This is a genomic window from Pseudomonas sp. BF-B-26, from assembly GCF_019956495.1.
Taxonomy (GTDB): domain Bacteria; phylum Pseudomonadota; class Gammaproteobacteria; order Pseudomonadales; family Pseudomonadaceae; genus Aquipseudomonas.
In genome coordinates, this window is sequence record NZ_JAHBDP010000058.1 from 169,445 (window position 1) to 276,897 (window position 107,453).

At 58.9% G+C, this 107,453-nt stretch carries 97 protein-coding genes, 7 tRNA genes and 4 pseudogenes; 82 read left to right on the top strand and 26 right to left on the bottom strand.

All coding sequences use genetic code 11. The features are described 5' to 3' along the window. Positions 1-78 precede the first annotated feature (78 nt). From KGB03_RS07675 to KGB03_RS07710, 8 genes are all read left to right on the top strand, one after another. Positions 79-154, top strand: a tRNA-Glu gene (locus tag KGB03_RS07675). A 183-nt stretch (positions 155-337) separates the two neighbouring features. Next, a complete protein-coding gene (locus tag KGB03_RS07680) occupies positions 338-877 on the top strand; it encodes a TetR/AcrR family transcriptional regulator (RefSeq protein ID WP_008028313.1) in 540 nt (179 codons plus the stop codon). A 31-nt stretch (positions 878-908) separates the two neighbouring features. Then, positions 909-1,742, top strand: a complete 834-nt coding sequence (locus KGB03_RS07685) for an alpha/beta fold hydrolase (protein WP_140893593.1) — start codon at positions 909-911, stop codon at positions 1,740-1,742. A 48-nt stretch (positions 1,743-1,790) separates the two neighbouring features. After that, the gene (locus KGB03_RS07690; RefSeq protein ID WP_223526727.1) at positions 1,791-2,240 is read left to right on the top strand and encodes an acyl-CoA thioesterase; all 450 of its coding nucleotides are present in this window, start codon (positions 1,791-1,793) and stop codon (positions 2,238-2,240) included. A 167-nt stretch (positions 2,241-2,407) separates the two neighbouring features. Then, positions 2,408-3,367, top strand: a complete 960-nt coding sequence (locus KGB03_RS07695; protein ID WP_008151277.1) for a tRNA dihydrouridine synthase — start codon at positions 2,408-2,410, stop codon at positions 3,365-3,367. A gap of 121 nt (positions 3,368-3,488) precedes the next feature. Further along, positions 3,489-3,935 carry an Hsp20 family protein gene (locus KGB03_RS07700; protein ID WP_008151276.1) on the top strand — a complete coding sequence of 149 codons (447 nt, stop codon included), beginning with the start codon at positions 3,489-3,491 and terminating at the stop codon, positions 3,933-3,935. A 187-nt stretch (positions 3,936-4,122) separates the two neighbouring features. Continuing rightward, complete coding sequence (locus KGB03_RS07705) at positions 4,123-4,821, top strand: DUF1266 domain-containing protein (protein WP_223526728.1); 699 nt, start codon at positions 4,123-4,125, stop codon at positions 4,819-4,821. Further along, on the top strand, positions 4,818-7,487 hold the full coding sequence (locus tag KGB03_RS07710; protein ID WP_223526729.1) for a DUF805 domain-containing protein: 2,670 nt from the start codon (positions 4,818-4,820) through the stop codon (positions 7,485-7,487). The genes KGB03_RS07705 and KGB03_RS07710 overlap by 4 nt, the downstream gene beginning before the upstream one ends. On the opposite strand, the gene KGB03_RS07715 is transcribed toward KGB03_RS07710, so the two are convergent. The 3 genes from KGB03_RS07715 to KGB03_RS07725 all read right to left on the bottom strand — a co-directional run bounded on the left by KGB03_RS07715 (position 7,484) and on the right by KGB03_RS07725 (position 13,657). Next, positions 7,484-9,175: a molecular chaperone HscC gene (locus KGB03_RS07715; protein WP_223526730.1), complete on the bottom strand. Its 1,692-nt coding sequence runs from the start codon at positions 9,173-9,175 to the stop codon at positions 7,484-7,486. The two genes, KGB03_RS07710 and KGB03_RS07715, sit on opposite strands and share 4 nt — an antisense overlap. A gap of 248 nt (positions 9,176-9,423) precedes the next feature. Next, on the bottom strand, positions 9,424-12,702 hold the full coding sequence (locus KGB03_RS07720) for an EAL domain-containing protein (RefSeq protein WP_223526731.1): 3,279 nt from the start codon (positions 12,700-12,702) through the stop codon (positions 9,424-9,426). 64 nt (positions 12,703-12,766) lie between these two features. Continuing rightward, on the bottom strand, positions 12,767-13,657 hold the full coding sequence (locus tag KGB03_RS07725; protein ID WP_111450539.1) for a LysR family transcriptional regulator: 891 nt from the start codon (positions 13,655-13,657) through the stop codon (positions 12,767-12,769). Positions 13,658-13,803: 146 nt separating this feature from the next. On the opposite strand from KGB03_RS07725, the gene leuC reads away from it, so the two are divergent. The 35 genes from leuC to KGB03_RS07900 all read left to right on the top strand — a co-directional run bounded on the left by leuC (position 13,804) and on the right by KGB03_RS07900 (position 53,523). Then, positions 13,804-15,222, top strand: a complete 1,419-nt coding sequence (gene leuC, locus KGB03_RS07730) for a 3-isopropylmalate dehydratase large subunit (protein ID WP_008151269.1) — start codon at positions 13,804-13,806, stop codon at positions 15,220-15,222. A gap of 10 nt (positions 15,223-15,232) precedes the next feature. Next, positions 15,233-15,877 (top strand): 3-isopropylmalate dehydratase small subunit, encoded by a 645-nt coding sequence (gene leuD, locus KGB03_RS07735; protein ID WP_223526732.1) that lies wholly within the window; start codon positions 15,233-15,235, stop codon positions 15,875-15,877. Between the two features lie 170 nt (positions 15,878-16,047). Next, the gene (locus tag KGB03_RS07740; protein ID WP_111450538.1) at positions 16,048-16,815 is read left to right on the top strand and encodes a class I SAM-dependent methyltransferase; all 768 of its coding nucleotides are present in this window, start codon (positions 16,048-16,050) and stop codon (positions 16,813-16,815) included. A gap of 62 nt (positions 16,816-16,877) precedes the next feature. Further along, positions 16,878-17,960: a 3-isopropylmalate dehydrogenase gene (gene leuB / locus KGB03_RS07745; RefSeq protein WP_223526733.1), complete on the top strand. Its 1,083-nt coding sequence runs from the start codon at positions 16,878-16,880 to the stop codon at positions 17,958-17,960. A gap of 69 nt (positions 17,961-18,029) precedes the next feature. Further along, on the top strand, positions 18,030-19,142 hold the full coding sequence (gene asd, locus KGB03_RS07750) for an aspartate-semialdehyde dehydrogenase (RefSeq protein ID WP_111450536.1): 1,113 nt from the start codon (positions 18,030-18,032) through the stop codon (positions 19,140-19,142). Positions 19,143-19,381: 239 nt separating this feature from the next. Then, positions 19,382-20,392 carry an aspartate-semialdehyde dehydrogenase gene (locus tag KGB03_RS07755; RefSeq protein WP_223526734.1) on the top strand — a complete coding sequence of 337 codons (1,011 nt, stop codon included), beginning with the start codon at positions 19,382-19,384 and terminating at the stop codon, positions 20,390-20,392. 207 nt (positions 20,393-20,599) lie between these two features. Continuing rightward, positions 20,600-23,527 (top strand): FimV/HubP family polar landmark protein, encoded by a 2,928-nt coding sequence (locus KGB03_RS07760; protein ID WP_223526735.1) that lies wholly within the window; start codon positions 20,600-20,602, stop codon positions 23,525-23,527. Between the two features lie 278 nt (positions 23,528-23,805). Further along, positions 23,806-24,660: a tRNA pseudouridine(38-40) synthase TruA gene (truA, locus tag KGB03_RS07765; RefSeq protein WP_111450533.1), complete on the top strand. Its 855-nt coding sequence runs from the start codon at positions 23,806-23,808 to the stop codon at positions 24,658-24,660. Positions 24,661-24,723: 63 nt separating this feature from the next. Further along, on the top strand, positions 24,724-25,344 hold the full coding sequence (locus KGB03_RS07770; protein WP_111450532.1) for a phosphoribosylanthranilate isomerase: 621 nt from the start codon (positions 24,724-24,726) through the stop codon (positions 25,342-25,344). Positions 25,345-25,526: 182 nt separating this feature from the next. Next, positions 25,527-26,447 carry an acetyl-CoA carboxylase, carboxyltransferase subunit beta gene (gene accD / locus KGB03_RS07775; RefSeq protein WP_218537413.1) on the top strand — a complete coding sequence of 307 codons (921 nt, stop codon included), beginning with the start codon at positions 25,527-25,529 and terminating at the stop codon, positions 26,445-26,447. Next, positions 26,444-27,751, top strand: coding sequence for a bifunctional tetrahydrofolate synthase/dihydrofolate synthase (gene folC, locus KGB03_RS07780; protein ID WP_223526736.1), 1,308 nt, complete (start codon positions 26,444-26,446; stop codon positions 27,749-27,751). Before accD ends, folC begins: the two co-directional genes overlap by 4 nt. Then, positions 27,735-28,394 carry an SPOR domain-containing protein gene (locus tag KGB03_RS07785; protein ID WP_223526737.1) on the top strand — a complete coding sequence of 220 codons (660 nt, stop codon included), beginning with the start codon at positions 27,735-27,737 and terminating at the stop codon, positions 28,392-28,394. The genes folC and KGB03_RS07785 overlap by 17 nt, the downstream gene beginning before the upstream one ends. 98 nt (positions 28,395-28,492) lie before the next feature. Continuing rightward, positions 28,493-29,053: a CvpA family protein gene (locus tag KGB03_RS07790; RefSeq protein WP_008145596.1), complete on the top strand. Its 561-nt coding sequence runs from the start codon at positions 28,493-28,495 to the stop codon at positions 29,051-29,053. Positions 29,054-29,094: 41 nt separating this feature from the next. Further along, positions 29,095-30,600, top strand: coding sequence for an amidophosphoribosyltransferase (gene purF / locus KGB03_RS07795; RefSeq protein ID WP_008145601.1), 1,506 nt, complete (start codon positions 29,095-29,097; stop codon positions 30,598-30,600). A gap of 65 nt (positions 30,601-30,665) precedes the next feature. Then, complete coding sequence (locus KGB03_RS07800) at positions 30,666-31,877, top strand: O-succinylhomoserine sulfhydrylase (RefSeq protein WP_046047729.1); 1,212 nt, start codon at positions 30,666-30,668, stop codon at positions 31,875-31,877. Next, entirely contained in the window at positions 31,874-32,650 is a 777-nt protein-coding gene (locus KGB03_RS07805; protein WP_008145603.1) for an SDR family oxidoreductase, read from the top strand. Before KGB03_RS07800 ends, KGB03_RS07805 begins: the two co-directional genes overlap by 4 nt. A gap of 159 nt (positions 32,651-32,809) precedes the next feature. After that, positions 32,810-32,885 (top strand) — tRNA-Val (locus KGB03_RS07810). A gap of 55 nt (positions 32,886-32,940) precedes the next feature. Continuing rightward, positions 32,941-33,017, top strand: a tRNA-Asp gene (locus KGB03_RS07815). Between the two features lie 93 nt (positions 33,018-33,110). After that, positions 33,111-33,187, top strand: a tRNA-Asp gene (locus tag KGB03_RS07820). A gap of 392 nt (positions 33,188-33,579) precedes the next feature. Next, positions 33,580-34,089 (top strand): sigma-70 family RNA polymerase sigma factor, encoded by a 510-nt coding sequence (locus KGB03_RS07825; protein WP_223526738.1) that lies wholly within the window; start codon positions 33,580-33,582, stop codon positions 34,087-34,089. Further along, the gene (locus KGB03_RS07830; RefSeq protein ID WP_223526739.1) at positions 34,086-35,036 is read left to right on the top strand and encodes a FecR domain-containing protein; all 951 of its coding nucleotides are present in this window, start codon (positions 34,086-34,088) and stop codon (positions 35,034-35,036) included. Before KGB03_RS07825 ends, KGB03_RS07830 begins: the two co-directional genes overlap by 4 nt. Positions 35,037-35,103: 67 nt before the next feature. After that, the gene (locus tag KGB03_RS07835; RefSeq protein WP_223526740.1) at positions 35,104-37,527 is read left to right on the top strand and encodes a TonB-dependent receptor; all 2,424 of its coding nucleotides are present in this window, start codon (positions 35,104-35,106) and stop codon (positions 37,525-37,527) included. A 355-nt stretch (positions 37,528-37,882) separates the two neighbouring features. Next, positions 37,883-39,259 carry a diaminobutyrate--2-oxoglutarate transaminase gene (locus KGB03_RS07840; RefSeq protein ID WP_223526741.1) on the top strand — a complete coding sequence of 459 codons (1,377 nt, stop codon included), beginning with the start codon at positions 37,883-37,885 and terminating at the stop codon, positions 39,257-39,259. Positions 39,260-39,471: 212 nt separating this feature from the next. Next, on the top strand, positions 39,472-41,256 hold the full coding sequence (locus KGB03_RS07845) for an IucA/IucC family protein (RefSeq protein ID WP_111450524.1): 1,785 nt from the start codon (positions 39,472-39,474) through the stop codon (positions 41,254-41,256). Then, on the top strand, positions 41,249-42,460 hold the full coding sequence (locus tag KGB03_RS07850; protein WP_223526742.1) for a type III PLP-dependent enzyme: 1,212 nt from the start codon (positions 41,249-41,251) through the stop codon (positions 42,458-42,460). Before KGB03_RS07845 ends, KGB03_RS07850 begins: the two co-directional genes overlap by 8 nt. Then, positions 42,457-43,884, top strand: a complete 1,428-nt coding sequence (locus KGB03_RS07855) for a DHA2 family efflux MFS transporter permease subunit (protein ID WP_223526774.1) — start codon at positions 42,457-42,459, stop codon at positions 43,882-43,884. The genes KGB03_RS07850 and KGB03_RS07855 overlap by 4 nt, the downstream gene beginning before the upstream one ends. A 25-nt stretch (positions 43,885-43,909) precedes the next feature. Continuing rightward, positions 43,910-45,775, top strand: a complete 1,866-nt coding sequence (locus tag KGB03_RS07860; RefSeq protein WP_411740027.1) for an IucA/IucC family protein — start codon at positions 43,910-43,912, stop codon at positions 45,773-45,775. Then, positions 45,769-46,542 carry an HpcH/HpaI aldolase family protein gene (locus KGB03_RS07865; protein ID WP_218537421.1) on the top strand — a complete coding sequence of 258 codons (774 nt, stop codon included), beginning with the start codon at positions 45,769-45,771 and terminating at the stop codon, positions 46,540-46,542. Before KGB03_RS07860 ends, KGB03_RS07865 begins: the two co-directional genes overlap by 7 nt. Before the next feature lie 4 nt (positions 46,543-46,546). Continuing rightward, complete coding sequence (locus KGB03_RS07870) at positions 46,547-48,394, top strand: IucA/IucC family protein (protein WP_223526744.1); 1,848 nt, start codon at positions 46,547-46,549, stop codon at positions 48,392-48,394. Continuing rightward, entirely contained in the window at positions 48,387-49,307 is a 921-nt protein-coding gene (locus KGB03_RS07875) for an ABC transporter substrate-binding protein (protein WP_223526745.1), read from the top strand. Before KGB03_RS07870 ends, KGB03_RS07875 begins: the two co-directional genes overlap by 8 nt. Then, positions 49,304-50,293: a FecCD family ABC transporter permease gene (locus KGB03_RS07880; RefSeq protein WP_218537424.1), complete on the top strand. Its 990-nt coding sequence runs from the start codon at positions 49,304-49,306 to the stop codon at positions 50,291-50,293. The genes KGB03_RS07875 and KGB03_RS07880 overlap by 4 nt, the downstream gene beginning before the upstream one ends. Continuing rightward, positions 50,286-51,317, top strand: a complete 1,032-nt coding sequence (locus tag KGB03_RS07885; protein ID WP_218537425.1) for a FecCD family ABC transporter permease — start codon at positions 50,286-50,288, stop codon at positions 51,315-51,317. The genes KGB03_RS07880 and KGB03_RS07885 overlap by 8 nt, the downstream gene beginning before the upstream one ends. Positions 51,318-51,329: 12 nt before the next feature. Then, positions 51,330-52,121: an ABC transporter ATP-binding protein gene (locus tag KGB03_RS07890; protein ID WP_218537426.1), complete on the top strand. Its 792-nt coding sequence runs from the start codon at positions 51,330-51,332 to the stop codon at positions 52,119-52,121. Continuing rightward, positions 52,118-52,900, top strand: coding sequence for an IucA/IucC family C-terminal-domain containing protein (locus tag KGB03_RS07895; RefSeq protein WP_218537427.1), 783 nt, complete (start codon positions 52,118-52,120; stop codon positions 52,898-52,900). The genes KGB03_RS07890 and KGB03_RS07895 overlap by 4 nt, the downstream gene beginning before the upstream one ends. Then, positions 52,891-53,523, top strand: a complete 633-nt coding sequence (locus KGB03_RS07900; protein WP_218537428.1) for an RraA family protein — start codon at positions 52,891-52,893, stop codon at positions 53,521-53,523. Before KGB03_RS07895 ends, KGB03_RS07900 begins: the two co-directional genes overlap by 10 nt. Positions 53,524-53,583: 60 nt before the next feature. Here the strand turns inward: KGB03_RS07900 and KGB03_RS07905 are convergent, their stop codons facing one another. Further along, positions 53,584-54,867, bottom strand: coding sequence for an NAD(P)/FAD-dependent oxidoreductase (locus KGB03_RS07905; protein WP_223526746.1), 1,284 nt, complete (start codon positions 54,865-54,867; stop codon positions 53,584-53,586). Between the two features lie 183 nt (positions 54,868-55,050). Between KGB03_RS07905 and KGB03_RS07910 the strand changes: the two genes are divergently transcribed. The 3 genes from KGB03_RS07910 to KGB03_RS07920 all read left to right on the top strand — a co-directional run bounded on the left by KGB03_RS07910 (position 55,051) and on the right by KGB03_RS07920 (position 56,055). Continuing rightward, positions 55,051-55,127: transfer RNA gene (locus KGB03_RS07910), tRNA-Val, on the top strand. 326 nt (positions 55,128-55,453) lie between these two features. After that, positions 55,454-55,708 carry a hypothetical protein gene (locus tag KGB03_RS31305; RefSeq protein WP_411740029.1) on the top strand — a complete coding sequence of 85 codons (255 nt, stop codon included), beginning with the start codon at positions 55,454-55,456 and terminating at the stop codon, positions 55,706-55,708. Positions 55,709-55,860: 152 nt separating this feature from the next. Beyond that, positions 55,861-56,055, top strand: a complete 195-nt coding sequence (locus tag KGB03_RS07920) for a hypothetical protein (protein ID WP_218537430.1) — start codon at positions 55,861-55,863, stop codon at positions 56,053-56,055. 66 nt (positions 56,056-56,121) lie between these two features. On the opposite strand, the gene KGB03_RS07925 is transcribed toward KGB03_RS07920, so the two are convergent. The 4 genes from KGB03_RS07925 to KGB03_RS07940 all read right to left on the bottom strand — a co-directional run bounded on the left by KGB03_RS07925 (position 56,122) and on the right by KGB03_RS07940 (position 58,177). Continuing rightward, positions 56,122-56,874: a carbonic anhydrase gene (locus tag KGB03_RS07925; RefSeq protein ID WP_218537431.1), complete on the bottom strand. Its 753-nt coding sequence runs from the start codon at positions 56,872-56,874 to the stop codon at positions 56,122-56,124. Positions 56,875-57,049: 175 nt separating this feature from the next. Beyond that, positions 57,050-57,565: an alpha/beta fold hydrolase gene (locus KGB03_RS07930; protein WP_223526748.1), complete on the bottom strand. Its 516-nt coding sequence runs from the start codon at positions 57,563-57,565 to the stop codon at positions 57,050-57,052. Next, positions 57,552-57,761, bottom strand: a complete 210-nt coding sequence (locus tag KGB03_RS07935; RefSeq protein ID WP_223526749.1) for a hypothetical protein — start codon at positions 57,759-57,761, stop codon at positions 57,552-57,554. Before KGB03_RS07935 ends, KGB03_RS07930 begins: the two co-directional genes overlap by 14 nt. Positions 57,762-57,964: 203 nt before the next feature. Then, complete coding sequence (locus tag KGB03_RS07940; RefSeq protein ID WP_111452633.1) at positions 57,965-58,177, bottom strand: hypothetical protein; 213 nt, start codon at positions 58,175-58,177, stop codon at positions 57,965-57,967. Between the two features lie 172 nt (positions 58,178-58,349). Between KGB03_RS07940 and KGB03_RS07945 the strand changes: the two genes are divergently transcribed. After that, complete coding sequence (locus KGB03_RS07945) at positions 58,350-58,805, top strand: DUF2214 family protein (protein ID WP_218537432.1); 456 nt, start codon at positions 58,350-58,352, stop codon at positions 58,803-58,805. A gap of 178 nt (positions 58,806-58,983) precedes the next feature. Here the strand turns inward: KGB03_RS07945 and csrA are convergent, their stop codons facing one another. Next, on the bottom strand, positions 58,984-59,178 hold the full coding sequence (gene csrA, locus KGB03_RS07950) for a carbon storage regulator CsrA (RefSeq protein ID WP_007938114.1): 195 nt from the start codon (positions 59,176-59,178) through the stop codon (positions 58,984-58,986). Between the two features lie 250 nt (positions 59,179-59,428). On the opposite strand from csrA, the gene KGB03_RS07955 reads away from it, so the two are divergent. Next, positions 59,429-59,794, top strand: a complete 366-nt coding sequence (locus KGB03_RS07955) for an SPOR domain-containing protein (protein ID WP_218537433.1) — start codon at positions 59,429-59,431, stop codon at positions 59,792-59,794. Next, positions 59,761-60,027, top strand: a pseudogene (locus KGB03_RS07960) (siderophore-interacting protein); the annotation flags it as partial. The gene KGB03_RS07955 and the pseudogene KGB03_RS07960, both read left to right, overlap by 34 nt. 169 nt (positions 60,028-60,196) lie before the next feature. Here the strand turns inward: KGB03_RS07960 and KGB03_RS07965 are convergent. The 4 genes from KGB03_RS07965 to KGB03_RS07980 form a co-directional block, all read right to left on the bottom strand. Then, on the bottom strand, positions 60,197-60,886 hold the full coding sequence (locus tag KGB03_RS07965; RefSeq protein ID WP_218537434.1) for a flavodoxin family protein: 690 nt from the start codon (positions 60,884-60,886) through the stop codon (positions 60,197-60,199). 232 nt (positions 60,887-61,118) lie between these two features. Further along, positions 61,119-61,808 (bottom strand): endonuclease, encoded by a 690-nt coding sequence (locus KGB03_RS07970; protein WP_223526750.1) that lies wholly within the window; start codon positions 61,806-61,808, stop codon positions 61,119-61,121. 4 nt (positions 61,809-61,812) lie between these two features. Then, on the bottom strand, positions 61,813-62,103 hold the full coding sequence (locus KGB03_RS07975; protein WP_123365550.1) for a DUF1654 domain-containing protein: 291 nt from the start codon (positions 62,101-62,103) through the stop codon (positions 61,813-61,815). Positions 62,104-62,272: 169 nt separating this feature from the next. Then, positions 62,273-63,361, bottom strand: coding sequence for an asparaginase (locus KGB03_RS07980; protein WP_008145640.1), 1,089 nt, complete (start codon positions 63,359-63,361; stop codon positions 62,273-62,275). 350 nt (positions 63,362-63,711) lie between these two features. On the opposite strand from KGB03_RS07980, the gene KGB03_RS07985 reads away from it, so the two are divergent. The 8 genes from KGB03_RS07985 (at position 63,712) to KGB03_RS08020 (ending at position 71,380) form a co-directional block, all read left to right on the top strand. Further along, complete coding sequence (locus KGB03_RS07985) at positions 63,712-64,173, top strand: hypothetical protein (protein WP_223526751.1); 462 nt, start codon at positions 63,712-63,714, stop codon at positions 64,171-64,173. A gap of 195 nt (positions 64,174-64,368) precedes the next feature. Beyond that, positions 64,369-65,325, top strand: coding sequence for a sugar ABC transporter substrate-binding protein (locus tag KGB03_RS07990; RefSeq protein WP_192407491.1), 957 nt, complete (start codon positions 64,369-64,371; stop codon positions 65,323-65,325). 56 nt (positions 65,326-65,381) lie between these two features. Further along, complete coding sequence (locus KGB03_RS07995; RefSeq protein WP_218537438.1) at positions 65,382-66,935, top strand: sugar ABC transporter ATP-binding protein; 1,554 nt, start codon at positions 65,382-65,384, stop codon at positions 66,933-66,935. Beyond that, positions 66,932-67,909 carry an ABC transporter permease gene (locus tag KGB03_RS08000; RefSeq protein WP_218537439.1) on the top strand — a complete coding sequence of 326 codons (978 nt, stop codon included), beginning with the start codon at positions 66,932-66,934 and terminating at the stop codon, positions 67,907-67,909. The genes KGB03_RS07995 and KGB03_RS08000 overlap by 4 nt, the downstream gene beginning before the upstream one ends. Before the next feature lie 3 nt (positions 67,910-67,912). After that, on the top strand, positions 67,913-68,932 hold the full coding sequence (locus tag KGB03_RS08005) for a LacI family DNA-binding transcriptional regulator (RefSeq protein WP_223526752.1): 1,020 nt from the start codon (positions 67,913-67,915) through the stop codon (positions 68,930-68,932). Between the two features lie 57 nt (positions 68,933-68,989). Continuing rightward, the gene (gene rbsK, locus KGB03_RS08010) at positions 68,990-69,907 is read left to right on the top strand and encodes a ribokinase (protein WP_218537441.1); all 918 of its coding nucleotides are present in this window, start codon (positions 68,990-68,992) and stop codon (positions 69,905-69,907) included. Next, positions 69,904-70,308: a D-ribose pyranase gene (rbsD, locus tag KGB03_RS08015; RefSeq protein ID WP_218537442.1), complete on the top strand. Its 405-nt coding sequence runs from the start codon at positions 69,904-69,906 to the stop codon at positions 70,306-70,308. Before rbsK ends, rbsD begins: the two co-directional genes overlap by 4 nt. 43 nt (positions 70,309-70,351) lie before the next feature. After that, positions 70,352-71,380: a nucleoside hydrolase gene (locus KGB03_RS08020; protein WP_111452647.1), complete on the top strand. Its 1,029-nt coding sequence runs from the start codon at positions 70,352-70,354 to the stop codon at positions 71,378-71,380. A gap of 37 nt (positions 71,381-71,417) precedes the next feature. Here KGB03_RS08020 and KGB03_RS08025 read toward each other — a convergent pair whose 3' ends face one another. Further along, positions 71,418-71,624 carry a hypothetical protein gene (locus tag KGB03_RS08025; RefSeq protein ID WP_008145651.1) on the bottom strand — a complete coding sequence of 69 codons (207 nt, stop codon included), beginning with the start codon at positions 71,622-71,624 and terminating at the stop codon, positions 71,418-71,420. 132 nt (positions 71,625-71,756) lie between these two features. On the opposite strand from KGB03_RS08025, the gene KGB03_RS08030 reads away from it, so the two are divergent. Together KGB03_RS08030 and KGB03_RS08035 are read left to right on the top strand one after the other, a co-directional pair. Next, on the top strand, positions 71,757-72,062 hold the full coding sequence (locus KGB03_RS08030; protein ID WP_008145652.1) for a hypothetical protein: 306 nt from the start codon (positions 71,757-71,759) through the stop codon (positions 72,060-72,062). A 167-nt stretch (positions 72,063-72,229) separates the two neighbouring features. Further along, a complete protein-coding gene (locus KGB03_RS08035; protein ID WP_218537443.1) occupies positions 72,230-72,550 on the top strand; it encodes an I78 family peptidase inhibitor in 321 nt (106 codons plus the stop codon). Between the two features lie 71 nt (positions 72,551-72,621). Here the strand turns inward: KGB03_RS08035 and KGB03_RS08040 are convergent, their stop codons facing one another. Together KGB03_RS08040 and KGB03_RS08045 are read right to left on the bottom strand one after the other, a co-directional pair. Then, the gene (locus KGB03_RS08040; protein WP_007905882.1) at positions 72,622-72,834 is read right to left on the bottom strand and encodes a cold-shock protein; all 213 of its coding nucleotides are present in this window, start codon (positions 72,832-72,834) and stop codon (positions 72,622-72,624) included. 290 nt (positions 72,835-73,124) lie between these two features. After that, positions 73,125-73,427 (bottom strand): hypothetical protein, encoded by a 303-nt coding sequence (locus KGB03_RS08045; RefSeq protein ID WP_111452649.1) that lies wholly within the window; start codon positions 73,425-73,427, stop codon positions 73,125-73,127. Between the two features lie 374 nt (positions 73,428-73,801). Between KGB03_RS08045 and thrS the strand changes: the two genes are divergently transcribed. From thrS to KGB03_RS08090, 9 genes are all read left to right on the top strand, one after another. After that, positions 73,802-75,724 (top strand): threonine--tRNA ligase, encoded by a 1,923-nt coding sequence (gene thrS / locus KGB03_RS08050; RefSeq protein WP_008145656.1) that lies wholly within the window; start codon positions 73,802-73,804, stop codon positions 75,722-75,724. Beyond that, the gene (gene infC, locus KGB03_RS08055; protein WP_169857083.1) at positions 75,724-76,275 is read left to right on the top strand and encodes a translation initiation factor IF-3; all 552 of its coding nucleotides are present in this window, start codon (positions 75,724-75,726) and stop codon (positions 76,273-76,275) included. Before thrS ends, infC begins: the two co-directional genes overlap by 1 nt. 60 nt (positions 76,276-76,335) lie before the next feature. After that, positions 76,336-76,530, top strand: coding sequence for a 50S ribosomal protein L35 (rpmI, locus tag KGB03_RS08060; protein ID WP_008145659.1), 195 nt, complete (start codon positions 76,336-76,338; stop codon positions 76,528-76,530). A 27-nt stretch (positions 76,531-76,557) separates the two neighbouring features. Further along, complete coding sequence (gene rplT / locus KGB03_RS08065) at positions 76,558-76,914, top strand: 50S ribosomal protein L20 (protein WP_007905879.1); 357 nt, start codon at positions 76,558-76,560, stop codon at positions 76,912-76,914. A 109-nt stretch (positions 76,915-77,023) separates the two neighbouring features. After that, positions 77,024-78,040, top strand: a complete 1,017-nt coding sequence (gene pheS / locus KGB03_RS08070) for a phenylalanine--tRNA ligase subunit alpha (protein ID WP_111452651.1) — start codon at positions 77,024-77,026, stop codon at positions 78,038-78,040. A gap of 26 nt (positions 78,041-78,066) precedes the next feature. Then, entirely contained in the window at positions 78,067-80,448 is a 2,382-nt protein-coding gene (pheT, locus tag KGB03_RS08075; protein ID WP_223526753.1) for a phenylalanine--tRNA ligase subunit beta, read from the top strand. Between the two features lie 3 nt (positions 80,449-80,451). After that, positions 80,452-80,754, top strand: a complete 303-nt coding sequence (gene ihfA / locus KGB03_RS08080) for an integration host factor subunit alpha (RefSeq protein WP_002553164.1) — start codon at positions 80,452-80,454, stop codon at positions 80,752-80,754. Continuing rightward, on the top strand, positions 80,735-81,091 hold the full coding sequence (locus KGB03_RS08085) for a MerR family transcriptional regulator (protein WP_003179985.1): 357 nt from the start codon (positions 80,735-80,737) through the stop codon (positions 81,089-81,091). The genes ihfA and KGB03_RS08085 overlap by 20 nt, the downstream gene beginning before the upstream one ends. An 89-nt stretch (positions 81,092-81,180) precedes the next feature. Then, positions 81,181-81,257, top strand: a tRNA-Pro gene (locus KGB03_RS08090). A 147-nt stretch (positions 81,258-81,404) separates the two neighbouring features. Here the strand turns inward: KGB03_RS08090 and KGB03_RS08095 are convergent. Then, positions 81,405-82,154, bottom strand: a complete 750-nt coding sequence (locus KGB03_RS08095) for an NADPH-dependent F420 reductase (protein WP_223526754.1) — start codon at positions 82,152-82,154, stop codon at positions 81,405-81,407. A gap of 101 nt (positions 82,155-82,255) precedes the next feature. Here KGB03_RS08095 and KGB03_RS08100 point away from each other — a divergent pair, with 101 nt between their 5' ends. The 3 genes and pseudogenes from KGB03_RS08100 to KGB03_RS08110 form a co-directional block, all read left to right on the top strand. Then, positions 82,256-82,663, top strand: a complete 408-nt coding sequence (locus KGB03_RS08100) for a winged helix-turn-helix transcriptional regulator (RefSeq protein ID WP_218537446.1) — start codon at positions 82,256-82,258, stop codon at positions 82,661-82,663. 137 nt (positions 82,664-82,800) lie between these two features. After that, positions 82,801-83,427 (top strand): TetR/AcrR family transcriptional regulator, encoded by a 627-nt coding sequence (locus KGB03_RS08105; protein ID WP_111452662.1) that lies wholly within the window; start codon positions 82,801-82,803, stop codon positions 83,425-83,427. Positions 83,428-83,436: 9 nt separating this feature from the next. Further along, positions 83,437-83,642: pseudogene (locus KGB03_RS08110) on the top strand (outer membrane protein transport protein); the annotation flags it as partial. Here KGB03_RS08110 and KGB03_RS08115 read toward each other — a convergent pair. Together KGB03_RS08115 and KGB03_RS08120 are read right to left on the bottom strand one after the other, a co-directional pair. Further along, a pseudogene (locus tag KGB03_RS08115) lies at positions 83,628-84,237 on the bottom strand (SDR family NAD(P)-dependent oxidoreductase); the annotation flags it as partial. The pseudogenes KGB03_RS08110 and KGB03_RS08115 overlap by 15 nt on opposite strands. 44 nt (positions 84,238-84,281) lie before the next feature. Beyond that, positions 84,282-85,742, bottom strand: a complete 1,461-nt coding sequence (locus tag KGB03_RS08120) for an efflux transporter outer membrane subunit (RefSeq protein WP_223526775.1) — start codon at positions 85,740-85,742, stop codon at positions 84,282-84,284. Positions 85,743-85,961: 219 nt separating this feature from the next. On the opposite strand from KGB03_RS08120, the gene KGB03_RS08125 reads away from it, so the two are divergent. From KGB03_RS08125 to KGB03_RS08135, 3 genes are all read left to right on the top strand, one after another. Next, positions 85,962-87,071 carry an efflux RND transporter periplasmic adaptor subunit gene (locus tag KGB03_RS08125; protein ID WP_223526755.1) on the top strand — a complete coding sequence of 370 codons (1,110 nt, stop codon included), beginning with the start codon at positions 85,962-85,964 and terminating at the stop codon, positions 87,069-87,071. Continuing rightward, on the top strand, positions 87,068-90,205 hold the full coding sequence (locus tag KGB03_RS08130; protein ID WP_223526756.1) for an efflux RND transporter permease subunit: 3,138 nt from the start codon (positions 87,068-87,070) through the stop codon (positions 90,203-90,205). The genes KGB03_RS08125 and KGB03_RS08130 overlap by 4 nt, the downstream gene beginning before the upstream one ends. Before the next feature lie 516 nt (positions 90,206-90,721). Next, positions 90,722-90,796, top strand: a tRNA-Gln gene (locus KGB03_RS08135). A 27-nt stretch (positions 90,797-90,823) separates the two neighbouring features. On the opposite strand, the gene KGB03_RS08140 is transcribed toward KGB03_RS08135, so the two are convergent. Further along, entirely contained in the window at positions 90,824-91,171 is a 348-nt protein-coding gene (locus KGB03_RS08140; RefSeq protein ID WP_223526757.1) for a LysR substrate-binding domain-containing protein, read from the bottom strand. Between the two features lie 72 nt (positions 91,172-91,243). Here KGB03_RS08140 and KGB03_RS08145 point away from each other — a divergent pair, with 72 nt between their 5' ends. The 6 genes from KGB03_RS08145 to KGB03_RS08170 all read left to right on the top strand — a co-directional run bounded on the left by KGB03_RS08145 (position 91,244) and on the right by KGB03_RS08170 (position 98,404). Continuing rightward, complete coding sequence (locus tag KGB03_RS08145; RefSeq protein ID WP_111452665.1) at positions 91,244-91,459, top strand: hypothetical protein; 216 nt, start codon at positions 91,244-91,246, stop codon at positions 91,457-91,459. A 263-nt stretch (positions 91,460-91,722) separates the two neighbouring features. Next, positions 91,723-92,064 carry a hypothetical protein gene (locus KGB03_RS08150; protein WP_218537449.1) on the top strand — a complete coding sequence of 114 codons (342 nt, stop codon included), beginning with the start codon at positions 91,723-91,725 and terminating at the stop codon, positions 92,062-92,064. Positions 92,065-92,164: 100 nt separating this feature from the next. Next, complete coding sequence (locus KGB03_RS08155) at positions 92,165-93,421, top strand: TolC family protein (RefSeq protein ID WP_223526758.1); 1,257 nt, start codon at positions 92,165-92,167, stop codon at positions 93,419-93,421. Next, complete coding sequence (locus tag KGB03_RS08160) at positions 93,418-94,902, top strand: efflux RND transporter periplasmic adaptor subunit (protein WP_223526759.1); 1,485 nt, start codon at positions 93,418-93,420, stop codon at positions 94,900-94,902. The genes KGB03_RS08155 and KGB03_RS08160 overlap by 4 nt, the downstream gene beginning before the upstream one ends. Continuing rightward, positions 94,899-98,057 carry an efflux RND transporter permease subunit gene (locus tag KGB03_RS08165; protein WP_223526760.1) on the top strand — a complete coding sequence of 1,053 codons (3,159 nt, stop codon included), beginning with the start codon at positions 94,899-94,901 and terminating at the stop codon, positions 98,055-98,057. The genes KGB03_RS08160 and KGB03_RS08165 overlap by 4 nt, the downstream gene beginning before the upstream one ends. Next, positions 98,054-98,404 (top strand): copper-binding protein, encoded by a 351-nt coding sequence (locus KGB03_RS08170; protein ID WP_223526761.1) that lies wholly within the window; start codon positions 98,054-98,056, stop codon positions 98,402-98,404. Before KGB03_RS08165 ends, KGB03_RS08170 begins: the two co-directional genes overlap by 4 nt. Before the next feature lie 95 nt (positions 98,405-98,499). Here KGB03_RS08170 and KGB03_RS08175 read toward each other — a convergent pair whose 3' ends face one another. The 6 genes from KGB03_RS08175 to KGB03_RS08200 form a co-directional block, all read right to left on the bottom strand. Beyond that, positions 98,500-99,972 carry an aldehyde dehydrogenase family protein gene (locus KGB03_RS08175; RefSeq protein WP_218537454.1) on the bottom strand — a complete coding sequence of 491 codons (1,473 nt, stop codon included), beginning with the start codon at positions 99,970-99,972 and terminating at the stop codon, positions 98,500-98,502. Further along, positions 99,965-100,792, bottom strand: coding sequence for an ABC transporter permease (locus tag KGB03_RS08180; RefSeq protein ID WP_192407532.1), 828 nt, complete (start codon positions 100,790-100,792; stop codon positions 99,965-99,967). Before KGB03_RS08180 ends, KGB03_RS08175 begins: the two co-directional genes overlap by 8 nt. A gap of 1 nt (position 100,793) precedes the next feature. Further along, positions 100,794-101,711 carry an ABC transporter permease gene (locus KGB03_RS08185; protein ID WP_218537455.1) on the bottom strand — a complete coding sequence of 306 codons (918 nt, stop codon included), beginning with the start codon at positions 101,709-101,711 and terminating at the stop codon, positions 100,794-100,796. A 31-nt stretch (positions 101,712-101,742) separates the two neighbouring features. After that, positions 101,743-102,885 (bottom strand): PotD/PotF family extracellular solute-binding protein, encoded by a 1,143-nt coding sequence (locus tag KGB03_RS08190; protein WP_223526762.1) that lies wholly within the window; start codon positions 102,883-102,885, stop codon positions 101,743-101,745. 39 nt (positions 102,886-102,924) lie between these two features. Next, positions 102,925-104,052 (bottom strand): ABC transporter ATP-binding protein, encoded by a 1,128-nt coding sequence (locus KGB03_RS08195; protein WP_411740039.1) that lies wholly within the window; start codon positions 104,050-104,052, stop codon positions 102,925-102,927. Positions 104,053-104,157: 105 nt separating this feature from the next. After that, positions 104,158-104,967, bottom strand: a complete 810-nt coding sequence (locus KGB03_RS08200; RefSeq protein WP_223526763.1) for a helix-turn-helix transcriptional regulator — start codon at positions 104,965-104,967, stop codon at positions 104,158-104,160. 420 nt (positions 104,968-105,387) lie between these two features. Between KGB03_RS08200 and KGB03_RS08205 the strand changes: the two are divergent. Together KGB03_RS08205 and KGB03_RS08210 are read left to right on the top strand one after the other, a co-directional pair. Then, a pseudogene (locus KGB03_RS08205) lies at positions 105,388-105,531 on the top strand (dehydratase); the annotation flags it as partial. A gap of 31 nt (positions 105,532-105,562) precedes the next feature. Then, complete coding sequence (locus KGB03_RS08210) at positions 105,563-106,765, top strand: acetyl-CoA C-acyltransferase (RefSeq protein ID WP_223526764.1); 1,203 nt, start codon at positions 105,563-105,565, stop codon at positions 106,763-106,765. Positions 106,766-107,453 lie beyond the last annotated feature (688 nt).

A 107,453-nucleotide genomic window follows, 5' to 3' on the forward strand; every position in this document is an offset into this window, starting at 1 on the left:
TTTACAGTTCAAGGTCTGGCCACACCGGCCTTGAATCGATCAGCTCTCAGCACTGATCAGTTGTATAGAAGGTTTTGCGTCCCCTTCGTCTAGTGGCCTAGGACACCGCCCTTTCACGGCGGTAACAGGGGTTCGAGTCCCCTAGGGGACGCCACGATTACCCGCTCTGCGGGATTTTATAAGGGTCATTCAATTATTGAATGGCCCTTTTGTTTGTCTGGCGTTTGGCCAAATCCCCTATTTCTTTCAAACTGTTCTTCAGACCAGCGGTCACATCCACGACTTGCGTAAAATTATTATGAGAATAATATTCTAGTCGTAATATTCGGAGGCAACGATGAACGATAAAAAAGCTCAAACCCGCGAACGCATCCTCAAGGCTGCCAGCGCAGCGCTGATTCAGCGCGGCCCGGCCGAACCGAGCGTGGGCGAAGTGATGGGCGCGGCCGGCCTGACCGTCGGCGGTTTCTACGCGCACTTCGAAAGCAAGGACGCGATGATGCTGGAAGCGTTCAAGCAACTGCTCGGTCATCGCCGTGGCTTGATCGCCGATATGGACGCCGAATTGACCGGCGAAGAACGTCGCGCGTTGGTTGCTGCGTTTTATCTGTCGCGCAAACACCGTGATTCCTCTGAGTCAGCCTGCCCGATTCCGGCTTCTGTCGGCGAGTTGGGGCGTCTGCCGGACGCGTTTCGCGTGGCGTTGAATGAGCATGTGGAAATGATGGTCGCGCAGTTGGCGGCCAGCCCGGAAGACACCGACAAAGCCTTGGCCGACATGGCCTTGATGGTCGGTGGTTTGGCTTTGGCTCGCGCGTTGGGGCCAGGAGAATTGTCCGATCGATTGCTGCGCGCCGCGAAGTCTGCGGTGCTGTGACCTAAAGGCATTGGCCTGAGGAGTGAGAGCGATGAGCACGTTGAAGTGGGTTCGTGGCGTTAATGGCACCTTGGGTTGGTTCGCACCGAAACTGGTCGCGAGCAAAATGCGATTGGCATTCATGACACCGCGAGAACTGCCGCCGCGTGATTGGGAATTGCCGCTGCTGGCGAAGTCCGAGCGAATCACCTTGCGCTTCGGTCTCTCGGCGCTGCGTTGGGGGCAAGGCCCTGCCGTGTTGCTGATGCACGGTTGGGAAGGCCGGCCGACGCAGTTTGCCAGCCTGATCACCGCGCTGGTCGACGCCGGTTACACCGTGGTTGCGCTGGACGGTCCGGCCCACGGTCGCTCGCCGGGTCGCGAGGCCAATGTGGTGCTGTTCGCCCGGGCCATGCTTGAGGCTGCTGCCGAGTTGCCACCGCTGCAAGCCGTCATCGGCCACTCGATGGGCGGCGCCAGTGCCATGCTCGCCGTTCAATTGGGCCTGCGTACCGAAACCCTGGTCACTATCGCAGCCCCTGCGCGGATTCTCGGCGTATTGCGCGGTTTCGCCCGCTATGTACGGCTGCCGCCGAAAGCCCGCTCGGCGTTCATACGTCAGGTCGAAAGAGACGTCGGCATGCGCGCTGCGGCACTGGATGTCGCGCACTATCAGCTCGATATGCCCGGCCTGATCGTTCACGCCGAAGACGACTGCTACGTTCCGGTCAAGGAATCGCAGCTGATCAACGAGGCCTGGTTTGATAGCCGTCTGTTGCGCCTGGAGGAGGGTGGTCATCAACGGGTGCTGGCTGACCCTCGGGTGATCGAAGGCGTTCTCTCGTTGCTCGCCGGTCGCAGTCTGCAATCGCGCCAATCGGCCTGAGCATCCGTTACACTGCCCCGGTGAAAATTTTCTGACCGGGAGTGGGGCATGGGCTGGGATCGGGCAACGCCATTTATCATTGATCTGGAAGTCGGCGCAGAGGACATCGATGGGTTGGGGCACGCGAATAACGCGGTGTACGTGACCTGGCTCGAACGCTGTGCCTGGCGCCATTCCCAGCGGCTTGGCCTGGACCTGGTCGAGTATCGTCGGCTGGATCGGGCAATGGCGGTGGTGCGGCACGAGATCGATTACCTGGCGGCCGCCTATGAAGGCGATGAGTTGCAATTGGCGACCTGGATCGTCGATTGGGACCAGCGCCTGAAAATGACCCGGCACTTTCAGTTGAAGCGCCCCAGTGACAACACCACGTTGCTGCGGGCGCAGACCACCTTCGTCTGCATCGAACTGTCGACCGGCAAGCCCAGGCGCATGCCGGCGGAGTTCATCGAGGGCTACGGTCCTGCGTTGCAAGTCTTGGATACAATCAAAATCTAAATGTGGGAGCGGGCTTGCTCGCGATAGCGGTGCATCGGCAGCATCACTGTTGGCTGACACAACGCTATCGCGAGCAGGCTCACTCCCACAGGGGAATCTGCGATGTTCTGCAGATTTTCCGCGCAATCCAGTAAACTGCCGCACGTTTTTCGTTGAGTGTGTTTTTCATGCAAATTGCTTTGGCGCCCATGGAGGGGTTGGTCGACAACATCCTGCGGGACGTGCTGACCCGTGTGGGCGGTATCGATTGGTGCGTGACCGAGTTCATTCGGATCAACGATCAACTGCTCACGCCTGCCTATTACCACAAATTCGGCCCGGAACTGCTGACCGGTGCCCGCACCGCCTCCGGCGTCCCGCTGCGGGTGCAGCTGCTCGGTTCCGATCCGGTTTGCCTGGCGGAAAACGCTGCGCTAGCGTGTGAGCTGGGATCCGAGGTCATCGACCTGAACTTCGGCTGCCCGGCCAAGACCGTGAACAAGTCCCGTGGCGGCGCGGTGCTGCTCAAAGAGCCTGAGCTGCTGAACCAGATCGTCGAACACGTGCGTCGTGCCGTTCCGGCGCACATTCCGGTGACTGCCAAGATGCGCCTCGGTTTCGACAGCCCGGACGGTGCGCTGGTGTGCGCCACGGCTCTGGCCGAAGGTGGCGCAGCGCACATCGTGGTTCACGCGCGGACCAAAACTGACGGCTACAAGCCGCCGGCCCATTGGGAATGGATCCCCCGAGTGCAGGATGTGGTCAAGGTTCCGGTATTCGCCAATGGCGACATCTGGAGCGTCGAAGACTGGCGTCGTTGCCGTGAAATCAGCGGCGTCGAGGACATCATGCTCGGTCGCGGCCTGGTTTCGCGCCCGGACCTGGCACGGCAAATCGCAATGGCGCGGGCGGGTGAGGACGTCGTCGAGATGACCTGGGCCGAGTTGCTGCCATTGATTCAGGACTTTTGGTTGCAAGCCAAGGCGCAGATGACGGCACGCCAATCGCCGGGTCGCTTGAAGCAGTGGCTGGCGATGCTGACCCGCAATTATCCCGAAGCGGTCGAGCTGTTCACCGTGCTGCGCCGTGAGACCGAACTGGATCATGTCTCGCGTTTACTGGGTCTTCAGGTGTCCGAAGCTGCCTGAAAAAAATCTGTAGATAATCTCTTGAAAAGCAATCAACGGTCCTTATTTAAGGATTACGCGATGCCGAATTCGGGTCGCGGAGACAAAAAAACTTGCTGATATGTTTCAGGAGATTTGAATCATGAGTACTGCATTTTCCATGGCACCACTGTTCCGCTCCTCGGTAGGTTTCGACCGTTTCAATGACCTGTTCGAAACCGCCCTGCGCAACGAGCCAGGCAGCACCTACCCACCTTACAACGTGGAAAAACACGGCGACGACCAATACCGTATCGTCGTAGCGGCCGCCGGCTTCCAGGAAGAAGACCTGGAGCTGCAAGTGGAAAAAGGTGTGCTGACCATCAGTGGCGGCAAGCGTGACGCGACCGAAGACGTCACCTATCTGTACCAAGGCATCGCACAGCGTGCCTTCAAACTGTCCTTCCGTCTGGCGGACCATATCGAAATCAAGGCCGCCGGTCTGAGCAACGGTTTGTTGAGCATCGACCTGTTGCGGGTAATTCCGGAAGAGGCGAAAGCCAAACGCATCCCGATCAACGGGACGCAAAAGCCAGCGCTGCAGCACTGAGTCATTCGAAGACACACATTCGTCTGAGCAGGCTGTAATCCGCTGAATGAAGGCCCCGACTTGTCGGGGCCTTTTTGTTTGTGCGAAAAAACGGTCATGCGTACTTTGCCGCCTTGCGACGGTTTCTCTACAATCCACGCCAGTTTGCCGACCCCCATCCAGCCTGGTCGGCCCGGAGCTTTTTTTCATGGACGAGATACAACAGCGTTGGCTGTGCGGTCTTTCTGCGCCAATGGTAGCCCTTAATTCTCCCGCGAATTACGACGAGCCTGCTTTCTACTCCGATCCGCAATTTATCGACCTGCAATGCAGCTGGGGCATCAATGACCGGTCGCAGTTGTTGGGCATGCTCGAAAGAATGACCGATAACGGTCACGCCACACATCTCGAAGGGGCGTATCGCTCCTGGCAGCGCTGTTTGCCCAGTGAGTGGCAGGCTTTGCTCGAGACACTAGAGCCGCGTGAGCGCGTCTTGCATGAGTTTGCCAGTCGTACCTATGACGGCTGCGGGGCGGGTGGTATTCAGGCGTGGGATTTGGGGCGTATGGGGTTTCTCCTGCGTTGCGGAGTGCGCAACGAGTGGATCGATCTCTCCGAGAGCCTCTGGCTGCATTGTCGACTGGCAGTCAGGGCGCAATACCACTACGGCAGCTGGTTTTCTTATTTCAATGGATTTCTGACCGGCCGCTCATTCTGGGGCTGCCTGAACAGCAGTGACCCTACGCTCGCTTACGAACTGGATCGACAAGGGGAGTTTTCGAGCAGTCTGCGCATCGCTCACGGCCTGAACCAGAACATGCCTGCTTTTCTGGCCGATTTGCCCTGGCATCTGGACCTCAATCCGCCGCCACGCCCGGCGTCCCTAGGGGAGTTCGACTGGTCATGAGTTGCTGGATACGTTTGGGCATAGAGCCCACCAAAGACCAAACGCTGATTAGAGATGCTTACCGCGCGCGTCTGCCGGAGCATCATCCGGAGAGTGATCCGCAGGGCTTTCAGGCACTGCGTGAAGCTTATGAAAGCGCTACCCGCTTCGCCCGGTTCGAGGAGCCCGAAATCGAAGATGAGGGCGCTGGCGCGCCCGAAATCCCGCAGACCGTAGTGGATTTTTACGCGTTGCTCGAAGATCCGGCGCGTCGCTTCAATCTGCAAGCCTGGCAAGCGTTTGTTAAAGCGTTGGATCAGTTGCCGCTGGACGCGCTTGATGACCTTAGTTGGGGGCTATTCCATCCGTTGGCCAACGCCGGGCCACTGTCTTATCGTTGTGCAAACCTGTTGGCGCAACGGATGGCCTGGGAACACCAGTTGCTGGATCTGGAGTTCGACCAGGCGAAAGAAGTCGAAGCGTTTCTGCAGCGCATCAGGTTGCCGGACCCGTTCGACACCACACTGATGAGTGGCTGGTCTGAGCCTGCACAGACGGAAACCCTCTGGTATGCCCGCAGCCTCGACTACATCTTCGATCATCGTCCGCTTCATGAATTCGAAGACTTCGCCAGCCATCACACATGTTTGCCGTTGCCGGCGGACGAAGCATTTATCAAGCGGTTGCTGGTGCGGTTCACTCAGGCGGGTATCGGTGGTACAGGTCTGCAACAGCTGTGTGTCGAACAACATGCGCAAGCGCCAGACGATGTCGACTGGCTTTATTTGTTGGCGTGCCAAACCAGTTTGCTGGGGCTGGAGGATCAAGCGCTGCCTTGCTGGATCCGGCTCTGGCAGGAACATCGTCACCCGAAGGCCGAAAGCCGCTTGCTGGAGCTTTGCGCCAAGCGTCAACCGGGCTTTCTCGCGCTGTTGATTCAGGCGTTTGATCGTCTGGAAAACTTCCGCGATTGGTCCTGTGACCTCGACGATGTCACTCAAGAATATGGCAGCCCTTCACAGCGTCCCGAAACACTGGCCCGCTGGCTTGGGGCTGGGCAACTCAACTTGCAAGGTTTGGCGGCCGCATTTGTCGACTGGCGGATGACGGGGGATGAGCTGCCTCTGTTGGCATTGCTTCTAGGGGAGCATGCTGATTCTCGCTTACAACGCCTGTATTGGTATGCGTGGGCCTTGCATCGTGGGGATGCGGGCTTGTTGCAACACATACTGGATGAACCGCACCCGGTCGATGCCCTTGAAGGCCTGGTGCTGAGCGGGTTCAAGTATCAGGCAGAGCAGCAACTTTGCTGGTTGAATCAGGCACCAATCCCGTTGGCGATGAAGGCCTTTCTCAACAGTCGTTCAGTTCAACCGCAATTGGCCGAGGAACTGACGAAGGGCGAGCCGCACAAGATTTGCCGCCTGTGGCTGCGCAGGCTGCGGGTTTACGATCAGTCTGCGCTGGAGCGGACCGATCAGGCATTTGATCTGCATGACGCAGAGGCGGACGTAAACTTGCGGGATTTGAGCCTGCTGGTCCAGTTGGGGCAGCGGGGCGCGGTTCTGCCGGTCATTACGCAAGGTGAGGCGCAGTGGCAATGGCACGCTCAAACGATGTTCCTGCTGGCGTTGCTCGACCAGCCAGAACGTTGGCTAACGTTGATCGATTCGCACTGTCTGGAGCGGCTGGAGGTCAATTCGGCTCATCCCCTGAGTCGCCTGCAACCGTTACTGCGGCGTTTGCAACGTGAACAAGGTAACTGCGCCGGTTTACTGGGGTGGCTGCAAGGTACCGATCCGGTTCATGGTTTGCTCGTGCAGAAATTGTTCAATGTTCAACAGGCGCTCGACAGTGCAGCGCTGCCTGGCAATGTACAACTCTATACCTGCATTGAAAGTGATCCTGAGGCGTGCGGCGAGGATTTGCTGGGGCTGATGCTGCTTTGGGGGGTGCTGTATCACGATCCGGGCCTGGATGCCGAGCAACATCGCGCACTGCTGCAATCCATCGCCGCCATCAGTTGTGAAGATGATTGGTTCGAAGCGTTTCGTGATGGTTTGATCAAAGGGGACCCTGTGTGGCCGCCTCGCAAAGTGTTGACGGATTTCGGCGTCGACAAGCTGCTGGTCTACGAAGTCCTCGATATGCTGAGAGGCCTGGTTCGTTATGGTGCGGCGGGTGTGCCGAGAACCAAGGTGCTACGGCAGTTGCAGCGTGGCAAGGATGATGTTGCGAACAGCGTGGGCCTGCGTCTGGCATTGAGTGCATTGCTGTCCTGGAGCGAACGCCTGCTGCTGGCCAAAAGCGACAGCCGCCCAACGCCATCCGCTGCTTTTTGGCGCCTGGGTTCGCGGCTGGGGCGCAGCGCATTTATCGGACAGGTGCTGGGATGCATGCTGATCACCCTTGTCGTGATGATATTCAGCGGCACCCCCGCTGTGCTGTTGCTGGGCGTCGCGTTTCTACTCAGTGCTGTATTAAGGCGCCTGCATGACCTCGGTCGCGGAATTCCCACGTTGCTGATTTGCTGCTGCCTGGCACCGGTGTTGCCGTTTCTGCCGCTGGTGTTGTTCGCGTTTCCCGGTGACAAACTGCCCAACCGCTATGGCGTGCCACTGGATAGCGCGGGTGAAGACGCACTGCCCGGTGGTTTGCAGGCCACCCTGCGGCGGCTCAATGGTTAAAGGCGGAGTTGGTCCAGCGCCTTATTGAGTTGTGACCGATGGCTGGCAATCTCCACGGATTGCTGGCCACCGAGCACGGCGGTAAACGCATCCAGCCAACCGGCAATTTGTTCACGCTCATCGCCCAGGCTTTGCATCCAGGCACGCTCCAGTCGCGCCAGCAGGGTGCGATTGGGCAGCGCATCGCGCGGGTGAATTTTCAGGGCGGTGAGCCGTTCATGGCTGTTTTGCCGTGATTGCTGATCAAGCCCGGTGGGACTGCGGTCGATGCTGTGGCTGTGGCGTTCACCGCTGGCCAGCAAGGTCACATCGACTTCGAGCAAGCCATTGATGTCGTAACTGAAGCGTACATCCAGGGCTTGTGTCTGGTCGCCGGGTGTCACGGGTACGTCGAAGGTATCGATGAAAATATTGTCGCGTACCCACGGCCGCTCACCCTGATAGACCGCAATGCGGATAAACGCCTGCTGTGGATGCGTCGTGTAAAAGCGTTGCACCCGGGAGGTCGGGATGACGGTGTTGCGCTCGATGATGGGAGAGAAGGCGCCGCTGACGTCTTCACCGCGACTCGTCGAGATGCCCAGCGTGTAGGGGCAGACGTCGGTCAGGATCAGTTCCTCGATGGCACCATCGCGGGCCTTGCACGCGGCTTGGGTGGCCGCCCCCAGCGCGACAATCGTGTCCGGGTCGAGGTGGCGATAAGGCAGACGCCCGAAGAGTGTGGCAACCATTTGCTGCACCGCGGGCATCCGCGTGGCGCCGCCGACCAGCACCAGGCTGTCGAGGTCCTTGGGCTTCAGTCGGGCATCGCGCAGGGCTTGTTCGATGGGGGCGCGCAAGCGGGCCAACAGCGGCTCCCAGATTTTCAGCGCCGCCGCTTCATCCAGTGACCATTCGCGCAACTCGCCGGCACCGTTCCAGATCAGTTGCTGCGCGCCTTCTGGGAGCTTGCATTTGAGTTGCTCAAGGGCGTCGCCGAGGCTGGCCAGGCCCTGGGCATCAATCATCTGTGCAGTGAGTTGCCAGTCTTTCAGGCAGGCCTGGATCAACGCCGCGGTAAAGTCTTCGCCTCCGAGGAAGTTGTCGCCGGTGGAGGCATGGACCTCGATCAGTGGCAATGCGTATTCCAGTACCGTGACATCAAAGGTGCCGCCGCCCAGATCGAAAATCAGCGTGCGCTCGAATTTTTGCTTGTGCAGCCCATAAGCCATGGCGGCGGCGGTAGGTTCATTGATCAAGCGCGACACCACCAGGCCGGCCAGTTCGGCGGCAAACAGCGTGCGCTTGCGTTGCTCGTCACTGAAGTAGGCCGGCACCGAGATCACCGCCTCGTGCACCGGGTGGCCCAGCCAGGCTTCGGCATCCTGCTTGAGTGAACCGATCACCAGCGCCGACAGTTCTTCCGGGCTGAATTGCCGACCGCCCAATTCGAACTGCTTGTCACTGCCCATGAAACGCTTGAACGCCGCCACCGTGCGTTCTGGATGGGTCGTCAGGCGGGCGCGTGCCGCGTTGCCAACCAAAATGCTGTCGTCCTCATCGAGGCTGACGACGGAAGGGGTGAGAAATTCGCCGAGGGCGTTGGGAATCAACTGTGCCCGACCTTCCTGCCAAACGGCGATCAGGCTATTGGTGGTCCCAAGATCGATACCCAGCAAAGCCGGGCGGGGGAGGGTTGCATCCTGCATGATTGATCTCTTTGAGGCGGTGTAAAAAATCGCGACCCTACAGGTTGAACGAAAAACTGGCAATTGCCCGGGTCAACGCCACTGTGTAGCAGCTGTCGAGCCGCGCGAGGCTGCGTTCGGCTGCGAAGCAGTCGTGAAATCAGGTGATGCAGTGTGTCAGTAACACCGAGTGCATAAGTTTTACGACTGCTGCGCAGCCGAACGGGGATAAATCCCCTCGCCACTACGCAGCTGCTACGAGGTCCGCGTCATTTGAGCAGTTTCTGGAAGTCCTCCGCCGGCAACGGCGGGCTGTGCAAATACCCCTGATAGAAATGGCAGCCCAGCCCCTGCAAGAATTCCAGCTGCTCCGGCGTCTCTACCCCTTCGGCAATCACTTTCAATTCCAGGCTGCGGGCCATGGCAACGATGGCGCGGATGATCTCGGCGTCGTTGGGGTCGGTGGTGGCGTCGCGGATGAACGATTGGTCGATTTTCAGGGTGTCGACCGGCAGACGCTTTAGGTAGGTCAGCGAGGAGTAACCGGTGCCGAAATCGTCCATCGCGAAACTCACGCCGAGTTTTTTCAGGCTGCGCATTTTTTTGATGGTGTCTTCCAGGTTCTGGATCACGATGCCTTCGGTGATTTCCAGTTTCAGCAGCGAGAAGGGCAGGCCGTGGCTTTCGAGGCTGTGTTCGATGCGTTCGACAAAGTCATTCTGACGAAATTGCCGTGGGCTGATGTTGACGCACAGGCTGAAGTCCAGCGGATTGACCAGGCCTTTGGCGATTAGTTGTTTGAAGGCGCTGCAGGCTTCGTCGACGATCCAGGTACCCACTTCCAGAATCAGCCCGCTGTCCTCCAGCACCTTGATGAATTCGGTGGGGGATTGCGCGCCGAGTTCTGGATGGTTCCAGCGCACCAGCGCTTCGGCGCCGACGATGCGGTCGTTCCGGGCGTCGACCTGAGGCTGGTAATGCACGCGGAACTCACCCCGGGAAAGGGCCAGGCGCAGGTCGGTTTCCATGCGCAAGCGTTCGCTCGCCGCCTTCTGCATGGTGTTGTGGTACATCTGCGCGGTGTTGCGGCCCGAATCCTTGGCCCGGTAGAGGGCGATGTCGGCGCGCTTGAGCAGGTCGGTCGGGGTCGAACCGTGATCGGGAATCAGCGCGATGCCAATGCTCGGGGTGACTTGCAGGCGTTGTCCGTCGAGAAACATCGGCTCCGACAGCAATTCACGCAAGGTGTCTGCCAGTTGCAGGACTTGCTCGCTGACCTCGTTGCGCGAGCCTTCGAGTCCGCTGAGCAGCACCACGAATTCGTCACCGCCCAGACGCGCGACGGTGTCTTCCATGCGCACGCTGGCTTCGAGGCGCGCGGTGATGATTTTCAGCACGGTATCGCCCACCGGATGACCGAGCGAATCATTGATGTGCTTGAAGTGATCAAGGTCGAGAAACATCAGGGCGCCGCGCAGGTTGTGGCGCTTGAGCAGGGCAATCTGCTGACTCAGGCGATCCATCAGCAGGGCGCGGTTGGGCAGGTTGGTCAACGGGTCGTGGTAGGCCAGGTGGCGGATCTGCGCTTCGGCATTTTTCAACAGGCTGACGTCCCGCGCGGTCAGCAGCAGGCAGGCGGTTTCGTTGAGGGTGATCGGTTCTACCGAGACTTCTACGGTCAGCAACTCGCCGCGTTTATTGCGCCCGAGCATTTCCTGGTGATGCACCCGGCCCTTGATCTGCAGTTCGGCGAGCAGCGCCGAACGTTGTTTTTCCTCGGCCCAGATGCCGACCTGATACACCGTGCGCCCAACCACTTCATCGGCGCGGTAGCCGGTCAGGCGGCAGAAACCGTCGTTAACCTCTAGATAACGCCCGGTGTCGCGCTCGGTGATGGTGATAGCGTCGGGGCTGGAGTGGAAGGCCTTGGCGAACTTCTCTTCACTGGCCTTGAGCGCGGCTTCCGAGCGTTGCTGCTGAGTGATATCGCGCAGGGTGGTGACGATGCACGGCTGATCGCCGACGCTGATCTGGCGGCTGGAAATCACGCAGGTCAGGGCTTGCCCGTCTTTGTGCTGAACGAGGATCGCCACATTGTTCAGACCCTGTTCGCGGATGACCCGCTCGATCCGTCGCAGGCTTTGCGCCGAAGCGTCCCATAGTCCGATTTCGTCGGCGACGCGGCCAATCACATCGGCGGCGCTCCAGCCGAAGGTCTGGGTGAAGCTGGAGTTGATCTCGATAAATTGGCCGGTGTCCTGACGGGTCACGCAAATCGGGTCCGGGCTGACCTGGAACAGGGTGGCGAACTTCTCTTCGGACGCCACCAGCAGCTGTTCGCGCTCCACCTGATCGGTGATGTCGAGCAGGGTGCCGGCCATGCGCAGCGGAGCACCGTTTTCATCGCGATAGAGTCGGGCGCGGCTTTCCAGGAAGCGCGAGCTGCCGTCCGGCAGTTGCACGCGGTAGGTCAGTTGATAATTGCCGGCCGGGCCTTCTCGCAGGCTGCGATAGGCATCACGCATGGAGCCACGTTCTTCGTCGGGCACGCCTTCGAAAAACTCGTCGAAGGATTCATGGAAGGGTATGGCTTCCAGCCCATGTAGCTGGGCGGCGCGTGCCGAGCCGTACAGCATGCCGCTGGGGATGTGCCAGTCCCAGGTACCCAGTTGCGCCGAATCCAGCGCCAGGTCGAGGCGCTCCTGGCTGTCTTTCAGGGCAAGCTCGGCGGCTTTGCGTTCGGTGGTGTCCAGAAACGTACTCAGCAGGTACGGCTGGCCTTCGAGCTCAACTTTTTGTGCGCTGAGGATGCCGTCGTGGATCTGGCCGTTGCTGGCACGAAATTGCACCTCCATGTTGATCAGTTCGCCCTTGGCCTTGGTGGCTTTGACCAGTTGCGCCCGTTGCTCCGGATGCACCCAGAGGCCCAGTTCCAGGGTGGTGCGACCAATAGCGTTCTGTACTGGCCAGCCAAACAGGCTTTCGAAATACTGGTTGGCTTCGCTGATCAGGCCGTCTTCCTGGCGAGTCAGCAGGACCATGTTCGGACACAGGTGGAACAGCGTGGCGAAGCGTTTTTCCGAGCTGCTCAACGCCTGTTCGCGCTGGCGCTGGTGGGTGATTTCGCGGATGACGCCGATCATCCGTGGCCGGCCGTGTTTGTCCGGCAGCAGGCTGCCGTTGATTTCCAGCCAGTGCAGGCTGCCGTCGGGCCAGCGGATGCGGTGATGCATCGCCTGTTCCAGCGGGGCGCCGGCGATCACCGCGTCGAAGGCGCGAATGGTTTTCGCCCGATCCTCTGGCGGCAGCAAGTCGAGGTATTCCAGATCCGCCGGCAGCGGTTGCCGGGGATCGAAGCCGAACAGCGCCTGGGTACCCCGCGACCAACTGATCTGCCCGCGCTCGATGTCCCAATACCAAGCGCCCAGATGTGCACCGTTGAGGGCGGCCAGCAATTGTGGGGCGCTTTCCCAGCTCTGCTCGGACCGTTTTGGGTCAAGCGCCTGTATACGCGGCATCGGCGGAATACGGTCAACAGATTTCGGCATTGGCAAGCCTTGGCTGAGTGAGGTGTCAGGTCAGTGACTCGAGGCCCTATAGACGTAGCACAGCTTAGCCGAGAGTTCCTGGCAGATCGATTTGTGCATCCAGCAAGGCCATGAAGGCTCGCGCCGCATTCGATAGTGTCCTTTCTGTGTGCAGGATATAGCCTAGCTGGCGAGTGAGTTGTATGCCCGGTAATGGTATTCGGGCCACTTGATCGTCAAGCATAGTGCGCGGCAACACGCTCCAGGCCAGGCCGATCGAGACCATCATCTTGATGGTTTCCAGATAATTCGTGCTCATGGCGATGTTTGGCGTCAGGCCTTGAGCTTCGAACAGACGCCGGACGATGTGGTGAGTAAAGGTGTTGCCGCCGGGGAAAACTGCCGGGTGCAGGGCAATGTCCGCCAGGCTGACCGGGCCGTGGCTGATCAGTGAATGCTCCGGGGCGACCACGAAGTCCAGCGGGTCGTCCCACACCGGCGTGGCCTTGACCAATGCGTGGGGCTCCGGCGCCAGGGTGATGACCGCCAGTTCGGCGCGGCCATGGAGGATTTCTTCGTAGGCCACTTCCGAATCGAGGAACTGAATATCCAGCGCAACTTGCGGGTAACGTCGGGTGAACTCCCTTAATAAGGGGGGCAAGCGGTGCAGCCCGATGTGATGGCTGGTGGCCAGGGTCAGGCGGCCGGACACTTCGCCGGTCAGATTGGTCAGGGCGCGGCGCGTGTCGTCCAGCACATTCAGAATCTGATAGGCCCGCGGCAGCAAGGCGCGTCCAGCCTCGGTCAGGCTGACTTCACGGCCCAGGCGATCGAACAGGCGCACCTTCAATTGCTGTTCCAACCCGGCAATTCGCTTGCTGATGGCCGGTTGCGTCAGGTGCAGCCGTTCGCCAGCGCCGGAGAAGCTACCGGTCTCGGCAATCGCGATAAAAGCATTGAGGTTGGCGAGGTCCATTGCAGTATTCCAGTTGGTTATCCAAAGCATAAAAAATATGAATTTGAGTTATTTAATGTAACCCCCTAGGATCGACCTCACAAGCCAAGGGGTTATTGAATTGTTCAAAACCCAGGGCATAGAAACACGCTGATGAGGACCGTCTGATGGCCGGCAAAACGCTTTACGACAAGCTTTGGGATTCCCATGAAGTGAAACGGCGCGACGATGGGTCGTCGCTGATCTATATCGACCGCCACATCATCCATGAAGTGACTTCGCCCCAAGCTTTCGAAGGCCTGCGACTGGCCGGGCGCAAGCCTTGGCGCGTCGACTCGATCATCGCGACTCCGGACCACAACGTACCGACCACTCCGGATCGCAAGGGCGGCATTGAAGCGATTACCGATCAGGTCTCGCGTTTGCAGGTTCAGACCCTCGATGACTACTGCGACGAATATGGCATCACCGAATTCAAAATGAATGACGTGCGTCAGGGCATCGTTCACGTGATCGGTCCTGAGCAGGGCGCCACCTTGCCGGGCATGACCGTGGTCTGCGGCGACTCGCACACCTCGACCCACGGCGCGTTTGGCGCATTGGCCCACGGCATCGGGACTTCCGAGGTCGAGCACGTGTTCGCCACGCAATGCCTGGTCGCCAAGAAAATGAAAAACATGCTGGTGTCGGTCGAAGGCAAATTGCCGTTCGGCGTGACCGCCAAGGACATCGTGCTCGCGGTGATCGGCAAGATCGGCACCGCCGGCGGTAACGGCCACGCCATCGAGTTCGCCGGCAGCGCCATTCGCGATTTGTCCGTCGAAGGCCGCATGACCATCTGCAACATGTCCATCGAAGCCGGCGCTCGTGTTGGCCTGGTGGCTGCCGACGAAAAAACCGTGGCTTACGTCAAGGGTCGTCCATTTGCCCCGAAAGGTGCGGAATGGGACATGGCGGTCGAAGCCTGGAAAGACCTGGTGTCCGACGCTGATGCCGTGTTCGACACCGTGGTCGAGCTCGACGCTACTCAGATCAAACCGCAAGTCAGCTGGGGCACCTCGCCCGAGATGGTCCTGGCGGTGGATCAGAACGTGCCGGACCCGGCGAAGGAAATGGACCTGGTCAAGCGCGGTTCCATCGAACGCGCCTTGAAATACATGGGTTTGAGCGCCAATCAGGCGATCACCGACATTCAACTGGACCGCGTGTTCATTGGTTCCTGCACCAACTCGCGGATCGAAGACTTGCGCGCTGCGGCGGTGATCGCCAAGGGCCGTAAAGTCGCTTCGACCATCAAGCAAGCCATCGTCGTGCCGGGCTCGGGCCTGGTGAAGGCGCAAGCCGAGGCCGAAGGCCTGGACAAGATTTTCCTCGAAGCCGGTTTCGAGTGGCGTGAACCGGGTTGCTCGATGTGCCTGGCGATGAACCCGGACCGTTTGGAGTCGGGCGAGCATTGCGCCTCGACCTCCAACCGCAACTTCGAAGGGCGTCAGGGCGCCGGTGGCCGTACGCACCTGGTCAGCCCGGCCATGGCCGCGGCGGCTGCCGTCCACGGTCGTTTCATCGACGTTCGCGAACTGATCTGAGGAACCGCACATGAGAGCTTTTACCCAACACACCGGTTTGGTCGCGCCATTGGACCGTGCCAACGTCGACACTGACCAGATCATTCCGAAGCAGTTCTTGAAGTCGATCAAGCGCACCGGTTTTGGCCCGAACCTGTTCGACGAATGGCGCTACCTGGACGTGGGCTATGCCTACCAGGACAACTCCAAGCGTCCGCTGAACAAGGACTTCGTGCTCAATGCCGAGCGTTATCAGGGCGCCAGCGTGCTGCTGGCCCGCGAGAACTTCGGTTGCGGCTCCAGCCGTGAACACGCGCCATGGGCGCTGGAAGAGTACGGTTTTCGCAGCATCATTGCGCCGAGCTACGCCGACATCTTCTACAACAACAGCTTCAAGAACGGCTTGTTGCCGATCATCTTGACCGACGCTGAAGTGGATGAGTTGTTCCAGCTAGTCGAGGCGAATCCGGGTTACGAGTTGACGGTCGACCTGCAAGCCCAGACCGTCACCCGGCCTGATGGCAAGGTCTACAGCTTTGAACTTGACGAGTTCCGCAAGCATTGCTTGGTCAACGGCCTGGACGACATCGGCCTGACCTTGCAGGACCACGAAGCGATTGCGGCGTTTGAAGCCAAACACCGTGCGAGCCAGCCGTGGTTGTTTCGCGACGTTTGATTGATCCGAGATTGTTGTAGACAGGGCGGGCCTCTTCGTCGGAGCGCCGCCCGGAGCAAGCCCGCTCCCACAGGGGTTTTGTGTACGCCGAAAATCCACTGTGGGAGCGGGCTTGCTCGCGAAGGCGGCAGCCCAGACATCACAAGGCTTAACCCTAAAAAGGAAGTCCCATGACCAGCACCGCCCAGCACAGCCAAGTCGTACAAAAGCAATTCGGTGAACAAGCCTCGGCCTATCTGAGCAGCGCCGTACACGCTCAGGGCACCGAATTTGCGTTGCTACAGGCAGAGCTGGCAGGGCAGGGCGATGCCCGGGTGCTGGACCTGGGTTGCGGCGCCGGACACGTGAGTTTTCATGTGGCGTCGTTGGTGAAAGAAGTGGTGGCCTACGACCTGTCCCAGCAAATGCTCGACGTGGTCGCCGCAGCGGCGATTGATCGTGGTTACAGCAATGTCACGACGGTCAACGGCGCCGCCGAGCGCCTGCCATTCGCCGATGGCGAATTCGATTTCGTCTTCAGCCGTTATTCGGCGCACCATTGGAGCGATCTCGGCCTGGCCCTGCGTGAGGTTCGCCGGGTGCTGAAGCCGGGCGGCGTGGCGGCCTTCATCGATGTGTTGTCACCGGGCAGTCCGTTGTTCGACACTTACCTGCAAAGCGTCGAAGTGCTGCGCGACACCAGCCATGTGCGCGATTATTCCGCCGGCGAGTGGTTACGTCAGGTCAGCGAAGCGGGGTTGCATACCCGTAGCACCACCCGTCAACGGCTGCGTCTGGAGTACACCTCCTGGGTCGAGCGCATGCGCACACCAGAAGTGATGCGCGCCGCGATTCTGGAGTTGCAGCAATCGATGGGCAACGAAGTGCGCGACTATTTTGAGATTGAGGCCGATGGCTCGTTCAGTACAGATGTACTGGTGCTGATGGCTGAAAGATAAGCGTCAAACGAATTTTTCCGGGCGTGCCCCAAGGGCGCACCGACTGATGACATGAGGAAAGCATGAGCAAGCAGATTCTGATTCTCCCAGGTGACGGTATTGGCCCGGAAATCATGGCCGAAGCGGTCAAGGTGCTGGCGCTGGCGAACGACAAGTACAGCCTGGGCTTCGAGCTGAGCCATGACGTGATCGGTGGCGCTGCCATCGACAAGCACGGCGTGCCGCTGGCTGACGAAACCCTGGACCGTGCACGCGCAGCTGACGCTGTACTGCTGGGCGCCGTGGGCGGCCCGAAATGGGACACCATCGAACGTGACATCCGCCCTGAGCGCGGCCTGCTGAAAATTCGTGCGCAACTGGGCCTGTTCGGCAACCTGCGTCCGGCGATCCTGTACCCGCAACTGGCCGAGGCTTCGAGCCTGAAGCCTGAAATCGTGGCTGGCCTGGATATCCTGATCGTCCGCGAACTGACCGGCGGTATCTACTTCGGCGCGCCACGTGGCACTCGCACCCTGGAAAACGGCGAGCGTCAGGCTTACGACACACTGCCGTACAGCGAAAGCGAAATCCGTCGCATTGCCCGTGTCGGTTTCGACATGGCCATGGTTCGCGGCAAGAAGCTGTGCTCGGTGGACAAGGCCAACGTGCTGGCTTCCAGCCAACTGTGGCGTGAAATCGTCGAGGAAGTGGCCAAGGATTACCCGCAAGTCGAACTGAGCCACATGTACGTCGACAACGCTGCCATGCAGCTGGTGCGTGCGCCGAAGCAGTTTGACGTGATCGTCACCGACAATATGTTCGGCGACATTCTTTCCGACCAGGCGTCGATGCTCACCGGTTCCATCGGCATGCTGCCGTCGGCGTCCCTGGATACCAACAACAAGGGCATGTACGAGCCGTGCCACGGTTCGGCGCCGGACATCGCTGGCAAAGGCATTGCCAACCCGTTGGCGACCATTTTGTCGGTGTCGATGATGCTGCGTTACAGCTTCAATCTGCAGGATGCGGCCGATGCGATCGAGAAGGCCGTCAGTCTGGTATTGGACCAAGGCCTGCGTACGGGCGACATCTGGTCGGCCGGTTGCACTAAAGTCGGTACGCAGGAAATGGGCGACGCAGTAGTCGCCGCGCTGCGGAATCTGTAATCTCTCTGGCCCGCTGCAACTTTCACTCTTGAAAGCAGCGGCCCACTTTTTAAAGAAGGTGTAGTTGCGATGAAACGTGTAGGTCTGATCGGTTGGCGCGGTATGGTCGGTTCCGTGCTCATGCAGCGGATGCTGGAAGAGCAGGATTTCGATCTTATTGAGCCGGTGTTTTTCACCACTTCCAATGTCGGTGGCCAAGGCCCGTCCGTGGGCAAGGACATTGCTCCGCTCAAGGACGCTTACAGCATTGATGAGCTGAAAACCCTCGACGTGATTCTGACCTGCCAGGGTGGCGACTACACCAGCGAAGTGTTCCCGAAGCTGCGCGAAGCCGGCTGGCAGGGTTACTGGATCGACGCCGCTTCCAGCCTGCGCATGCAGGATGACGCGGTGATCGTGCTGGACCCGGTGAACCGCAAGGTCATCGACCAGCAGCTCGACGCGGGCACCAAGAACTACATCGGCGGCAACTGCACCGTCAGCCTGATGCTGATGGGCCTGGGTGGCCTGTTCGAAGCCGGCCTGGTGGAGTGGATGAGCGCCATGACCTATCAGGCGGCCTCCGGTGGCGGCGCGCAGCACATGCGTGAACTGATCAAGCAAATGGGTGTGACCCACGCCGCTGTCGCCGATCAACTGGCCGACCCGGCCAGCGCCATCCTCGACATCGACCGCCGTGTGGCGGAAGCCATGCGCAGCGACGCGTACCCGACCGAAAACTTCGGCGTACCGCTGGCCGGCAGCCTGATCCCGTGGATTGACAAGGAACTGCCAAACGGTCAGAGCCGCGAAGAGTGGAAGGCCCAGGCCGAGACCAACAAGATCCTGGGTCGCTTCAAGAGCCCGATCCCGGTCGATGGTATCTGCGTGCGTATCGGCGCCATGCGCTGCCACAGCCAGGCGCTGACCATCAAACTGAACAAAGACGTGCCGATCGCTGATATCGAAGGGCTGATCAGCCAGCACAACCCTTGGGTCAAACTGGTGCCGAACAACCGCGAAATCAGCATGCAGGAGCTGAGCCCTACAAAGGTCACCGGTACCCTGAACGTGCCGGTTGGCCGTCTGCGCAAGCTGAACATGGGCACGCAGTATGTCGGCGCGTTCACCGTCGGCGACCAACTGCTGTGGGGCGCGGCCGAACCGCTGCGTCGCATGCTGCGGATCCTGCTTGAGCGTTGATCGGTTGAAGTCATAAAAGAACCCGTGCCTTGAAAGAGGTACGGGTTTTTTGGTTTCTGGGCGTCTGTTAAGTCGCCATCGCGAGCAAGCTCGGCTCCTACAGGTTTGCATATACCCTTGTAGGAGCCGAGCTTGCTCGCGATGAGGCCGGCGCAGGCACCACAAATCCCCGGCAGAATTGCCTGCATGCCAACCACCCGGTAAAGTGCCGCTCCCCCCGTTTCGCCAGAGGTAGAACCATGAGCCAGTCCCTTGATATTGCCGTGATCGGCGCCACCGGTACTGTCGGCGAAACGCTCGTGCAGATTCTCGAAGAGCGCGACTTCCCGGTCGGCAATCTGCACCTGCTCGCCAGCAGCGAATCGGCCGGGCATTCAGTGCCGTTTCGCGGCAAGAACGTACGGGTGCGGGAAGTCGATGAGTTCGACTTCAGTAAAGTCCAGCTGGTGTTCTTCGCTGCCGGCCCGGCGGTAACCCTGAGTTTCGCTTCGCGTGCCACAGCCGCCGGTTGCTCGCTGATCGACCTGTCCGGCGCCTTGCCGGCTGATCAGGCGCCACAGGTCGTGCCTGAAGCCAACGCGCAGGTGCTGGCCGGTTTGAAAAAGCCGTTCCAGGTCAGCAGTCCAAGCCCTTCGGCCACTACACTGGCGGTTGTGCTGGCACCGTTGCTCGGCTTGCTCGATCTGCAACGCATCAATTTGACCGCCAGCCTGGCCGTCTCCGCCCAAGGCCGCGAAGCCGTCACCGAGCTGGCACGGCAAACGGCCGAGCTGCTCAATGTGCGTCCGCTGGAGCCAACCTTCTTCGATCGGCAGATGGCCTTCAACCTGCTGGCGCAAGTGGGCAAGCCTGATGATCAAGGTCATACGCTGCTGGAAAAACGCCTGGTGCGCGAGCTGCGTCAGGTCATGGCGCTGCCTTTATTAAAGATTTCCGTGACTTGCATTCAAGCCCCGGTGTTTTTTGGCGATAGCTTTAACGTGACCTTGCAGTCAGCGAGCGACATCGACCTGGCAAAAGTCAACGCCGCCCTGGAAGACGCGCCCGGTATCGAGCTGGTGGAAGCCGGCGATTACCCGACGCCGGTAGGCGATGCGGTAGGGCAGGACGTGGTCTACGTTGGTCGGGTTCGCCACGGGATCGACGACCTGTCGGAACTTAATTTGTGGCTGACGTCAGATAACGTACGCAAAGGCGCCGCGCTCAATGCTGTGCAGGTGGCTGAATTGTTGATAAAAGACCTGCTGTAAAAGATACTTGGCAACAATTTGTCGTATGAATCCAGCCGGGCGCTATGCTTGGCCGGACTGCTGAAGGCGGGCTCCCTCCGGGGCTTTGCGTGGCATGAATGAAATGATCGCGCGCGACGACTCTTCGCCGCCGCACGCAATGCCTTACGGCAGCGACTATCAATACCTTCTCGCTGGCCGAGGAATGTTCAAACAAAGGATGAGGCTATGGTTCAAGTTCGCAAACTGGTGTTAGCAATAGCGGCCGCCTCGGCGCTGTCCTCCGGTATGGCGCATGCCCTCGGGCTCGGGGAATTGACCCTGAAGTCGACGCTGAACCAGCCCCTGGTGGCAGAAATCGAGTTGCTCGACGTCAAGGACCTCTCCGCTGCCGAAGTGGTGCCGAGCCTGGCTTCGCCTGAAGATTTCGCCAAGGCCGGTGTCGACCGCCAGGCGTTTCTCAATGACCTGACCTTTACCCCGGTGCTCAACGCCAGCGGCAAAAGCATCCTGCGTGTGACGTCCAGCAAACCACTCTCCGAACCCATGGTGAAATTTCTGGTGCAGGTGATGTGGCCCAACGGTCGCCTGCTGCGCGATTACAGCGTGCTGCTCGATCCGTCCAAATTCTCGCCGCAAACCGCTGAAGCGGCTGCGCAGCCTGCACCGACGCAAACCGTCACCGTACCGGTGACCGGTGGCACCAAAGCAACCCAATACACCACCGCGCCGCGCGATACCCTGTGGGAAATCGCCGAGAAGACGCGCAATGGCGGCTCGGTCCAGCAAACCATGCTGGCCATCCAGGCGTTGAATCCGGATGCCTTTATCGACGGCAACATCAACCGGTTGAAAGCCGGTCAGGTGCTGCGTCTGCCGGATCAGGCGCAGAGCACGAATCTGCCGCAACCGAAGGCAATTGCCGAAGTCTCCGCGCAGAACACCGCGTGGCGTCAGGGTCGTCGCTACGTGGCGAAGCCCGGGACCGGACAGCAGCAGCTCGATGCCACCAAACGTGCTCGCGGTGAAGGCCCTTCGTCGCAAACGGCGACAGACAAGCTGAGCCTGGTCTCTGCCGAGTCCGGCAAGGCCGGTGGCAAAGGCGCAGCGGGCGATGCCAAGAATTTGAGCAACAAGCTGGCCGTGACCCAGGAAAGCCTCGACACGACCCGTCGTGACAACGCCGAACTGAAAAGCCGCATGACCGATCTGCAAAGTCAGCTGGACAAGCTGCAACGCCTGATCGAGCTGAAGAACAATCAACTGGCCAAGTTGCAGGCTGAAGGCGCGGCGGGGGCGCCGGCACCAGGTGCGACCGCTCCGGCAATGTCAGCCGAACTGGCGGCCAATTCTGATGCAACGCCTGCACCTGCGCCTGAAGCGGCTGCTCCCGAGGCCACTACGCCTCCGGCCGAGCAGCCTGCCGAGCCGACGCCGGCAGCCTCCGACGATCAGCAATTCAAAGAACTACTGACCAATCCGTGGCTGCTGGGCTTGGCAGGTGGCGGTGCCGTGGTGGCATTGTTCCTGCTGTTGTTGCTGGCACGTCGCCGCAAAGCCCAGCAAGAAGCCGAGAAGCATGTGCGCATGGCCCGTGATTTGGCCGAGGAGCAGGCGTTCTCAGCTGAGCTCGACCTGCCAAAAGGCATCTTCGATGATTTGGAAGTGCCGCCGCCGAGCGTGAAGCTCGCTACCGCGCCAACCCCAACGCCACCGCCTGCACCAGCCAAGGCTCCCGCGCCGGCTCCGGTGATTGCTCCGGTTGTGGTAACGCCGCCGATCGCTGCGCCATTGGTTTCGCCTGCTGGCGAGCGCAATGACGATGTGTTGAGCAAGGCGCAGTCGCACATCACTGCCGGTCGTCTGAATCAGGCGGCTGCCTTGCTGGAAGACGGGATCAAGCAAGAGCCGCAACGCAGTGACTTGCGCCTCAAGCTGATGGAAGTCTACGGTCAGCAAGGCGATCGCGATGCATTCGTTGCCCAGGAACGCCAGCTGGTGGCCAACGGGGACAACTTTGCTCAGGTCGAAAAACTCAAGAGCCGCTTCCCGGCCATGGTCATTGCGGCAGCCGGAGGTATCGCAGCCGCTGCAATCGCTGCCGAACTGGACGCGCAATACGTCAAGGATCTGCTGCTGGACGAGCCTGAGGCGCCGGCACCGGCTGTGCCTGATGACTTCGACACTGCGTTCGATTTAAGCCTGGATGATCTGGAAACTGCCTCGGCGGCAGGGGTTGCACCAGAGCCAGAGCCAGAACCAGAACTCGATGATCTCGACAGTGCTTTCGATTTGAGCCTGGATGATCTGGAAACTGCCTCGCCGGCAGTGGTTGCACCCGAGCCAGCACCGGAACCAGCATCAGAAAAACCTGAACCTGAACCTGAACCTGAACCTGAACCTGAACCTGAACCTGAACCTGAACCTGAACCTGAACCTGAACCTGGGCTCGATGATCTCGACAGTGCCTTCGATTTGAGCCTGGATGATCTGGAAGCGGCCTCTCCGGCAGTGGTTGCACCAGAACCAGAACCAAAAGCAGAGCCAGTGTCTGTGGCTGAGCTGGACGCGTTCCCGCTGGACGACGACCTGAGCTTCGAGTCGGTGTTGCAGCAGCAGACCGACATCAAGGAAAACCTCGATGACCTGTCGGACTTCGACCTGGATATGGATCTCGGTGGGGATGCCTCGCCAGCGACCCTGGCCGAAGACGACTTCCTGTTGAGCCTGGATGACGGCGTCAAGGACCTTGATATACCTGTCGCTGAAGCGCCGGCTGTTCCTGCGGCTGCGCTGGACGATCTGGAGCTGCCAGCCGATTTCGACCTGTCGCTGGCTGACGAAATGGACGCGCCAGACGCTCCGGACGCGTTTGCCGCCGAACTGGAAGACGTCAACGCCGAACTGGATCGTCTGTCCCAGAGCCTTGGCGAGCCGAGCTTTACGGCGGAAGATGCGATGGCCTCCGCCGCTGACGAGCCGGAATTCGATTTCCTTTCCGGCACCGACGAAGTCGCGACCAAACTCGATCTGGCCCAGGCCTACATCGACATGGGCGACGCCGACGGCGCCCGGGACATCCTCAATGAAGTGGTGACCGAGGGTGATTCAGGTCAGAAGACCGAAGCCAAGGAAATGCTTTCGCGTCTGGCTTGATTGATCGGTAAGGCGTAAACCAAACGGCAGCCCATTGAGGCTGCCGTTTTGTTTCAGTCCACGACAGCTCATTCCCACGCTCTGCGTGGGAATGCCGCCAGGGACGCTCCGCGTTCCGCTTCTGAATGTGACGCAGAGCGTCACGGGATGCATTCCCACGCAGAGCGTGGGAACGATCAACCCCGACACGTAAGGCCACAAAAAACATACGCCTCTGGCGTCCCTGCCTGACAGCCTTATAATGCCCGCCTTTGCGTATATCAGCAGGCTGTCACTCCTTGGCAAATATAGATAATCCGGCCGCCGAACTGGCGGCCGAGGGCTTTTTTCGGATCGCGTTGGGCGTTGAATACAAGGGCTCGCGCTATCGCGGCTGGCAGCGCCAGGCCTCCGGCGTACTCACCGTGCAGGAGACGCTCGAAAAGGCCTTGTCCAAAGTCGCCGACTCACCGGTGTCACTGCTCTGCGCCGGGCGTACGGATGCCGGCGTGCATGCGTGCGGCCAGGTGGTGCATTTCGATACTCAGGTCGAGCGTTCGATGAAAGCCTGGGTCATGGGCGCCAATATCAATTTGCCTCACGACGTCAGTGTCAGCTGGGCCAAGGTCATGCCGGCGCATTTTCATGCGCGGTTCAAGGCCATTGCCCGGCGCTATCGCTACGTGATCTACAACGATCAGATCCGCCCGGCGCACCTGAACGAAGAAATCACCTGGAATCACCGTCCGCTGGACGTCGAGCGCATGGCCGAGGCGGCGCAGTACCTGGTCGGCACCCACGATTTCAGCGCTTTCCGTGCCGGCCAGTGCCAGGCCAAATCGCCGATCAAGGAACTGCATCACCTGCGCGTCACGCGCCACGGCAAGATGATCGTGCTGGACATCCGCGCCAGCGCCTTCCTGCACCACATGGTGCGCAACATTGCTGGCGTGCTGATGACTATCGGTGCCGGCGAGCGCCCGGTGGAGTGGATGAAAGAAGTGCTGGAGAGCCGCATTCGCCGTTCCGGTGGGGTGACGGCGCACCCGTACGGCCTGTACCTGGTGCAGGTCGAGTACCGCGACGAGTTCCAATTGCCCGAGCGTTACATCGGGCCGCACTTCCTGACCGGTTTCTCGGAACTTGACGGCTGACGCCTTCGAACGCTTTTGTTACCATCCGGGACTTTCTCGGATTTACCTTGGGGTTCTATCGACATGTCGGCCGTTCGCAGCAAGATTTGTGGGATTACCCGCATAGAAGATGCGTTGGCGGCGGTTGAGGCCGGGGCTGATGCGATCGGATTTGTGTTCTACGCCAAAAGCCCTCGGGCCGTGACGTTTCAGCAGGCGCGCTCGATCATCGAGGCGTTGCCGCCGTTCGTGACCACCGTAGGGTTGTTCGTCAATGCCAGCCGCTGCGAGTTGGGGGAAATCCTCGACGCCGTGCCGCTGGACCTGTTGCAGTTCCATGGCGACGAAACCGCGGCCGAGTGCGAAGGCTGGCACCGTCCGTACATCAAGGCGCTACGGGTCAAGGCCGGTGACGACATCGCGGCCGCATGCGATGCGTTTCCAGGCGCCAGCGGTATCCTGCTCGACGCCTACGTTGAAGGCGTACCCGGCGGAACCGGTGAAGCGTTTGACTGGTCTCTGATACCGCAAGGCTTGAGCAAGCCGATCATCCTGGCGGGCGGCTTGACGCCGGACAACGTCGCCGAGGCGATTGCAAGGGTTCGGCCTTATGCCGTGGACGTCAGCGGCGGGGTGGAGGCGAGCAAGGGCATCAAGGATCACGCAAAGATTCAGGCATTCATCAAAGCGGTACGCGGAAGCTGATGTGACGGCTGGCACACTGCCGCCGTCCACAGGCATGGCTGAGGGTTTTTGGGGTGTACGCAGGTCACGCTTCACTGACCCGGCAACCCATCGATCATCGCCACACACATGAATTTAGCTCAAGGGCATACGCGGGGCTGCGAACCAGAGTGTTCGGGCCGCCGGTACTGGAGAAAGAAAGCATGAGCAACTGGTTAGTAGACAAACTGATCCCTTCGATCATGCGTTCCGAGGTCAAGAAGAGCTCGGTGCCTGAAGGTCTTTGGCACAAATGCCCGTCTTGCGAGGCTGTGCTGTATCGTCCGGAGCTGGAAAAGACCCTGGACGTTTGCCCCAAGTGCAACCACCACATGCGTATCGGCGCACGCGCCCGCATTGATATCTTCCTTGACGCTGAAGGCCGTGCCGAACTGGGCGCGGACCTGGAGCCGGTTGACCGTCTGAAGTTCCGCGACGGCAAGAAGTACAAGGATCGCCTGAGCGCTGCGCAGAAGCAGACCGGCGAAAAAGACGCCCTGATATCCATGAGCGGCACCTTGCTGGGTATGCCGGTGGTGGTGGCAGCCTTCGAATTCTCCTTCATGGGTGGTTCGATGGGCGCCATCGTTGGTGAGCGTTTTGTTCGCGCTGCCAACTACGCGCTGGAAAACCGTTGCCCAATGATCTGCTTCGCCGCTTCCGGCGGTGCGCGGATGCAGGAAGCCCTGATTTCTCTGATGCAAATGGCCAAGACCTCTGCGGTGCTGGCGCGTCTGCGTGAAGAAGGCATTCCGTTCATCTCCGTGCTGACCGACCCGGTCTACGGTGGTGTTTCCGCCAGTCTGGCGATGCTCGGCGACGTGATTGTCGGTGAGCCGAAAGCCCTGATCGGCTTCGCCGGTCCGCGCGTGATCGAGCAGACCGTGCGTGAAAAACTGCCGGAAGGCTTCCAGCGCAGCGAATTCCTGCTGGAACACGGTGCGATCGACATGATCATCCACCGCCAGGAACTGCGTCCGCGTCTGGGCAATCTGCTGGCACAAATGATGGGCCTGCCGACGCCGAAATTCGTCGCCGCGCCAATCGAGCCAATCGTGGTTCCACCGGTACCCGCCAACCTATGATCGAACGTACCCTTGGCGAGTGGCTCGCCTACCTTGAGCAGTTGCACCCTTCAGCCATCGACATGGGCCTGGAGCGCTCGCAACAGGTAGCGTCCCGCATGGGACTGGGCAAGCCGGCGCCTCGGGTGATTACGGTCACCGGCACCAACGGCAAAGGTTCTACCTGCGCATTCGTGGCTTCGTTGCTGCGGGCGCAGGGCCTGAGCGTCGGTGTCTACAATTCTCCGCACCTGCTGCGTTACAACGAGCGGGTGCAGGTCAATGGCGTCGAAGCCACTGACGCCGAGCTGTGCAAAGCCTTTGCTGCGGTCGAGGCGTGGCGTGGCGACACATCCCTGACGTATTTCGAAATGGGCACCCTCGCGGCGTTCTGGCTGTTTCAACACGCCAGTCTCGATGCAGTGGTGCTGGAAGTCGGGCTGGGCGGGCGTCTGGACACGGTCAATGTGGTCGATGCCGACATGGCGCTGGTCACCAGCATCGGTGTCGATCACGCGGACTATCTGGGTGATACCCGTGAATCCGTAGCGTTCGAAAAGGCCGGCATCTTCCGCCAGGGCGCGCCTGCGCTGTGTGGCGACCTGAATCCTCCACAGCCTCTGCTGGATAAAGCGCGCGAGCTCAATTGCCCGTTTTTCCTGCGTGGGCGCGATTTCGACCTCGGCATCACCGATCACAACTGGCAATGGCGCGGTCTTGACGCTCAAGGGCGTGTGGTTGAGCTGCATGATCTGCCGTTGCTCGATCTGCCGATGGAAAACGCCGCGCTGGCGTTGCAGGCTTACCTGTTGCTCGGGTTGCCTTGGGTGGATGCCCACATTATTGCTGCGCTGAAAGCCACACGGGTGGTCGGTCGCCTCGATCGCCGTCAGTTTGACTGGCAGGGCAAGCGCCTGAACCTGTTACTGGACGTGGGGCATAACCCCCATGCGGCAGAGTATCTGGCTCGCCGTCTGGCCAGCCGTCCACCGGCCGGCAAGCGTCTGGCAGTGTTCGGACTGTTGGCAGACAAGGATCTGGATGGTGTTGTCGGTGAATTGAATGCTAGTGTCCAGCATTGGGGCGTCGCGCCGCTGGATTCACCGCGAGCACGCCCGGTTGCCGATTTGCACGCGGCGTTGCGCAACCTTGGCGCCTCGGTAACATCCTATGACAGCGTGGCCGCCGCCCTGGAAGGGCAGTGCGCGCTGGCGACGAGCGACGACGAGATTCTGTTGTTCGGATCATTTTATTGTGTCGCCGAGGCCCTCGAATGGCTGGCCCGGCGCTCCACGGAGGAAGCGGCAAATGGCATTGCTGGATAAGGCATACAAACAGCGCATGGTCGGTGCCCTGGTTCTGGTAGCGCTGGCGGTGATTTTCCTGCCGATGCTGTTTTCCCGTCAGGATGAACAGCGTCAAGTGACGGTTGACGCCCCGGCTGCGCCGCAAGCGCCTGCGGTGCCGCCAGTTCAGGTGGAGCCGGTGGTGGTGCCTGAGCCGCAAGCGCTGCCTCAGGAACCTGTGCCGAGTGATGATGAAATCGCTCAGCAAGAAGCACCGTCGACAGTGATTTCCCCGAGCGTGCCGGTGGCGCCTGCGCCTGCCGCCAAACCGGTCGCGCCAGCACCTGCGCCGGTCAACAAACCAACGGTTGCACCTGGCCAGCCCATCACGGCTGCACCGGGCAAGCCGGACACGACACAAAGCCGCGTCGATGCCAATGGCCTGTCGGTCAGTTGGTCGGTGCAACTGGCCAGCCTGTCGAGTCGTGCAAGTGCAGAAAGCCTGCAGAAATCCCTGCGCAGCCAGGGCTACAACGCCTACATTCGTACTGCCGACGGCAAGAATCGGGTGTTTGTCGGGCCGCTGATCGAGCGGGCAGAAGCTGATCGTCTGCGTGACTTGTTGAGCCGCCAGCAGAGCCTCAAGGGTTTTGTGGTGCGTTTCCAGCCTGAGCGTGGCTAAAACTATCGACCTGATTTGAAATGCACTGACAATCGCAGCTTACCGACAGCCATGCGCTCTGCTAAAATGCGCCGCCTTATCCGTCTGTAGGCTGCACTGTGCCATTTACCTGGGTTGACTGGGCGATCGTTGCAATCGTCGCCATCTCCGCATTGATCAGTCTGAGCCGCGGCTTTGTCAAAGAAGCACTGTCGCTGGTGACCTGGATCATCGCAGGAGTCGTCGCCTGGATGTTCGGTGGTTCATTGTCCGAGTACCTCGCCGGATACATCCAAACGCCGTCGGCCCGTGTGATCACGGGCTGTGCCATCATGTTTGTCGCCACGCTAATCGTAGGCGCGATGATCAATTATCTTATCGGCGAATTGGTTCGCGTCACCGGGCTGTCCGGGACCGATCGATTCCTCGGCATGGCCTTTGGCGCCGCGCGTGGCGTGTTGCTGGTGGTCGTGGCGGTCGGGCTGTTGAGCCTGGGGCCGGTACAGCAGGACGGGTGGTGGAAAGAGTCACAGCTCGTGCCAAAATTTCTATTGGTTGCAGACTGGTCCAAAAACCTGATTCTGGGGTGGAGCAGTCAGTGGCTTGCCAGCGGTATCAGCGTACCCGCTGAGATACCGTTCAAGGAGCACCTCTTGCCGATGGCCAAAACGCCTCAGTGAGTTGTGTTCAGTTCAGATCCATTAAGTAGGGGTTGCGTCGCATGTGTGGCATCGTCGGTATCGTCGGTAAGTCGAACGTCAATCAGGCGCTGTATGACGCGCTAACCGTCCTCCAGCACCGCGGCCAGGACGCTGCCGGTATCGTGACCAGCCATGATGGCCGGTTATTCCTGCGCAAGGACAATGGCCTGGTACGTGACGTGTTCCATCAGCGTCACATGCAGCGCCTGGTCGGTCACATGGGTATTGGCCATGTGCGTTACCCGACCGCGGGCAGTTCGACTTCGGCCGAAGCCCAACCGTTTTACGTCAACTCGCCTTACGGCATCACCCTGGCGCACAACGGTAACCTGACCAACGTTGAACAGCTGGCCAAGGAGATTTACGAATCTGACCTGCGCCACGTCAACACCAACTCCGATTCGGAAGTGCTGCTCAACGTGTTCGCTCACGAACTGGCCCAGCGCGGCAAGTTGCAGCCAACCGAAGAAGACGTGTTCGCGGCTGTTACTGACGTGCACAACCGTTGCGTCGGTGGTTACGCGGTTGTGGCGATGGTGACCGGTTACGGCATCGTCGGTTTCCGCGACCCGCACGGCATCCGCCCGATCGTCTTCGGTCAGCGTCACACCGACGAAGGCGTCGAGTACATGATCGCCTCCGAAAGCGTTTCCCTGGACGTGCTCGGTTTCACCCTGATTCGCGACCTGGCGCCGGGCGAAGCGGTCTACATCACTGAAGACGGCAAGCTGCACACCCGTCAGTGTGCGACCAACCCGTCCCTGACCCCGTGCATCTTCGAACACGTCTATCTGGCGCGTCCGGATTCGATCATCGACGGCGTGTCGGTCTATAAGGCACGCCTGCGCATGGGCGAGAAACTCGCCGAGAAGATTCTGCGCGAGCGTCCGAACCACGACATCGACGTGGTCATCCCGATTCCGGATACCAGCCGCACCGCGGCCCTCGAGTTGGCGAACCACTTGGGCGTCAAGTTCCGCGAAGGCTTCGTGAAGAACCGCTACATCGGCCGGACCTTCATTATGCCGGGCCAGGCTGCACGGAAAAAATCCGTACGCCAGAAGCTCAACGCCATCGAGCTGGAATTCCGCGGCAAGAACGTGATGCTGGTGGACGACTCCATCGTTCGCGGCACCACCTGCAAGCAGATCATCCAGATGGCCCGCGAAGCCGGCGCCAAGAACGTCTACTTCTGCTCCGCAGCACCGGCCGTTCGTTACCCGAACGTCTACGGCATCGACATGCCGAGCGCACACGAGTTGATCGCCCACAACCGTTCGACCCAGGACGTGGCTGATCTGATCGGCGCTGACTGGTTGATCTATCAGGACTTGCCTGACTTGATCGAAGCGGTTGGTGGCGGCAAGATCAAGATCGAGAAGTTCGATTGCGCGGTGTTCGACGGTCAGTACGTCACCGGTGACGTCGACGAGGCTTACCTGAACAAGATCGAGCAGGCGCGTAACGATGCCTCCAAGGTCAAGACGCAGGCAGTCAGCGCGATCATTGATCTGTATAACAACTGAGTAACTACCGGCCCTGAGGGGCCGGTTTTGTATCTACTAAAAAGAGCAAGGCAAGGAGTGACAGCATGAGTCAGGATTGGGATGCCGGTCGGCTGGACAGCGACCTCGAAGGCGTAGCGTTCGACACCCTGGCCGTACGCGCCGGTCAGCACCGCACGCCGGAAGGCGAACACGGCGATCCGATGTTCTTCACTTCCAGCTACGTATTCCGTACCGCCGCCGACGCGGCCGCGCGCTTTGCCGGTGAAGTGCCGGGCAACGTTTACTCGCGCTACACCAACCCGACCGTGCGTGCGTTCGAAGAGCGCATTGCCGCGCTGGAAAGCGCCGAACAAGCCGTGGCCACGGCGACCGGCATGGCTGCGATCATGGCGGTGGTGATGAGCCTGTGCAGTGCCGGCGATCACGTGCTGGTATCGCGCAGCGTGTTCGGTTCGACCATCAGTCTGTTCGAGAAGTACTTCAAGCGCTTTGGCATTGAAGTCGATTACGTGCCTCTGGCGGACTTGTCCGGCTGGGATGCGGCGATCAAGGCCAACACTAAACTGCTGTTCGTCGAATCGCCCTCCAATCCGCTGGCAGAGCTGGTAGACATCGCCGAACTGTCGAAAATCGCTCACGCCAAAGGCGCGATGCTGGTGGTCGACAACTGCTTCTGCACCCCTGCGTTGCAGCAGCCGCTGAAGATGGGCGCGGACATCGTCGTGCACTCGGCGACCAAGTTCATCGACGGCCAGGGCCGTTGCATGGGCGGTGTTGTGGCCGGTCGCAGCGAGCAGATGAAAGAAGTCGTCGGTTTCCTGCGCACTGCCGGGCCGACCCTGAGCCCGTTCAACGCCTGGATCTTCCTCAAGGGCCTGGAAACCCTGAGCCTGCGCATGAAGGCTCACTGCGCCAATGCCCAGCAACTGGCCGAATGGCTGGAGCAGCAGGAAGGCATCGAGAAAGTCCATTACGCCGGTCTCAAAAGCCATCCGCAGCATGAGCTGGCCCTGCGTCAGCAGAAAGGCTTTGGTGCGGTCGTGAGTTTCGAGGTCAAGGGCGGCAAAGAGGGCGCCTGGCGTTTCATCGATGCGACTCGCCTGATTTCCATCACCGCCAACCTCGGTGACAGCAAAACCACCATTACGCACCCAAGCACCACCTCTCACGGCCGTCTGGCGCCGCAAGAGCGTGAAGCCGCGGGCATTCGTGACAGCCTGATCCGCATCGCGGTCGGCCTGGAAGACGTAGCAGACCTGCAAGCCGATCTGGCGCGCGGGTTGGCTGCCTTGTGATCGAGTTGTCCACGCCAGGCACTGGCACCAACGGCCGAGTTGCACTGGTCACGGGTGCTGCGCGGGGCATTGGTCTGGGGATCTCGGCCTGGCTGATCAGCGAAGGCTGGCAGGTGGTGCTGACTGATCTCGATCGAGTGCGCGGTTCGAAAGTGGCGAAGGTGCTCGGCGACAACGCCTGGTTCATCGCCATGGATGTCTCGAACGAAGGGCAGGTGGCATTGGGTGTCGCCGAGGTACTGGGGCAGTTCGGGCGTCTGGATGCGCTGGTGTGCAACGCGGCGGTTGCCGATCCGCACAACATCACCCTTGAAAGCCTGGATCTGGCGTACTGGAATCGGGTGCTGGCGGTGAATCTCAGTGGGCCGATGCTGTTGGCCAAGCACTGTGCGCCGTACCTGCGCGCTCACAGCGGCGCGATCGTCAACCTGGCCTCGACCCGCGCCGGGCAGTCGGAACCCGACACCGAGGCTTATGCGGCCAGCAAGGGCGGCCTGTTGGCCCTGACTCATGCCTTGGCGATCAGCCTCGGGCCGGAAATCCGCGTCAATGCGGTCAGCCCGGGCTGGATCGATGCGCGGGATCCCTCCGCACGTCGTGCCGAGCCTCTGACCGATGCCGATCATGCCCAGCATCCGGCGGGCAGGGTAGGGACGGTCGAGGATGTGGCGGCGATGGTCGCCTGGCTGTTGTCGAAGAACGCCGGTTTTGTCACAGGCCAGGAGTTCGTGGTCGATGGCGGCATGACCAAGAAGATGATTTACAGCGAGTAATTCGAGCAGGGGCCGCGACAGCGGCGGCTTGAGGTTGCAGGCGGCCATTGGCAGCGCTGCGGGAAATGACATGATTTTGTCTTTTTCAGAAAAACTTCAAGCGGGGTATTGACTTAGCTTCGGTACCTGCGTAAATTTCGCGGCCTCGGAGATGCAAACGGGTGATTAGCTCAGCTGGGAGAGCGTCTGCCTTACAAGCAGAATGTCGGCGGTTCGATCCCGTCATCACCCACCACTTCCGAGAGTCTTGCGAAAGCAAGATGGAAGCTTTTAAAAGCCTCCACCGACGCGCAGCGGTAGTTCAGTCGGTTAGAATACCGGCCTGTCACGCCGGGGGTCGCGGGTTCGAGTCCCGTCCGCTGCGCCATATTTTCCGAATCAGAGTTTATTCTGGTTCGAGATTGAAAGCCTCGAAGCTTTCAGTCAGACGAGTTACTTGGACGCAAGTCCAAAGCGATACGCAGCGGTAGTTCAGTCGGTTAGAATACCGGCCTGTCACGCCGGGGGTCGCGGGTTCGAGTCCCGTCCGCTGCGCCATATCTGCATCAAGGCCCACTGAACGCCTTGGAGCTACGAAGAAAGCCGCTGGTAAAGCCAGTGTCTACTTCGAGTCGATAGCAAAGACCCTGGTCGAAAGACCGGGGTTTTTTGTGTCTGCGATTTGGCTTTTCTCCTGGTCCCCGCAACCATGGGCATTCGTATCTGCCAGCCACATGCGGCCGTGTATCGAATTCTGACTCTTCTCGACAATTTCCCTCAATAACGCTCAGCCCTGACTTACCGGTGGCTGCGTGGCAGAAACACCTGTCTCTCATTCACGTATTCAAGTTTTTCCTGGGGGCAAAACGCATAAAGCGCTTGGTTTGACGTATCAACACTAATTAGAATGAGTCGCATTTAAAATATTTCTTCGCGCAGGGTTCCTTTAGATGAGTGATGCAGCGATGCCGGCGGCGCAAACCTTCCACGACCTGTACCGCGACCATCGTGGCTGGCTCGAAAGCTGGTTGAGACGACGCATGAGCAATGGCCATGATGCGGCGGACTTGAGCCAGGATACGTTCGTGCGTTTACTCGCCAGCTCCCAGCACATCGCTGACCTGCAAGAACCCCGCGCCTATCTGGCGACGGTCGGTAAGCGACTGCTCACCAATTTTTATAAGCGCCGCAGCCTGGAACAAGCCTACCTCAGTGCGCTGGCGCTGCTGCCTGAGGACTGCGTGCCGTCTCCCGAGCAACGCTGGCTACTGCTGGAAACCCTGCAAGCCCTGGATGAATTGCTCGATGGATTGCCGACCGCGGTGCGACGAGCGTTTCTCTGGAGCCAGTTGGAGGGGTTGGGTTATCACGAGATTGCTGAACGCCTGCAAGTCTCTGAGCGCACGATCAAGCGCTACATGGCGCAAGCCTATGAACATTGCCTGCTGGTGCAAATGTGATCGGTTCAACCCCTTCGGCTGAAGCTCGGCAAGTCGTGCGGGCTGCCGCTCAATGGCTGGCACTCATGGAGTCAGGTGCCGCCAACGAGCGCGATCGTGCCAATCTGCAGCACTGGCGTGACAGCCATCCCAGTCATGAACAGGCCTGGCAGAAAGCCCAGCTCTTGCGCCAACGCTTTGCCGACCTGCCGTCGGCACTGGCCATGGCCAGCCTGGATCGGCCGCAGACGAGTCGGCGCACGGTGCTTAAGCGCGCCGTCGGCGCGGTGGCGCTGGTGCCAACCGCTTGGCTGATCAGTCGGCAGCTACCTCTGGACGTCTGGCGTGCTGACCTGCGAACCGCGACCGGGGAGGGTAAAAAAGTCCAGTTGGCGGATGGCGGCTCGCTGCAATTGAATACCGCGAGTGCCGTCGATATCGACCTGAAGAATCGGCGACTGACACTCGTGGAAGGCGAAATAGCGCTGAAGGTGCCCGGCACATCGCCACTGACGGTCCAGACGCACTTCGGGCAAGTGGTCGTCAGTCAGAGCGAAGTGTGCGTTCGTCAGGGGCAGGCGGGGTGCAAGGTGTCAGTGCTTAAAGGCGCGGTGCAGTTGCAGCCTTTGCGCGGACCGGTCTTTTCATTGCGCGCAGGCCAGCAAGTCGGCCTTCAGGCGATGGGAGCCGGACGCGCCGAACCTTTCGATGTGCTAGCCCCAGGCTGGCGCGACGGCGTGTTGATGGCACAGAACCAGCCCCTGGGCGATTTTCTGCGCGAGCTCAGCACCTATCGTCCGGGACTGTTGCGTTGGGAGCCGGAACTGGAATCCCTGCGCGTCACCGGCAGTTTCCGTCTGGAAGACACCGATCGCATCCTGACGTTGCTGGCGGCCAGCTTGCCGCTGGAGGTGCATAGGCGAACCCGCTACTGGGTCACGTTGCTGCCGCGCAAAAATAGTGTTTGAGGTGTGTCCCCTTTTTTCGCGTCGCTTGTCATTCAGGGCAAGTGAAACGAAATCAGAGAGATTCTCAATGCCCGTAGTGATGCCCTGCAGTTCGCGTCTGGGTTCTTCCAGGCTGCGCCCGTTGTTGCACTTGAGTCTGATGCTTAGTCTGAGTGCCTGTCCGTTGTTCATCACTGCCGGTTGGGCCGAAGACGCGCCTCGACGCAGTTACCAGGTGCCGGCAGGAAGCCTCAGTGCAGCGCTGACCCGTTTCGCTGGGTTGGCCGGGGTCAATCTGTCAGTGGACCCGGCACTGGTGGGCAGTCGCACCAGCCCTGGACTTTCCGGCGAATACGCGGTCGAGGAGGGCTTTGCCCGACTGTTGCAGGGTTCCGGTCTGCAACTGCAGCCGGTAGGCGAAGAGGCGTACACCCTGACCCCGGCGCCAGAAGGCGGCAGCCTGCAACTGGGCGCCACCTCGATTGTCGGTGCCACTGACTCGGAGCACGGCGATCCGTATGTCGGCGGTCAGGTCGCGCGCCGCGGTTCACAGGGCCTGCTGGGCTCGAAAGACTTTATGGAGACGCCGTTCAGCATGACCACCTACACCAGTGAGGTGGTCAAAAACCAGCAGGCGCGTACCTTGGGCGACGTGATCGCCAACGATCCTTCGGTTCGCGTCACCAACCCGGCGGGTGGGCGCTATGAGCAGTTCACCATTCGAGGGTTGAGCCTGTTCAACAGTGATGTTTCCTACAACGGCCTCTACGGCGTCCTGCCGACCTATACGATCGACATGGAGATGGCCGACCGCGTCGACGTCCTCAAAGGTCCGAGCCAGCTCATCAACGGCATCTCGCCGCGGGGCAGCGTGGGTGGAGGGATCAACGTGGTGCCCAAGCGCGCGACCGACAAGCCCATCACTTCATTCACCGGCAGTTACGCGTCCGACAGCCAGGTCGGCGGTGCCGTGGATGTCGGCCGGCGCTTTGGTGAAGACAACAAGTTCGGTCTTCGTTTCAACGGCGTGAAGCAGTCTGGCGACACCGAATGGGATCACCAGAATGTCGACCGCGAGATGGCCGTGCTGGGCCTGGATTTTCGCGGTGAACGCCTGAGGCTCTCGACGGACATCGGGCGCACCGAACGTGATACCGACGCACCGCAGGAACGCGTACAGGTTGGCCCTAACGCGCAGGTTCCGCATGCCAGCGATGTGCGCCGCAATTATGCGCAGCCCTGGAGCAAGGCGAGTACCAACGACACGTTCGGCATGGTGAATGCTGAATTCGATGTCAACGACTCCGTCATGCTGTATGGCGGCGTGGGCGCGCGTAAAAGTAATCATGATTTCCTCCGACATGCCGTTTCGGTCACCAACGACGCCGGTAATTTCAGCGTTCAACCGCGTGACTTCACCCGTGACGAAAATGTCCGGACGGCCACAGCGGGTGTGCGCAACTGGTTCCATACCGGCCCGGTCAGCCATGAAGTCAACCTGGCCGCCAGCTATTACTACATGGACTTTGAAAACGGCGGTGCCCGTTATGCTGCGGCCAACAGCAACATTTATAACCCCGTTGAAACACCAACGCCTGGCAGACCCACGCGACAGGATTCGGAGGTCTATACCGAAAACCGTTCCACCGGTGTGGCGTTGTCCGACACCCTGGGTTTCTTCGATGACCGGCTGCTGCTGACCCTCGGCGCCCGCTGGCAGCGCGTGAAGGTTGACGACTGGACCGATAACGTCAGAGGCGACACCGGCTACGACGAGGAAAAGGTTTCGCCGTCAGGCGGCATCCTGTTCAAGGCGACCGACAAGCTGTCGCTGTATGCCAACTATATGGAAGGCCTGAGCCAGGGCAAGATCGCACCGTCTACCTCGGTGAACGAGGACGAGATCTTCCCGCCGTTCATCAGCCGCCAGGTCGAGGTCGGTGCCAAGTATGACGCCGGTCCGTTCGCCGTCACCGCCGCCGTGTTCCGGATCAAGCAGCCGGCTTACGAGACCAATGCGATCACGCGCGTCTTCGGCCCGAACGGCAAGCGTGAGAACACCGGTGTGGAATTGAGTGTGTTCGGTGAACCGCTCGATGGTTTCCGTCTGCTCGGCGGTGTCATGTACATCGACAGCGAGTTGAAGGACACCACCAATGGCACCTTCGACGGCAACCGGGCACCGGCCACGCCGAAATACAACGTGAACCTGGGCGCCGAGTGGGACGTGCCGACTGTACAGGGCCTGACCCTGACCAGCCGTGGCATCTATTCGAGCTCGCAGTATCTGGACCAGTCCAACGTTAAGGAAATCGACTCCTGGGAGCGTTTCGACGTGGGCGCACGCTACGCGTTCAAGGTCGAGGAAAAGAACATCACCCTGCGTGCCAATGTCGAGAACGTGGCGGACAAGCGCTACTGGAGTTCGGCCGGAGCCTCGGATGACAGTGAGCCTGGCTTGACACTGTCGACCCCGCGCACCTACCTCCTTTCGGCGACCGTCGACTTCTGATTTGCCCCTGTCATGCGCCCCAGGGACCGGGGCGTATTCGTTGGACCTTGACCTGATTCGTATAGAGGAAGGACATATGCAAACCCTCAGTTAATGAACAATCAAGACACTTGCGTATCAGTCGCTATCTGTCGGTAGCCTATATATAAGTTGTCAGCTGCATTACAAAAATATGGCCAGATCATGGCGCTTCCGGAGTTCATACCAGGTTTATTAACTTGGTTTTTTGCGTGCCTGATTATTTTTAAAGTAGTTCAAATCGCTATATGTAAATTTCCAAATTGGTAGTAAGAATTAGTTGCAACAACTTCCAAATGAGAATAAGTTTCATATCGAATTTAACGAGGGTGAAGCGATGTTGAATGATGGCGTATTGCACTCTAATCCTTTGCAAAAGACCAATGCCGACTATTTGGCTCGACAAAGCAAGTTCGAATCTAATGTACGCAGTTATCCACGCAAGTTACCACTGGCGATCGCCAAGGCGCACGGGCTCTGGGTGACGGATGTCGAGGGCAATACTTACCTCGACTGTCTGGCCGGCGCCGGCACTTTGGCCCTGGGGCACAATCATCCGGCCGTCATGGCCAGCCTCGACAGCTTCCTCGCCTCAGGCCTGCCGATGCACACCCTGGACCTGACCACCGCGGTCAAGGACGCTTTCAGCGAAACCTTGCTCAGCCTGTTGCCGAACCAGGGCCGTGATTATTGCCTGCAATTTTGCGGGCCGTCCGGGGCGGATGCAGTGGAGGCCGCGCTGAAACTGGCCAAGACCTACACCGGGCGCAACAACATCATCAGTTTCTCCGGGGCCTACCATGGCATGACCCACGGCGCCCTGGCCCTGACCGGCAACACTGCGCCGAAAAATGCCATCGCCAGCCTGATGCCCGGGGTGCAGTTCATGCCGTACCCCCACGAATACCGTTGCCCGCTGGGCATTGGCGGTGAAACCGGGGTCGAGGCCTTGACCCACTATTTCACCCAGTTCATCGAAGACGTCGAAAGCGGCGTGTCACTGCCGGCGGCGGTGATCCTTGAAGCGGTGCAGGGTGAGGGCGGGGTCAACTGTGCCCCGGTGAGCTGGCTGCGGGCGATCCGTGAAGTGACGCGCAAGCACGGCATCCTGCTGATCCTCGACGAAGTGCAGACCGGTTTCGGCCGCACCGGCAAGATGTTCGCCTTCGAGCACGCCGACATCGAGCCGGACCTGATCGTCATGTCCAAAGCGGTCGGTGGCGGTTTGCCCATGGCGGTGCTGGGCATCCGTCGTGAATTCGACGCCTGGGAACCAGGCAATCACGCCGGCACTTTCCGCGGCAACCAGATGGCCATGGCCGCCGGGCTGGCCACGTTGCAGGTGTTGCAACAGCAAAACCTCGCCGCCCAGGCCGATCGCCAGGGCCAGTGGCTCAAGGACCGATTGGTCGAGTTGCAGGCGCATTATCCGGCCCTCGGCCAGGTGCGCGGTCGCGGCCTGATGCTGGGCATCGAGATCGTCGATGAGCGCCAGCCGGCTGATCGCCACGGGCATTTCCCGACGGACCCGGCGCTGGCCGTGGCCATTCAGCAACAGTGCTTCAAACAAGGCCTGTTGCTGGAACGCGGCGGACGTAAGGGCAATGTCATTCGCTTGTTGCCACCTTTGATTATCGACGATGAACAATGTCAGCAAGTCATCCAGCGTTTTGATAATGCGATGGCGGCAGCGTTATTGCAGTTGCGCCCTTGAATGAGTTAATCGAAGTTGCGCTGGCAGTCCGCTGAATTGCAGTTTGATGACAGCGCTACAAGTAACTTTGATGGTCGTCTGATTGTTTAAAAAAGTTCAGTGAAGTGATGTCGTTACGTGGGGTTTCGTCGGCTGTTAAACAGGTCGATCAGCAACTAATTTTTTCGCCATATAACGTGTCCAGTGGCCTCGTGGGCTATTGTGGAGCACCCATGAATCATCCAGATCGCAGTGTTTTATCGAATATGGTCAGTGAGTTGGCGACGACGCGCGCGTTGCTTAATTGTTTGATCAAAGAGTTCGCCTTGCCGGAAAACTGCCTCAGTTACAGTTGGCCGACGCAGATGCAAGGTATCGCCCCGGGCAGTTACCTCGAGGGCCTGGAATGGAAGGGTATTCCCCTGACCATCAGCCTGCCCAACCAGCAGCAATTCTTTGTGATGGTGGACCGCCGTGATGGTCTGGGCAGTCACCGTTACCTGTCGGACGTTTATGCCCGGCGTGGCGAGGGCGACTGGTCGTGCCTGAGGTTCACCGAGTTCGTCGAGCAGTTGCTCGCGGCGTGCGAACACATGACCCGCGCCAGCAACGACGAGTTGCTGGATCAGGTGTTGCAAAGCCAGTTGCTGACCGCGTCCATCGTCGGCCACAACATGGACGGGCAGCACCCGGCACCGCTCAGCGGTTACCTCGCCAGTGAGCAGGGCTTGTGGTTTGGTCATCCGAACCACCCGGCACCCAAGGCGCGCCTGTGGCCAGCTCATCTGGCCCAGGAAACCTATGCTCCGGAATTCCAGGCCCGCACGCCGTTGCACCTGTTCGAGGTGCCGCTGGAAGGATTGAACGTCGGGGCCAACGGCCTGAGCAAAGCCCAAGTGCTGGCCGGTTTTGCCGATCAGGCGCAGGCGCGGCCAGGACACGCGGTTATCTGCATGCACCCGGTTCAGGCCCAGCTGTTCATGCAGGACGGTCGGGTTCAGCGTTTGTTGAAATCCGCGGCCATCGTCGATCTTGGCGCCACAGGGCTGATGGCCAACCCCACGGCGTCCATCCGTACCTGGTACATCGAGGGCCATGAGTTTTTCATCAAGGGCTCGCTGAACGTGCGCATCACCAACTGCGTCAGGAAAAACGCTTGGTACGAACTGGAAAGCGCACTGATGATCGACCGAGTCTTTCGTAACCTCCAATTGACCCAGCCCGAAACCCTTGGCGGGCTCTCGGTGGTCGCCGAGCCGGGCAACCTGAGCTGGGCGCCGCAACAGGCCAGCGAAGCCGATAACCACTGGTTCCGCGAACAGACCGGGGCGATCCTGCGGGAGAACTTCTGCCTCGACACCGGCACCGACTGCAGCATCATGGCCGGTACATTGTTCGCTCGCGGCCTGCATTTACCACCGTTGGTGCATGAGTTCCTGAGCCGGTTCAACGGCAATGACATCGACGATCAACAGCTGTTGAGCTGGTTCGACGACTATCAGGCGCTGTTGCTACGGCCAGTGCTGGCGTTGTTCTTCAACCACGGCATCGTCATGGAACCGCATTTGCAGAACAGCGTGCTGGTGCATGACAACGGTCGTCCACAACGCTTGCTGCTGCGGGATTTCGAAGGGGTCAAACTGACCGACGAACTGGGGGCCTCGCGGATCGACGCAGACGTTCATCCACGGGTGCGCGAGTCGCTGCTCTATTCCCGCCAGCAAGGCTGGAACCGCATCGTCTATTGCCTGTTCGTCAACAACTTGTCCGAGGCTGTGTTGGCCCTGAGTTGGGAACGTCCGCACCTGGCGCCGCTGATGTGGCAACGGGTGGAGCAGCAATTGATCAGCATCCGCGTCGAATTGGCCCGCGCTGCGCCAGAGTTGGACGCACTGATTGCCGGTCAGCCGATTGCCTGCAAAACCAACCTGAAAGTGCGCCTGGCGGCCAAGGCCGATCGCCAGGCCAGCTACGTCAGTCTGGTGTCCCCGTGGGGCAAGGAGGCCAAGCATGGATAAGCTGCCCGAAGCGGTATTGGCCGCCATCGACGAAGCCCGCACGCAGCACGAAGATCCACTGGCGCTGTTCGTCTATGACCTGGACGCGTTGAAGCAGCACGTGACGCAGGTGATGGCGGCGCTGCCTGAAGGCGTAGAGCTTTACTACGCGATCAAGGCCAACAGCGAGCCGCAAATCCTCGCCGCTTTGGCACCGTTGGTGCACGGCTTCGAGATTTCCTCCGGCGGTGAGATCCATCGTCTTCAGGCCTGCCCGACGCGCAAACCATTCATCTTCTCCGGCCCTGGCAAACTGGACTCTGATCTGCATTCGGCGCTGCAACACCAGGTCGAAGCGATTCACATCGAAAGCCTGAATGAAATCGTCCGCCTGCAACGGCTGGCACTGGAAGCGGGGCGCGTGCAAGACGTCTTGCTGCGGATCAATCCTGAACTGCCGTCGCCGCTCTCCAGCAAACTGGCGATGGCCGGCACGGCCACACCGTTCGGGATCGATGAAGCGGAACTGGCTCAGGCGGTCAGCTGGGTCGATAACGCCAGTCACCTGCGGCTCAAGGGCTTTCATGTGCATGCGATGTCCCATCAGTCGCTGGTGGAACGCCATGAACAATTGCTCGATCTGTACTTGCAGCGCTGGCCGCAATGGAAAGCGTTGTCGGTCGATCCCGCGGCGATCACTCACCTCAATGTGGGCGGTGGCATCGGGGTCAATTACCTCGGGCCGCAGCAATTCGATTGGCAGCGCTTGTGTACGCATTTGGGGCAGAGCCTTTCAGCCTGTGCCGATGCGCCCATCGTGCGCTTTGAGCCTGGTCGTTTCATCAGCGCCTTCTGCGGTTATTACGCCATTGAAGTGCTGGACAGGAAAACCAGTCACGGCAAGCACTTCCTGGTCTGTCGTGGCGGCACGCATCAGTTCCGTTTGCCGGTTGCCCAGGGCCATGATCACCCGGTCATTCATCTGCCCCGGCATCGCGTCACTTCAACGGCGCCACAACAGGAGTGGACTGTCGTTGGGCAGCTCTGTACGCCCAAGGATGTGCTGAGCCGCGATTGCCCGCTCACGGACGTGGAGATCGGCGACATGCTGGTGCTGCCGCTGGCGGGTGCCTATGGCTACAACATTTCCCACGCCGATTTCCTCTGTCATCCGCGACCACCGCAGGTGTTTGTACAACAGGCCGGAGTCGCACCGTGGGATTGACGTTCGCCGTGCCGCGCTGGTTGGTGGTGGTCAATGTGCTGTTGGGCACGCTGACGGTCAGTCTGAACAACAGCTCATTGAATCCGGCGTTGCCGGCGTTCATGGAGGCCTTTGAGATTGGCCCGCTGTTGGCCACCTGGATTGTCGCGGCGTTCATGGTGAGCATGGGCATGACCATGCCGCTCACCAGTTTTCTCAGCCAGCGGATGGGGCGCAAATCCCTCTATTTGTGGGGTGTGGCGTTGTTTGTCTGCGGTTCGCTGCTGGGGGCGCTGGCCAATTCCATCGCGCTGGTGATTGCCGCACGCGTGGTGCAAGGCATCGCCAGTGGGCTGATGATTCCGCTGTCCCTGGCGATCATTTTTTCGGTGTACGCGAAGGGCGAGCGGGGCAGGGTCACCGGCCTATGGGGCGCGGCGGTCATGCTGGCGCCGGCATTGGGGCCCTTGTGCGGGAGCCTGATGCTGGAGTGGTTCAGTTGGCGCTCGCTGTTCCTGATGAATGTGCCGATTGGCCTGTTGGCGCTGATCCTTGGCGTCGGCGTGCTGCCGGCTTCTGAAGCATCGGAACGCAAACCTTTCGACCTGGCGGGTTACCTGTTGATCGCGGCGGGCATCGGTCTGCTGATGATTGCCGTTGGCCGTCTGCGCCATGCCGAAGCCCTCACTGATCCGCTCAACCTTGGCATGCTGTTGGCGGCGATTCTGTGTCTGGTCGCGTTTGTTCGACTGGAACTGAACCGGACTTCGCCGCTGCTTAACCTGCGTATCTTTGCCCTGCGCGGTTATCGCTTGAGCGTGATCATCGCGGTGGTGCAGTCGGTCGGCATGTTCGAATGCCTGGTCCTGCTGCCACTGTTGGTACAAGTGGTGATGGGCTACAGCGCTATCTGGACCGGTCTGTCGCTGCTGTGCACGGCGATGTTCGCCAGCCTGTTCGGGCATCTCGGCGGCAAGTGGCTGGACCGACACGGCCCGCGCGGCGTGGTGCTCTGGGGGCTGCTGCTGACCGGGGGCGCCACGCTGGGATTGGGCATGCTGGGGGCTGGCGCTTCAATCGGTGTGGTGTTTTTTCTGATGATGGTCCGCGGCGCCGGGCTGGGCCTTTCCTATATCCCCATCACCACCGCCGGGCTCGATGCGCTGCCTGAACCGATGGTCACGCAAGGCGCGGCGATGAACAACATTTCCCGTCGTCTCGTCTCGTCGCTGGCCATCGTGGTTGCCTCCCTGTGGCTGGAACTGCGCCTGACTGCCGAGACCGGGGGCGGGGTGGTTTCGATGGCCAGCTCGGGGGCGATCAGCGAGGTCTTCATGGCCACCGGCATCCTCATCCTCCTGGCATTGCCCTGTGCCTGGCGTTTTCCCGTTCACGCATCCGACGAGCCGGCCGAGGCATTGCCCTCAGCCCTCGAACACCGTTAATTCTTTCATGGACAAGGTTATGACTATGGCGACTTCTTCACAGGCAACACATCAGGCTGCTGATTCAGCGCCAGGCGTCTGGCTGGCGACGGCCGATCCGCGCCACTATCAGCAAGTGGAACAGCGCGTGGTGGGCCAGCTGCTGCAAACGCTGCTGTATGAAAACGTCCTGCCGTATCGCCACTCGCCTCTCGATGGCGGCCAGTACCGTTTTGTCGTCAGCGGCATCGACACGCAGCAACAACCGGTGGAGTACCACTGCAGCGGATTGCTCAGCGAAAGCTTCGAGCTGATCCGCCTCGACTATGCCAGTCTCGAACGCGTTGACGCGTTGGGCGCACGCCGTCGGCCGCACCTTCATCAAGCATTGGCGGAGCTGTTGAGCGAACTTCAGGACAGCCCGCATCTACCTCGCTTCACCCATGAGCTTGAACAAACGCTGCTCAAGGATCTGCAATCGCGCAGTCAGGGTTATCAAGCGACCCAGCCAACCCATCAACTGGATGTCGATGCGCTGGAACAGCACTTCATGGACGCCCACAGCTATCACCCTTGCTACAAATCGCGCATCGGTTTTTCGCTCAAGGACAACGCCAATTACGGGCCGGAATTTGCCGCGCCCATCGCGATTGTCTGGCTGGCAGTGGCGAAAACCTGCGGTGCGATGAACATTTCCCGGCACCTGAATTACGACGATTTTATCCAGCAGGAATTCGGACTTCAGCGCTGGCAGCAACTGGCTGAGAGCCTCACCGATCAAGGCAAGGCGATGGGCGATTACTGGCTGATGCCGGTACACCCGTGGCAGTGGGAAAACATCATTGTTCCCGTGTTCTACCCAGAACTGGTCAGCGGTGAAGTGATCCATCTGGGCACCACGGATGATCGCTATCAGGCGCAACAGTCGATCCGCACGTTGGCCAACGTCACTGAGAAAAAGCGGCCTTACGTCAAGCTCGCGTTGAGCATGACCAACACCTCCAGCACCCGAATTCTGGCCCGGCACACGGTGATGAACGGCCCGATCATCACCGACTGGTTGCAGCAGTTGATCGGCAGCGACAGCACCGCCCGCGACCTTGGTTTTGTGATTCTCGGCGAAGTGGTCGGCGTCAGCTTTGACTACGATCACCTGCCCGCCACGCGGATGTCCCAGGCCTACGGCACGATGGGCAGCCTGTGGCGCGAGAGCATTCACCAGTACCTGCAAGACGATGAGCAAGCGGTGCCGTTCAATGGCTTGAGCTCCGTGGACAATCGCTACGGCAGCGGTGAACAGAAGCCGTTTATCGATGCCTGGATCAAGCAATACGGCCTGCACGCCTGGACTCGCCAACTGCTGCAAGTGGCGGTGTCGCCGATCATTCACATGCTTTACGCCGAAGGCATCGGCATGGAGTCCCATGGGCAGAACATCGTCCTGATCGTGAAGCAGGGCTGGCCGCAACGTATCGCCCTGAAAGACTTCCATGACGGCGTGCGCTATTCGCCGCAACACCTGGGGCGCCCCGAGCTGTGCCCGACCCTGGTGCCGCTGCCCGCCAGCCACGCCAAGCTCAATCGCAACTCGTTCATCCTCACCGACGATCTGGATGCGGTCCGGGATTTTTCCTGTGACTCGTTCTTTTTCATCGCCCTGGCCGAGATGGCGATCTTCCTGCATCAGCACTATCAGCTCGAAGAGGCCCTGTTCTGGAAAATGACCGCCGAGGTGATCACTGCTTACCAGGCTGAACATCCGCAACACCGTCCACGTTATGCAGCGTTTGATGTGTTCGCGCCGTTCTATGAAGTGGAGGAACTGACCAAGCGCCGTCTGCTGGGCGATGGCGAACGTCGTTTTAAATCGGTGCCGAATCCGCTGCACGCGTTCCGGCCGCAATCATGCTGAGGACCAATCTGCTCAAGCAGAAGCTCAGAACAGGTGAGCCGGTCTACGGCCTGATCAGTTCGATTCCGTCACCAGCGGCCATCGAACTGATTGCCGAGGCGGGTTTTGATTTTGTGATCATCGATATGGAACACGTGCTGATCAATCCCGAGACCGTGGAGAACATGATCCGCACCGCCGAAAGTTACGCGCTGACCCCGTTGGTGCGGGTGGCGGATCTCAACCCGAAAACCCTGCTGCGCCTGCTTGATGGCGGCGCCCAGGGCATTGTCTTGCCGATGATCGAAGGCCCCGAGCCTTTGGCCGAAAGCATTCGTGCCTGCAAATACCACCCGCAGGGTACCCGCAGCCTGAATGCCGGGCGCCCCGGTGCCTTTGGCAAACACAGCCTGGCGGAGTACGTCGCGCTGGCCAACGAGCAAATCATGGTCGTGGCGATGATCGAAAGTGCCGAAGGTGTGCGGCGGGCGGCAGAGATTGCCGCCGTGCCCGGCCTCGACATGATCCTCGAAGGGGCCGCCGACTTATCGCAATCGATGGGCATGCCCTGGCAGATCGATCGACCCGAGGTGCAGCAAGCGCTGCTCGCCAGTTGGCAGGCAGCCAACGCTGAGGGCGTGCCGTATTGCGCGATTCCACGTCAGTCGGGCGACCACGAACGGTGGTTGAGCCGGGGCGTAAAAAGTTTTGTTTTGGGTGACGAGCGTGGCATCGCTTTTCGTGCCCTCCAGGCCAAATTGGCCGCCACTTCAGCAGAAGGAAAATAGTCGGATGAACTTCCCCACAATGGCCGCCGACAAGGTGATGCAGGATCTGGTCGATTGTTTGCTGGCCGAACATTTTTTCGGGGCCGAGCCGCTGAACCTGGTGGCGCCATCGTCATCGGCCGATCAGCCGTTTACCGGGTTGAGCGCCGAACAACGGATCTGGGAATGGCCCATCGATCCCCATGGTTGCATCGTCATTGCCCTGCGTCCCGGCATTACCCAGCAGTGGGAAAAAGTACCGGGCACGCCGGTATGGGGGCGACAGAATGACCAACTGACCGCGCTGTCACCCGAGGCTTTCACGACCCAGGTGCTGGCCGGGATGACCGATCGCTACCCGGACAATGAAAAAGGCTTCGCCCTGTTTCTGGATGTGCTGCGCACCAGCGTCCGGCAAACCGAGTTGTCCCTGGCCCATCGGGTTAACAGCGAACGCTTGCTGGAAAAGAGCAACGCGGACTTTTTCCTGGCGATGGAACAGTGGGCTTCGCTGCGCGATCGTCCCTACCACCCGCTGGCCAAAGCCAAGCAGGGTTTGGACGACGCGGAATATCGGCAGTATCAGGCGGAGTTTGCCCGTCCGGTGGCGCTCAACTGGGTCGCGGTCGACCGCACGTTGCTGCAATGCGGCGACGGTGTGACGGACCTGGCGCAGAGTTATCCTGCCCAGTACTTGTTGCCGTTCGCGTTACAGGTCGGCCTGCAACACGAGTTGCAACAACGGGGCATTGCCGACAGTCATATCGCACTGCCGGTGCACCCGTGGCAGTTCGAGCACGTGCTGGAAGCGCAACTCGGCGACGCTTTCGCCAAGGGTGATTGCCATCGACTGGACTTCACCGACGGTGATTTCTTCGCCACCTCGTCGTTGCGCTCGATGACGCCGTGCTTCAACAGTGCCGATTACCTCAAGTTGCCGATGGCGATCTATTCGCTGGGTGCTTCCCGTTATCTGCCTGCAGTGAAAATGATCAACGGCGGCTTGAGCGAGGCGCTGCTGCGCCAGGCTCTGAGCAAGGATCAAACCCTGCAACAGTCGCTGCACCTGTGCGACGAAACCAAATGGTGGGCGTTCATGCCGCCGGACGCGACGCTGTTCGACGAAGCGCCGCGTCACTTGTCGGCGATGGTGCGCGGCTATCCGCCCGCGCTGCTCGAAGACCTGGACACCCGACTGGTGCCCATGGCGGCATTGGGCACACCGCTGCCGGGAAGCAATCAGCACTTCTTCGATGACTGGATGGCCTACCGCCAACTGCCGGCCAACGCTGCGTCAGTGATGACCCTGTTCCGCGAGGTGTGCCACAGCTTCTTCGATATCAACCTGCGGATGTTCCGCATCGGCATGCTCGGGGAAATTCACGGGCAGAACGCGGTGCTGGTGTGGAAGGCCGGTTACGCCCAGGGCTTGCTGTTGCGCGATCACGACTCGTTGCGCATCTTCGTGCCGTGGCTGGAACGCAACGGCCTGGCCGACCCGGCTTACCGGTTGAAGAAGGGACACGCCAACACGCTGTACCACGATCGCCCTGAAGACCTGCTGTTCTGGTTGCAGACCCTGGGTATTCAGGTCAACCTCCGCGCCATTATCGATACGCTGGCTGAGGTCTACGCATTGCCGGCGACCGGGTTGTGGACGGCGATGGGCGAAGTGCTCAACGAGTTGATCGACACCATCGAGTTTGACGCCGAGGCGCGGATCATGATCAAGCATCAGCTATTCGAATCGCCGCACTGGCCGCAGAAATTGCTGCTCACCCCGATGATCGAGCGCGCGGGCGGCCCTGGCAGCATGCCGTTTGGCAAAGGGCAGGTGGTCAACCCGTTTCACCGGCTTGATCGTAATGCCTGAACCGCGACGTGAACCCTCCAGGCGCACGCTGTTGCGCCTGTCCCTGGGGGCGCTCGCCCTCAGGTTTTCCGCGCCGGCGTGGGCCGAGGCTGGCGCCGCACCGTTGCGGGTGATCACCCTGTTTCAGGGGGCCACCGACTGCGCTGTGATGTTAGGCGTGACCCCGTGTGGCGTAGTCGATTCCTGGAGCGAAAAACCGACCTATCGCTATTTGCGCGCAGATCTGGAGCAGGTGCCCCATGTCGGATTGGAAACTCAGCCCAGCCTTGAAGACATCGCACTGCTCAAACCGGACTTGATCGTTGCCTCACATTTTCGCCATGAGCGCATCGCCCCATTACTCAAGCAGATCGCCCCGGTGCTGATGCTGGAGGAAGTGTTTGAGTTCAAGAAGACCCTGGCGCTGATGGGCGCTGCATTACAGCAGCAACAGAGGGCCGATGAGATTCTGAACCGATGGCAGCAGCGCGTGGCACAACTGTGTCAGCAACTGCGGCAGACATTTGCCGGACGCTGGCCTCCCACGGTGTCGATACTGGACATCCGCGAAGACCACATCCGCAGTTACCTGCCGGCGAGTTTTCCGGGCTCGGTGCTCACCGAACTGGGATTCAACTGGAGTGACAACAGCCGGGAGGCGAGCGGGGTATCGATCAAACTCACCAGCAAGGAAAGCCTTGCGGTGGTGAATGCCGACATCTTTTTTGTCTTTCTGCGCGCGCAGAACGCGGCGGTGCAGCGCAACTACGAGAGCTTGGTGCAACACCCGCTGTGGAAGCAGATGCGTGCCCCGCAGCAAGGACAGGTGTGGCAGGTCGATGGCGTCGCGTGGAGTCTGTCGGGCGGGATGTTGGGGGCTAACCTGATGCTCGACGACGTGGCCCGCCTGGCCGCCGCGCAGGTGGCCTCATGAGCCCGGGAGTCAAGCTGTGCAGCGCGGGCGTCGTGTTGCTGTTGTGCTGCGTGTTGAGCCTGGCGGTCGGTGCTACCTGGATTCCACTGCCACAGATTGCCGCGGCGTTTGTCCATCCCGACCCGTTGAGTATCAATCATGTGCTGGTGACCACCACGCGCCTGTCGCGCACCCTGATGGCGATTTCCGTTGGCGCCAGCCTGGCGGTCGCGGGCGCGCTGATGCAGGCACTGACGCGCAATCCATTGGCATCACCCGGGTTGTTCGGGATCAATGCCGGTGCGACTTTTTTTATCATCCTGTTTTCCTCGATCTTCTCGCTGTCATCCCCGGATGCCTGGCTATGGTCGGCGTTCATTGGCGCTGGCGTGGCGGGTTGCCTGGTGTGGCTGATCGGCAACATGGGGCAAGGCAGTCTCAGTCCGCTGCGCATCGTGCTGGCGGGCGCGGCGATCGCCGCGTTGTTCTCCGCTTTCAGTCAGGCGCTGCTGGTGGTGAATCAGGATGGCCTGGACACGGTGCTGTTCTGGATGGCTGGTTCACTGACCGAACGCAGCCTGTCGACCGCTGCGCCGTTGTTGCTGTGCGCTGTGTTCGGGTTGGCGGGGGCGCTGTTGCTGGCCGGGCAGCTCAATGTGCTGAACGCCGGGGAAGAGATCGCCACGGGGTTGGGGCAGCGAACCGGTCTGATCCGTCTGCTGATGAGTGTGCTGGTGATCTGTCTCGCGGGCAGCGCGGTGGCGTTGGCCGGCAGCATTGGTTTCATTGGTCTTCTGGTACCGCACATGGTGCGCAAGGGATTGTCCATCGACCATCGATGGTTGCTGCCCGGTTGCGCGCTGCTCGGCGCCATTCTGCTGTTGTTGGCGGATACGCTGTCGCGGGTTTTGATCCTGCCTCAGGAGGTGCCGGTGGGGGTGATGACGGCGCTGTTCGGCGCACCGTTTTTCATCCTGTTGGCCCGGCGTGGAGGTCGTTATGGATAAGGTGGTGACCTGGCGCCGGGGCGGGTATTCCCGGCGGGTCAACCTCTCCACGTGGTTGCGATTGGCGGCGGCGCTGGTGCTGACGGTGCTGGTGATGCTCGGCTCGTTATCGCTGGGGAAAGTCATCCTCTCGCCCCTCGAGGTGATACGAATCCTGTTTTCCAGTCAGGACGCCAGCCTGACGTTGATCGTCGAGCAACTGCGTTTTCCACGCATTGTGCTGGCGGCATTGGTCGGGGCTGCGTTGTCGGTGTCCGGGCTGATCCTGCAAAGCATCATCCGCAACCCGCTGGCATCGCCGGACCTGCTGGGCATCACCAGCGGTGCCAGCGCCGCTGCTGTGCTTTATCTGTCGTTCTTGTCGGCGACGCTGGGGCAACAATTTTTGCCCCTGGCCGCAATGCTCGGTGCGGCGCTGGCGACACTGGCCATTTATCTGCTGGCCTGGAAGCAGGGGACCTCACCGCTGCGACTGGTGCTGATCGGTGTGGGCGTCTCAGCGATGTTGACCGCCGCGACGACCTTCATTCTGGTGTTCAGTCCGCTGACCACCACCCTGTCTGCCTACGTTTGGCTGACCGGCAGCGTATACGGCGCCAGTTGGCCCGAACCGCTGGCGCTTGCGAGCTGGTTGTTGGGCATTTGTCCGCTGCTGGTGCTGCTGGCCCGTCAGGTGATGGTGCAGCAGTTGGATGACAACTTGGCCCAGGGCATCGGCGTGCGCGTGCAATGGCTGCGGGCCGGTTTGTTGTTGGTGAGTGTGGCGTTGGCCGGTGCGGCCATTGCCTGGGGTGGGGCGATCGCGTTTGTCGGGCTGATCGCGCCACATATTGCCAAACGCCTGGTGGCCCCTGGTTTCGCTGGGCAGGCTGTGATGGCCGCCCTGATTGGCGCAAACCTGGTGATGCTGGCGGACCTGGTCGGGCGCACGCTGTTCCTGCCCCTGGATCTACCGGCCGGGATCTTTGTCGCGGTGCTGGGCACACCCTTTTTTCTCTATTTATTGATTAAACAGCGTCATTAAGGAATTCAACGTATGACGTCGATTGCAAGTCGCGGCCTGACCCTGAGTTATCAGCGCCAGGTGATTATTGACGCGCTGGACATGCAACTGCCCCAGGGCAAGATCTCGGTGCTGATTGGCAGTAACGGCTGCGGCAAAAGTACCTTGCTCAAATCCTTCGCACGACTGCTGAAACCGCAGCAAGGCTCGGTGATTCTCAACGGCGTGGATATCCAGAAAAAATCCACGGCGGCGGTGGCGCGTGAGTTGGCCATCCTGCCCCAGACACCGACGGCGCCCGAGGGCATTACTGTTCGCCAGCTCGTGGCTCTGGGCCGATACCCTTATCAAAGCTGGATGCAACAGTGGTCGGCCGAGGATGAAACCATGGTCAATCGCGCGCTGACGCAGACCAGTCTGCAAGCGCTGGCGGATCGGCCGGTGGATGCCTTGTCCGGTGGGCAGCGCCAGCGTGCGTGGATTGCCATGACCCTGGCCCAGGACACCGGCATCGTGCTGCTGGACGAGCCGACGACCTTCCTCGACCTGGCTCACCAGATTGAAGTGCTGGACCTGCTGCGCGACCTCAACCGGCTCGAAAACAAAACCATCATCATGGTGCTTCACGACCTCAACCTGGCCTGTCGTTATGCCGATCATATGGTGGCGGTGCATGAGCGTACGGCATTTGCCCAGGGCCGGCCTGAAGACGTCTTGACTCAAGCGCTGGTCAAAACCGTGTTCGACCTCAACTGCAGGATTATTCCTGATCCGTTCTTTGGTACGCCGATGTGCATTCCGTTTGGCCGGGAATTGCCGCAATGAGTCTGGCTCACCACTTCACCGCGCAAGAATGGAACGTGCTGGGCGGTGGGTTGCGGTTGAAGGACTGCGCCGAACGTGACCCCTTACGCTCGCTGATGGCGCGTGACCTGTTGCAGGACGAGGTGTGCGAGCGTTTGCTGGACGCATTGAGCCCGGTCATTGGCTCACCGTCGCGGGCGATCACCGCCTCGCTGCTGGGTAAGCGCCTGTCGTTCCTGGCCACCGGCGCGTGTTTGTACGCCATGTCGGTGTACGACAAAGGACTGCTGCTGTCGCTGGACAACACGGTGATCGAGTACGGCCATGATGACGGGCTGTGGACGTCTTCGATGCCGCTGGCTCATTCCCTGCCGCTGGCGTACGGGGCCGGTGAGCGCGAGGCCTGGCGGGAAACCCTGGTGCAGGCGCTGTTTGCCGGGCTGTTGAAGCCGCTGTGGCAAACCTTCAACCGTGTGAGTGGTGTTTCGCGGCGCATCTTGTGGGAAAACACCGCCGTGCGCGTGTATTCGTTGTATGAAAAACGCATGACGAAAATCGACGAACCGTCGGTACGCGAGCGCTATGAAGCCGACTTCAGGTGGTTGCTGACCCAGGCACAACCTGCGCTGTTCGGTCTCGATTACAACCCGCTCAGCCATTTCCGCCGACCGCCGACACTGCTCGACGAGGGGCAGCGCAGCATTCGCTTTCGACGAACCTGCTGCTTCTATTACCTGGCTACTGAGCCTGCTGAATATTGTTCGACCTGCCCACTGCTGCGTCCGGGGAAATGCCGATGAGTTATCAGATCAAGCCTCGCCAGCAACTCGTCACCTCGGAGTTGCTCAACGCCTACCGGTCGATCCCTTCGTCAACCATCGGCCACTTTTCCGATCGGGGCTTCCTGCGGGGGATCAAGCCGCTGTTCAACAACATCCGCATGGTCGGCCATGTCGTCACCGTCAAAGTCTTTCCGCCGGATGGCAGCATTCTGCGTGAGGCCTTGTTGCTGAGTGAGCCGGGCGACGTACTGGTGATCGAATGTGTGGGCGACGAAGAGTGTGGCTGTTGGGGGGAGCTGCGCACCCTGGCCGGTCTGATCAAAGGGTTGGCCGGGGTGGTGGTGTCGGGTGCGGTCACGGATGTCAGTGCATTGCGTCGCCATGGGTTGCCGGTCTTTTGCCGGGACGTCAGTGCGTACACGACTCGCAGCATTGGCGCCCGAGGGGAAGTCAATCAGTCGATCAGTGTGGGCGGCGTTCAGGTACAGCCGGGGGATCTGGCCATTGGTGATGATGACGGCGTCTTCATCCTCGATGCCCGGCGTGCGGCCGAGCTGCTTCCCGAGCTCTTGGCCAAAGAGGAAATGGACCAGCAGCGCAGGGCGGAATTCTTGCAGAGGCTCGATCAGCGAAGGGGCTGACTTCCCGAGCGGAAATGAAAAGGGGCAACTGTGCAGTTGCCCCTTTTTTGCGTCGGTCAGTCAGAAGCCGAGTTTGTCGCGCAGTCCGTAATACCAGGCGCCCAACGCAGCGAATGGTGTACGCAGCAGTTGTCCGCCGGGGAACGGGTAGTGGGGCAGGTCGGCAAACGCGTCGAAACGCTCGGCCTGACCACGCAACGCTTCGGCCAACACCTTGCCCGCCAGGTGCGTATACGTCACGCCATGGCCACTGCAACCTTGGGAATAGTAGATGTTGTCGCCCAGGCGTCCGACCTGAGGAAGTCGTGACAAGGTCAGCAGGAAATTGCCGGTCCAGGCGTAATCGATCTTCACGTCCTTGAGCTGCGGGAAAGCCTTGAGCATCTTCGGCCGAATTATTGCTTCGATGTTCGCCGGATCCCGTGCGCCATACACCACGCCACCGCCGAAGACCAGGCGCTTGTCTGCGGTCAAACGGTAGTAGTCGAGCAGGTAATTGCAGTCTTCGACGCAGTAATCCTGTGGCAACAGGCTCTTGGCCAATGCTTCGCCCAAGGGTTCAGTGGTGATCACCTGAGTCCCGCAGGGCATCGATTTGGCGGCCAGTTCCGGCACCAGATTACCGAGATACGCATTGCCCGCAACGATGATGAACTTGGCCCTGACCTTGCCTTGAGGCGTATGCACCACCGGATTCGCGCCGCGTTCGATGCGCACCGCCGGCGATTGCTCATAAATGGTGCCGCCCAGCGACTCGACGGCTGCCGCTTCACCCAACACCAGGTTCAGCGGATGAATGTGCCCGCCGCTCATGTCGAGCATGCCGCCGATGTATTGATCGCACGCGACCACTTCACGGATGCGACGCTGATCCATCAATTCAAGCTGCGTGTGACCGAAGCGCTCCCACAGACGCTTCTGGGATTCCAGATGGCCCATCTGCTTGGCGGTAATGGCGGCGAATACGCCACCATCCTTCAAGTCGCACTGGATATTATATTTGGCAACCCGCTCACGAATGATCCGCCCACCTTCGAACGCCATCTGCCCCAGCAACTGAGCCTGCTTGGGACCGACACTGCGCTCGATCACATCGATGTCACGGCTATAACTGTTTACGATCTGGCCACCGTTACGCCCCGACGCACCAAAACCTACCTTCGCCGCTTCAAGCACCGTGACCCGGAAACCGTTTTCCAGCAGAAACAGGGCAGAGGACAGACCGGTGTAACCGGCACCGATCACACAGACATCAGTCTCTACGTCATCCTGCAAGGCCGGGCGCGGCGAAGCCGGATTGGCCGATGCGGCGTAATAGGAATCCGGGTAGGGGGTGTTCGCCATCCTGCAGCCTCTGTTTAATATATTTTACGAGTGCGTCGATCCTACCCGAGATAAAAAACGATCGCCAGCCACCGCAAAATCTTCTTTGCAGCCGCAAAATTAAATATTTTGCATATTCATAGGGTTAGCTCGAAAAAAGGTGTTGACACCCCTCCGGAATTCCGTAGAATGCCGCCTCACAGCAGGCACGTAGCTCAGTTGGTTAGAGCACCACCTTGACATGGTGGGGGTCGTTGGTTCGAGTCCAATCGCGCCTACCAAACAAAATCCGCTCTGCTGGGCGGTCTAGAAGGGCTCACCGAAAGGTGGGCCCTTTTTTGTTGCTTGCGATTTGCAGAGCCCCCACTCAAAACGCCAACTGGGCCCCCACCTCCAGATACTCGACCTTGTCGTGTCCTCACTTTGCCGGTGACCCGCTCGATGATGTTATAGGCGTTCTCGCCGAAGCGAACCGCGCCTACTAGTCCGTCCTTGCCGATCAGCATGTTGTTAATGCAGGCTTTGGATTTGGCTTGCTGTACCTGACCTGTGAATCATTGAGCGGCCTCATGGTCATATCGCTGACCTTTGTATTCAGGACGTTCAAATGAAGCGTGCAGTAATAATGTTCATGGCTATTTCAGGTTCTCTCCTGCTGGGAGGCTGTGGGCCTCACTGGGACGACGGAGAAAGGTACGGGCGAGATCGTGATCGAGATCATGATTACCGTCGTGGATACGACCGCGGGTATGACGATGATCGAGGGTATGACCGCCGATACGATCGTCGCGACAATGATCAGGGGTATGATCGCAATCACCGTCGTGATCGTGATCGTGATCGTGACGATAGAGACGACTGAATGCGCTGGCCATCGGCAAGCGGGAGGCGGGGGTGACAGTGTCTCCTCGGGCCGGTCAATGATCACCTGGTTTGCCGCTTAGCTTTAGCGGCACGGATTGCCGGTGATTCAGGCGTAAGATAGCGGTGCTACCTCATCAAAAGGAGCCGCATATGATCGCCAACCAAATGAACAAGCCAGTATCTGAGGACGGAGCTGTTTGGGATCAATACTTCTGCGCTGCGTTGATTGCGGAAAGCAATTTGACCGCACCGGTTGTAGGAGGCGCCACTCATGAAGACAGGCAGAACCTGTTGATTGAAAGGGCCAAAGCTCTCGCCGACAAGATGATGGAAAACAGAAAATAACCAGAGCCCAGCCATCGCGCTGGGCTCTTCACATCTGGATCTCGGCAGCGGTGCAGCGCTACTGAATCAGGCAATCAAGTCTACTTTGCCGCTAGCAAGGCGATAGACGCCTCCCACTATCTTCAACGTGCCCTTGCTGAGCGCATCAGTCAGCAGTGGTGAGGCATTTTTAAGGCGGCTAACCGAGTCTTTGACATTCTGCGCTGTAGCGTTGTCGATAAGGTTTCCGGGGTTGTTGAGCACTTTCTCGATGGAAGGTTTAAGTGCGTCAGTCAATTTCGGGATGTGACCAGGGAAAACAGTGTGATCTTTTACTGCCTTTATTCCTGCACTGATGGCGCCGCAGCTCTCATGCCCCAGTACGAGGATCAGTGGTGCACCGAGCACCGCAACAGCGTATTCAAGACTTGCCAAACCCTCATCGGTTACGAAATTGCCCGCGACGCGTATGGCGAAAAGATCGCCTCGAGCAGTGTCAAAAGCATACTCAGGGGCGATACGGGAGTCAGAGCAACTTAGTACCGACACGAACGGGTTCTGGCCTGAGACCAAGGCTTCCCGCTCTGACTTGAAGTCATGTGTCTTGGAGTTGCCGGAAACATACCGTTCATTTCCCTCCATAAGCCTTTGAAGTGCCATGTCAGGACTGATGGAGTTTTGTGGTTTTGGCGCAGCAGCGGTTTTCTCGGCAGCCAGAACGAACTTGTCGGGCAGTGCGCCGGCAAGTAGCAGAGCGCCTGCTCCTAGTCCGGCAAACTGAAGAAATCTACGACGACCACTCGCGTTTTGAACAGGGTTTGAATCACATGATTTACACATGATCGTGTGTACTCAGGTCGGTTGATGGGAATGACTTGCTGTTGGGGGGCAAGTGCTTCCAGGGACCTTTGGCACTTGTGGTTGGAGTCTAGACGGGATGTAACATTATGTTGCTCGTGGCTTGCTTTCAGGCAATGCAGGGGCGTGGGTTCGGTCGCTTTCAGTGCCGAGAACCTCAAATGCCTTCAAGCGTTTTCAAAAACTCCCGGATGTGTCCGGCCGCCTCTTCGGGTACAACCTGAAGCAGGCAGTGCGGTGCTTCGATTTCAATGATTCGTGTATCGCGGTTCATTGAAGAAACCAGCGCAGACGCTGTCCCGGGAACCACCGAATCATGCTTAGCGCGAAGGTAAATAGTCGGTACGCTGACTTGGGCCAGCTTGGCGGATACGTCAACGGCAAGAACCGATCGTAGTCGTGAACGCATTACCGAAGGTTTCACTCGAGTGATGGCCTGACGTAGCGCTGCGCGCAACGCGCTCGTGGAAAACCGGCCGAGTAATACTTTGCTGATCCATCCGACAGGCGCAAGGCTGAACGGCAGTGCGCCTAGCAAAAAACTCAAGTGACTTAATAGGGGTCTTGGATTGCGTGCGAATGTGCTGCATAGCACGAGTCCCACTTGCCGGGGGAGTTGTCTGGCGCTCAGGGAAATAGCAATCGGTCCCGAGAAGGATTCACCCAGCAGCACGAATGGTCGGTCGGTCGGTCGGCAGCGACTCTCGGACCAGCGACTCCAGCGCTGTGTAGCTCAGCGGAGTATTGGGGGGATAGGTGATGATTAGCGTATCGAATTCGCGCTCCATGATGGATGCAAAGGCTGCGAACAATTCACCTGTTCCGTCCATTCCAGGTAGTAGAACCAGTGTGGGAGTTGATCGATTCATGTCTCCGTCCTTGGTGGGCGGCCATTCTGCCGTCGATCAATCGCGTACTGGATAACCACAAGCCTGGGTCGTCGCCAGGCACTGTAACGAGGGGATTGCCCCCCTCGTTACAAATGTTGCGTGAAGAGCATGAATCACTACTGGGGTGGTTCATCTCAACAACGTCGGACCTGCGTGGTAAGTCCAACCCACTAAAACCAATCTTACTTGGCGTTCAACTTCTTCAGTTCTTCATAAGTCGCCGACTGTACAAACCAGAAGCCGGAGATGATGCACCACGTCAGGGTGCCGGTAATGAAAACGCCTGCCCCGGACCAGAAGCCCTGTACGAAGATCATGACCACTGCGGCGATCCAGATAACGGCCAGTGCGACGTACAGAACTACGTTGTTTACGCCAATTACGAACTCTTTCACGTCTATTCCCTTTTGAATGTTTATCCTCTGGCTCCTTACGCAAGGGCCAGTGGGCGGCATGATAGGGGGGTAGGTGGCTGTTCGCCAGTCATGTCACGGCCTGCAGGCAGATTTTCAGATTCTGGACTACTACTGACAAGCCCATTTCCTTATCTCTGTCAGGAGCGTCTCTATGCTGTTTCACTGGTTTCTTGCGGCGATCCATCTCCTGGCTGTTGCCTTGGGCCTCTGGGCGGTACTCACCCGAGGGACGGCGTTAAGCCGCCTGGCCGTCGGTACGGCGCAGGTTCGCAATGTGCTGGTTGCCGATAACGTATGGGGCATCTGTGCGGGTATTTTGCTGATCACAGGTTTGCTGCGGGCCTTCGGTGGGTACGAAAAAGGCACCGATTATTACCTTCATCAGCCATTGTTCCATCTGAAGATGGCGCTGTTCGTGATCATTCTGCTGCTTGAAGTGGCACCCATGATCACCTTGATCAAGTGGCGGATCGCCGTGGGCAGGGGCGCTTCGATTGACCAGGGCCGAGCCAGGCTGTTTGCACGCATCAGCCATATCGAAGCGCTGTTGTTGATGTTGATGGTGATTGCGGCCACCGGCATGGCGCGCGGTGTGACCTTCGGCTAATAACGGCGTGATTCGTCGGGGTTAAAGCGAATAATCTGACAGTCACGGCGTGGCCGAAGCCGGTAGCATCGGCTTCACGAATGGGGGGGAGGCGAGGGCTCAGCAAAAATGCCGAGCATGAATCTTTAGCCAGCCATTGCGCTGTAACGAACGGGCTGGCTACTGACTGCAGCAGGATTCAGGGAGTCTGCGGTTTGTCTGGAGCGGTGAGGCCAGCCTGAATGCGCTGATAGATTTCTTCGCGATGAACCGCAACGTCTTTCGGGGCATTGATGCCAATTCTGACTTGCTGGCCGCTAACGCCCAGAATGGTGATCGTAATGTCATCACCAATATTTATGCTTTCACCGACTTTGCGGGTGAGTATCAGCATGGTCTTCTCCTTGATTGCTTTGTGGGGCACCTGATTCGGACAGTGCAGAGGTCGGTGGTATGTATAGATTAGTGCGAAGTCTCACGGTTTGGGTGCCTCTTTCTGACGCACAGATGCTGCATTAATTCCCAAGGCGTAACTATACAGAGGCCGCAACCATCATTCTCGTTGTTTTAAGCCCATTTTGCGGCACTCGGGAAGTATTCATGGATGCTAAAATCGCCGCTTTAAGCATTCTGAGGGAAGCGTTGTGCGCAAAATGGTCTTGGTAATCGCGGTATTGGCGCTGGCGGGATGCGGTGAAGGCAAGAGTATTGACGCGCAAAAGCCGCAACCGGCTGCTGCGACTGCACCTTCGGTGGTGTCCGGGCCGCAATGGGATCTCGAAGTACGAGGCGAAACACCTCAGGCGGTCAGCGATTTGAGCGGCTGGCTGATTGAGCACAGTTTCGTTTCCAATATCGTCAAGGAAAACGGAAAGACCCGGATTCTGCTCGGGCCATTCAGTTCGAAAGCCGAGGCTGAGGCCAAACAGACAGAAGTGCGCGCGGCGCTCACCCGGGCGAAGAAACAGAACATCGAATTGTTGGTTCTCGACCATCCAGTGGCCCAGTAGCAGTCCTTTTTCAGGCTGCTTTTGATGGAACGCCTACCAGGCTCGCTCATGGCGATGGATGGTGCGCACTTTACCGCTCGATGCCGGTTGCCCAGCGCGCGGCAATGCGCACTTACACCATTGCGTGTCGAGCAGGCAAAGTGGGTATCAACTTCGAGTTTCACGGCGAAACCGGCCCTGCATCCCGCTGGGCAATTCATGCCGCTGCGGGTGAGCCGATCCAGATCGTCGCACCTGATCGCCAGTTTTCGGCGCAAGACGCGGGTGGTTTCGAATGGAAGCCGCCTCAGCAGCTCAAACATCTGCTACTGGTCGCCGATGCCACGGCCTTACCCGCGGCAAAGCGGACTTTCTCGATATGCGCCATTTATCTGATATCTGATCCCACCGTTGAGGATGAGATCAGTCGTCAAATTTGCGCCATTCTTCGATCCCGGCGAGATTCCGTCGCCGGTTCTCTTGTATGTCGATCCGCCAGGAAGGGTGCTGGTCCGCACCGACCGTCCAACGTGCCGTCGCTCGCGCCACCCTGCGTCCAAAGCGCTCCGCGCTAAGCCTATCGCCTGGGTGCGGAGCGTTCTCCACTAAGAGATCATTCAGGCTTTGAGTCATCAGGCCTAGCCATGATCCGTTGACGTTCACGTCGGTGAAACCGCCATCGGTATAGTTGCCACCAGGCAAATCCCCGGCGCTTACCCACATCATTCCCATTTGCGCCGCGAAGATCGACATCTGCTGCAGCGTTACGAGCTTGTCGCCGGAGCGCGCTCCAGAGTTTGTGAAGCCGGCTGCGATCTTGTCCTTCCACTCCTGGCTGCGCCAAGGCACGATGCCAGCCTCGAGGAACAGCTTGAACAATCCATGGGCCGATCCCATATAGGTGGGCGCACCAAAAACGATGGCGTCAGCCGCCGCTAGCCGGCTCATGACAGCGTCGTCACGCCATCTGCCATCACTACCGATCTGAGCGGGCACGATCTTGATGAGTTCGGCGCATGTTCCCGCAACCTCTTCTGCGCCTCGCTTGACATGCTCCGCAACAGTCTCGGTGTGACCTCCTCCGGATGAATACACAATTGCGACGAAAGTCATTGATATCTCCTGATTAGAATTGCGACGCGACAAATCCGCCCTTGTCTGGGGCGATCCAGCGAGGATGAGTGGGAACTGCGTTTGATGCAAGGGCGAGTCATTTCCTTTGAGATCAAGAAAACGGGTTGCTATTCGCGGTGGCAATTCAAACGAGTGATCAGTACCGATGCAATCAGGTACTCAAGTGGACTGCCCGCATTAAACCCGAGGCCTTTGTGTTTTCAGCGAGCGCTCAACCGCAGGCTTTCATGTCGACCGGGCCGACAAACTCGTTGCCGCGTCCCATGACGCACGCCACGCGTTGGTTGCGCTGTCGTTCCCAGGCCTCTACCGGATAGGTTTTGCTCCAGGCTTCGTACAGTTGTCGATCCTGTTTCGACAAGCTCAAACCGTACTGTTTGCTCATATAGAAATACGTTCGAGCGATCATGCCGCGGATGGACGGGCGGGGCATGACCTTCTTCGCTTTGAAGTCGACCTGGGTCAGACACGAGCCATATTGGCCCGACTGCACCGGCAACCAGCCGAAACTGAAGTTGCTGCGATCGCCATTCACCTCACCAATGCTCGGTACCAGGTTGTGCAGGTCGGCTTCAGCCTTCTGGTAAGCCGAATCGTAACGCGTGCAGTTCTTGCGCCCACCTTCTTGCCAGCACTGACGCTGATGGCCGATCTGCCAGGCCGGAACAATGTGCTCCCACTCGATGCGGGAAGCGCGCTTGGCATTTTTACGCGGTACATAACCGCAGGCTGCGAGGTTGACCTTGTTGCCGGTGTATTTGCACCCGCAATAGAACTCTGTGGATTGCGGTGCGTAGAGCTTCCAGGCAACTTTCTTGGCTTCGTTGAAGGTGCGTGGGGCGCCAGCCTGGGCACTGACGGTGATGAACAAAAACAGCAAAGCAAGCCAGCGGACACTCATTGACTCAATCTTCCTTTGGCACAACCCAAAAAATCTGCACACCGCCATCGTCGCGATAGGCGAGGGTGACGTTGTCGTTCTCGTCGATTTCTTCGAGCAATTGTTCCCACTCATCCACGGGTTCGTCCGGTAGACGGAAGATCAAGGCTGCTTTGGCTTTTTGGGCGGTGGGGGAATTGATGATTTTTTGAACGCGCATGCCCATGCGTTCATAGGAGTCAGGAGAGGCAGAGGTGTTGGCCACGGAATTATCCTTATTAAGCTGTACGTGCATACAGTATTTAACTGTAGGCATTTTCGCAACTGCTTAAAATTCAAGAAAATCCTCTGACAGCAATTTTTTCCGTTTGATGTAGGACGAAGGGAAGATTTTTATCGAAATGTCGGAAGGGGTGTGAGCCACTCGCCTGGGGTGGCGAGTGGTGAAACCAGTGCCCGACCGGAACCGGTCGGGCGAGGGCGAATCAGTATTCCCAGAACATCCGTTGCAGCTCTTTGCTGTCATTGGTCTTGGTCAGTGCGACCATGGCCAGGATGCGAGCCTTTTGCGGGTTCAGGTCATGCGCCACAACCCAGTCGTACTTGTCGTCTGGCTGTTCAGCATTCCGCAGTACGAAACCGCCAGCGTTGACGTGGGACGAACGAATGATTTGCACGCCGTCCTTGCGCAAGGCTTGCAGTGATGGGACTACCCGGGACGAGACAGAGCCATTGCCGGTACCGGCGTGAATGATGGCTTTGGCGCCAGACTGAGCCAACGCCTTGTAAGCGGTATCGCTGACGTTGCCGTAGGAATAGGCGATTTCGACGTCAGGCAGGCTCTTGATGGTTTTGATGTCGAATTCCGAGTCCATGGTGTGACGCTTGGCCGGCAGACGGAACCAGTAGGATTTGCCCTCGACCACCATGCCGAGTGGGCCCCAGGCACTTTTGAACGCCTCGGTCTTGATGTTGATCATTTTGCTGACGTCGCGACCCGACTGGATTTCATCGTTCATGGTCACCAGTACGCCTTTGCCGCGTGCGTCTTTGCTGCTGGCCACGGCCACTGCGTTGTACAGGTTCAGCATGCCATCGGCCGACATGGCGGTGCCTGGGCGCATGGAGCCGACAACGATGATTGGCTTGTCGGTTTTTTCCACCAGGTTCAGGAAGTAGGCGGTTTCTTCCAGGGTGTCGGTGCCGTGGGTGATAACGATGCCGTCGACGTCTTTGCTGTCGGCCAGTTCAGCCACGCGACGACCCAGTTGCAGCAGGTTGTCGTTGGTGATGCTTTCGGACGCGATCTGCATGACCTGTTCGCCACGAACGTTAGCCAGCTGGCTGAGTTCCGGAACCCCGGCGATCAATTGTTCGATGCCGACTTTTGCCGCTTGATAGGTCGCGCTATTGGCGGCGCTGGCGCCCGCGCCGGCAATGGTGCCGCCGGTGGCCAGGATCACCACGTTCGCCAGTTTCTGTTGGGTTTCGACTTCTTTTGCCTGAAGGGCAGTAGGCAGGAGCAGCAAGAGGGCCAAAGCGCCCGGAACGAAGGTCTTGAAAGCAGATGTCATTATTTTTCTCTCTAGTAGTGAGACGGTGCTGATGCAGGTTCATCTAGATGCGCCCCACGCGGATCTGAACGCTTGGGGTGAATGAGATGAGCAGGATCTATACCAGTCGCACTTCGAATGAGGAAAACTTTTAACTTGATGATTTGTATCAGTATTTATTTGAGTGGCCAGAATGTTTACACAACCTGTTGTCCGGGTTTCCGAACGCGTTGAGCGTTTGTGTTCGGCTCTCCGAAAAGTACTACGACCACTGTCGAGCAAATCGCCTTGCGAGATTGTGAATCAGTGCTAAAGAAACCCGCGCTTCGGTCGATGCTCCTTTAGAAGGATCTTTCTACTCAGGAGTTCACATGTCGTTATCCATTGGTTTCCCAAACGCCGCAGGCGTCACCATCGGCGGCAAGTCTGCCGCTACGATCCAAGCGTTGAACGACGCCACCGCAGAGGCTGCCGATAAGGCGCTGGGCACGAAAGAAGGCGACGGCAATCAAGTCAAGACTGGCCCTTTGGGATTGGATAAAAGTACGGGCGCGCAGACCGAAACCCCAGATGAGAGCAACCAGAGTGTGGCGGTGAAAGTCCTGCTCAAACGCATGCAAGAGCTACAACAGCAACTGCGCGAGCAACAGCAACAATTAGCCGCAGCTCAGGCGGCGTCTTATCCGACACCGGAAGCCAAGACCACTGTGGTCATGGCATTTCAAGGACAGATTGCCGAAACCAATGGTGCGTTGCTGGAAGTGTCCGCAGCCCTCGTCAAGGAACTGGCCAAGGGTTCCAGCACCGGAGCGGTGGTCAACACCAGGGCATGACTTGAATGCCCGGCTTTTGTCAGCCAGCTCAAATAAATGGTCTTTTCTGCTCGTTGACAAATGTCGGCAGGGTTCGCATAGTTCGGTCTCCGCAAACGTTTGCGCGGTGCTCCCGGTGGTTATCCATCCGTTAGCGCAATGAAACCTACGCCGCGCAAACGTTGCTCACAATAATCATAAGATCGGAGTGAACCCATGAAGCTGCCATTCGCTGGACGTCTTCTCGCTGTCGCTATGCTGGCTGCCGCATCCGTCGCGTTACCTGTCTCTTCGGCCTTCGCCGAGACGCCTGAAAAACCCAAAGTCGCGCTGGTCATGAAATCCCTGGCCAATGAATTCTTCCTGACCATGGAAGACGGCGCCAAGGCCTATCAGAAAGACCACTCCGGCGATTTCGAGCTAATCTCCAACGGCATCAAAGACGAAACCGACACGGCTGGCCAGACACGCATCGTCGAGCAAATGATTCTGGCCAAGGTCAATGCGCTGGTCATCGCGCCGGCCGACTCCAAGGCCATGGTTCCTGTGATCAAGAAAGCCATCGATGCCGGTATCACCGTGATCAACATCGACAACCAGCTGGACCCGGCTGTGGTCAAAAGCAAAAACCTCACCGTACCGTTCGTAGGCCCGGATAACCGCAAAGGCGCGCGTCTGGTGGGCGAGTACCTGGCCAAGCAACTGAAGGCCGGAGACGAAGTCGGCATCATCGAAGGCGTTTCAACCACCACCAACGCACAGCAAAGAACCGCAGGCTTCAAGGATGCGATGGAAGCGGCGCAGATCAAGGTCGTCTCTTTGCAATCCGGTGACTGGGAAATCGACAAAGGCAACAAGGTGGCTGCCTCGATCCTCAGCGAATACCCGCAAGTCAAAGCCCTGCTGGCCGGCAACGACAGCATGGCCGTCGGCGCAGTATCCGCCGTGCGCGCAGCGGGCAAGGCCGGCAAGGTGCAAGTGGTCGGATACGACAACATCAACGCCATCAAGCCAATGCTCAAGGATGGCCGCGTTCTGGCTACCGCTGACCAGTTTGCGGCCAAGCAAGCCGTGTTCGGCATCGAGACTGCGCTAAAGATCATCAAGGGTGAAAAAGTCGACAGCGGCACCAATGGCGTGATCGAAACTCCGGTAGAGCTGGTTACCAAGTAGTCCTTCTGGCGACACAACGGTGCTCGCCCGTCAGGGCGAGCGCATGGAGAGTTTTTATGTCAGTTTCCGCCCCGAACGCTGTCCTCTCGGTCAGCGGTATCGGCAAGACCTACGCCCAACCGGTCCTGACCGGCATCGACCTGACGCTGATGCGCGGTGAAGTGCTGGCGCTGACCGGCGAAAACGGCGCGGGAAAAAGCACGCTGTCGAAGATCATCGGCGGGCTGGTCACACCGACCACCGGTCACATGCAATTCCAAGGGCAGGATTACCGCCCCGCAAGCCGCACTCAGGCCGAAGACCTCGGCATCCGCATGGTGATGCAGGAACTCAATCTGTTGCCGACCCTGTCGGTGGCGGAAAACCTGTTTCTCGACAACCTGCCCAGCAAGGGCGGCTGGATCAGTCGCAGGCAATTGCGCAAGGCGGCGATCGAAGCCATGGCCCAGGTCGGCCTCGACGCGATAGACCCGGACACGCTGGTGGGCGAATTGGGCATCGGTCACCAGCAAATGGTGGAGATCGCCCGCAACCTGATCGGCGATTGCCACGTGCTGATCCTCGACGAACCGACGGCAATGTTGACGAACCGTGAAGTCGAGATGCTGTTCGAGCAGATCACTCGTCTGCAAGCTCGCGGCGTGTCGATCATCTATATCTCGCACCGTCTCGAAGAGCTGGCGCGGGTCGCCCAGCGTATTGCGGTACTGCGCGATGGCAACCTGGTTTGCGTCGAGCCGATGGCCAATTACAACAGCGAGCAACTGGTGACGCTGATGGTCGGTCGCGAACTCGGCGAACACATCGACATGGGCCCGCGCAAGATCGGCGCTCCAGCCTTGACGGTCAAAGGGCTGACCCGCTCCGACAAGGTTCGCGATGTGTCCTTCGAAGTGCGCGCCGGCGAGATCTACGGGATTTCCGGCTTGATCGGGGCAGGGCGCACTGAGTTGCTGCGCTTGATCTTCGGTGCTGATGCAGCGGACAGCGGCACGGTTGCACTCGGTTCGCCAGCACAGGTTGTCAGTATCCGGTCACCGGCTGACGCGGTCGGTCATGGCATCGCCCTGATCACCGAAGACCGCAAGGGCGAAGGCCTGCTGCTGACCCAATCGATCAGCGCGAATATTGCCTTGGGCAATATGCCGGTGATTTCCAGCAGTGGCTTCGTCAACAAGGGTGACGAGATGGCGCTGGCCCAGCGTCAGATCGACGCCATGCGCATCCGCAGTTCCAGCCCGACGCAACTGGTGTCGGAACTGTCCGGTGGTAACCAGCAGAAAGTCGTGATCGGCCGGTGGCTTGAGCGTGATTGCTCGGTGATGCTGTTCGACGAGCCAACGCGTGGCATCGACGTCGGCGCCAAGTTTGACATTTATGCCTTGCTCGGTGAGTTGACCCGTCAAGGCAAAGCGCTCGTGGTTGTGTCCAGCGACCTGCGTGAGTTGATGTTGATCTGCGACCGCATCGGTGTGCTCTCGGCGGGACGTCTGATCGATACCTTCGAGCGTGACAGCTGGACCCAGGATGATTTGCTTGCCGCCGCGTTCGCCGGCTACCAAAAACGTGATGCGTTGCTCAACGAAGCAGCGCCTAGGGATCTCGCATGAATACTGCAGTGACTGCCGGCAAACGTAGTGGCAACTTTTACGGCCTCGGAACCTACCTGGGACTGGCCGGTGCCTTGCTGGCAATGGTTGCGCTGTTCTCGGTTCTGAGCAGCCATTTCCTGTCCTATGACACCTTCAGCACCCTGGCCAACCAGATTCCGGACTTGATGGTGCTGGCGGTCGGCATGACGTTCGTGTTGATCATCGGCGGTATCGACCTGTCGGTGGGCTCGGTGCTTGCGCTCGCGGCGTCAACGGTCAGCGTGGCGATTCTCGGCTGGGGCTGGAGCGTGCTGCCTGCGGCGCTGCTCGGAATGGCGGCGGCAGCACTGGCCGGGACCATCACCGGTTCGATCACTGTGGCGTGGCGGATCCCGTCGTTCATCGTGTCCCTCGGTGTGCTGGAAATGGCCCGCGGTTTGGCCTATCAAATGACCGGATCGCGCACGGCCTACATCGGCGACGCCTTCGCCTGGTTGTCCAACCCGATCGCCTTCGGCATCTCGCCGTCGTTCATCATTGCCTTGCTCATCATCTTTATTGCCCAGGCAGTACTGACGCGTACCGTGTTCGGTCGCTATCTGATCGGCATCGGCACCAACGAAGAGGCGGTGCGTCTGGCAGGGATCAATCCGAAGCCCTACAAGATTCTGGTATTCAGTCTGATGGGGCTGCTGGCCGGTATTGCTGCGCTGTTCCAGATTTCTCGCCTGGAAGCGGCGGATCCGAATGCCGGCTCCGGGCTGGAGCTACAAGTGATCGCTGCGGTCGTGATCGGCGGCACCAGCCTGATGGGCGGTCGCGGTTCGGTCATCAGTACGTTCTTCGGAGTTTTGATCATTTCCGTATTGGCGGCCGGTCTCGCGCAGATTGGCGCAACTGAACCCACCAAACGCATCATCACCGGCGCAGTAATCGTGGTGGCGGTGGTGCTTGATACTTATCGCAGTCAGCGCGCAAGCCGGCGGACCTGAGTCATGGCAACAATCAAGGATGTGGCAGCGCTCGCGGGGATTTCCTACACCACGGTTTCCCACGTAGTGAACAAGACCCGACCGGTGAGCGAAGAGGTGCGGGTCAAGGTTGAGGCCGCCATCAAAACCCTCGACTACGTACCCAGCGCCGTGGCCCGGTCCCTCAAGGCCAAAACCACGGCGACCATCGGGTTGCTGGTGCCCAACAGCCTCAACCCGTACTTCGCCGAACTGGCGCGCGGCATCGAGGATTACTGCGAGCGTAATGGCTACTGCGTGATTCTTTGCAACTCCGATGACAACCCGGACAAGCAGCGCAGTTACCTGCGCGTGCTGCTGGAAAAGCGCATCGACGGGCTGATCGTCGCTTCGGCTGGCGGTGATGCGGGGCTGGCGGAGGGCCTTGCAGGCGTGCGTACGCCGATGGTGATCGTCGACCGTGGACTGGAAGGTGTGAATGCCGACCTGGTGCGGATCGATCACGAATACGGCGCCTATCTGGCGACCCGACACCTTCTGGAGTTGGGGCACCGGGACATCGCAACCATTGGTGGCCCGGCGAGTACCAGTGTGGCGCAGATGCGTCTGGCCGGTTATTGCCGTGCCCTGAAAGAGGCGGGTGTCGAAGTATCCGGCGAGCGCATGCTGGAAAGTGACTTCACCAGCACCGGCGGTTACAACGCCGCCGCGATCCTGTTGGAAAAGAACCCGCCGAGCGCGATCTTCGCCGGTAACGACATGATTGGCATCGGTGTGCTGCGAGCGGCGGCCGAGCGCAATATTCGCGTGCCGACGGACTTGTCGGTGATCGGCTTCGACGATATTCAGATGAGCCGCTATGTGTACCCGGCGCTGACCACTGTGGGGCAGTCGATCCTGCAACTCGGCGAGATGGCGGCCGAAGTGCTTTTAAGAAGAATCGCCACGCCGGATTTGGCCACTGATCAACGGATCGTGACGCCCAGTATCGTCCTGCGGGAGTCGACTGCGCCGCTGGCCGGCGTGTTCGCCCAGTTCCGTTGAAATAAAAAGCCGCTAAATCAAAAGCACCGCTGAAACAGAATTGATGAGTAGTGACGTATGCCAGCAAAAGTAGTGGTTATAGGCAGCCTGAACATGGACCTGGTCACCCGGGCGCCACGGCTGCCTCGTGGCGGTGAAACGCTGATCGGCGAGTCGTTTGCCACGGTCTCCGGTGGCAAGGGCGCAAATCAGGCGGTCGCCGCGGCGAGGCTGGGGGCGCAGGTGTCGATGGTCGGTTGCGTGGGCAGCGATGCTTACGGCGAAGAGTTGCGCGGGGCGCTGTTGGCCGAGCAGATCGATTGCCAGGCGGTCAGCACCGTCGACGATTCCAGCGGCGTAGCGTTGATCGTGGTCGATGACAACAGCCAGAACGCAATCGTGATCGTTGCCGGTGCCAACGGTGCGTTGACTGCAGAGGTGATTGATCGTTACGACGCCGTATTGCGGGCGGCGGACGTGATCATCTGTCAGCTGGAAGTCCCGGATGCCACTGTCGGTCATGCGCTCAAGCGCGGCCGTGAGTTGGGCAAGACCGTGATCCTCAACCCGGCACCGGCCAGCCGTCCACTGCCGGCGGACTGGTATGCGTCCATCGATTATCTGATTCCCAACGAAAGCGAGGCCTCGGCGCTGAGTGGTTTGCCAGTGGATTCTCTGGCATCTGCCGAAATCGCTGCATCCCGGTTGATCTCCTTGGGCGCCGGCAAGGTCATCATCACCCTCGGTGCTCAAGGTTCGCTGTTTGCCAACGGCAAAGGCTTCGAACACTTCCCTGCGCCGAAGGTGAAGGCTGTCGATACCACGGCGGCTGGCGACACCTTCGTCGGTGGTTTCGCCGCCGCGCTGGCGGCCGGCAAAAGCGAAGCCGACGCGATCCGTTTCGGCCAGGTTGCCGCGGCGCTGTCGGTGACCCGTGCTGGCGCGCAACCCTCGATTCCCACCTTGTCCGACGTACAGGCCTTTAAAGCACCATGAAAAAGACACCTTTGCTCAACGTCGCGTTGTCGCGGTTGATCGCTTCCCTGGGTCATGGCGACATCGTGGTGATCGGCGATGCAGGTTTGCCAGTGCCACCTGGCGTTGAACTGATCGACCTGGCCTTGACCCACGGTATCCCGGATTTCATCAGCACGTTGAAGGTTGTGCTCAGTGAAATGCAGGTCGAGAGCCATGTGTTGGCCCAGGAGATCCTGGACAAAAAGCCTTCGGCATTGGCGGCGCTCGATGAGCTGAATGCCTACGGTGCGCTGGGGCGGCGTGAGCTGCTCAGTCATGACCAATTCAAAGTCCTCAGCCGACAGGCACGGGCGATTGTTCGTACAGGCGAATGTCAGCCGTACTGCAACATCGTGCTGGTGGCTGGGGTTACGTTCTAACTCGCTGTTGTCTTTCTGCTGTCCCACGCACAAGGAGTGCGCTATGCCTCGCTATGCTCAGAAACTGCACCACCTGCTCCGGAGTCTGCTGCTTTTGTCCCTGATTACCGCAACAAGCGCCCAGGCGGCGGAAAAGATCGACTTGATCATCGACACCGATCCGGGTGCCGATGACGTGGTTGCCTTGCTGTTTGCTCTGGCATCGCCGCAAGAGCTGAACATTCGTGCGCTGACCACCGTCGCCGGCAATGTGCGTCTGGACAAGACGTCGCGTAATGCGCGGCTGGCCCGCGAGTGGGCAGGGCGCGAGGAGGTGCCGGTCTACGCGGGCGCTCCGAAGCCGCTGATGCGCACGCCGATCTATGCCGAGAACATCCATGGCAAGGAAGGACTGTCGGGTGTCACCGTACATGAGCCGAAAAAAGGCCTGGCCCAGGGCAATGCGGTCAACTACCTGATCGACACCTTGAAAGCTGCCAGGCCCCACAGCATCACCATCGCCATGCTCGGTCCACAGACCAACCTGGCCCTGGCGCTGATCCAGGAACCCGAGATCGTTCAGGGCATCAAGGAGGTGGTGATCATGGGCGGGGCGCACTTCAACGGTGGCAACATTACGCCGGTGGCTGAGTTCAACCTGTTCGCCGACCCACAGGCTGCGGAAGTGGTGCTGAAAAGTGGGGTGAAGCTGACCTACCTGCCGCTGGACGTGACCCACAAGATCCTTACCAGTGAGGCGCGTCTGAAGCAGATCGCAGCGATCAACAACAATGCCAGCAAGCTGGTGGGCGATATTCTCAATGAATACGTCAAAGGCGACATGGAGCACTACGGCATTCCGGGTGGCCCGGTGCATGACGCGACGGTCATCGCCTACCTGCTCAAGCCTGAGTTGTTCACCGGTCGTTCGGTCAATGTGGTGGTTGATAGCCGCGAAGGCCCGACGTTCGGCCAAACCATCGTCGACTGGTATGACGGCCTGAAAGCGCCGAAGAACGCTTTCTGGGTAGAAAGCGGTGACGCCCAAGGCTTCTTTGATCTGCTGACCGAGCGTCTGGCTCGTCTGAAGTAAGCCATAGACCCGCAGGTGCCAGCCTGCGGGTTTACGTTCACTCGCTATCTATCAGGCCAATATAGTCGGTAGGGTACTTCTCGAATATCTGGGCGATGAATATCTGGGCGGCTTGCGTGCCCAGTTCCTTGACCAATAAATCGATACCAATGATTGCCAACTCTTCCGGGCTGCCCGGGCTGTAAGAGCTGTGGCCCTGTGGCCACTTGGCTTTGATGTCGGCGTCGATACTTACGGTGGTCATGATGGCGCTCGTGAAGTCGGGAAAGTCTGAGTGTCGAGTTAACCATTTTGCGCGGCTTTTGGCACTCCGACTTAGGCATGAGGGGAGGGCTATGCGACACTTGGTCTTTGATGATTTTTCAAGGACTGTGCTGTGCAGATTGATTTGAACACTCCTGACGGCTTGACCCTTGAGGCGGTGCGTCAGTTGCTGGCCTCTGCCAGTGACGATGAGCACACTCAATTGCGAGTCACCAAGGGCGGCATCGCCTACATTTCGTCAGGCGTTGTGGGTGGTACTGATATCAGCGGGCTGTTGTTTCGTCTGGAGACGTGGGCCAAGGGATCCGGTTATGTAGGATTGGTCGCGGCCAGTGACGAGGTCTGGGTCATGCAGATTTTCAATGCGCTGAAAGAGAACTGGCCGAATCCGCCGTTCGACTACATTGACGTCTATTGAGCGCTGTTCATATTCAGTCACGATTGAGTGGTAAACGGCAGGGCAATGCTCAGGCAAACTCGCCGCGTGTCCGAATAGAGGGCGGGGTACTAGTGCTCCCTGTGAAACCAAACGCCAGAATGGCGGTCGCACGATCTCAGCTTAACTATTGAAAAAAAGGAGGCTTCATGCCTTGGAAGCTCGCGTCATTGGGTACTTTGTTGGCCGTTGCCATGCTGGCCGGTTGCAGCACTACCTCCACCGAGTCGACAGCAGATCCTGTCACGACGACTGACACGGGTCACAGCCGTTGTGAGGCAAAGGCTGCCGAATTCACCATTGGCAAAAAGGCTTCGCCTGAACTGCTGGAGCAGGCGCGTACTCGCGCAGGCGCGCAGAATGCACGGTTCCTCTTGCCCACCGACATGGTGACCCTGGAGTACCGCTCCGACCGTCTGAACCTGAACACCGATGCCAACCGGGTTGTGACCCGCGTCAACTGCGGCTGATCGCTCAGACGTTTGTGTCGCCCATAAAAAACCCCGTCACATGGACGGGGTTTTTTTAGTGCGGCTGAAAATTACTCAGCGCGGACTTGTGCAGCTTGCATACCCTTTTGGCCTTTCTCAGCCACGAAGGAAACGGTCTGGCCTTCTTTCAGGCTTTTGAAACCGTCGCTTTCGATAGCTTTGAAGTGTACGAACAGGTCGTCACCGCCACCTTGAGGAGTGATGAAGCCGAAGCCTTTTTCATCGTTGAACCATTTAACGGTGCCGGTTTGGCGATTAGACATGGTGTATCTCCAAGAAACATATATTTTCAGTAGTGCTGTGCTGCTCAGGCCAACTGGGCACACCGGGGTATCATAGTCGAAATGTTCGCTTTGGGAGCCCCCCGGACGTGCTGTTTGCCCTGCAGTCGCGTTCTGTTTACTGCTTGATGTAGCTGAAAGCCCCGTTTTACAAGGCTTTCAGCCGAAAGTAAAGACGATAAAAAAACCTGTAAAACCTGCATAAATTGTACGAAAAAGCTCAAATCCATCACTTTTTATCAGCGTTGATTCGAGTCAAAAGGACTTTTTTCTCACTTTTTCGCCGGTACATTGGCCTTGCATTTGGCTATCTGCGCCAGTGCTTTTTGCTGCAATTCCGGGGCAGCCTTGTTGTCCATCAGCGCTTGGATATCAGCCGCCGGGTAAGACTTTATCGAATCAGCACCGCAAGCGCAGTGAGCCTTCGCTGCTGCAGCACCGATCTGCGGAGTGGCTGCCTGAGTGCACTGAGCCATGTATTTCTCGCGTTCGCCCTTCGGCCAATCGGCATGGGCGGCCAGTGGCAGCAGCAAAACGATGGGGGCGACGACTGCGAATAAACGTTTCAGATGCATGCTGGGATGCTCCTTGTGGGTCAATGTCTTGTTATCTGAGGGGTAAAGCAGGGTTCTAGTTCAGCACTCTGGCATAAAATTGCCCGATTTGCCCCAAGACCACGCCTCGGTGCATCGACGACCGTTCATCTGTGCTAGCATGCCTGGCTCGGGCGTTTGCAGGCTCCGGATGACCTTCAGTCCCGGTAGCGGCAAATGTGCGAATAACCCTGATTTGAATCCCAGTCACTCTGGTTCGGTTTTCCGGTTGGCCGCAAGGCTCCTGCCGCTGTAAGGCAGGCGTTCGTCATTGAATGGCCTGGATCGGATCTTGTACTGGCTCATCCCAACCCACGTGACCTTTGGTAGGGGTCACCACTAGGAGAGGAGGCGCCATGCCAACTATTACTCTTCCCGACGGCAGTCAACGTTCATTCGATCACCCGGTATCCGTAGCCGAGGTCGCCGCATCCATTGGTGCAGGTCTGGCCAAAGCCACCGTGGCCGGCAAGGTCGATGGCAAGCTGGTCGACGCCAGCGATATCATCGGCAGCGACGCTACGCTGCAAATCATTACGCCAAAGGATGAAGAGGGGCTGGAGATCATTCGCCACTCTTGCGCCCACCTGGTTGGCCATGCGGTCAAGCAGCTGTACCCGACGGCCAAGATGGTCATCGGTCCGGTCATCGACGAGGGCTTCTATTACGACATCGCCTTCGAACGTCCTTTCACTCCGGACGACCTGGCCGCCATCGAGCAGCGCATGCAGCAGCTGATCGAAAAAGATTACGACGTGATCAAGAAAGTCACTCCGCGCGCCGAAGTGATCGAAGTGTTCAAGGCCCGCGGCGAAGACTACAAGCTGCGCCTGGTCGAGGACATGCCGAACGAACAGGCCATGGGCCTGTATTATCACGAAGAATACGTCGACATGTGCCGCGGTCCGCACGTGCCGAACACGCGCTTCCTGAAATCCTTCAAGCTGACCAAGTTGTCCGGCGCCTACTGGCGTGGCGATGCCAAGAACGAGCAATTGCAGCGCGTTTATGGCACGGCATGGGCAGACAAGAAGCAGCTGGCGGCTTACATCCAGCGCATCGAAGAAGCCGAGAAGCGCGATCACCGCAAGATCGGCAAGCGTCTGGGCCTGTTCCACACCCAGGAAGAGTCGCCGGGCATGGTGTTCTGGCACCCGAACGGCTGGACTCTGTACCAGGTGCTCGAGCAATACATGCGCAAGGTTCAGCGCGACAACGGTTACCTGGAGATCAAAACTCCGCAGGTCGTTGACCGCAGCCTGTGGGAGAAGTCCGGGCATTGGGCCAACTACGCCGACAACATGTTCACCACGCAGTCGGAAAACCGCGACTACGCCATCAAGCCGATGAACTGCCCTTGCCACGTGCAAGTGTTCAACCAGGGCTTGAAAAGCTACCGTGAGTTGCCAATGCGCTTGGCCGAATTCGGTGCTTGCCATCGTAATGAGCCATCGGGTGCGCTGCACGGCATCATGCGTGTGCGTGCGTTCACTCAGGATGACGCCCACATCTTCTGCACTGAAGAGCAGATGCAGGCCGAATCCGCTGCGTTCATCAAGCTGACCATGGACGTTTATGCCGACTTTGGCTTCAAAGACGTCGAGATGAAGCTGTCCACTCGTCCGGAAAAGCGCGTCGGTTCCGACGAGTTGTGGGATCGCGCCGAAGCAGCCCTGGCTGCAGCCCTTGATAGCGCTGGCCTGCCGTACGATCTGCAGCCGGGCGAGGGTGCGTTCTATGGTCCGAAGATCGAGTTCTCGCTGAAAGATTGCCTTGGCCGCGTCTGGCAGTGTGGTACCCTTCAGCTCGATTTTAACCTGCCTGTCCGTCTGGGAGCCGAATACGTCTCTGAAGACAACAGTCGCAAGCACCCGGTTATGTTGCACCGGGCGATCCTTGGCTCCTTCGAACGTTTCGTCGGAATCCTGATCGAGCACTACGAGGGTGCATTCCCCGCGTGGCTGGCTCCGACCCAGGCAGTGATCATGAATATCACTGATAAACAGGCTGATTTCGCCGCTGAGGTTGAAAAAACTCTCAACGAAAGCGGATTTCGTGCCAAGTCTGACTTGAGAAATGAAAAGATCGGCTTTAAAATCCGCGAGCATACTTTGCTCAAGGTTCCTTATCTCTTGGTTATCGGAGATCGGGAAGTCGAGATGCAGACTGTCGCTGTGCGTACTCGTGAAGGTGCTGACCTGGGCTCGATGCCCGTCGCCCAGTTCGCCGAGTTCCTCGCTCAAGCGGTTTCCCGGCGTGGTCGCCCAGATTCGGAGTAATTACTATTAAGCGTGAAATGAGACAAGATAAACGAGCTGCACCGAAGGCCCCGATCAACGAGAATATCTCGGCACGCGAGGTTCGGTTAATTGGGGCTGAAGGTGAACAGCTTGGGATTGTGTCAATTGAAGACGCGCTTCTTAAGGCTGAAGAGGCCAAACTGGATCTGGTGGAAATTTCCGCCGATGCAGTACCCCCTGTTTGCAAACTGATGGACTACGGCAAATCGATCTTCGAAAAGAAGAAGCAGATTGCCGCGGCCAAGAAAAACCAGAAGCAGATTCAGGTTAAAGAAATCAAGTTTCGTCCAGGGACGGAGGAAGGGGATTACCAGGTAAAACTGCGCAACCTGGTACGTTTCCTGAGTGATGGGGACAGGGCCAAGGTATCCTTGCGATTCCGCGGCCGTGAGATGGCCCACCAGGAGCTGGGGATGGAACTCCTCAAGCGAGTTGAAGGTGACTTGCTCGAGTACGGTTCGGTCGAACAGCATCCTAAGATGGAAGGACGCCAACTGATCATGGTCATCGCCCCGAAAAAGAAGAAGTAATCAATAGGGCACGGCAGGCCTTCTGATTATGTTTATCAACTGAATGCGGAGTATCCGAACATGCCAAAAATGAAAACTAAAAGTGGTGCTGCTAAGCGGTTTCTGAAAACTGCTAACGGTATCAAGCACAAGCACGCTTTCAAGAGCCACATCCTGACTAAAATGTCGACCAAGCGTAAGCGTCAACTGCGCGGTAGCAGCTTGCTGGCACCGTGTGACGTGGCAAAAGTCGAGCGCATGCTGCGCCTTCGTTAATTTAGTCAAGAATAGAGGAAGTAACTCATGGCTCGTGTAAAGCGTGGCGTCATTGCCCGTAAACGTCACAAAAAAATTCTGAAACTTGCTAAAGGCTACTACGGCGCTCGCTCGCGCGTATTCCGTGTTGCCAAGCAAGCGGTAATCAAGGCAGGCCAATACGCCTACCGTGACCGTCGTCAGAAAAAACGTCAGTTCCGCGCTCTGTGGATCGCTCGTATCAACGCTGGTGCACGTATCAACGGTCTGTCCTACAGCCGTTTCATCGCCGGCCTGAAAAAAGCGTCCATCGAGATCGACCGTAAGGTTCTGGCTGATCTGGCAGTGAACGAAAAAGCGGCGTTTGCTGCGATTGTCGAGAAAGCTAAAGCCACCTTGGCTTAAGTACCCCCGACAGTCACCCGGCCTCACCTCTGTGGGGGCAGGTGTTAAACGTCATAAATAGGGGAAGAGCCTTCAAGCTCTTCCCCTATTTTGTATCTGGAGTCTGTACATGGAAAACCTGGATGCGCTCGTCTCTCAAGCTCTAGAGGCTGTGCAAAGCGCTGAAGATATCAATGCCCTGGAGCAAATCCGGGTTCACTACCTTGGCAAAAAGGGTGAATTGACTCAGGTGATGAAGACCCTGGGAAATTTGCCGGCAGAAGAGCGTCCGCAAGTCGGCGCCCTGATCAACGTTGCCAAGGAGCGTGTCACAGAGGTTCTCAATGCGCGCAAGGCGCTGTTTGAAGAGGCCGACCTGGCCGCCAAACTGTCCGCCGAGTCCATTGACGTGACCCTGCCTGGCCGTGGCCAGGCCTCGGGTGGTCTGCATCCGGTTACTCGCACTCTGGAACGTATCGAACAGTTCTTCACTCACATCGGCTACGGCATTGCCGAAGGCCCTGAGGTCGAAGACGACTATCACAACTTCGAAGCACTCAACATCCCAGGCCATCACCCGGCCCGGTCGATGCACGACACCTTCTATTTCAACGCCAACATGTTGCTGCGCACCCATACCTCGCCGGTACAGGTCCGCACCATGGAATCGAAACAGCCGCCGATCCGCATCGTCTGCCCAGGCCGTGTGTACCGTAGCGACTCCGATATCACCCACTCTCCGATGTTCCATCAGGTCGAAGGCCTGTTGATCGACCGTGATATCAACTTCGCCGACCTGAAAGGCACCATCGAAGAGTTCCTGCGCGTGTTCTTCGAAAAAGAACTGGCCGTGCGTTTCCGTCCTTCGTATTTCCCGTTCACCGAGCCATCTGCCGAAGTCGACATGGAATGCGTGATGTGCAGCGGTAAAGGCTGCCGTGTCTGCAAGCAGACTGGCTGGCTGGAAGTCATGGGCTGCGGCATGGTTCACCCGAATGTGCTGCGCATGTCCGGGATCGACCCGGAAGAGTTTTCGGGCTTTGCCTTCGGCATGGGTGTTGAGCGTCTGGCCATGCTGCGTTACGGCGTGAACGACTTGCGTCTGTTCTTCGACAACGACTTGCGGTTCCTCGCGCAATTTCGCTAGTCGTAACGAATTCTTAGGAGAGCAGGATGAAATTCAGTGAACAATGGCTGCGTGGCTGGGTAAGCCCGCAGGTAAGTCGTGACGAGCTGGTTGCTCGTCTGTCGATGGCCGGTCTTGAGGTCGATAGCGTTACGCCGGCCGCCGGCAAATTCACCGGTGTGGTGGTGGGCGAGGTGCTGAGCACCGAGCAACACCCGGACGCCGACAAGCTGCGCGTTTGCCAGGTCAGCAATGGCTCGGAGACTTTCCAGGTCGTTTGCGGAGCGCCGAACGCGCGCCCGGGCCTGAAGATCCCGTTCGCCATGATCGGTGCTGAACTGCCAGGCGACTTCAAAATCAAGAAAGCCAAACTGCGGGGCGTTGAGTCCAACGGCATGCTGTGCTCGCAAGCCGAGTTGCAAGTCGGCGAACGCAACGATGGCCTGATGGAATTGCCGGCCGATGCGCCGGTCGGTCAGGACATTCGTGAATACCTGAGCCTGGACGACGCCAGCATCGAGGTCGACCTGACCCCGAACCGTGGCGACTGCCTGTCCCTGGCCGGTCTGGCTCGTGAAGTCGGCGCGCTCTACGCCGCCGAAGTCACCCGCCCGGTGGTTGCTGTCGTGCCAGCCGTGCACGACGAAGTGCGTTCGATCGAAGTGCTGGCGCCAGCCGCTTGCCCGCGTTACCTGGGTCGTGTGATCCGTAACGTTGACTTGTCCAAGCCAACGCCGCTGTGGATGGTCGAACGTCTGCGTCGTGGTGACGTGCGCAGCATTGACGCTGCCGTCGACATCACCAACTATGTGATGCTGGAGCTGGGCCAACCACTGCATGCATTTGATCTCGCCGAAATCAATGGCGGCATCCGCGTGCGCATGGCTGAAGAAGGCGAGAAGCTGGTACTGCTCGACGGTCAGGAAGTCAGCCTGCGTAGCGATACGCTGGTGATTGCCGACCATACCCGCGCCTTGGCCATCGCCGGCGTCATGGGGGGCGAGCACAGCGGCGTCAATACCGCGACCACTCGCGATGTGTTCCTGGAAAGCGCGTTTTTCGATCAGATTGCTGTCGCTGGCAAGGCCCGTTCCTACGGGTTGCACACCGATGCCTCGCACCGCTACGAGCGTGGCGTGGACTGGCAACTGGCCCGTGAAGCCATGGAGCGCGCCACCGGCCTGCTGCTGGACATCACTGGCGGCGAAGCTGGCCCGATCATCGAAACCGTCAGCGAGCAGCACCTGCCGTCGATTGCACCCATTACGCTGCGTGCGCAACGCATCACTCAGATGCTGGGTATGGAAATGGATTCGGCCGAAGTCGAGCGACTGCTCAGTGGCTTGGGTCTGAAGATTTCTGCCGATGGGGCAGGGCAGTGGCGCGTTGAAGTGCCAAGCCATCGCTTCGACATCAGCCTGGAAGTCGATCTGATCGAAGAGCTGGCTCGTCTGTATGGTTACAACCGTCTGCCGGTTCGTTACCCGCAAGCTCGTCTGGCGCCGCAGGCCAAGGCTGAAGCGCGGAGCGATCTGCCTGAGCTGCGCCGTCTGCTGGTGGCTCGTGGCTATCAGGAAGCGATCACCTACAGCTTCATCGATCCGAAACAGTTTGAGCTGTTTAATCCAGGTGTCGAACCTCTGTTGTTGGCCAACCCGATTTCGAACGACATGGCCGCCATGCGCTCGTCCTTGTGGCCAGGTCTGGTCAAGGCGCTACAGCACAACCTGAACCGTCAACAGGATCGCGTGCGTCTGTTCGAAAGCGGCCTGCGTTTCGTCGGTCAGCTGGAAGGCCTGAAGCAAGAGCCGATGCTGGCGGGTGTTGTTTGCGGTAGTCGTCTGCCGGAAGGCTGGGCACAAGGTCGCGATGTGGTGGACTTCTTCGACGTCAAAGCCGATGTGGAAGCGGTGCTGGGCTTCGCCGGTGCACTGGATTCATTCACTTTCGTGCCGGGCAAACACCCTGCGTTGCACCCGGGTCAAACCGCGCGTATCGAACGTGAAGGTCGCTTGGTCGGTTTCGTCGGCGCTATTCACCCTGAATTGTCGAAAACTCTCGGTCTCGACCGTCCAGTCTTCGTCTTCGAGCTGGTTTTGGCCGAAGTGGCATTGGGTAAAATGCCTAAATTCCAGGAGTTATCGCGCTTTCCTGAAGTACGTCGTGATCTTGCACTAATCGCCGAAAAAGACGTCGCAGCCAGTGCCGTACTGGACGTAATCCGTGAAAATGCAGGCGAATGGCTGACAGACCTAAGGCTATTTGACGTGTATCAGGGTAAAGGCATTGATCCTGATAGAAAAAGCCTTGCAGTCGGCTTGACCTGGCAGCATCCATCGCGCACTCTTAATGACGATGAGGTGAATACCACGACGCAAAACATCCTCACCTCGCTCGAACAAAGGTTGAACGCCACGTTAAGGAAGTGACGTATGGGGGCTCTGACGAAAGCTGAGATGGCGGAACGTCTGTATGAAGAGCTGGGCCTGAATAAACGGGAGGCCAAGGAATTGGTCGAACTGTTTTTTGAAGAAATCAGGCACGCTCTTGAAGACAACGAACAAGTCAAATTGTCCGGTTTCGGCAATTTCGACCTTCGGGACAAACGCCAGCGGCCTGGCCGCAATCCGAAAACGGGTGAAGAAATCCCGATCACGGCTCGCCGTGTGGTCACCTTTCGTCCAGGGCAGAAGTTGAAGGCCCGAGTTGAGGCTTATGCTGGAACCAAGTCATAACGACGAACTTCCCGTCATCCCAGGCAAACGCTACTTCACCATTGGTGAAGTCAGCGAGCTGTGTGCGGTAAAACCACACGTGCTGCGCTACTGGGAGCAGGAGTTTCCTCAACTCAACCCCGTCAAACGCCGCGGAAACCGCCGGTATTATCAGCGACAAGACGTGCTGATGATCCGGCAGATCCGCGCGCTTCTTTACGATCAGGGGTTCACCATCGGCGGCGCACGCTTGCGTTTGTCCGGCGATGAAGCCAAAGACGACACGACCCAGTACAAGCAAATGATCCGCCAGATGATCGCCGAGTTGGAGGATGTTCTGGTGGTACTCAAGAAATAAATTCCTGCTTTTAAATACTTCCAGTTTTCAAAAGCTTGCGATATATTCTTGAGCGTTCTTCGAGAAGAGGAACGGGTTTAACGCCTAGTCGGGGCGTAGCGCAGTCCGGTAGCGCACTAGCATGGGGTGCTAGGGGTCGAGTGTTCGAATCACTCCGTCCCGACCATATAATTCAAGGGGTTGCGAGATTTTATCTCGCGACCCTTTTTTATTTTTGGTCGTTTTTACCCCCTCCCCACAAAACCACCGGCTCTGGGTGGAATTTTCGATGGATATCAAGGCGTGGCTTCTGGTTAGATCGGTGACGACGAATTCAGCTTGCCGTGTTGAAGCTCCGATTAAATCCAACTACGTCATGATGAGAGGGATTTTTGGCGAACAGGGCAGAGAGTTGCGCATTGAACGCCTCTCGCTTCTGCGCTGCGACTCCCTTGACTGCGGCATTCAACACGGGACGCATCTCATCAGCGGTGTAATCGCAGCAGTACGCTGGCGTACAGGGTTGTTGACGCCATGAGTCCTCCAGGCTGCCACTGTCGACTGGCTCGAATCCAACTTCATTGACAAGTTGCATGACGAGATTCTTATGATTTGCATCGTCACCAGCAACGGCGACTCCCAGACGGTTTTCCGCGCCTTTTGGCTTTCCAAGATTCTCTAGCGAATAAGCCAGAATATTATTGAATGCCTTGATCACCGGTCGGCCAAGCTGCTCGCTAACCCAGACGCTCTCCGTTTGACCATTTTCCAAAGCAGCGATGCGCTCGTCTCTCAGGCCTGGGTAGTAATTACTCGTGTCGATCACTGGAACCGAAGATGGCAATGCGGCCAGCAGGTTCTTAGGAAGAGCCGCCATGGCCGGTTGGGGGATGGAAATAATCACAGTATCGGCGCCGTCGAAGACATCGTTCAGATCGCAAGCAATAGCACCCGCTTCCTTGGCAAAAGTGCTTACCGAGTCTTTTCCGCGAGAGTTGGCGACGCTGACCTCGTGGCCAGCAGTGACAAGCTTGCGGGCAAGGGTTCCGCCGATAGATCCAATACCAACGATCGCGATTTTCATAATGCCTCCAGAGATTCAAAGTCCGGATACGTTAGTATCAGTACTGCAGTATCCGCAAGAACCGACGATTTAGTCTGTAACCCACCAAAAGGTAAGTATCGATGGCGCGTGAGTGGGAATGTGAGAACCCTTTACGACGGCAGGCCTGGTCTGCCGCTATAAACGCTACGCTTCGCGTTTTGGAGGGCAAATGGAAAATTGTGATCATTAATGAGTTGATGGCCGCTAAAGGCCGGCCGCTTCGGTTCTCCGAACTGGAGAAGCTCATTCCCGATGTCACGCAGAAGATGCTCATTCAGCAATTGAAAGGGCTTCAGCAGGACGACATCGTTCAGCGTACCGTATACCCAGAAGTGCCGCCGCGGGTGGAGTACGCGCTAACGGTGCTGGGTCATGCACTCGGCCCGGCTATGACTGCCCTTATAGACTGGGCAGAGCTTCGTCATCAGCACGAGGCAAAGGAGACAAAGCTGTCTAGCGTTAGCGACAATGAGCTGTTGGAGCGCTAGTGCGCCGTGTTGGACGTAATCAAAATGTCAGCTCGTTTCAAAGCTGATGAACTGTGGTTTCCAAACGTTAGACTTGTGACTATATGTTTATTTGGTCACGATCTGTAGGTCCTCGATAGGGTGAGTAAGCTATTTCCATGAATCAGCCATCAATATCTTCATCTTCGCCCAGCTCCCGTGGCCCAGTTGATCACGAGATTCGCGATCAAATTGTCGCAGCGGCCAACGAACACTTCAGTCAATACGGCTATGGCAAAACCACGGTTTCCGACCTGGCCAAGGCCATCGGGTTTTCCAAGGCCTACATCTACAAATTTTTTGATTCCAAGCAGGCGATCGGTGAAGCCATCTGCGCAAATTGTCTGGCAGAAATCGTCGCGGCTGTGGAGCAGGCTATCAATGTAGAAGACCTGTCGCCGACGGAGCGCTTTCGACGTTTGGTCAAAACGGTGATCGCCACAGGTGTGAATCTGTTTTTTAACGACCGAAAACTCTATGACATTGCAGCGTTCGCGGCGTCGGAAAGCTGGCCCAGTTCGCAGGTTTATGACGCACAGATCAAAAGCTTCGTGTTGCAAATCGTGCGAGAGGGGCGAGAGATTGGCGAATTTGAACGCAAGACTCCGCTGGACGAGACAGTAGAAGCGATACATCTCGCGCTACGGCCATTCGTTAACCCCTTGCTGCTGCAGTACAACCTCGATTTTGTCGAGAAGGCGCCCACGCTTACCTCCAACCTCATCTTGCGTAGCCTCATGCCTTGACCTTTGAATGCCTTCAACGACAAAGTTTCGATCGGTTTCGGTCCGACCATCAACCGTATCGGTGGTGAAATTTCCGGTATGGTGCCCAATCCGCTTAGCCCTGGTCGCAATGACGGAAAACTCAAAGCACGGGTGACGACACTGCCCTGGGTTTTAACGCCGGTATCTTGGTGCAGGCTACAGATCGACCCCGTTTGGGCGACACTCACGCGTCCGACTTGCAGGGCGCGGATTCCTGCACGCACGACGGGTTGAGGCTGCATCATCACCATTTTCAAGGCCGGGTTGTTTGGCGCTTTCTGCAAATCCGGTATCTGACATCCCAGGGCAAAGTGCAGTAACGACGACGCCGTCATTTTTCAGCTCACGATGAAGCGCATCAGAGAAGCGAAGAGCATAGGCTTTCGCGGCAGAGTAAACGCCGAAATTCTTCACGCCCAAGAAGGACAGCAAGCTTGCGACCATCAGGATTTGCCCACGTTTGCGGGCTCTCATGTCGGCGGCGAAAAAGCGTGTCAGGGCTGTCAGGCTGGCGATATCCAAATCAATCTACGCCAGGGACTCATCCAGAGGTTGATCCAGGAAAGGCCCTTGCAATCCATGACCGGCATTGTTGATGAGCGCATCGATCACTATATTGCGTTCGCGGAGTCGCTCATGCAGTTCGATGATCGCCGGGATCGAGGACAGGTCTGCTTGTTCGACGAACACTTCAACGCCGAAGCGTTCGCGCAACTGCGCCGATAGCGTTTTGCCAAATCCGCTTGATGCTCCGGTGATGAGCACCCAGGAATTCTCCTTCGATTTCATTTCGCTGTACTCCGGTTGGTTTCTATTGAGCTCGCCTGGTCAGGTCATCGTGTCGCAACAGACTGGGCTTCAGGAGGTTGCCAGCCACCACCAAGCGCTTTGAATGCCGCGACCGCCGCTCGTGCCGATTCCGTTCGCGCTTGCGCCCGGGCATCGGAAGCCTGCAGCATCGTTTCGTTAGCGTGCAGGACATCGATCAGACTGGCCGTGCCTTTTTCATAGGCAATGAACGACGATTGGCGAGCCTGTGTCAGAGACGCCTCTCCCCCGGTGAGGGTGGTTGCTTGAGCTTCCCGATTTACCAGCGAGGAGAACGCGTTCTCGACATCCTCGGTGGCGCGCAGCACAGACTGACGGTAAGCGGCCAGGGTTTCGGCTTCCTGTCCCTTGGCTTGGTCGATTTGGGCGTTTATGCGACCGAAGTCGAAGAGTCTCCAGCGTAGCCCCAATACGCCCGCCGACTGGCTGGCGCCGCCGGTAAAAAGGTTGCCTGCGGATACAGCCGTGGCACTGCCCAGCAATGCGCTAAGAGAAAACTTCGGGTAATACTCGGCAATCGCCTCCCCGATGCGAGCGTTTGAGGCCGCAAGACGGCGCTCAGCAACAATGAGATCTGGCCTGCGGCGCAGCAAGTCGGCCGGCGTTCCCATCGCCTTTAACTGCGGCGCTACAGGAATGCTCCCCGTATTTGCCAATTGCGTGCGGTGAGTGCCTGGTGGTGTGCCGAGCATGACATCCAGTGCATTCATGGCAGCATCCAGGCCGGTCTGCAGAGCCGGTACTGTCGCTTGGACCTGCGATAGCGCCCCCTCGGTCTGGCGAACCTGATAGTCGGCGGCGAGGCCCTTGCTGTAGAGCAATTGGACTTTCTCTAGTAGCTCCTGCTGCGTTTTGACTTGCCGGTCCGCAATGTCCAGCCGGGTCTGCAGTCCGCGGATAGTGATGTAGATATCAGCGGTCTGCGCGGCGATGGCCAATCGTGTGGCAGCGACGCCCGCCTCGGAAGCCTGGTACTCGGCCAGTGCAGCCTCGCGTCCGCGTCGCAGTCCGCCAAAGACGTCCACCTCCCAGCTGGCATCGAGGTTGGCCTCGTAGGAGCTTCCGTACCGATCATAGCCAGGCGTTGAGTTCAACACCTGGCCGAGCGGCGTCTCGATTGACTGGTAGGAGCGCGCGGCCTGTCCGCTGATGTTCCCCGAGGGCAGTAAAGCGGCATTTGCAGCACCTAGTCCGGCCCGTGCCTGCGTGACTCGCGCCGACGCCTGCGCCAGGTCCAGGTTCTGCTCAAGTGCCTTGGAGACGAAGTCGGCTAGCAGTGGATCACCAAAGCCTTCCCACCAAGCTACAAGGGTGGTTGGCGTCGCTCCACGCCGCTGTTCGACAGAAGGCTGACCCAAGTAATGATCCGAAAGCGGAGCGTCTGGACGATGGTAGTCCGGACCGACCGCGCAACCTGCCAATAAGCCGGTGATGACCAAAAGAGCAATTGGACGGAGGGGAGGCATTGAGATTCCTTCAGTCGAGGATATTTGTGACCATTTTACGTAATAGTCACATCGTGTCAATTGAGCTGATTTGAACAGATTTTTGGTTTTAGTCATCTACGGCGGCGACTTCTTCGTTGAGATTGAAACGCTGGATGTTCCATGGCGTGTGACTATTGACACACGTGGTCACTGGAATAAGAATATGACGCCTGTCCTATTTTTTAAGTAAGGGAACCTATGCGCCGGCTTCGACCTTTCCCCATTGCCGTTTGCTTGTTGCCTCTCGTCCTGACGGCATGTGGCGACTCATCCACTGTTGACGATCCACGCACGCATGCTCCTTTGGTGAGGCCTGGAACGGTTCAGGGTTCCTCCGACACCTCACGTTCTTTCTCGGGCGTGGTGGCTGCCCGCGTCCAGGGTGACCTGGGCTTTCGGGTATCCGGCAAGGTGCTTGAGCGTCTGGTCGACACCGGTCAGACCGTAAAACGTGGTCAGCCGCTGATGCGCCTTGATCCGATCGATTTGGGGTTGCAGGCGCGAGCGCAGCAAGAGTCGGTCATAGCCGCTCGGGCCCGAGCCAAGCAGACAGCAGATGACGAGGCGCGATATCGCAGTCTGGTTGCCGCAGGCGCTATTTCTGCATCGGCTTACGACCAGATCAAAGCCGCAGCGGATACCGCAAAGGCGCAGCTTAGCGCCGCTGAAGCGCAGGCTGACGTCGCCCGTAATGCTTCTGGTTATGCGGTGTTGCTTGCGGATTCCGACGGCGTGGTGGTGGAGACGCTCGCCGAGCCCGGACAAGTTGTCAGCCCGGGACAGCCCGTGGTTCGACTGGCGCGGGCAGGGCAGCGCGAAGCCATCGTGCACCTGCCCGAGACGTTGCGCCCCGCAGCAGGATCCACTGCGCAGGCAACGCTTTATGGCAATACCACGGACGCTGTTACAGCGAAGCTGAGGCTGCTGTCTGACTCGGCCGACCGCATGACACGCACCTTCGAGGCGCGGTATGTGCTTGAGGGCGCGCTGGCCAATGCGCCGATAGGTTCGACCGTCACGCTTCGGATCACTGAAGGCACCACGCAAGGGCAGGGGCTGCAAGTACCGATCGCTGCCGTTTATGACCCAGGCCAAGGCACTGGCGTGTGGGTCATCGCCGGTACACCGGCGAAGGTGGCCTGGCGACCTGTACAAGTCCTGGGTTTGAGCGACGACACAGTGCAAGTCGCGGGCGACCTCAAAGTCGGCGAGCAGATCGTAGCGTTAGGCGCACATCTGTTGCGCGAAGGTGAAGAGGTGAGGTTGCCTCAACAGGATGACGAAAAAGTTGCCGGGGGGCGTCCATGAGCGAGGGTCGCTTCAATCTTTCCGCGATCGCCGTTCGTGAGCGATCTATCACGGTGTTTCTGATCTTTCTGATCGCTGTTGCAGGCACCCTGGCGTTCTTCCAGCTGGGGCGTGCGGAAGATCCTCCGTTTACGGTCAAGCAGTTGACGGTCATTACCGCGTGGCCGGGCGCCACGGCGCAGGAGATGCAGGATCAGGTAGCAGAACCACTTGAAAAACGCCTGCAAGAACTGAAATGGTACGACCGCACGGAAACCTATACGCGGCCCGGTCTCGCTTTCACGATGGTGTCGTTGTTGGACCGCACGCCACCCTCACAGGTGCAGGAAGAGTTTTATCAGGCGCGCAAAAAGCTCGACGACGAAGCCACCAAGCTACCGGCGGGTGTGATCGGGCCATTGGTCAACGACGAGTATTCGGACGTGACGTTTGCGCTGTTCGCCTTGAAAGCCAAGGGCGAGCCGCAGCGCTTGCTGGTGCGTGATGCTGAGTCGTTGCGCCAACAACTGTTGCATGTGCCGGGCGTGAAGAAGGTCAACATCATCGGTGAGCAAGCCGAGCGCATTTTTGTGTCCTTCTCCCATGACCGACTGGCCACCTTGGGCGTTTCTCCCCAGGACATCTTCGCCGCGCTGAACAGCCAGAACGTGCTCACACCCGCCGGTTCCATCGAAACCAACGGGCCGCAGGTTTTCCTGCGGGTGGATGGCGCTTTCGATAAATTGGAGAAAATTCGTGACACGCCCCTGGCGATTCAGGGGCGCACGTTCAAGCTCTCGGACGTGGCGACGGTTGAACGAGGCTACGAAGACCCTGCCACCTTCCTGGTCCGCAATAACGGCGAAGAGGCTTTGTTGCTAGGGGTCATAATGCGCGAGGGCTGGAATGGCCTGGACCTGGGCAAGGCGCTGGACGCCGAGACGGCGAAGATAAATGAAGGCATGCCGCTGGGCATGACGCTGACCAAGGTCACTGATCAAGCCGTGAACATTGACTCGGCCGTTGGCGAGTTCATGGTCAAATTTTTTGTCGCGCTGCTTGTGGTGATGCTTGTTTGCTTTCTCAGCATGGGCTGGCGGGTAGGCCTCGTGGTCGCAGCGGCGGTACCGTTGACGCTGGCGATCGTGTTTGTGGTGATGGCGGCCACCGGAAAGAACTTTGACCGTATTACCCTCGGCTCGTTGATTCTGGCGCTGGGACTGCTGGTGGACGACGCGATCATTGCTATCGAAATGATGGTGGTGAAAATGGAAGAGGGCTTCGACCGAATCAAAGCTTCCGCGTATGCCTGGAGTCATACGGCCGCGCCAATGCTCTCCGGTACACTGGTAACGGCGATTGGCTTCATGCCCAACGGTTTCGCCCAGTCCACTGCCGGCGAGTACACCAGCAACATGTTCTGGATCGTCGGCATTGCTTTGATCGCTTCCTGGGTCGTCGCGGTGGCTTTCACCCCTTACCTGGGAGTGAAGTTATTGCCAGACATTAAGAAGGTCGAGGGTGGGCATGCGGCTATCTACAACACCCCCCGTTACAACCGCTTCCGCCGGGTTCTGACACGCGTCATCGCCCGCAAATGGCTGGTGGCTGGCACGGTTATCACGCTGTTTTTCGTGGCAGTTCTGGGCATGAGCCTGGTGAAGAAGCAGTTCTTCCCGACCTCGGACCGTCCCGAGGTGATGGTCGAGGTGCAAATGCCCTACGGAACCTCCATCGCGCAGACCAGTGCCGCTGCTGCAAAGGTCGAGGCCTGGCTGAAAAAGCAGGAAGAGGCAAAAATCGTCACGGCCTATATTGGGCAGGGCGCGCCGCGTTTCTTCCTGGCGATGGCGCCAGAACTGCCCGATCCATCGTTCGCCAAGATCGTGGTGCTGACGGACAGTCAGGAGGCACGTGAAACCCTCAAGTTCCGTCTTCGCGAAGCGGTCGCTGCAGGGCTCGCCCCAGAGGCCCGTGTCAGGGCGACTCAAATTGTGTTTGGTCCGTATTCGCCATTCCCGGTGGCCTACCGGGTGATGGGGCCTGACCCGACGAAGCTGCGCGAGATTGCGGGTCGTGTACAAGATGTCATGCAAGCCAGCCCGATGATGAGGACGGTCAACAGCGACTGGGGCCCTCTGACGCCGACGCTGCATTTCAACTTGGATCAGGATCGCTTGCAGGCGGTTGGACTGACATCCAGTGCAGTCGCCCAGCAGTTGCAATTCCTGCTGGCCGGCGTGCCGATCACGGCGGTTCGTGAAGACATTCGTTCAGTGCAGGTGGTGGGTCGCGCCGCGGGTGACATCCGGCTCGATCCCGCCCGGATTGAAGGCTTCACATTGGTGGGCGTGGCGGGTCAGCGTATCCCGCTGTCCCAGGTCGGAGAGGTGGATGTGCGTATGGAGGATCCGATCCTCAGGCGCCGTGACCGCACACCGACTATCACCGTGCGCGGCGATATTGCCGAAGGCCTTCAGCCGCCCGATGTATCGGGTGTGATCGTCAAGCAACTGCAGCCGATTATCGACACGCTGCCTGGCGGGTATCGGATCGAGCAGGCGGGTGCGATCGAGGAATCGGGCAAGGCCGGCCAGGCGATAGTGCCGCTGGTTCCCATCATGATTGCCCTGACGCTGTTGATCATCATTGTCCAGGTACGTTCGATCTCGGCAATGATCATGGTGTTTTTCACCTCGCCGCTGGGATTGATTGGCGTGGTGCCAACGCTGCTGATCTTCCATCAGCCGTTTGGAATCAACGCCCTGGTCGGGCTGATCGCGCTGTCGGGCATCTTGATGCGCAACACGCTGATTCTGATCGGGCAGATCCATCACAACGCCCAAGAAGGCTTGGACCCGTTTCACGCAGTGGTCGAAGCCACGGTACAGCGTGCCCGCCCGGTACTGCTGACAGCACTCGCGGCAATCCTGGCGTTCATTCCGCTGACCCATTCCGTCTTCTGGGGGACGCTGGCCTACACGCTGATCGGAGGCACGTTAGTCGGCACCATCATGACGCTGGTGTTCCTGCCAGCGATGTACGCCATCTGGTTCAAGATCCGTCCTGACTCGTGGGCGGTCAGCGACTCGAGTTCTTTGATGGTGATTTTGGCCATAAAGGGGATTTACCCCCACAAAAACGTCGGCTCTTGATGGACGTTACTGGACTCTCACAGTCGGCGACGAATCTACCTATCCGAACACGTCATGGCCAGTGAGCCCGTCTTCAGCTTCACCGGTCCACAACGCAAAATGGTATCGGCGATTCAGCGGATGATTTACGTGGCGAAGTTGTCGGCGAATCGGGGGGGGGATTATCGGTATCCGCAGGAGTCGGTGAGGGTGGGGGTGAAAAATGACTATCTCGATTTTCCATTCGCAATCTGATGGATGACGCTGGGGCCGGAACTGTCACCGGCCACCTTCGTGGTACTGCTGGAAAACTCAAAAGCCCCGGAGAGGATTGGATCTAACCTGGATCAACAGTAAACGACTGTTTTTAAGCGAATTTTTTGTTTTTTATCTTCCCAGGCGAAGCGAAAGTTGATAAATTCCGCGCCTCTTACAGGGGGCCTTACAGGGCTTCTAGCGTAAGGACGCAGCATCTCGATGTTGCTCGCAAGCTGCAAAATCAGGAATAGAGTGCTGGGCACTCGTAGCAACAGATACAGGGGCGTCGCCAAGCGGTAAGGCAGCAGGTTTTGATCCTGCCATGCGTTGGTTCGAATCCAGCCGCCCCTGCCATTTTCCTTATACTCATTCAGGTATAACTCAGCCGGCATGCTCGAAAGCATGTATTGGCGCGTCCTCAGACCGCCACTGCGGCAATAGAATCTTCAAGCGTCCTGCTTGTAGGTCTGCGCCAATAACCCACATCGATTTCATTGCAATACCGTAACCGTGAACCGCCCACTCTCGAGCGACCGCGCTATCATTCGTCTCGCGAGCGTTTGCAAGCGGGATCCTATAACGTTTGACTTTGCCATTTCGGGTGAAGCGCCAGCCGTTCGCAGTCCCGGCGACAGAGTTGAGGACAATGCAGTCGAAACGGCGATTCAATGGTGATAAGTTTCGTGTCGTTAGCAAGATGTTAAAGGTGGGAAGGGCGCGCCTGGTCATGGGCTCGGATGACGGCTACAGCTTCACCGAGAAATGGAAAGACAGAGCAATGCCCCGCAGAAGGGTTACTGAATGCCGAAGAAAAAGCCGGAAAGTAAAGTAGCAGCGACGGCTACTGCTAATGAAATTGAGCGCGCGATCCAAGCCCTGAACAGAATGGCTGAACGCCTTTGGGGAGAGGGTCGAGAGATCGAGGCGAAAGCCCTCCTTGACGCTCTTGATTCTCTAAACAGGGCACTGGACCGGATCAGGATTGGCGAAAGCCGCAGGGTTGTGACTCTTCATTGAAGACAGCCATGCACACCTTTTTGGATATGGACATTCAATGAAAAGCCCCTCTCCACTTGTTTGGCGGAAAAAACGCTAGCGGCGACGATGACATTGTAACCCCGGATAAATCGGCGCTCGGTGCTTGTACGAGTTCCGGTTTTTATCCGTAACGCTGGCTTAATCAAGCGATGGTGAGATCACGCTTCTTCAGCGTCTTTCAGTAGACAGCTAAGACATTTTTCGAATGGTAACCGCTGTTTTCGAAGACTACATTCCAGCCCATGAAACGCTATCTGCGGTTTTGTATCATCTTGATGATTAGCCTGGCGCTTCCCCTCAGCGGGATGGCGGGCGTTCAGGCACCGACAGAACCTTGCCCAATGAAGACGATGGGCATGGCGATGATGGACGACATGGGGATGGACTGCTGCAACGATATGAAAAGCCCTTCCGAGCACGGCAAACCGTGTAAGCCGGGCCAGGAATGCAAGACAGGCGGCATGCTGCAAGTCTCGATCTTCAAGCCTCCTGTAACCGTATTCAGCCCCGTCGTGATTTCCTTCTTCAGCGATTCCCTACCCGTACAGGCCCCGTCCGGGGTATGGCGACCGCCTCGCGTTTGATTCCTGTCCCACATTGAGCCTCTTTCCGCATTAGCGGGATGGACTAGCTGCGCGCATGTCTTTTTGACGCGTGCAGTGGATGATCACAGGAATCGTAAACATGAACTCCAAGTGCTATTGCACAGGCTGGTCCCTCGTGGCCGGTCTGGCGGTAAGCGTGCTGGCGTTGCCGAGTTTTGCTGCCGCCTTGACGCTCGATGAAGCGTTGCGGCTGGCCGAAAGCAATGCGCCGTCGCTGACCGCACAAGACGCGAAAATTCAGGCCGCCAGCAGTGCGGCTATTCCAGCCGGCGAGCTACCTGACCCCAAACTGCTGCTGGGTGTGCAGAACTACCCCATTGGTGGTCCGGATCGCTGGAGCATCGACCAGGACTTCATGACCATGCAAGTGGTCGGGGTCAGGCAAGAGATGCCCAACAGCGATAAGCGCAAAGCGCGCATAGAAGTGGCCGATGCGGCCATCGATCGAGCCGCTGCGGAGCGTCGAGTGGAACGTCTGAAGGTCCGCCAGTCCACGGCGTTGGCCTGGATCAGTAGCTACTCGGTTGAGCGCAAAGATGCGCTGTTCCAGGACTTCTACAAAGAAAATCGTCTGTTGACCGATACCGTCCGGGCCCAGATTGCCGGTGGCCGCGCTCAATCCGCCGATGCGGTGACGCCCAAGCAGGAAGCGGCTCAACTGGCGGAGCAACAGGACGATCTGATTCGTCAACGCGCACAGGCCCGAGCGGCCCTCAAACGCTGGATAGGCTCCGCCGCCAACGACAAGCCTGTGGGCAGCCTGCCTGAATGGCCCGTCGATTCCTCAAGCTACTCCCATAAACTGCAACATCATCCTGAGCTGGCAGCGTTTGCGCCGATGACCCGCGAAGCGCAAGCCAAGGTTCGTGAAGCCATGTCGGAGAAACAGTCGGACTGGAGCTGGGAACTGGATTACCAGCGCCGGGGCCGTGAGTTCGGCGATATGGTCAGCGTGCAATTTTCCTGGGATCTGCCGCTGTTTCCTGACTCCCGCCAAAACCCCAAAATCGCAGCCAAACAGGCTGAACTCAGCCAGCTTGAGGCCGAGCGCGAAGCCCTGTCACGCGAGCACACTCAGCAACTGGAAAACGAACTGGCTGACTTTGAACGCCTGAATCGTGCCGTGCGCCGAAACCAGGAAAGCCTGTTGCCGCTGGCCAAGGAAAAGGTCGAACTCAGCATGGCCAGTTATCGTTCCGGCAAAGGCGATTTGAACGCCGTTGTTGTCGCCCGACGTGAACTCATCGAGGCCCGTCTCAAACAGATCGACGTGGAAGAGCAGCGAGCGCTGACCAGTGCGCGTCTGTATTTTGCTTATGGGGAGTTCAGCCAATGATCCTTAAAAAATGGAACGGGGCATTGCTGGTAAGTATTTCGATGGCATTGGGTGTTGCCGGTGGCTACTGGTTCGCTCACCAGCGCATGAGCGGAGTACCCGCTACCGCCCCCGATCAGAGCTTCAATCCACCGAATGAACGCAAGGCCCTGTATTGGTACGACCCCATGTACCCACAGCAAAAGTTCGATAAGCCGGGGAAGTCTCCCTTTATGGACATGCAGCTGGTTCCTCAGTACGCCAGTGGGGAAGGGGATCGGGCGACAGTCAGTATCGACCCAGGTCTGACCCAGAATCTCGGTCTGCGTTTTACGACTGTCACCCGTGGGGTCTTTGATTCGAGCCTCGACGTGACAGGTGCATTGACGTTCAACGAACGTGATGTCGCTGTGATTCAGGCACGCACCACTGGCTTTGTTGAGCGGGTCTATGCCCATGCTCCCGGTGATGTGCTCAAAGCCAACGCGGCGTTGGCGGATATTCTGGTGCCGGAATGGGCCGCTGCCCAGACAGAGTTTCTTGCGCTGAGGCGCAATGGAGATGCTGACCTCTTGGTTGCGGCCCGTCAGCGTCTGCGGCTCACAGGGATGCCGGCAGCACTGATTACTCAGGTAGAACGTAGCGGTAAGGTTCAGCCCTACCTGACGCTCACCAGTCCCATTGCCGGTGTGCTGCAAGAGTTGAACGTCCGTGCGGGAATGACCGTAGCGACTGGCGATAATTTGGCACGCGTCAATGGCTTGAGCAGTGTCTGGCTAGCCGTGGCCGTTCCAGAATCGGATGCCGGATCGATCACAGTGGGGCAGGCGGTCGAAGCGCGCCTGCCAGCCTTCCCAGGGGCTACGCTCAGCGGCAAGGTCAGCGCAATTTTGCCCGAGACCAATCCGGACAGCCGCACCCTTCGTGTGCGGGTGGAACTACCCAATCCGGACGGACGCCTCAGACCGGGTTTGACGGCGCAGGTACGCCTGAACCGTTCGACCGAGCAAAGTGTGTTGTGGGTGCCGAGCGAGGCCGTCATTCGCACTGGCCGACGTGCTCTGGTGATGCTTGCCGAAGACGCCGGCCGTTATCGTCCAGTAGAGGTGCAGCCAGGGCAGGAAAGCGATGGCAAGACGGCGATCTTGAAAGGTCTGGAAGAAGGACAGACGGTGGTTACCTCTGGCCAGTTTCTGCTCGACTCGGAGGCCAGTCTAAAGGGCATTGTTGCCCGCTCAGAGGAAGAGTCACCACCGCGCGTAGCAGCCTCCAGCTTTCATGAAGCGGATGGGCAGATCGTTGAGATCAACGATAAAGAAGTCACGCTTGCCCATGGTCCTTTCAAGACGCTGGGCATGCCTGGCATGACGATGACGTTCCCACTCGCTAGTCCGGCGCTGATGCAGGGCCTCAAGACGGGGGATAAGGTTCGCATTGCGGTGAGCCAGACCGATGATGGTTTGCGTGTCGAGCGTCTGGATAAATCGGGGAGCCAGCCATGATTGCTGCCCTGATTCGTTGGTCAGTAGCCAACCGATTCCTGGTGCTGTTGGCGACGCTGTTTGTCACGGCTTGGGGCGTCTGGTCGGTGCAGAACACGCCCATCGATGCGCTGCCGGATCTCTCCGATGTCCAGGTGATCATCCGTACCCCTTTTCCGGGACAAGCGCCGCAGATTGTCGAGAACCAGGTGACCTATCCGTTGGCCACCACCATGCTCTCAGTTCCGGGAGCCAAGACTGTGCGTGGTTATTCCTTCTTCGGTGACAGCTTCGTTTACGTGCTGTTCGAAGACGGCACCGACTTGTACTGGGCTCGCTCGCGGGTGTTGGAGTATCTGAGCCAAATACAAAGTCGCTTGCCGGCCAGCGCCAAGCCGGCGTTGGGACCGGATGCGACGGGCGTGGGCTGGATCTATCAGTACGCACTGGTGGATCGTAGTGGGGGACACGACCTGGCGCAGCTACGCGCACTTCAGGACTGGTTCCTCAAGTTCGAACTCAAGACCCTGCCCAACGTTGCGGAAGTGGCCACGGTGGGCGGCATGGTCAAGCAGTACCAGGTGCAGCTTGATCCGCTCAAACTGGCCAGCCTCGGTATCACTCAGGCTGAGGTGACCGAAGCCATCGGCAAGGCCAACCAGGAAACGGGTGGCGCGGTGCTGGAGATGGCAGAGACCGAGTTCATCGTGCGCGCTTCTGGCTACCTGAAGACGCTCAATGACTTCCGGGCAATCCCGCTCAAACTTGGCTCAGGTGGTGTGCCGGTGACCCTTGGCGATGTCGCCACCATTCAGTTGGGCCCGGAAATGCGGCGTGGCATTACTGAACTCGACGGCGAAGGCGAGACCGTCGGCGGCGTGGTGATTTTGCGTAGTGGCAAGAATGCTCGCGAGACCATTGCGGCGGTCAAAACCAAACTCGAGGAATTGAAAAGCAGCCTGCCGGCCGGGGTGGAAATCGTCACCACCTACGACCGCAGCAAGCTGATCGACCGTGCTGTGGAAAATCTCAGCCACAAGCTGATCGAAGAGTTCATCGTCGTCGCGTTGGTCTGTGGAATCTTCCTCTGGCACCTGCGCTCATCCCTGGTGGCGATCATCTCTCTGCCTGTTGGTGTGTTGATTGCCTTCATCGTCATGCGCTACCAAGGCATCAACGCCAACATCATGTCCTTGGGTGGTATTGCCATCGCCATTGGCGCCATGGTCGATGCTGCTGTGGTGATGATCGAGAACGCCCACAAGAAGATTGAGGCATGGCACGCGGCCAATCCGGGGGAAGAACTGAAGGGGGAGCGTCATTGGCACGTTATGACTGAAGCGGCGGCAGAGGTAGGCCCCGCACTGTTCTTCTGTTTGTTGATCATCACCCTGTCGTTCATTCCCGTGTTCACCCTGGAGGCGCAAGAGGGACGGCTGTTCGGCCCTTTGGCTTTCACCAAGACCTACGCCATGGCTGCAGCGGCGGGATTGTCAGTGACCTTGGTGCCGGTGCTGATGGGCTACTGGATTCGGGGGCGAATCCCAGGTGAACAACAGAACCCGTTGAACCAGTGGTTGATTCGGATTTATCAGCCAGCCCTGGACGCAGTCTTGCGTCGACCAAAGATCACGCTGCTGGTGGCGCTGTTGGTTTTTGTCAGTGCGCTATGGCCAATGTCTCGCTTGGGCGGCGAGTTTCTCCCCCCGCTGGACGAGGGCGACCTGCTCTATATGCCTTCAGCTCTGCCGGGACTGTCAGCGCAGAAGGCCGCGCAATTGCTGCAACAGACCGACCGCCTGATCAAGACCGTGCCAGAGGTTGAACACGTCTTTGGTAAAGCCGGCCGCGCCGAAACCGCCACCGACCCCGCACCGCTGGAGATGTTCGAAACCACCATCCAATTCAAGCCGCACGAGCAATGGCGTTCAGGCATGACCCAGGAAAAGTTAGTGGAAGAACTGGATCGAGTGGTACGAGTCCCTGGGCTGACGAATATCTGGATACCACCGATTCGCAACCGTATCGACATGCTGGCCACTGGGATCAAGAGTCCCATCGGAGTGAAAGTTGCCGGCACTAACCTATCGGAGATCGATGCCGCGACTCAGGCCGTGGAGCGAGTGGCCAAGGGCGTACCCGGCGTCAGTTCGGCTCTGGCCGAGCGACTGACTGGTGGCCGCTACATCGATGTGGATATCGACCGCAAAACTGCCGCCCGTTACGGACTGAACATCGCCGATGTGCAGTCCATCGTCGCTGGCGCTATCGGCGGTGAAAATGTTGGTGAGACTATTGAAGGGCTCGCACGCTTCCCGATCAACGTGCGTTACCCGCGGGAGTGGCGTGACTCGCTCGGTGCCCTGGAGCAATTGCCGATCTATACCCCGCTAGGTAGCCAGATCACCCTCGGCACAGTGGCGAAGGTCAAAGTCACGGACGGTCCGCCGATGCTCAAGAGCGAGAACGCGCGGCCCTCTGGTTGGGTATACATCGACGTGCGTGGCCGGGACATTGCCTCGGTAGTCGCCGATCTGCGTCGGGTCGTCGCTGAACAGGTCAAATTGCAGCCCGGCATGAGCCTGAGTTACTCAGGGCAGTTCGAATTTCTCGAAAGAGCCAACGCACGACTCAAGCTGGTGGTGCCTGCCACGCTGTTGATCATTTTCGTGTTGCTCTATCTGACCTTCGCCCGCTTCGATGAGGCCTTGCTGATCATGGCCACTCTGCCATTCGCCCTGACTGGCGGAGCATGGTTCCTCTATCTGTTGGGGTTCAACCTGTCAGTCGCCACTGGGGTCGGCTTTATCGCCTTGGCCGGCGTTTCCGCCGAGTTTGGCGTGATCATGCTGCTCTACCTGAAGAACGCCTGGGCCGAACGTGAAGACCTCGGCGACAGCACTGAGCGCGGTCTGGTGGCGGCGATTCGTGAAGGCGCCGTGCAGCGTGTTCGACCCAAGGCCATGACCGTGGCCGTCATCATTGCTGGCTTGCTGCCCATCTTGCTGGGTAGCGGGACCGGCAGCGAGGTGATGAGCCGAATCGCTGCACCCATGGTCGGCGGCATGGTCACGGCGCCCTTGCTTTCCCTGTTTGTCATTCCGGCGGCCTATCGCCTGATGCGTCGCCGGCACCTCTCAGTTGAACCCATCAACCCTCAAGGAAAAGTCGTATGAAACTGACCCTGATTGCAGTTGCAAGCACCGTATTTACGCTGTCTCTTTCGGCCCACGCAGAGGATATGCCGGGCATGAAAATGGACGGAATGGAGGGCATGCAGATGAAGCAGGAAACAACGCAGGCTCCAGTCGCCACCGCCGACGGAACGATCAAGGCTATCGATACTGTGAAGCATACGGTGACCATCTCTCACGGCGCTGTTCCCGCTGTGCAATGGCCGCCGATGACCATGGCCTTTTCCGTGACGGAAGATCAGCTGACAGGGCTGACGGTTGGAGACCGAGTGTCGTTTTCATTTCGAGTAGAGGGTGGCAGAGCGACGATTGTTTCAATAAAAAAGTGAATCTGCGGTGGTGGAAGCAACCGGCGCGCTATGTCGTGCCGGTTGAATCGAAAGCCGATAGCTGCCGCAGGAGAGTGTGTCATGCCCAGATGCCGCTATTTCAGGTACCACCCCCACGGCTGGTCACTGACGTACTCGGTCACTTGCTTGACCTCCAGGTAATTGTGCAAACCCCACTGGCCGAGTTCTCGGCCAATACCGCTGTGCTTCATGCCGCCCCACGGCGCTTCGACAAAGGTCGGTTGCGAGCAGTTGACCCAGATAATCCCGGCGCGCAGTTGGTTGGCGACGTGAGCGGTGCGTTGTAAATCGGCACTCATCACGGCGGCAGCGAGGCCGAAGCGACTGGCGTTGGCCATTTGCACCGCTTGTTCTTCGGTCTTGAAACGCTTGATGCACAGCACTGGGCCGAACACTTCTTCGCGCCAGAGGATGCTGCTGTGTCCCGGCTCGTCGAAGATTGCCGGTTCGATGAAATAACCCTCTGGCTGATGCGCCGGTTGCCGACCTCCGGTGAGCAGGCGTGCGCCGCTGGCCAGTCCCTGATCGATAAAACCGAGGACCTTGTCGTGTTGACCTCGGCTGACCAAAGGGCCCAATAACACGCCGGGTGCCAATCCTGGGCCGATGGTGATCTTGCGGGTTTCCTCGACCAGTCGTTCGATCAGCCGCGAGGCGATGTTTTCCTGTACCAGCAAGCGTGAGGTGGCGCTGCATACCTGGCCCTGATTCCAGAATATCCCGAACAGAATCCACTCCACCGCCGCCTCGACATCGGCGTCGTCGAACACGATGAACGCCGACTTTCCGCCCAGTTCCAGGCTGATGTTCTTGATGTCGCGGGCCGCTGCCGACATGATTTTCGCCCCGGTGGGCACGCTGCCGGTGAAGGCCAGTTTGTCCACGCCGGGGTGCTCGGTGAGCGGACCACCGGCATCAGCCCCGAGACCGCTCACGACGTTCAGGACGCCGGCCGGAAGACCGATGCGGTCGGCGGTGGCCGCCAGTTCCAGCGCCGTGAGTGGCGTCAGCTCGGACGGCTTCAACACCAGCGTCGCCCCGGCAGCCAGCGCCGGGGCGACCTTCCACGCGGCCATCAACAGCGGGTAGTTCCAGGGAATGATCTGCCCGGCAACGCCGATCGGTTCATGGCGGATGCGACAGCGAAAACGTGCGTCCGGCAAGGCCAAAGGTTGATCCTGCTGCTGGTCCAGTTCGCGGGCCAGCCCGGCGTAATAGCGAAAGCAACCAATCGCATCGCCCACGTCCCACTGCGCTTCGGGCAACGGTTTGCCGTTGTCGCGCACTTCCAGTTCCGCCAGCGCCTGTTGACCGTTCTCCAGTTCATCGGCCAGCGCTTCCAGCCACTGCGCGCGTTCGGCGCCGGTGGTTTGGCTCCAGCCGTTATCGAAGGCTCGCCGGGCGGCGCGCACTGCATGATCGATATCTTCTTCGGTGCCTGCGGCGACCCGATGGAAAACCTGCCCGGTGGCCGGGTCGATCACATCCAGGTAACCGCCCAGGTCTGGGCTGACCCACTCGCCGTTGATGTAAAGCTGATCACGCATGGTGTGACTCCTGGACGCCGGTGCGGCGGTTTTGCAGGTGACGGGAAGTGAACAGCAGCGCCAGCGACGCGCAGATGATGACGGTCGAGACCGCGTTGATCTCCGGCGTCACGCCACGGCGGATGGACGAAAAGATATAGATCGGCAATGTCGTTTCGGAGCCTGCGACAAAGAACGCGATGATGAAATCGTCGAAGCTGAAGGTGAACGCCAGCAGAAACCCGGCCATGATCGCCGGACTGATCTGCGGCAGGGTGACTCGCCAGAACGTTTGCATCGGCGGCGCATAGAGGTCCGCCGAGGCTTCGAGCAAGGCTTTGTCCAGCAAGTCGACGCGGCTACGCACGATCACCATGACCAGTGCCATGGTGAACAGCGAGTGCGCGGCGATCACCGTGAAGAAGCCCATGTTCAACCGTGGAACGCTCGGTATCCAGGCCGCGAGCAACGGGTTGATCAGGTCGAACAGGCTAATGAATGCAATCAGTGTCGAGATGCCGATGACAATGCCCGGCACGATGATCGCGCAATAGGTCAGCGCATCGAACAGCAACCGCACTTTGGCGCCGGCGCGCTGTAAGCCGAACACCGCGAGCGTGCCGAACAGCGTGGCAATCACCGCTGAAGTGAAAGCAATGAACGCGCTATGACCCAGTGCCTCCATGATGAACGGGTTGCCAAACGCGCGACCAAACCACTGCACCGAGCAGCATTCGAACGCCAGGCCGCTGCGCCCGGCGTTGAAGCTGAACAGCACGATCAATGCGATCGGTGCGTAGAGAAACAGGTACAGCGAAGTCGAATAGCTGCGCAGCCACATGTCACAACCCTCCGTCGGCAGGGCGGCCGCCATAGCGCGCCACCAGTTTCAAATACACGCCGATGATCAGCAGCATCATCGCCACCAAGGTCATCGCCAGCGCGCTGCCGAAGGGCCAGTTGCGCGATTGCAGGAACAGATCGACCAATGCGTTACCGACGAAGAACACTTTGCCGCCACCGAGAATGGCCGGGATCAGGAACTCGCCCATCAACAGGATGAACACCAGCATCACTCCGGTGATGATCCCGGGCGCGGAGAGTGGCAGGGTGATCCGCCGGAAACTTTCGAAAGCGCTGGCACCCAGGTCCGCCGAGGCTTCGAGCAGGCGCTTGTCGAGTTTTTCCAGGCTGACGTAAATCGGAAACACCATCAGCGGCAAGTAGCCGTAAACGATGCCGATCAGCACCGCCCATGGCGTATTGATCAGCCGCACGTCTTCAAGGCCAAGGCTGGCGAGCAAGGCTGGAATGCCCTTGCCGCTGAGGATGAAAATCCAGGCGTAAGTGCGGATCAGGAAACTGGTCCAGAACGGCACGATCACCAGCGTCAGCAACAGCGAGCGATTGCGGGTGACCTTGACCGCCAGAAAATACGCCAGCGGGTATGCCGCCACCAGGCACACCAGCGTGCCCAGCGGCGCCAGCATCAGCGTGTTACTGAACGCCGCGCCACGGGAACCGAGGTTCAAATAGTTGGCCAGCGTGAAGCCCCCGGCGTAACCGCCCACGGCACTGCGCTCGCCGAAACTGAAGACCAGGATGATCACCAGCGGCATCAACAACAGCAGCAGGAACCACAGGGTCGAAGGCAAGAGCATCAGCAGGGTGATCCGCCGACCGAGACTGCGCCGCTGGCGAACCTCGACCGACAGGGCGTTGCCCGGCTGCACCGTTTGCGGGTGGGTGACGGCGTTCATGGGGGACTCCTCATTGGCCACGGTCAGGCGATCAGGCGGACTTGAAGCGAGCCATCAGTTCGGCGCGCGCCGGGCTGGTGAGCGTTGCCGCGGCACCGAACTCCAGAGGGCTGAGCGCTTCGGCAGCCGGGTACATGATCGGATCGTCGAGCATGGCGGTGGGCAGCAACGCATCGACGCGTTTGTCGCCGCTCGGGTAGCCGTGGCTCAATACTTCGAGTTTGTTGTGCTGCGGATCGAGCAGGTAGTTGATGAAGGCGTAGGCCGCGTCCTTGTGCTCCGAGCTTTTGGGAATGGCAAAGAAATCACTCCACAGTTCGCCACCTTCCTTGCCCAGTTCGAACTGCATCTGCGCGTTGTCGCGGTGCAGCTGAGAGGCATCGCCGGTCCAGGACATCGCCAGCCAGGCATCGCCGCTGCGCATTGACGGCTGGATGTCGGAGTTGATGGCGAACAGGTGCGGCTTGACCTCGATCAGCAGTTTTTCAGCATCGGCCAGTTCTTTCGGGTCCAGGGAGTTGAAGCTATAGCCGAAGCTTTTCAACGCGTTGCCGATGGCGGTCAGTTGGTAGTCGTGAACCATCGTCCGGCCGCTGGCGGGGCCTTGAGCTGCAACCCAGAATTCTTTCCAGCTGGAGGGGCCGTTCTTCAGTTTACCGGTGTCGTAGAGCATGCCGGTGGTGCCCCAGTTTTTCGGCACCGCATACACCTTGCCGTCCACCGTTCCCTGGGCCATGAATTTTTGCTGGAAAGCCGACGCCTCAAAGTTGGGAATGCGCGACAGGTCCAATGGTTCGATCAGGCCCAGGCCAACGTAAGTGCTGATGGTGTAGTTGGTCGGCACCAGCACGTCCCAGCCACTGCCACCGGCCTGCAATTTGGCAAGCATCTCTTCGTTGGAACCGAACACGCTCGTCGAAACGCGCGCACCGGTGGTTTTGGCGAAGGTGTCGAGGTTTTCCTGGCTGTGGTAATTCGGCCAGGTCGCCAGCGACAGGCGATCGCCCAGCCTGGCCTGCTCGGCGGCTTCGGCGGTGGAGGTCAGCAGGCCGGGCATGTGGGTTGCGACCACCGCTGCGGCAATTCCCAGGCCTGTGCGGCCGAGGAACTCGCGGCGACTGATCGAGCCGTTCTGCCAGCTACGCAGGGTTTTGATAAACGTCTTCTGGTCCATAGCACGCTCCACAGTCGGTTGATGAAACGAATCGATGATTTACAACGCCATGGCCAAGCCATTGGCGTGATCCCAGCCGACGCTCACTGCCGCGCCGTGTTCGAATGCATTGGCGCCGTGATCCTGCTGGCGCGGCACACGCACGCAAACCACGCCAAAGGCTTGGGTGCGCACGCGATATTCGGTGGAGTTGCCAAGGTAGATGCGGTCTTCCACGTGGCCTTGCAGCTTTACTTCGCGGGTCATGTCGGCGTTGGCGCTGGCGATGCTGATCAGCTCCGGGCGCACCGCGATGCAACCAGTGACGTCTGCGCTTAAGGCTTTGCCGGTAGGCGTCAGTGGGCTGGTCAGTTCCAGCCCTTGCTCGGTGCGCAGCACGACTGAATCGCCCTGCATTTGACGAACCGTGCCGTTGAACAGATTGGATTCACCGATAAAATCGGCCACGTAACGGCTGGCCGGCGCTTCATACAGTTGTTCCGGGGTGGCGGTCTGGATGATCGAACCGTTGTGCATCACGCTGATGCTGTCACTCATCGACAAGGCTTCTTCCTGGTCGTGGGTGACCAGCACAAAGGTGATGCCGACTTCGCGTTGCAGGCGCAGCAATTCGGATTGCATTTCCTTGCGCAGCTTGCGGTCCAGCGCCGCCAGCGGCTCGTCCAGCAGCAACACGGTCGGCTTGTTGACCAACGCCCGGGCCAGGGCCACGCGCTGCTGTTGGCCGCCGGAAAGCTCACTCGGCTTGCGTTGGCCGAAGCCGCTCAGGCGCACCATTTCCAACGCTTCATCAGCCATGCGCAGTTGGTTTTTTTTGTCAGGTCGCGGAGTGCGATAACGCAGCCCATAGGCGATGTTCTGCGCCACTGTCAGGTGCGGGAAGAGGGCGTAATGCTGGAACACCATGTTCACCGGCCGCTCAAACGCCGGCACTCCGGCTACATTCTTGCCCGACAGGCGCACTTCGCCGCTACTGGGCTGTTCGAAGCCTGCGATCATGCGCAGGGTGGTGGTTTTGCCGCAGCCGGAACCGCCGAGAAAGGAATGGAATGAACCGCGGCGCACCGCGAAGTTCAGGCCATTGACGGCTGACACCTCGCCATAGCGTTTGACCACGTTGCAGAATTCGATATCGCTTGGCGAAGTGTCGTTCACGCTGTTGTTCACGAGGCGGGCTCCCTTGCAGTGATGAATCAGTGCGTCGGGGGCCAAACTAGCAATCGGGGTTTTGCGCTGTATATATCCCTTGGGGGATAGAGTCGGTTTCAGGTGTCAGGCTTCGACGACCAGTTCCTGGCCGGTAAGGTCGCGGATAAACAGCCCGAGCAATTCGGACTGGCTGCCGATACCGAGCTTGGCGTAGATGTTCTTGCGGTGAATCTTCACCGTGCCAGGACTGATGCTCAGTTGTTCGGCGACCGACGTGCTGGAGTGACCGCGTAGCAGCAACTGGACAATTTCTTGTTCGCGGCCGGTGAGGATGTGCGCGCCGAACTGATCGAAGGCTTCGCGGATCTTGAAGTCCAGGTCCTGCGCCGGGCGTGGTTGCTGGGCTTGACGCAAACGCCAGGCTTCACTGATGACCTGTTCAACCACGGCCTGCGCGCACTCGATCAACTGCATCTCGTCACGACCAAAAGCACAGCTGGCAGTGGATCGCATCAACGACAGAACGGCCATGGCGCCGCCACCGAGGTCGACGAAAAACGCCACTTCTTCAGCCAGCCCGGTTTGCTGGTAATACGTCAGGTAATACTCGCCGAGGTAGAAGTGGTCGGGTGCGAACTGTCGCAAACGCCACAGTCCAGGCGCTTGCCCGCGAGTGCATGCCAGGTAGAACGGATCCAGTAAATAGGGCCCGCACTGATAGTCATCGACATACACCGCACGCTTGTCGGCAGCGAAGGTGTCGAACAGCGCCAACGGCCGATGATTGCCTTCATAGACGAACAGAACGAAGTGATCGACCGGGCAGACTTGCCGCAACCAGTGACTTAAGCCTGCTAACCGCGCATGTCCGGGAGGAAGGTCCAGTAAGTGGGCAAGCCCGGTAGTCCAGAGTTTCAGTTCCTTGGGGCGCATGGCGGCTTCAGGCAGGATTGGATCGCATTTAGATGCACAATTTACGCCATGGCTGTTTTGGCCTTGCAGGGCGGGGCGAGTGACGCCGAGGCGTTGAAAAGACGCCTCGTAACAGGGCTGGATGTTACCGAGTGCTACAGGATCAGTATCAGAAGTGATGGGAACGGCCGCCCATGGGGAGGTGTTTGAATTTCGACAGGCTCAAATCGATGGATCGGCCTCGGCATCGCCTATTCAGACTAGACCGCCCTGACAGTTTTCTCGTGCTCCCCCGGCACCAAACTCGAAGGCCAGAGGGGTGTTGCTTCATGCTTGTCTGGCCAGCGACTACAGTTTCTACATGACCGGCGAGGAGTTGTCGGTGTTCAGCCTGAGGGCTTGAACATGCCGCGTATTTTCGACGCGTCCTTCGCCTTGATCCGCTCAAAGCGGCCGGCGCAATTGATGGCGGTCGAAGAGGTCAAGGGCGGCGTTCAGGCGACCATTCGCGTCAGCGTTGAAATCGACGGCGAGGAACGTCCCGGCTGTGTGGTCGACACCATCAGCCGTTACTACCTCGAGTGAACCCTTTGGCAGAACATTCGAGGAATCGAGCATGAAAGAAGCCGTCATCGTTTCGACCGCCCGTACCCCGATCGGCAAAGCTTTTCGCGGTGCATTCAATGACACCGATGCCCCGCAACTCGGCGGCCATGTGGTGCGCGAAGCCGTGCGTCGCGCCGGCATCGAACCGGGCGAAGTGGACGATGTGATCATCGGCGCGGCGGCGCAGCAGGGCACGCAGTCTTATAACGTGGGGCGTCTGTGCGCGATTGCCGGCGGCTTGCCGACTTCCGTCGCCGGGATGGCCGTCGAGCGCCAGTGTTCGTCGGGACTGATGAGCATTGCCATGGCCGCCAAAGGCATCATGTGCGACGAAATTGACATTGCCGTGGCCGGTGGCCTGGAGTCGATTTCACTGGTGCAGAACAAGCACAAGAACCTGTACCGCAACCAGTCCGACGCGGTGATCGATCTCGATCCTCACGCCTACATTCCGATGATCGAAACCGCCGAAATCGTCTCCGCACGCTACAGCATCTCCCGCGAGGAACAGGACGAATACAGCTATCAGAGCCAGGTGCGAACCGCGCTGGCCCAGAGTAATGGATTGTTCGGCCGTGAACTCGCGCCGCTGACCAGCCGCAAGGCGATCTTCGACAAGGCCAGTGGCGAAACCCGCTTTGAGGCCGTCACCTTGCTGCGCGACGAATGCAACCGCATCGACATCACCCGCGAAAGCCTGAGTGCGCTGGAACCGGTGTGGCCGGGCGGTCAGTGGAGTGAAAAGGGCCGCTTCATCACGGCCGGCAACGCTTCGCAATTGTCCGACGGCGCTTCGGCCTCGGTGTTGATGAGTGCCAAATTGGCCGAGAAGCGTGGGCTGGAGCCGTTGGGAATTTATCGCGGGATGGCGGTCGCTGGCTGTAACTCCGACGAGATGGGCATCGGCCCGGTCTACGCGATCCCGAAACTGCTCAAGCGCCATGGCTTGACCGTGGACGACATTGGCCTTTGGGAGTTGAACGAGGCGTTCGCCTGTCAGGTGCTGTATTGCCGCGACACCCTGGGCATTCCTCCCGAATGTATGAACGTCAACGGTGGTGCGATTTCGGTGGGCCATCCTTTCGGCATGTCCGGTGCGCGGATGGTCGGTCACGCGTTGATTGAGGGGCAGCGCCGCGGATTGCGCTACGTGGTGGTGAGTATGTGCATCGGCGGCGGCATGGGTGCCGCTGCACTGTTCGAGGTGGTCTGAATGGCCAGTGCACAACAGGTTCAAGCTACTTTAAGGGGGATCAAGCACTTGGTGCTAGGTTCTGTTTCTCGCTTTGGGGCTGCGCAAAACCATCCAAGGACTTCGGGATTTCCAATCTCTCTATATAGAAGGATTCGTTTTGTTCTTCTCTAAAGAGAAGAAACGGACTGTTTTCCGGCGTTCTGCAAGTGTTTGATAGAAAAGCTTAATTAAGGGTTGACGGCAGATTCTGGAAGTCTATAATTCGCCCCACTTCCGGCGCAGTCGAAACGGAAAACTCCTTGGTAAACAATGAGTTACGCAGTTTTCGACAGCGAGTTGCTTCAGGTCATCGAAGCCCAGAAGGAGTTGATCAGGCAGTCTGTTTTTGCCTAATTGACGATTCGATCTTCTCGGTCGAAGGCGGTGTAAAAGAGGTGTTGACAGCAGCGAGTAACGCTGTAGAATTCGCCTCCCGCTAACGAGAGATCGCAAGCGCAAGTGGTTGAAGTTGCAAGGGAAACTTTGAAAACTTCGAAAAATAACCGCTTGACAGCAACAGAGGCTGCTGTAGAATGCGCGCCTCGGTTGAGACGAAAGATCTTAACCAACCGCTCTTTAACAACTGAATCAAGCAATTCGTGTGGGTGCTTGTGGAGTCAGACTGATAGTCAACAAGATTATCAGCATCACAAGTTACTCCGCGAGA

Excerpts from the sequence above, each read along its gene's own strand:
- KGB03_RS07680 (WP_008028313.1), top strand. The coding sequence starts at position 338 with ATGAACGATAAAAAAGCTCAAACCCGCGAACGCATCCTCAAGGCTGCC.
- KGB03_RS07685 (WP_140893593.1), top strand. The coding sequence starts at position 909 with ATGAGCACGTTGAAGTGGGTTCGTGGCGTTAATGGCACCTTGGGTTGG.
- KGB03_RS07690 (WP_223526727.1), top strand. The coding sequence starts at position 1,791 with ATGGGCTGGGATCGGGCAACGCCATTTATCATTGATCTGGAAGTCGGC.
- KGB03_RS07695 (WP_008151277.1), top strand. The coding sequence starts at position 2,408 with ATGCAAATTGCTTTGGCGCCCATGGAGGGGTTGGTCGACAACATCCTG.
- KGB03_RS07700 (WP_008151276.1), top strand. The coding sequence starts at position 3,489 with ATGAGTACTGCATTTTCCATGGCACCACTGTTCCGCTCCTCGGTAGGT.
- KGB03_RS07705 (WP_223526728.1), top strand. The coding sequence starts at position 4,123 with ATGGACGAGATACAACAGCGTTGGCTGTGCGGTCTTTCTGCGCCAATG.
- KGB03_RS07710 (WP_223526729.1), top strand. The coding sequence starts at position 4,818 with ATGAGTTGCTGGATACGTTTGGGCATAGAGCCCACCAAAGACCAAACG.
- KGB03_RS07715 (WP_223526730.1), bottom strand. The coding sequence starts at position 9,175 with ATGCAGGATGCAACCCTCCCCCGCCCGGCTTTGCTGGGTATCGATCTT.
- KGB03_RS07720 (WP_223526731.1), bottom strand. The coding sequence starts at position 12,702 with ATGCCGAAATCTGTTGACCGTATTCCGCCGATGCCGCGTATACAGGCG.
- KGB03_RS07725 (WP_111450539.1), bottom strand. The coding sequence starts at position 13,657 with ATGGACCTCGCCAACCTCAATGCTTTTATCGCGATTGCCGAGACCGGT.
- leuC (WP_008151269.1), top strand. The coding sequence starts at position 13,804 with ATGGCCGGCAAAACGCTTTACGACAAGCTTTGGGATTCCCATGAAGTG.
- leuD (WP_223526732.1), top strand. The coding sequence starts at position 15,233 with ATGAGAGCTTTTACCCAACACACCGGTTTGGTCGCGCCATTGGACCGT.
- KGB03_RS07740 (WP_111450538.1), top strand. The coding sequence starts at position 16,048 with ATGACCAGCACCGCCCAGCACAGCCAAGTCGTACAAAAGCAATTCGGT.
- leuB (WP_223526733.1), top strand. The coding sequence starts at position 16,878 with ATGAGCAAGCAGATTCTGATTCTCCCAGGTGACGGTATTGGCCCGGAA.
- asd (WP_111450536.1), top strand. The coding sequence starts at position 18,030 with ATGAAACGTGTAGGTCTGATCGGTTGGCGCGGTATGGTCGGTTCCGTG.
- KGB03_RS07755 (WP_223526734.1), top strand. The coding sequence starts at position 19,382 with ATGAGCCAGTCCCTTGATATTGCCGTGATCGGCGCCACCGGTACTGTC.
- KGB03_RS07760 (WP_223526735.1), top strand. The coding sequence starts at position 20,600 with ATGGTTCAAGTTCGCAAACTGGTGTTAGCAATAGCGGCCGCCTCGGCG.
- KGB03_RS07770 (WP_111450532.1), top strand. The coding sequence starts at position 24,724 with ATGTCGGCCGTTCGCAGCAAGATTTGTGGGATTACCCGCATAGAAGAT.
- accD (WP_218537413.1), top strand. The coding sequence starts at position 25,527 with ATGAGCAACTGGTTAGTAGACAAACTGATCCCTTCGATCATGCGTTCC.
- folC (WP_223526736.1), top strand. The coding sequence starts at position 26,444 with ATGATCGAACGTACCCTTGGCGAGTGGCTCGCCTACCTTGAGCAGTTG.
- KGB03_RS07785 (WP_223526737.1), top strand. The coding sequence starts at position 27,735 with ATGGCATTGCTGGATAAGGCATACAAACAGCGCATGGTCGGTGCCCTG.
- purF (WP_008145601.1), top strand. The coding sequence starts at position 29,095 with ATGTGTGGCATCGTCGGTATCGTCGGTAAGTCGAACGTCAATCAGGCG.
- KGB03_RS07800 (WP_046047729.1), top strand. The coding sequence starts at position 30,666 with ATGAGTCAGGATTGGGATGCCGGTCGGCTGGACAGCGACCTCGAAGGC.
- KGB03_RS07825 (WP_223526738.1), top strand. The coding sequence starts at position 33,580 with ATGAGTGATGCAGCGATGCCGGCGGCGCAAACCTTCCACGACCTGTAC.
- KGB03_RS07835 (WP_223526740.1), top strand. The coding sequence starts at position 35,104 with ATGCCCGTAGTGATGCCCTGCAGTTCGCGTCTGGGTTCTTCCAGGCTG.
- KGB03_RS07840 (WP_223526741.1), top strand. The coding sequence starts at position 37,883 with ATGTTGAATGATGGCGTATTGCACTCTAATCCTTTGCAAAAGACCAAT.
- KGB03_RS07845 (WP_111450524.1), top strand. The coding sequence starts at position 39,472 with ATGAATCATCCAGATCGCAGTGTTTTATCGAATATGGTCAGTGAGTTG.
- KGB03_RS07850 (WP_223526742.1), top strand. The coding sequence starts at position 41,249 with ATGGATAAGCTGCCCGAAGCGGTATTGGCCGCCATCGACGAAGCCCGC.
- KGB03_RS07860 (WP_411740027.1), top strand. The coding sequence starts at position 43,910 with ATGGCGACTTCTTCACAGGCAACACATCAGGCTGCTGATTCAGCGCCA.
- KGB03_RS07865 (WP_218537421.1), top strand. The coding sequence starts at position 45,769 with ATGCTGAGGACCAATCTGCTCAAGCAGAAGCTCAGAACAGGTGAGCCG.
- KGB03_RS07870 (WP_223526744.1), top strand. The coding sequence starts at position 46,547 with ATGAACTTCCCCACAATGGCCGCCGACAAGGTGATGCAGGATCTGGTC.
- KGB03_RS07875 (WP_223526745.1), top strand. The coding sequence starts at position 48,387 with ATGCCTGAACCGCGACGTGAACCCTCCAGGCGCACGCTGTTGCGCCTG.
- KGB03_RS07880 (WP_218537424.1), top strand. The coding sequence starts at position 49,304 with ATGAGCCCGGGAGTCAAGCTGTGCAGCGCGGGCGTCGTGTTGCTGTTG.
- KGB03_RS07885 (WP_218537425.1), top strand. The coding sequence starts at position 50,286 with ATGGATAAGGTGGTGACCTGGCGCCGGGGCGGGTATTCCCGGCGGGTC.
- KGB03_RS07890 (WP_218537426.1), top strand. The coding sequence starts at position 51,330 with ATGACGTCGATTGCAAGTCGCGGCCTGACCCTGAGTTATCAGCGCCAG.
- KGB03_RS07895 (WP_218537427.1), top strand. The coding sequence starts at position 52,118 with ATGAGTCTGGCTCACCACTTCACCGCGCAAGAATGGAACGTGCTGGGC.
- KGB03_RS07900 (WP_218537428.1), top strand. The coding sequence starts at position 52,891 with ATGCCGATGAGTTATCAGATCAAGCCTCGCCAGCAACTCGTCACCTCG.
- KGB03_RS07905 (WP_223526746.1), bottom strand. The coding sequence starts at position 54,867 with ATGGCGAACACCCCCTACCCGGATTCCTATTACGCCGCATCGGCCAAT.
- KGB03_RS31305 (WP_411740029.1), top strand. The coding sequence starts at position 55,454 with ATGAAGCGTGCAGTAATAATGTTCATGGCTATTTCAGGTTCTCTCCTG.
- KGB03_RS07920 (WP_218537430.1), top strand. The coding sequence starts at position 55,861 with ATGATCGCCAACCAAATGAACAAGCCAGTATCTGAGGACGGAGCTGTT.
- KGB03_RS07925 (WP_218537431.1), bottom strand. The coding sequence starts at position 56,874 with ATGTGTAAATCATGTGATTCAAACCCTGTTCAAAACGCGAGTGGTCGT.
- KGB03_RS07935 (WP_223526749.1), bottom strand. The coding sequence starts at position 57,761 with ATGAATCGATCAACTCCCACACTGGTTCTACTACCTGGAATGGACGGA.
- KGB03_RS07945 (WP_218537432.1), top strand. The coding sequence starts at position 58,350 with ATGCTGTTTCACTGGTTTCTTGCGGCGATCCATCTCCTGGCTGTTGCC.
- csrA (WP_007938114.1), bottom strand. The coding sequence starts at position 59,178 with ATGCTGATACTCACCCGCAAAGTCGGTGAAAGCATAAATATTGGTGAT.
- KGB03_RS07965 (WP_218537434.1), bottom strand. The coding sequence starts at position 60,886 with ATGACTTTCGTCGCAATTGTGTATTCATCCGGAGGAGGTCACACCGAG.
- KGB03_RS07970 (WP_223526750.1), bottom strand. The coding sequence starts at position 61,808 with ATGAGTGTCCGCTGGCTTGCTTTGCTGTTTTTGTTCATCACCGTCAGT.
- KGB03_RS07975 (WP_123365550.1), bottom strand. The coding sequence starts at position 62,103 with ATGCCTACAGTTAAATACTGTATGCACGTACAGCTTAATAAGGATAAT.
- KGB03_RS07980 (WP_008145640.1), bottom strand. The coding sequence starts at position 63,361 with ATGACATCTGCTTTCAAGACCTTCGTTCCGGGCGCTTTGGCCCTCTTG.
- KGB03_RS07985 (WP_223526751.1), top strand. The coding sequence starts at position 63,712 with ATGTCGTTATCCATTGGTTTCCCAAACGCCGCAGGCGTCACCATCGGC.
- KGB03_RS07990 (WP_192407491.1), top strand. The coding sequence starts at position 64,369 with ATGAAGCTGCCATTCGCTGGACGTCTTCTCGCTGTCGCTATGCTGGCT.
- KGB03_RS07995 (WP_218537438.1), top strand. The coding sequence starts at position 65,382 with ATGTCAGTTTCCGCCCCGAACGCTGTCCTCTCGGTCAGCGGTATCGGC.
- KGB03_RS08000 (WP_218537439.1), top strand. The coding sequence starts at position 66,932 with ATGAATACTGCAGTGACTGCCGGCAAACGTAGTGGCAACTTTTACGGC.
- KGB03_RS08005 (WP_223526752.1), top strand. The coding sequence starts at position 67,913 with ATGGCAACAATCAAGGATGTGGCAGCGCTCGCGGGGATTTCCTACACC.
- rbsK (WP_218537441.1), top strand. The coding sequence starts at position 68,990 with ATGCCAGCAAAAGTAGTGGTTATAGGCAGCCTGAACATGGACCTGGTC.
- rbsD (WP_218537442.1), top strand. The coding sequence starts at position 69,904 with ATGAAAAAGACACCTTTGCTCAACGTCGCGTTGTCGCGGTTGATCGCT.
- KGB03_RS08020 (WP_111452647.1), top strand. The coding sequence starts at position 70,352 with ATGCCTCGCTATGCTCAGAAACTGCACCACCTGCTCCGGAGTCTGCTG.
- KGB03_RS08025 (WP_008145651.1), bottom strand. The coding sequence starts at position 71,624 with ATGACCACCGTAAGTATCGACGCCGACATCAAAGCCAAGTGGCCACAG.
- KGB03_RS08035 (WP_218537443.1), top strand. The coding sequence starts at position 72,230 with ATGCCTTGGAAGCTCGCGTCATTGGGTACTTTGTTGGCCGTTGCCATG.
- KGB03_RS08040 (WP_007905882.1), bottom strand. The coding sequence starts at position 72,834 with ATGTCTAATCGCCAAACCGGCACCGTTAAATGGTTCAACGATGAAAAA.
- KGB03_RS08045 (WP_111452649.1), bottom strand. The coding sequence starts at position 73,427 with ATGCATCTGAAACGTTTATTCGCAGTCGTCGCCCCCATCGTTTTGCTG.
- thrS (WP_008145656.1), top strand. The coding sequence starts at position 73,802 with ATGCCAACTATTACTCTTCCCGACGGCAGTCAACGTTCATTCGATCAC.
- rpmI (WP_008145659.1), top strand. The coding sequence starts at position 76,336 with ATGCCAAAAATGAAAACTAAAAGTGGTGCTGCTAAGCGGTTTCTGAAA.
- rplT (WP_007905879.1), top strand. The coding sequence starts at position 76,558 with ATGGCTCGTGTAAAGCGTGGCGTCATTGCCCGTAAACGTCACAAAAAA.
- pheS (WP_111452651.1), top strand. The coding sequence starts at position 77,024 with ATGGAAAACCTGGATGCGCTCGTCTCTCAAGCTCTAGAGGCTGTGCAA.
- pheT (WP_223526753.1), top strand. The coding sequence starts at position 78,067 with ATGAAATTCAGTGAACAATGGCTGCGTGGCTGGGTAAGCCCGCAGGTA.
- ihfA (WP_002553164.1), top strand. The coding sequence starts at position 80,452 with ATGGGGGCTCTGACGAAAGCTGAGATGGCGGAACGTCTGTATGAAGAG.
- KGB03_RS08085 (WP_003179985.1), top strand. The coding sequence starts at position 80,735 with ATGCTGGAACCAAGTCATAACGACGAACTTCCCGTCATCCCAGGCAAA.
- KGB03_RS08095 (WP_223526754.1), bottom strand. The coding sequence starts at position 82,154 with ATGAAAATCGCGATCGTTGGTATTGGATCTATCGGCGGAACCCTTGCC.
- KGB03_RS08100 (WP_218537446.1), top strand. The coding sequence starts at position 82,256 with ATGGCGCGTGAGTGGGAATGTGAGAACCCTTTACGACGGCAGGCCTGG.
- KGB03_RS08105 (WP_111452662.1), top strand. The coding sequence starts at position 82,801 with ATGAATCAGCCATCAATATCTTCATCTTCGCCCAGCTCCCGTGGCCCA.
- KGB03_RS08120 (WP_223526775.1), bottom strand. The coding sequence starts at position 85,742 with ATGCCTCCCCTCCGTCCAATTGCTCTTTTGGTCATCACCGGCTTATTG.
- KGB03_RS08125 (WP_223526755.1), top strand. The coding sequence starts at position 85,962 with ATGCGCCGGCTTCGACCTTTCCCCATTGCCGTTTGCTTGTTGCCTCTC.
- KGB03_RS08130 (WP_223526756.1), top strand. The coding sequence starts at position 87,068 with ATGAGCGAGGGTCGCTTCAATCTTTCCGCGATCGCCGTTCGTGAGCGA.
- KGB03_RS08140 (WP_223526757.1), bottom strand. The coding sequence starts at position 91,171 with ATGACCAGGCGCGCCCTTCCCACCTTTAACATCTTGCTAACGACACGA.
- KGB03_RS08145 (WP_111452665.1), top strand. The coding sequence starts at position 91,244 with ATGCCGAAGAAAAAGCCGGAAAGTAAAGTAGCAGCGACGGCTACTGCT.
- KGB03_RS08150 (WP_218537449.1), top strand. The coding sequence starts at position 91,723 with ATGAAACGCTATCTGCGGTTTTGTATCATCTTGATGATTAGCCTGGCG.
- KGB03_RS08155 (WP_223526758.1), top strand. The coding sequence starts at position 92,165 with ATGAACTCCAAGTGCTATTGCACAGGCTGGTCCCTCGTGGCCGGTCTG.
- KGB03_RS08160 (WP_223526759.1), top strand. The coding sequence starts at position 93,418 with ATGATCCTTAAAAAATGGAACGGGGCATTGCTGGTAAGTATTTCGATG.
- KGB03_RS08165 (WP_223526760.1), top strand. The coding sequence starts at position 94,899 with ATGATTGCTGCCCTGATTCGTTGGTCAGTAGCCAACCGATTCCTGGTG.
- KGB03_RS08170 (WP_223526761.1), top strand. The coding sequence starts at position 98,054 with ATGAAACTGACCCTGATTGCAGTTGCAAGCACCGTATTTACGCTGTCT.
- KGB03_RS08175 (WP_218537454.1), bottom strand. The coding sequence starts at position 99,972 with ATGCGTGATCAGCTTTACATCAACGGCGAGTGGGTCAGCCCAGACCTG.
- KGB03_RS08180 (WP_192407532.1), bottom strand. The coding sequence starts at position 100,792 with ATGTGGCTGCGCAGCTATTCGACTTCGCTGTACCTGTTTCTCTACGCA.
- KGB03_RS08185 (WP_218537455.1), bottom strand. The coding sequence starts at position 101,711 with ATGAACGCCGTCACCCACCCGCAAACGGTGCAGCCGGGCAACGCCCTG.
- KGB03_RS08190 (WP_223526762.1), bottom strand. The coding sequence starts at position 102,885 with ATGGACCAGAAGACGTTTATCAAAACCCTGCGTAGCTGGCAGAACGGC.
- KGB03_RS08200 (WP_223526763.1), bottom strand. The coding sequence starts at position 104,967 with ATGCGCCCCAAGGAACTGAAACTCTGGACTACCGGGCTTGCCCACTTA.
- KGB03_RS08210 (WP_223526764.1), top strand. The coding sequence starts at position 105,563 with ATGAAAGAAGCCGTCATCGTTTCGACCGCCCGTACCCCGATCGGCAAA.